Here is an 82116-nt window from a genome sequence, read left to right on the forward strand (position 1 = left end):
AAGAAAGCAGATTTTCAAAATCATTTGATACAATCTCAAATTATGAAGAGTCAGAATTTGATTATGTTATTGACCAAATTCTTGAAGTCTCAAAGAAATTTAATCAAAAAGGGAAAATAATATTGTTGAAATTCTTATATAAATTCAGTAAAACAGAAGAGGAAAAACTAAGGTTTGCAAAAGAATTAGGAGACACAAAAACTCTACTCATTCATTACAACAATAGGCTTAAAAGCATAAATAAAAATATAGAATATGGATTTAGAAAAATTGGATAGTGTTGTAAATGAATTAGAACATAATTCGAAGCAACTTAAAGATTTTACGGCTGTTTACTCAGAAATAAGTACGCTTCAATCGAATATAAGCCGAAACTTGGAATTAATAGAAGAGAATAATAAAAGTTTAAACTCAGTAAGTGATGTAATCAAACAAAAAACTGAAGAAAACACAGAGCAGCTAAAAGTTGCCCATGACTTTCTTGAGCAAAAAATTGGAGAGATTTATAAAGACAATAAAGTTTTTCAAAAAGAACTTGACGCAACGCTTATTACAAGACTTGACAAGCACAAATCTGATATTCAAGTTGAAATTAGAAATGAAGGAACTCAAATACAACGCGCATTTGAAACTACTTTAAACTCTAACTTTAATTCAATGGAATCGAAAATTAAAGAGCTTTTTGATTCTCAATCAAAAGAAATAAAAACAATGAAAATTTTAATATTTGTATTAGTTGCTATTGGAGTTGGTTTAGGAATTGGACTTTACTTGAAATAGCCAACGCTACACCAAAAATTGCAAAAGAGTATGTCTTTGCGAACGCTAGCAAGTTTTCGGAAAAAGCCAGCAGGTAAGATGTGTATAAAACATGGCTAATAAGGCTTTAACAGAGGTTTTCGCTTCTTTATTAAGTCCGCCAAATTTTTAATTTGGTTATATTTAGAAAAAAATAAACATAAAAATTAAAAATTTGGCTCTGTGTTAATCCGTAAAGTTAGTGTCTTTTTACACGCTACGTTTCATACACTAGACCGTTACCTGCAAGCTGAAAAGCCAACCGCACAGTCAATCACATTTCATTTTTTTCGTGCCTCAAAAAATAAAAAGAGCTTGTCTTTTCCCAACACTCAATCAGAATTAAATAGGAATTTCAAAAAATGTCCGTAAATTTGTCCGTGTACGCAAAAACGTCCGTGGAATATTATGGCGACAATTAATTTCTATTTAGACAAACCTGACAAAAAAGGGTTTGCACCAATACATCTAAGGATAAACTGTAACGGAAGTCAAGTTAAGGTTTCTACAGGACAGAAAATAGAACCAAAAAACTTCAACAAATCCAAACAGAAAGCGATTGGGTTGAGTGTGGAATTCCACGAAATTAATCATTATTTAGATTTTCTAAGAGAACGAGCGGACGAACTTCTGCACCATTCTAACAAAAAAACCTTTGTACAAAAAGAAGTTAAAAGCGTATTGAACGAACACATCGAAAACTATAAAGAAAATAGCAATGTCAATATTTTAAAAGAGCAGGTTGCACTTTATGGAAAACCATTCACTTTTGTAGATTTATTTGCAGGAGCAGGTGGTTTTAGCGAGGGATTTTTGCAAGCTGAATATAACAATAAATTCTTTGATTTCGTTGTTGCCAACGATATCAATGAAAATTGCGAATTAACTCACGTCGTTCGATACAACCATCAATTAGGTTTGGATGCTGAGTTTCTAAAACAAGATATTACTGAACCAGACTTTTTAGACAATTTATTAAAAAAAATAAATGGTAGAAAAATAGACGTTGTTTGTGGTGGTCCACCTTGCCAAAGTTTCAGTCTTGCAGGAAAGCGAAAAAAATTCGATAAGAAAGATGACCTTTTTTCTCACTATTTGGAAGTCATTAAGGTTTTACAACCTAAATACTTTGTTATGGAGAATGTAAAAGGAATTTTGACTAAGGAAGGTGGTAAAATAAAAGAATTAATTATCAAGGAAATTAACTCTATCGTTGATACTAAAGAAATTCCTTTACTAAAAACTTTTATCCAAAAAATACAGAAAGAATCAAATTCTTTCCTTTTCGATAGTATTGTAAAACGAGTTGAACTTGAAAAACTACTTGAAAAAGATAAGGAAACTGGAAAAGCTGATTTCATCAGCTTTGTAGAAAATAGATTTAAAAGACTGACACCAAAAATAGCAGACTACAAAACCAGTAAGACGGACGAAAATATCAATACAATTCGTCACGGTTTCAGCCTTTTGGCAAGAACAAAAGAATGGGAGAAATTAAAGCGTGACATTATCAAAGAGAAAGATTTTTGCAATATTGATAGTGATGACTTTGCAAATGCCTTTACAGAGTTTCTAACAGAAATAAGTTCTGAAAATGTCATTTTAAAAATTGAAAACTCATTTAAAGCTTTAAAGATTCCAAGTAATTACAAAAAAGATTGTGAGGATATAATAACTGCTCTAAAAATCTACACAACGTCTTTTGATGAATCCATTGAGATTTTAAAATCTCATTGTAATACATCACAAAAAAAAGAATTAGAGACTATCCTTGAAAGTATTAGACTTTATAAAATAGAGCAACCATTTGTTGCTAACGCATCAAATTATGGCGTTCCACAAAATAGAGAAAGAGTACTTTTTATTGGTTGTCGCAAAGACCAAAAATATATTTCTGAAATACCTGCAACAGTTACCGAAGAAGAAAAAGTTACAATTTTTGAAGCCTTGTACGATTTAGACTTTATTGGTAATAACCAAGAAGCTCATCGATATGAAGAAGTTGATATTTTTGCTCAATACAACGGAACTGCAAAGAAAATGGCTAAACTTCTCAAAAAAAGAAAAATTGATGGAAAGCCAATTTCAAAAGGCGGAAAATCATTTGCAGAATGGTCAAAAAAAGGAAGATTAATCGAACGATTTAAACCTCAAACAAAACCATTTTACGTAAGGAATACGGAAGGTTTGGAGAACGGAGAGAAATATTTTGACATACTCAACAATCACAAAACAAGTAATCAAAATGAAACCGTTATTGAAAGACTTGGTGTGATTTTAAAAAATGGTAATTATAGAAAAGCGCAACCAGAACTTGAAAAATTAAATCTATCTACAAACAAGAGAAATTACAATGTTTTAAAACCAGACGAACAAAGTTCTACAATAATGACTATCGCAGATGATTACATTCATTACAACTCGCCAAGGTCTTTAACAGTTAGAGAAATGGCACGCTTACAATCATTTGATGACTCTTTTGTATTTCAAGGAAAACGTTCAACAGGTGGAAATAATAGAAAAACAGAAGTACCACAATACACTTTAGTTGGAAATGCTGTTCCGCCTTTATTGGCTAGAGCGGTTGCAAGTGAGATTTTAAAACATATCAAGTGAGAAAACTTACAGACGCAGAACAAGAAAAGATAAAATTACTGACCAAAAATCAAGTTTCCCTTACTTTAATTGAACCTACTGAAACAGGACTTAAAAAATCCATAATGGATGCGACTGGTTCTGTCCGAAGTTATTTAAAAAGTGAAAATATTCACGATTACGAATTACAGAATCAAGGAACAGAAAGTAAGATAATAATCCCAACTATTATTCATACCGGTTTTAAAACTATAAAATCTAAAGCATCATTATATCGTCCTTCAACTAAAAATGGAGACCCAAGAATTTGGTTTTATAGCTTAACAAATGTTACAGACCCAAATGATATTATCGCAATCACTTATTACAACGATAGTTTTCAAGTTTTTAACTTAACAAAACTAGATGTCAGAGAATTGATTAATTCTGCAATCCAAAATCCATTTCAGGATTTAATTAATGCCATTAATACGACTGAAAACGAAGTTGCATTTGAGCTTTTGGCTATGCTAAGAAAAATTGCAAGTGCTGGTCCAATTCCTTCAATGGTAAACGCTGACACTTCTGTCGGTAGAACACTCGAAACAGCGCTTGGAATTGATATTAACTCTTCTAAACAGCCAGATTACAAAGGAATTGAGCTTAAATCGTTCAGAAACAGTAGAACGAACCGTAAAAACCTATTTGCACAAGTTCCAGATTGGGATTTAAGTATGCTCAAAAGTTCGGCACAAATTCTAGACAATTTCGGTTACGAGCGCGAAGAGGATTTTAAATTGTATTGCACAGTTTCGGCAATCACGAGAAACTCGCAAGGTTTGAATCTAAGAATTGACAACGACATCAAACAATTAATTGAAAACTCGGACAAACCAGAGATTGGAGATTTTGTAGTTTGGACATTAGACAAACTACACAACAGACTAAAATCAAAACATAAAGAAACGTTTTGGGTAGAAGCCGAAAGCACCAGAATAAATGACCGTGAACATTTTCAATATAAGTTGGTAGAACACACAAAAAAGCCAATTACTTCTCAATTCGACTTGTTAGTTGAACAAGGAATAATAACACTTGACCATTTAATAAAGCGAAATTCAAAAGGTAAAGTTGTCGAAAAAGGTCCATTGTTTAAAATAAAACCGAAAGGAATTGAATTACTGTTTCCGCCAAGTGAAAGTTACAGTTTAATGACATAGCGGAATTGCCAACGCTTAAAGCCATACACATTTCCAGTCGCACCATCCACGCTTCACCAAAACCGATAGAGAAATTGACCAAATGGTTTATGAATTGTACGGATTGACAGAAGAAGAAATAAAGATTGTGGAAGAAGCCTCTGCATAATACTTACACGTTTTTAATTCGTACGAGCCACCACTACACCATCCATTACAAATGCAATATAATCTGCTAACGGTAAAAACAAGACTGAACAAAAATCTTGCTTTTGCTCTATCTCCTTTATTTAAAGCTCTCTAATAAGGTTGATTGTCAAACCCCATCAAACCTTTTCAGATTTTTTATAATGTTTTATAACATTTTTTAAACGAACTCTATACTTATATACAGAAGATAGGGGGAAATCCACACCCATCCATTACTACGAGAGTGGTTGAAATAAGGTAAAAACAATTATTTCTTTAATGAATCCCAACGCCTTTGGACGTAATGGGGACTAAGTATAAAGTAATAAAGTAAACAGCTATGAAAACAATAGGAATAAGAATAAGAAAAATAAATGTTACGAAAAGTGGCAATGTCCATTCAACATCTAAAAAGAACATCAAAAAACAGATTTTAACTCTACACAGAAAAATTAAAAAAAAGGATAAAATCGAGACCGAATACGTGATAGAAAAAGATGACCACAAAGGAAGGTATCACTCCCACCTAGTCATCCACTACAATGATGAAAAGAACCTCTACAACCAACTTAATCGGTTCATAGGTGGTAGTACATGGATTTCAGAAAATAGTGGGTTTGATGAAGTTAAAACGAACAATGGGAAATGGAGTGAGATAAGTTTACATAACCTGTATGATGTAGAGGGATTTATAGGTTACATGAACAAGTACAATCCTAGTGAAACCTTTTACTAAACTTACAAAAAGAAACAACAATGGAAGAATCACTAATGGAAAAAACATTGAAAGGAATGGGTATCGAAACATCCTTATTAAATTCAAAACAGATTTTCACCCGAGAAGAAACAGAAAGGATATTCAACTGTTCACATTCAACATTGAAGAATTTCGAGAAAAGGGACTGGATTAAACCGAGAAGGTTCAAGAATAAAAACTTTTATACTAAAGCCGGTATTCTGAACTGCATTAAGATACAAGCACCTTTTGAAGCAAAAACCCATTAAGATTGAAGGATGGGAAACAATTTGGGATATTAGTTAAACAATGGAAGTGTATGAAATTATGAACACATTTCTTTTTGATATATATACATACCAACAATCATTTGAATTACTGTGATATCACCAAGAATGGTATCCTCGTAATAAATAACAAACGATTAAAAGAGCCACAGATATATTCTGTGGTTTTTTTATGTCCTTTTACCATTTATTGTGTAAGGCATCAAACTGTCATCTAAACTGTGGATTGAACTTAAAATTAAAATTATTACTTTCCATTTATGAAAATTAGTGAGTTCGTTAAGAATATAACTGAGTTTCAATCCAAGGATTTCATAAAGAATATGGGTCAAGAGGATCGAGACCAAATGGAAAGTAATCTCTGGTTGGTATGGCAAAAACTCCAGCTTATAGATGATTTCGAAATTTTCCTTCCCTTATCCGATATTTCCGAAGCTCTCTCCAAGATAAAGGATGTTCCAAATATCGTTAAGAAGAACAACAAGTTCTTCGATATCAACTTTTTTTATGATTTATGTATCGAAAATATTCCAAAAAGGAAATATAAGTTTATGCATCCCATTAAAAATAAGAAAAAGGTTTACGATCAAGAGTTCCTTGAATACCTATCGATGGAATTACAGGAGAGTACCAAGAACTGTAAAGGATTTTATGATATTTTCCAAAATCATGGGAAACTGGAAGAGGAAAAGAAAAGGCTTTTGGTTAAATATGGAGTAGACATCAATGATGATGGAGAACCTTCGGGAGAACCTCTGGAATCAACTTCTAAACATAAGATATGGTTGTACGAAATCGAAGCGGAGAAGATTAAAAAATTAGGTTATAAGGACAGGAAGAAAATATTGGGTGATTCTAGTTTAAGGAAATATATATTTAAGGAAACAGGTATTTCCCAATCAAAGTATTATCAACTTAAATATATTCTGGACAATTCACCTGACGAGCTGGAAAATATAGATTCAGGTCATAAAACGGTTAGGAATGTATACCGCAGGCTCAAAAACCTTGATTCAGAAGCCAAGATAAAAGAGAGGGTTATTAAACAATTTAAGAAACAAGTATTAGAACTTTCCAATCACCTTAGCAAGGAACAGATTATACATATTATTAAGAATATTTAATGAGTTTGTGAACTCATTAAATGTGAATAGGCTCATAAGAAAGGGATAGATACTTTCTGATTTTTACTACCGTTTTAGGAGAAACACCTAATCTAATAGATATATCCCTAACAGTGCAAAAAACGGTCAAAGTGAACCACTGAAAACGGATTTTTTTGAACCATTTAAAAAATCGTTTCAGACTATGCTATAAAAGGGTTTGCTATAAATATTACTATGCTCACTTTAATCCGGCGGGGGTGGTATACTATGTCCGTCCTTTCCACTTTAATTCATATAATTAATAAAGTATAATATTTTTTAATGAGTTCGCGAACTCATCCAATTAATTACAACTTTTACGTAACTACGAAGCTTCTTTTCACTTTTCTCCTCGAAATAGGGGTTTTTTATTGGTCTTGACTTTGATGAATTGAATAATTTATAGGATAAGAACTATATTAAGAACTTTGTACCATATTTGGTCTAACTACACTGGCGGATAAACCCGCAAGGAAAGCGAAGCCCCAAAGAAACAGAACAGACAGTATTAAAATGATTGTTCTACCCTTTGGAATATGTTTCAGCGGACTAAGTAAGAATTGAATTAAGAGTAATAGAATACCGATATGGAGGCCTGAAACGGCTAATATGTGTACAGCGCCTGCTTTTTGGTAATTGGTATAAGTTTCTTCTGAAATATCAGAGCGCTGACCTAATAGTAAAGCCTGTATAACGCCAAGTTCATCAGTGCCGAAATTCTCTTTTCTAAGTTTATCAATGATGTGATTTCTAGCTTTTGAAGCAATTCCGATAAATGTTGCTTTTGGGTTTTCGACTTTTATAAATTGATTTGAACTAATTTTTAGCTGATGATAAACACCTAAATTCTCTAAATATTTTTTATAGTTAAATTGATGCGGATTTAAAGGTTCGTTGATAGCTTGAATATTAGGGAAGGTCAAGAATTCATCATCAACTTGTAATGAGGTAGTAGTAGAATCTTTAGGTATCGTAATTAAAAGAATTCCAGAAACTTTTTTATCACCAATACTCTTTACCGTTGCAAAATACCGATATAAATATTGATTGGGTTTTAATGCTTCGTTGATTTTCAAAGTCCAAGCACCATCTTCTTGTGAGGTTATCTTGGTGTAATGGTTAATACTATTTATGGGTTGTGCCGACGTGTAAGAGTAAATGCCTAACGAAATGAAGCCTATCGCAGCAACCAACCCAAATAGCACCGTTTTGGTTTTTTTTTCAAATATAAATACAGCAGAAAGTAAAATAAAAAGGGTAATAGTGCTTATAAGAAGATGAACCGGATTGAAAGAGAAAAAGTAACCTATTAAAATTCCGAGGATAAGTAGTAGCGTTAATTTTATAGGAATAAACGCTAAAAGCTTCATTTTATAAAATTCTTGTGGCCTTTACAAAAGCTTGGTTCCAGAATCCATCTCTCAAAGATGAAACAGTAACGCCTCGCGACGTAGATGCATGAATAAAGGTGATTTCATCATTATCTGTTCCGACGACCATACCAACATGGTTAATTCGTTTAGAGCCTCTACTTGTTTTGAAAAATAGAAGATCTCCTTTTTCTACATTTTTCACAGTTATGCGATGACCTTCTTCGGCCATATGAAAAGAAGTTCTTGGCAGTTGAACATCATGTTCGCCAAAAGAAACGTATAGTAAGCCAGAGCAGTCCATGCCTTTTGTAGTAGTTCCTCCAAATTTATAACGAACACCAGAGAATGAAAGTGCGGTATTAATAATTTGGTCGGCTTTATTTAAGTTGTGATTTGTAACTACCCTAGGTTCTGTAGGTGTTTTTGGTTCTGCAAAATTGCCTGTTCTAGCATTATTTGCTGCAGCTACAGAAATTTTTCGTTCATTGCTAGAGCTACTAGTTTTTTTACTCGAGCCACAACTCGCTAAAAAACAAACTATTATAAAATATGGTAGTATGCGCATAAATACAAGGTGTACCCTTTAATACATGAACTTCAAAATTATAGAATTATTTTATATTATAAAAAAGCTAATTAGTTTTGGTGTTTTCTATGATTAATGATGCAGCAATAGCACTGGCGCCAGAACCACCCAATTTTGTGATAAGTTCGTCATAGGCATTTAGTTGATTAGCCCTTGCTTCTCCATCAAGAATTGAAGTTAATTCCTTTTTTAAATTCTGCTTCGTAAAATCATCTTGAATCAATTCTTTTACTACTTCTTTCTTCATTATTAAGTTTACCAATGAAATATATTCTAAAGTAATAATCCGTTTCGCGATTTGATAAGAAATCCAATTGGCTTTATAGCAAACAACTTGTGGCACTTTATATAATGCTGTTTCTAAAGTGGCAGTACCACTAGTAACTAATGCAGCTGTCGAAATAGAAAGCAAATCATAAGTTTTATTTTGAATGAACTTAACATTGGCATCCTTTAGAAAAGTGGAATAAAATTCTTTGTCTAGACTGGGTGCACCGGCGATTACAAATTCATACTCTGAAAAATCATTGGTTAACGAAAGCATCAACGATAGCATTTTTTGAACTTCTTGCTTGCGGCTACCTGGTAAAAGTGCAATAATTGGTTTGTTTGAATCTATATTATTGGTCGACCGAAATGTAACTTCATTTAATTCTGGTCTGTTCGATAGTGCATCAAGTAATGGGTGACCAACGAAATTGACTGGGAAATTATGTTTCGTTTCATAAAATTCTTTCTCGAAAGGAAGAATAACATACATGTTGTCTATCGTTGCTTTTATTTTTTCGATTCTACCCTCACGAGAAGCCCAAATTTGAGGAGAGATATAATAATTTGTACGAAAATTATGCTCTTTGGCCCATTTTGCAATTCTTAAATTAAACCCGGAATAATCTATGAAAATGATAGCGTCAGGTTGAAAGGTTGCAATATCCTGCTTACAGAATTTTATATTCTTAAATATAGCGTTCAGGTTTAAAATCACTTCTAAAAAGCCCATAAAGGCTAATTCTTTGTAGTGCTTAACCAGACTTCCACCAGTTTGTTGCATTAGGTCGCCACCCCAACATCTTATATCAGCATTCTTATCTTGGTCTTTTAATGCTTTTATTAAATTGGACCCATGTAAGTCACCTGACGCTTCCCCAGCAATGATATAATACTTCATTTAAAAAACTTTGTAGTAAAGAATTATAAAAGCGGTTATTATGGTTGCCAATAATACTCCTTTTGCCCTATCGTCTCTTTTTATCCGTAAAAATCCGAAGAAAGCGATTAGGTTTAAAACGGCTCCTAAAGCTAAAAGACTACCAACATGTTCCTGTGCAACTGCCGCTTTATACGTTTCAGAGATACTTAAATCTGAAAATAGGAGAATATAGAGCAACGTGCCTATGGTGTTGGCTATAATGCCTACTACGAGTCCTATTAGAATTTCTTTTTTCGTGTTCATGTATAAATTTTGAACTTAAAAATTATAGTTATGCATTATAGATTCCAGGTATTCAGTTCTGAAATAACATGATGTGCAGTTAAATCGAAATGAGTGGGGACAACAGATATGTAGCCATTTGCTAATGCCCATTCATCGGTGTCTTCACCTTTATCCAACAATTCAAATTCACCTGTTAACCAGTAATAAACTTTACCCATTGGGTTGGTTCGCTTATCGAATTTCTCTTTCCAATTTGCCTTTGCCTGCCTGCAGATTTTAATACCTTTTAGCTTATTTTTCTTAAGTTTAGGAATGTTGACATTTAAAACAGTGCCTTTAGGAATGCCATTTTTTAAAGCTTCTGTGACAATAGTAAAAATGAAGTCTTTTGCTTGTGAAAAATCTGCTTCCCAAGTATAATCACAAAGTGAAAAACCTATGGCAGGTATACCCTCAATACCAGCCTCTATCGCCGCACTCATGGTACCTGAATAAATGACATTTATGGAAGAATTAGAACCGTGATTTATGCCGCTTACGCAGATATCTGGTTTTTTGGGCAGTAGTTCTTGCAATGCTAATTTAACGCAGTCTGCTGGTGTACCGCTACAGCTATATTCGTCAATACCTTCACTGTCTAAATCGATAGTTAGTTTTTTTGAGTATAGCGTACTGTCTAAAGTTATGGCATGGCCCATACCAGATTGCGGACTGTCGGGAGCAACAACTACAACTTCTCCAATTGTTTTCATTATTGAAACCAACATACGTAGCCCTGGGGCTGTAATTCCGTCGTCATTTGTAACTAAGATCAATGGTTTTCCCATAGCATATACTTTCTACAGTAAAAATACGTTTTTATAAGTGATATGGCCGAAGCGTCGTTTAACAAAAAATTAATTCCTAGCTCCATTATTGGCATGGTTTTTTCTTTATCTTAGTTGTTTATGTAGCTTTATCGCTACAAGAATCCCTAAATTGAGAGATATTGAAGAAGAAGGTAAAAGATAGTTTTATGAAGAGAAATTTAGCTTATGTACTGCTTTTAATGCTCGTTGCTGTTGCTTCGTGCAGTTTTACAAATAAGACTTTTGAAAACGATGACAAAGACAAATTGTTATTGGATTTGATAACTTACGTTTTAGAAAAAGGACATTACGAGCCAAAAGTACTCAATGATGAATTTTCGGTTAATGTATTCGAAGATTTTATTGATGTGATTGACCCGACAAAAAGATATTTCGTGGCATCTGATATTGCTGAATTTGAAAAGTATAAATATCAAATTGATGATGAAATTAAAAATACGGATATCACATTCTTTAATGTTGTGTACGAAAGATTGATGCAACGTATGGGTGATGCGAAGGAAATATATAAGGAAGTATTAGCAACGCCTTTTGATTATTCTGAAAACGAAAGTATCAGTATCAAATATGATGAAGAACCTTTTGCTGACAATAGAGATGAGTTGAAAGAACGATGGAGAAAGCAATTGAAGTATGCAACTTTAGGCACTTATGATTCTAAAATTGTTCATATGGACAATAAGGATGTAGAAGTTACCGATGAGCATGATCATGCTGCACATACCCCAAAAGAAGCAGAATCAGAATCTAGAAAATCTACTGAAACTACTTTAGATGAGTTTTTTGATTTTGTTAATGATTTGGAGCGTAAAGATTGGTTCGTGCAATATATTAATACTATTGTAGACGAATTTGACCCTCATACATTCTACTTTGCACCAGAAGAAAAGGAAAAATTTGATACTAGTATGTCAGGTAAATTTGAAGGAATTGGAGCTAGGCTTCAGAAGAAATCTGAAGGAGCAAAAATTGTAGAGATTATTTCTGGTGGTCCTGTTTGGAGAGATCAACGATTAGAAGTTGGTGATGAAATTATTAAAGTTGGTCAAAATGGTCAAGAGCCTATTAATATTGTAGGTATGCGTTTAGACGATGCTATCAAATTAATAAAAGGTGCTCAAGGTACTATTGTAGATTTAACTGTTAGAAAGGTAGATGGTTCTTTAGATGTAGTTTCACTAACCAGAGATGTTGTTGAGCTTGAGGAATCGTATGCTAAATCTGCCACTATTATAAGAGGTCAAGAGAAATTCGGAATTATTAATCTTCCTAAATTCTATGTTGATTTTAATGATTATAGTGAGAGAAATGCAGCGACAGATGTTGCTAAAGAAGTAGAGCGATTAAAAGAGGAAGGTGTTGAAGGCCTTATTTTAGATTTACGTGATAATGGTGGTGGATCATTGAAAACCGTAGTTGAGATGGCAGGACTTTTCATAAAAGATGGGCCAATTGTTCAGGTTCAATCTAAGGATAAAGGAAAAGATGTATATGATGATAAGGATGAAAGAATTCAATGGGATGGTCCATTGGTAATTTTGGTAAACGAACTATCTGCATCGGCTTCTGAAATTTTAGCGGCTGCAATGCAAGATTACAAGAGGGCCATCGTAATAGGGAGCAAGCAAACTTTTGGTAAAGGAACTGTTCAAAATGTTATACCATTAAATAATATGTTACGTAGTAACGAGCATGGAGATTTAGGTGCGATTAAAATTACTACCCAAAAGTTTTATAGAATTAATGGAGGTTCAACGCAATTAGAAGGTGTTAAAAGTGATATTGTAGTTCCAGACAGGTATAGTTATATTGATTTGGGAGAAAGAGATCAATCTAATCCTTTAGGTTGGGATAAGATTTCACCAGCTGATTACAAGCCATGGGATGGTTACATTAACTACGAGAAGACAATTGCGAATAGTGAGAAAAGAATGCAAACCAGTCAGCAAATTAAGCTGATTGAAGAAAATGCTAAGTGGTTAAAGGCTGAGCAAGATGAAACTGAAATTTCCCTTAATTTTGAAACCTATAAGGAGGAAAAAGAAAAGGATAAAGAACAATCTGAATACTTTAAAAGGTTAACAGATTACGATTCTAAACTTACCTTTAAATCTTTAGGTTATGAAGAGCAATTGTTTACGAAAGATTCTGTATTACGCGAAAAGAGAAACAGATGGCATAAAAATTTAGCAAAAGATGTTTACGTTGAAGAAGCTGTAAATGTATTAGAAGATTTGAAAATCAATAATATTAAGCAAGGTAAACTAGCTAGTGTAAAGAATTAATTACATTGATATTATAACATAAAAAAACCGCTGTACATAGTATAGCGGTTTTTTTATGCTTTATCTTTTCTTATATGTATTTTGGTTTCCCAAATTCGGCTAATCGATTATTTGAGTCTCTTATTTTTTTACTTTGAACATAGGTAATGAATAAAAGTATAATACAAATAACGGCAGATGCACCATTACCATCTTTTATAACTAAATGCGAAATTGCACCTAAAGTATAGTTCATAAAAAAACCAGCAAATGCCCATTCAAGGGACCAATGGGATTTATTGAACCATATTAATAATAAACCAATTGTTTGAAATAAGCCTAATAAGTGAATTAAGTAAATAGGATATCCCAGTTTTACAAAGGTCAATGAAACTTCTTCGTAGTTTAGGAATGAATTCAATATTGATCCTAATACGGCTGTTGTGAAAAGGCCTAACACGATATAGTATATTGTTTTTTGTGAAATCATAAGTAAGGTTTTTAAATTATTACCTCACAAAAATACATTCACCTATGAAATTTATTGAATGCCATAGGTGAATGGAAAGTAGCTGTAGTCGAATCGATTTTTTAGTGCTTTAAACAAAAAAGTAAAACTTAATTTAAAAGCTTATTGGCGTGTAGCTTTCTAAGTTTTGCCAATTTCGGGTTGATTACTACCTGGCAGTAACCCTGTTGAGAATTATTCTTGTAGTAATCTTGATGATCCTCTTCGGCATCGTAAAAAATACCTATTGGGCTTAGTTCGGTTACAATAGGCTTTTGATAGAGCGCTGACATTTCCACTAATACCGCCTTAGCTTTTCTTTCTTGATTGTCATCATGATAATATATCACAGAACGATACTGTGTACCTGCATCGGCACCTTGGCGGTTTAATGAAGTAGGGTCGTGTGTTGTCATGAAGATTATAAGGATATCTTCATAAGATATAACACTCGGGTCAAAAGTAACCTGTACCACTTCGGCGTGACCAGTGAGTCCAGAACAAATTTCTCTATATGTTGGTCTACCAGGTGCATTTCCACCTGTATAACCAGATATAACTTTTTGAATACCTCTCACTTCTTGAAAGACGGCTTCGGTACACCAAAAACATCCACCACCTATTGTTGCAACTTCAAATTTAGTATTAGCCATTTGCATCCTCCTTTTCTAATTGCATCGATTCAGAATTTATACAATATCGTAAACCACTAGGTTCAGGTCCGTCGGGAAAAACATGTCCTAAATGAGCATCGCATGCATTGCACATAACCTCAACACGAACCATCCCAAAAGTACCATCTTTGTGGTATTTAATAGCGTTTTCTTTAATAGGTTGAGTGAAACTAGGCCAACCCGTTCCAGATTCAAACTTAATAGTAGAATCGAATAAAGACGTTCCACAGCAAATACATTCGTATTTTCCCGCTTCATGAGAAGTACAAAGCGCCCCAGAATGTGGTGCTTCCGTTCCTTTTTTACGAGTAATTCTAAATTGTTCAGGAGTTAAAATTTCTTTCCATTCCTGTTCTGTTTTTTCTATTCTTTTGTCTGGCTCAGGGTTACCATTCACCGAAAAATGAATTACATCTTTCCAAGTTAGCATCATAATTTTCCTTTCTTTTAAACTTTATATACTAGGCTTATTAGTCGATAATTTTCCGTGTATCATACAAAATTACGGTAATTTTGGTTTATGGCATATCGTAAAAGAAATAGGGCTATTTATAGTATTTTAATTCTTGTTTGTGTAATAGGCTTTTGGCTATTTGAAAATTTTTATACGCCTGCAACCTATTCGAATAATAACGTAGGTGCAGACTCGAATAATTTTCCAAAAGAACTTTTACCATCATCAACTACAGGAGAAGTTGTTGACCATTCTTATTTTTCATTATCCTACAATGAACCTTTCGAACAGGCAGAATGGGTCGCTTATGTACTAGATAAGAAAAACCTAACGTATGATGATAGAAAAAGGCCTTATTTTATAGAAGACCCTTATGTTAAATCTAAATCTGCTGATTGGCGAAATTATAAAGGTTCGGGGTATGACCGTGGGCATTTGGTGCCGGCTGGTGATCGTAGGTTCTCTTCACAGGCTTATAATGAAACTTTTTACACAAGTAATATAAGTCCGCAGGATAGAGAGTTTAATGCTGGTATATGGAACGATTTAGAGCAGCAAACACGGCGTTGGGCAAAGAAGCATGGTATATTGTATGTATATACCGGTGGAGTGTTAGAAGAGGGCTTAGAGGAAATAGGGCAGGAAGATGTTGATGTGCCTGACGCTTTTTATAAAATTATAGCCCGTAAAAAAGGAAATCAAATAATAACCATCTCTTTTTTAATACCTAATAAACCACAATTTTCACCGCTTCGTAATTTCATCGTTTCGATTGATGATATAGAAAAAGAAACAGGAATTGACTTTTTTGAGACTTTACCGGTAAAAGAACAAGATGAATTTGAAAAGCAAAAGAATGCTTCGGGGTTTAAGTTTTAAAAACTTTCCTTTAAACGATTGGTGTCTAACCTTAAGAAAATAAAGAGTAGAATCGTAAAGAATAACAAACCTGACCCACCATAACTAAAAAAGGGTAATGGTATGCCAATTGTAGGTAATATGCCTATCACCATTCCAATATTTATAAAGTAGTGGATTAAAAGAATGGAAATAACGCCATAGCCGTACATTCGGGCAAAAGCATTTTTCTGTCTTTCTGCAAGAGAAATTAATCGTAAAAAGAGTACTGAAAATAGAATGATAACGGTGGCAGTTCCTAAAAACCCCCATTCTTCTCCTACCGTACTAAAAATATAATCGGTATGCTGTTCAGGTACGAAATCACCTTTAGTTCTTGTTCCTTCTAAAAAACCTTTACCAAAAAATCCGCCAGATTCAATTGCTTTTTCAGATTGATAGGTGTTGTAGCCTATACTTTTTCTAATCTGCTCTAATTTGTTCGGATCTTTTTCAAGTCGTAACCATAAACCAAAACGATCCCTGTGGCGTTGTTCAAAAACATTATTAAAAACAAAATTCACAGATAAAGAAAAGAGAATGACTGCTACACTTATTAAAGTTAAGGGTATAACAGGAATTTTAAGTGATTTTCGTTTAAACCCAAACAAAAGAATAATTAGTAATACTAAGCCAATACTAAGCCAAATGGTGCCGAACATTAAAGTGATGACAAATATGAGAATAAGACTTACAACGATTGCCAAATAGAATAGTGGAAGACCTTCTCTGAATATGACAAAAATTAGCGCAAAAAATACGAGTGCACTACCAGGATCTGGTTGTGGAATTATTAATAAAGCAGGTATTAGTAAAATCAGTAAAGCATAAAACTGGTCTTTTCTTCGTTTAATATCTGTCTGTATATCACTTAGATATTTGGCAAGTGCCAATGCCGTGGCAACTTTAGCTAATTCTGAAGGTTGTAAGTTGAAAAACCCCAGGTCGTACCAAGAAGTTGCACCAGCTATTGTTTTACCAAATACAAATAGTCCCAAAAGGGAGGCCATAGAAAGTAAGTACAATACACTAGAAAATCGTTCGTAAAAATTAACTTCAAGTGCAAGTATAATAACTATTGCAACCAGACTAACTCCAATGAAAAACAGTTGTTTGCCATATAGGGTTCCAAAATCAAAAATAGTGCTGTGCTCGTCTGTAAATGTACTGGAGTATATATTAATCCATCCAATAAAAACAAGTGCGAAATAAATAAAAACACTTAGCCAATCAATTCGTTTAAGAATATTTCTACCAGACACGCTCGTTTATTTTAAACTCCTCCCCACTGTAGGGTTTAGCATATTCTGCTTCCAATGTTTTTTCGAGCATTCTTTTTTCTAAATCCTTTCTGGTAATTTCACCTTTCAAATATTTTTCAATCATTAGAGTTGCAATATGACCAGCATATCTAGAGCCGAAATAACCATTTTCAATATATACGGCAATAGCTATCTTTGGGTTATCTACCGGTGCAAAGGCAACGAAAACAGAGTGGTCTGTTAGTTGCGTTCGAACACCATCTATTTTGGTGAAATTTTCAGCAGTACCTGTTTTTCCTGCAATTTCGATATCCGGTATTTGAAGCCAATACGCTGTACCTCCTTTTTTTCTATAAACATCTGCCATACCTTGAACAACAGGTTCAAAGTACTTTGGGTCGATAGTGGTATGTTTAGCTTCTGTAAATTTTGGTTCTGTAATATCCTTACCTTCTATTTTCTTCAAGATATGAGGGGTGAAATAATGGCCTCTATTTGCTATTGCGGCAGTCATGTTCGCTAATTGAACAGGTGTCGCCAATATTTCACCCTGGCCAATAGAATTAGAAATTATATAGGAAGAACTCCACCTGTTATCTCCGTACCATTTGTCATAATATTCCTTATTAGGAATTCTACCTTTTTGACCAAAAGGTAAATCATAACCCAAATAATCACCAAGACCAAAGCTGCGCATGTGCTTTTCCCAAACATCCATGGCTTCATCCGTAGTATCAAAATGTTCAAATATTTTACGAAAAGTACCTGCAAAATATGCATTACATGACATGTAAATACCTTTATTCATATCTCGCATGCCACCACCACAGTGACAACCTCTTTTTGTCTTACCAACATAAAATCCATGAAAACATTGAATAGTGCTTGATTCATCCATTACTCCTTCTTGTAATGCTATAAGTGCATTTAGGGTTTTGAAAGGTGATCCTGGGGGTTGTTGGGCATGTATTGAGCGATCCCAAGTAGGGTTCGCAATTGTATCATTATATAATTTTGTGTAATTTTTTGAACGTTCTCTACCAACTAAAAGAGCAGGATCGTATGTGGGCCCTGAAATCATAGAGAGAATTTCACCTGTAGAAGGCTCTAAGGCAACTATGCCACCTCTTTTTCCATTCATTAAAAGCTCGCCATATTCTTGTAAGGTTTTGTCAATGGTGATGCTTATTTGCTTGCCTTGCTCAGGTAAAGTATCGATTGCACCTTCTTTGTATGGGCCAATATCTCTATTGAATCTATCCTTTTGAATGTATTGTACGCCTTTTCTTCCTCTTAATAAATCTTCGTAATAGCGCTCTACTCCGGTTCTACCTTTTAGTTCGCCTTGAACATAGTACTTGTTCACAGCTAAATCACCTTCATTTACCTCACTAATATACCCAAGAACATTGGCTGCACTAGGGGTGTCATAATAACGTAAAGATCGTTTTTGAATGTAAAAGCCTTTGTATTTACGCATCTTCTCCTGTAGCTTGGCATAATCTTGCTTGGAGAGTTGAGGTACTAAAACAGAAGGTAGTCTTGGTGAGTAAACCCTTGCTTTTCTGAGTTTATCTATAAATTTTTCTTTATCAATCCCTAATAGATCACAAAATTCAAGAGTATCCAATGGCTTCACTTCCCTAGGGATAACCATTACATCGTATGCAGGATCATTACCTACTAGTAGCTTGCCGTTTCTGTCATAAATATAACCACGTTCAGGATAATCATAGACTGCTTTTATAGCAGGATCCTCTAAAACGTGATCTGTAGAAAAGCTGAAAATTTGTAAATAGGATAGCCTTCCCAAAAAAGTAATTGCGATAACAATGATAATAGATGATAAAAGAATTTTTCTCATTCTTTTTTACTGCTGAATAACGTGCTGAATAATATGCATAATATCAATGTTGAGATACCGACTGTAAACGTTTTTTGTAAAATCAACAAGCTATTTGAAAAGCTGAAAATTTCTAACGTGAAGTATGCCAAGTGATGTATTATAATCAATAACGCTAAAAATGTAAATTGTTGTGCCTTAGTACTATTGTTTAACTTAAAACTTTGGAATTCATAGTTGACACCAAATACAAAACGCATAATGGTTGGTCGTAAATAGGCTATGGTAACTGTAGCTGCCGCGTTTATGGCAAGTGTATCAGAAAATATATCTACAAATAGTCCTAAGAGAAAGCAAAGTACGATAAAGGTAGTTCTATTTTGCTTGATTGGGTACCAATACAAAAATAGAATATAAACCAGCGGATTTATATAGCCGAAGAAATTCAAATTGTTGAATACGAGTACCTGTACTAGAACCAATAGTATAAACCGGAGTACGTTGAAAAAGAAAGTACTATTGATCATTGGCTTCTGTTTCTGCTTCTAATTGTAAAACTTCTTTACGGTTCAAATTCTTAATGATGTATACATTACCAATATTGGTCATGTCATTAAATAATTCTACATCAATAAAATAGAAACTTTTAGAATTGTCTAAGTCAAATCTTTTAATGGTTCCGATAGGAATATTCTCCGGAAAAATACTACTCATTGCTCCGGTTACAATGGTGTCGCCAATGGTTAAAGGTACAAGTCGAGGTATATCTATAAGTTGAACTATATTGTAGTCTTGCGTATTACCCCAAACCAATGAGCCAAAATGATTTGAATTCTTGATTTTCGCATTGATATTAGATTTTTTGCTTAAGATACTTTGTACGGTAGAAAAATTAGCGGATGTGTTTTCAACAATTCCCAAGATTCCTTTATCGGTAATCACGCCCATATCTTGAGCAATGCTATCATTCTGACCTTTGTTTATGGTTACATAATTGCGTTGGTCTGCATAGCTGTTGTTGATTACTCTGCCTCTAATTACTTCGTAGTCAACAGAAGCAGTGTCAATAGTTATACCTGAAAGCTGAACGTTGTTAAACAGTTTGTCTCTAAGCCTTTTATTTTCTTCTACTAGGCTATTATTTTCTTCCCTTAGATTAAAGTATGAGGTAATATTATCAGAAAATGAATAAATGCTTCCAGTTATAAAATTGGATGAATTTAAAAATTTAGATTGATGATAAGAATGTGACTGAAACGTAAAAACAAGGGAGATTAATAACAGAAATAGATATAGCAGAAAGGTTTTATACCTTATTAGAAAATTTATAATCTGTTGCATTCACCTCTTGATTTTTAACCTCAAATAAATAAGACAATTACCAATCGGCTTATTATTTGATTAATATGCTCTTATAACGTTCTAGATTTTTTAGTGCTATACCTGTACCACGTACTACTGCGCGCAATGGGTCTTCTGCAATATATACAGGCAAGTCTGTTTTTTGTGATAATCTTCTATCCAGTCCGCGTAACATAGAGCCTCCACCGGCTAAATAAATACCAGTGTTATAAATATCTGCAGCTAATTCTGGAGGTGTCTGTGATAATGTTTCCATTACAGCGTCTTCAACACGTAAAATAGATTTGTCTAAGGCTTTTGCAATTTCCCTGTAAGAGATTTGAACTTGCTTAGGCTTACCAGTTAACAAGTCACGCCCTTGTACCGATTTATCGTCTGGTGGTGACTGTAAATCTTCTGTAGCAGAACCTATTTCAATTTTTATAGCTTCAGCGGTAGTTTCGCCAACATATAGATTGTGTTGTGTACGCATGTAATAAATAATATCATTTGTAAAAACATCACCCGCAATTTTTACTGACTTATCACATACGATACCACCTAAAGCTATAACTGCAATTTCGGTAGTACCACCACCTATATCAACAATCATGTTTCCTTTAGGTTGCATAATATCTAAACCAATACCGATTGCAGCGGCCATAGGCTCGTGAATAAGATACACCTCTTTGCCGTTCACACGCTCCGCTGATTCTTTTACAGCGCGCATTTCAACTTCGGTAATGCCAGAAGGAATACAGATGACCAATCTTAACGCAGGTGGAAACCATTTCTTTTTTAATGCCGGAATGTTTTTAATAAACATCATCAACATTTTTTCAGAAGCATCAAAATCTGCGATTACACCATCTTTTAATGGTCTAATCGTTTTTATATTTTCATGGGTCTTACCTTGCATCATGTTGGCCTCTTTGCCGACTGCAATAATTTTTCCGCTAATTCTATCTCTAGCAACGATGGATGGGCTATCAACAACTACCTTATCATTATGAATTATAAGGGTGTTCGCTGTACCTAAATCTATAGCTATTTCCTCGGTCAAGAAATCAAAAAATCCCATATGCGCTGTTTATATTTTAGATAAAAGGGTGTATTTTATCGACAAAAGTAATGAATTTAATGCTTGAAATGACGAGTACCAGTCATCACCATTGAAATTTTATGCTCATTACAGTAATCAATACTTAATTGGTCTTTAATTGAGCCACCTGGCTGAATAACACTAGTGATACCAGCTTTGTCTGCAATTTCTACACAATCTGGAAAAGGGAAGAAAGCATCGCTAGCCATGACTGCACCTTTCAAGTCGAAATTAAATGATTGCGCCTTGTGAATTGCTTGGTTTAATGCATCAACTCTACTTGTCTGACCAGTTCCGCTCGCACAAAGTTGTTTGTTCTTGGCAAGAACAATTGTATTCGATTTTGTGTGCTTGCATAGTTTTGATGCAAATATTAAATCTTCTATTTCTTTTTCGGTAGGCTTAGTAATTGTTGCATTAATAAGGTCGGCAATAGTGTCAGTTTTATGGTCCTTTTCTTGAAGAAGCATGCCATTTAAACAAGTTCTTACCAACATTTCTGGCATTTCAACATCATTCTGTATTAGAATAATCCTATTTTTCTTGCCTTTTAGAATCTCTAAAGCCTCAGTATTGTAGCTTGGCGCGATGACTACTTCACAGAAAAGTTTATGAATTTCTTCTGCAGTAGCTTTGTCTATTTCTTTATTGCTAATTAGAACACCTCCAAATGCTGAAACCGGGTCGCCAGCTAAAGCATCTACATATGCTTGGTGCAAGGTGTCTCTTTGTGAAAGACCGCAAGCATTGTTATGTTTAAGTATAGCGAAAGTTGGTGCGTCGTTTTTAAATTCTAACATTAGGTTTACTGCTGCATCAACATCTAATAGATTGTTGTACGACAATTCCTTTCCATGTAATTTGGAGAACATTGCATCAAAATCTCCAAAAAAGAATCCTTTTTGATGTGGATTTTCACCATAACGTAAAACCTTTCCGTTAGTCTCGCTTACTTTAAGGGCAGCTATGTCGTGGTTTTGGTTAAAGTAATTGAATATTGCTGTGTCATAATGAGAGGATACATTGAAAGATTTAGCTGCAAAACGTTTTCTGTCTTCTAAACTGATATTTCCATTATTTTCTGATACAACAGAAAGAAAGTCAGCATAATCTTCCATTGAAGATACACAGGTTACATCTTTAAAATTTTTAGCTGCTGCGCGAATCAATGAAATTCCACCTATATCAATTTTTTCAATGATATCTTGTTCTGAAGCACCACTTGCAACAGTTTTTTCGAATGGGTACAAATCTACTATTACGATATCTATTTGGGGGATTTCAAATTCAGCTAGTTGAGCAACATCACTTTCATTGTCTTGTCTATTTAAAATGCCGCCGAATACTTTTGGGTGTAAGGTCTTAACTCTGCCACCTAGTATGGAGGGGTAGCTGGTTACATCTTCAACAGGAACAACATCGATTCCTAAATCTTTAATAAATTTTTCTGTTCCTCCGGTAGAATAAATTGTAATACCTAGTTCTTGAAATTTCTTAACTATCGGTTCTAGGCCATCTTTATGGAAAACTGAGATTAAGGCTGAAGACGCTTTTTTTACACTGCTCATTATAGGATGCTTATAAGTTTTTAATAAGCAAACAAAAGTAGATTTTTTGCAGTTAAGAATCGCCTCAGGTTATCAACAAATAGCTTAAAGTTTTAAAGAATTTTGGCTACTTCAAAATTTACGAATTCCAAAAAAGTCTCATCTGCTTTAGTAAATGGGTCTGGAGTGTTGGAGTCTATGTCTATTTGACCAATATTTTCACCATTAAAAAAAAGGGGAACTACAATTTCTGCTTTTACCGTAATGCTGCAGGCAATGTAATTATCCTGTGCTTGTACATCGGGTACTACAAAGTTTTGATTGCTTTCTGCTACTTGACCGCATATTCCTTTTCCAAATGGAATTATAGTATGGTCAGTAGGCGTCCCGGCATAAGGACCCAGTTTCAATTCACGTTTGTCGCCATTTTTAAAATAAAACCCAACCCAATCATAATGCGGAATTTCAGCTTTAAGTAATTCACAGATTTCCTGCATTTTAGTATCTGCGGTTTTATTAGAATCAATAATAGAACTTACTCTTGGGCGTAATGAGTTGAACATAATTTTTTTTACAAAAATAAGTATTGTTAGTGTTGGTTCGTGCAATCGAAATATTAAAAAAAAACAAAGAGGGATGTCTTTAAGACATCCCTCTTATAAAACAATTTGATTTTTATATTATGGCTAAATCTTCACAGAGAATTTTATATAGTTATCACTAACTAAGGCGAAAGCGCTTAAAGGCATTTCTCATTGTACAGATACGTTGAGTTGTTTTTTATAAAAAGTTGTTTCTTTAAATCAACCTAATATAGGTTAATAGAGGAGGGGGAAATAGCAACTTTCTGGTTATTTTATTGAAAGAACAGCTATCATGCCTTCAAATAAACTATTTGAGCGCTTAACTGCTAAGAAAAAAAGTTTTCAGGTATTTATAGTATTTTAAGTGAGGTTTTTTATAATTCTGAACATAACACCATAACAGAAGTAAAGAGTTTTAAATACGGTCATAGTCTTGATAAGTATTCTTCAAAATTTTAATGATAATTACTAAAACAAAAACTCCCCAAATAAATGAGGAGTTTTATAAATTGATTTATTGTTAATTAACTAAAAAGCTTTAACAGCAAGCACGTTGACTTCGCTGCCCTTACTTTGCAAGTAAATCTTACCATCGTAAAAACCCTGCATCCAGGCCATATCGTTTTCGAAAGTTCCAATATCCTTGCTCTCCGTAGAACTCCAATAGTAATTTTGAAATGCAAATCCCTGGGCTTCCAAAATCGCTTTGTTTTCATATATTTCATTCAGCTCTTTTGCACTGGGTAAAAACCAATCAGATCCTAAAGAACGAGCCGATAAGGCTGCTGGTGCGTCAGTACAATCTAATAATATGGCGTTGGTATTACTCACACCATCTCCTATTTCAGCACCTAAACCAGAAGGCGGGCTAGATGTTACATTTGGTACATCTGGTAAATCTGTAAATCTACATCCCCATGTAACTCTTGGCAAGTCTTCCAAGGCACATACCAAGCCTGTGTCAAGAACACCATCTCCATCTAAATCTGTAGGAGCAGGAGCAATATAAATCACGATGCCACCTTCTAGTAAGTCACCAATTTGAGGTCCACAGTCTTCATCAACATTACCGTCACAGTTATCATCAAAACTGTTACCACATATTTCTGTTGCTCCTGGGTTTACGTTTGGATTGGCATCATCGCAATCAGTTTCAGAGCATGGGTTATCAATGTTATAAAAACCATCGCCATCTGCATCTACCAGTGTGCTTTGGTCAAAAGCTATAGCATCATCGCAATCAGTTTCAGAGAATGGATTATCAATGTTATAAAAACCATCGCCATCTGCATCTACCAGTGTGTTTTGGTCAAAAGCTATAGTATCGTCAAAGTCTGTTGCAGAGCATGGGTTATCAATATGATAAAAACCATCACCATCCAAATCTACGGCATCACCATGATTAATGTGTACCTTTAAAGAGGCTTGGGCGACATTTATAATATTTCCTTTGTGGCAAACAGTTACCTTAATACCACCCTTTGCTGATAAGTCTTGGTTTTTAACAGCTTCGTCAGCAAGAACTTCTTGTTCAGCAACAACGCCTTCATTTGAACAGGATGTAAGTATTAATATTCCTGCAAACAATAAAATAATTTTTTTCATTGGATTGAATTTTATATAAAGTTATTTTTTATCAATCCAATTTATGGGTAAGGAGAGAAATAGCAATTTTTAGTTTAGGCAGCAAAAAAAACTCTTTTTTTTGGTGGTGGGTGTAGGTTATGGACAAAAAGCATTTTAAAGCGTTAAAATGTATTTTACAATAAAGTTTTAAATAGTTTCAATACGGTATAAAATATTTGAATTCATATGGGGTAATATTCTTATAATTGGCATAATTACAGGTGCTGTTTTAGGACTATTAGCAATTGTAAAATTTATAGAATATAGAGACGCGAAAAAGGATTAAAAAAAACTTTTTTTTTAATATTGTTGACTAAAAAACAACTGAAAAATCGTTTGTGTAATATACATTCTACGTTGTGTAGTTGCGTCTGATGTGAATATAATTCTACCAGAAACTGTAGTGCCAACTTCGCCATTAGCAGAAGCTGTTGATTCGTTGCCTGATGGGTTAGCTTCATTAAATATTAATGGGGTCACTTCTACTGGTTCTTCAGGATTTTCGTTGTCACCGTTTGTATTATCTGGTAAGAGTGTGTCAAAAACTGACCCTTTTGTTGAACTACAGCTACCAACAAAGAAGGCCATAGTACATATTAGAAATGCATATTTTAAACTTGATTTAAATTTTTTAGTTATAATTTTTTAATTGAGTATAATGGTTAAAAGTCGTTTGTAAATCATCTATTTTTTTAAACGAGATAGTTTTAAAAATACGATATGGATTAATATTTCGTTAAAGAAATAATCAATCTAATTATACATATCAATTAGTTCGTAGATTTGTCATGATGAAAGATTTGCTACATAAATTATTTTCAGTTTCAATGGCGTTGCTATTGTTGTTGTCTACTATTTCGTGGACGGTTGAAAAGCATTTGTGTATGGGCCGGGTTATGGATATGGCTCTGTTTAACCAGGCAGATGATTGTGGTATGGAAGCTGGTTTGGCTTTATTGGGTGATACATCCATAGATAATAAGCACTGCTGCGATAATGAAGCGTTTACCATGCAAGGTCAAGACACTCTAAATCTTGATATTTCTCATTTTGATTTCTCTCAACAAGTATTCTTAATTTCCTTTACCTACTCTTATTTGGGCTTGTTTTTGGAGACTACAGATAAGAATATTGTTTTGGATTCTTATCCACCGCCTATATTGGCAAAAGATTTGAATATACTTCATCAAGTTTTCTTGATTTAAACCAAGAAGATGGGCTCCTTAAAGTCAAAATTCTTTTAAACCTTGTGTTGATTTAATTCGTCAACTAATGTTTGTACAAAGAAACTATTTCCACAAACTTATAATGCTTCTAGAATTGCCATATTTCAAGATGGCGAAGTATTAATATTTTGAATAGTAATTTAAAATTAACCTTCATTTTAAAAAGAAGAATTGTTAAAGGTATGCTCAGAATTTACTTGTCATTGATATAGTACATTGTCGGTATTACTGTTGCAAGTTAAGTTTTGCTTCTTGTAATTTTGGCATTGGCTAAGAGTTTCAGCTCAGTATCTGTCATAGGTAACACATTCGGCTACGTGCGGCATAAATTGATTATCCAATAGGAATATAAAATACAATGAATAAATATATAAAAGTCTTAATACTAACCATATTGCCTTGGTTTGGATTTTCACAAGAAAAAGTAGAAGGCATAGTTTTAGATTCAGAAGGGTCTAAAGCATTGAGTCTGTCAGGAGCAAATGTCTATTGGCAAGATTCCCAAATAGGAGTAGTGACCGATTTCAATGGTAAATTTTCAATCCCCTTTAAAAAGGAATTTAATAGATTAATTGTTAGTTATGTGGGTTTTGTGTCAGATACATTAACCATAAATGAACCTAGAACTATTCGTCTTAGTTTAAAACCTTCGAACGAGTTAGATGAGGTCGTAGTACAACAGAAAAGAGATGCCATACAGAAAACGTATTTCAGTCCGCAAAATGTAATAACGGTCAATAGCGCAGAACTACTGAAAGCGGCATGTTGCAATTTGGCAGAAAGCTTTGAAACAAATCCTGCGATAGATGTAAATCTATCCGATGGTTTAACCGGTACCAAGCAAATTCAAATGCTGGGGTTGACAAGTCCGTATTTATTGATTACTCAAGAAAATATTCCAATGGTTCGCGGTGCATCGCAAGCCTATGGATTGACTTTTACTCCGGGTACATGGATAGAGAGTATTCAAATTACTAAAGGAGCTGGTAGTGTGGTCAACGGATATGAAAGTATATCGGGTCAGATAAATACTGAATTGGTGAAGCCATTAACGGACAATGCTGTTTTTGTAAATGGGTATGCTAATGAAAATGGGCGTTATGAAATGAATACTCATTTTAATAGAAAGCTTTCGGATAAGTTGAGTTCCGGACTTTATATTCACGGAAATATGCGTGCTCAGAAAGAGGATAATAATGAAGACGGATTTTTAGATGCACCATTAGGTAATCAAATAAATGTGATGAACCGTTGGCAGTATCAAGATGCTGAAAAAGGATGGGTCAGTTTTTTAAATGTTCGATTTTTGAATGATGAAAAACAAGTAGGGCAAGTAGATTTTGAGCCTGCAACAGATAAGTTGACAAATAACTCATGGGGTAGCGAAATTAATACACGCCGTTTTGATACATCATTAAAACTAGGCTATGTTTTTCCAGAACTTCCATTTCAGAGTTTTGGATTTCAAACCGCTTATAGTTTACATAAGCAAGATTCCTATTTTGGGTTTAGAACATATGATATCAATCACGAAAGTATTTTTACTAGCCTGCTTTTTAATTCTATAATTGGAGATACAAGAAACAAGTTTAAAACCGGAATTTCTTTTGCATATGACGGTTATGATGAGGTAGTGACGGCTACAGATTATTCTCGAGAAGATTCTTCGGTCGGTGCTTTTGTAGAGTATAGTTATGAGAATTTAGAAAAAGTTAGCTTAACTGCAGGTCTTCGAGTGGATAACCATAATCGATTAGGAACTTTTGTGACGCCAAGGTTTCATATCCGTTATACGCCCTGGGAGAAAGGTAGTTTGCGTGGTTCGTTTGGTAGAGGAAAGAGAGCAGCGAATATATTTGCTGAAAATCAACAGCTTTTTGCCTCCGCTAGAGAAATTAATGTTTTAAATTCAGGTGGTAGTGTTTATGGTTTAGAACCCGAGGATGCTTGGAACTACGGAGTAAGTTTTTTACAGGGGTTTAATTTCCTTAACAAAAAGGGAGATGTATCGGTAGATTATTATGTTACAGATTTTAAAAATCAGATTGTAGTTGATTGGGAAAATCCGCAAGAAGTTTCGTTTTATAATTTGGATGGAGATAGTAGTGCTAAAAGTTTTCAGATAGAAATAAATTACGAGCTACTGACTCGCTTAAGTTTTAGAACCGCATATAAATTCTATGATGTTTCGACCGATTATAATAGTGGAAACCTACAAAAGCCATTACAATCGCAGCATCGATTTTTTGTTAATTTAGGGTATGAAACTGAAACTGAAGCTAAAGAAAATGGTTCTCAATGGAAATTTGATTATACATTGCATAGTTTAGGTAAAATGAGATTGCCAGATACCAGCTCTATTTCAACACAATATCAATTAGGCGAGTATTCATCGCCATATAATCTCATGAATGCTCAAATAACAAAAGTGTTTTCTAATACGTTTGAAATGTATGTAGGAGGGGAAAACCTAACTGGAGAACAACAAAATAACCCGGTTTTGGGTGCAGACAATCCTTTTGGTCCTAATTTTGATACTACTATTGTATATGCGCCTATAATGGGAAGAATGTTTTATGGCGGCTTTAGATTTAAAATTTTATAACACGTTTATTTATTATTATGAAAACAACTATTTTGTCAATTGCGATGATGTTAATCACGGTATTAACATATGCTCAAGATAAGAACAAGAAAATGACCTTTGATGTTAATGGTAAATGCGCGATGTGTAAAGAGCGTATAGAGAACGCTGCATTGAATGTGAAAGGAGTGAAATATGCCGTATGGGATATACCATCACACCAATTATCTATTATAATGGATGAACGCAAAACAGATGCCATGAAAATTAAAACTGCTATTGTAGAGGTAGGTCATGACACCAAAGAATTGAAGGCGACAGATGAAGCTTACAATAGCGTACACCCTTGTTGTTTGTATAGAGAGGACAATTCTGATGATGGGGTACATCATAAAATGTAGTCAAGATACCTGTGTTTATTGAGGTTATTTTAGCTGTTGTAAATTGGTCAAAAAGTTTTAGTTAATATTTTGCCAACGTAATTATCACGAATCAAAATCTGAAATACCTTAGCGTAGATTTATCTTAAATTCGATACTCATGGCACAAGCAAAATCAGCAGGGAAACCAGCTGCAAAGCCTTCTCCAGCAAAAGCAGGTAAAAAGGCTGCTCCAAAGGCTGCTCCTAAAAAGAAGTAGTTCGGTACTAGCCTACGGGTAGGCTTACCAATTGGACAAAAAAACCACCTTTTGTAAAAAGAAGGTGGTTTTTTTGTTGGAATAAGTGCATAAAAAAACCGCTCTTGAATTTTCAAGAGCGGTTTTAAATTTGATTGATGTAGCAATCAAATTAATAATTGCCTAACCGTGCTACGGTTTACATCATGCCTGGCATACCGCCACCCATTGGTGGGCCAGTAGGAGAATCTTCTTTAATGTCGGTCAAAGCACATTCGGTAGTTAAGATCATACCTGCAACAGAAGCCGCATTTTCCAATGCTACTCTAGTTACTTTAGCAGGATCAATAATACCGGCTTTGATCATATCAACATATTTTTCTGATTTTGCATCGTAACCAAAATCACCTTTACCTTCAAGGACTTTTGCAATTACTACAGAACCTTCACCACCAGCGTTAGCAACAATAGTTCTTAAAGGTGCTTCGATGGCACGGGCTACGATTTGTAAACCTGTTGCTTCATCTTCGTTCTCAGTTGCTACTTTAGAAAGAACCGATTTAGCTCTTAAAAATGCAACGCCACCACCAGCAACGATACCTTCTTCAACTGCAGCTCTTGTGGCGTGCAAAGCATCATCTACACGATCTTTTTTCTCTTTCATTTCAACCTCAGAAGCTGCACCTACATAAAGTACGGCAACACCACCAGCCAATTTGGCTAAACGCTCTTGAAGTTTTTCTTTATCATAATCAGAAGTAGTTGTCTCGATTTGAGATTTAATCTGATTAACTCTTGTTTTGATATCTTTTGCAACACCACCACCGTTTACTATTGTAGTATTGTCTTTATCGATTTGTACTTTTTCACAAGTACCTAACATATCAAGCGTAGTGTTATCTAAGGAGAACCCTCTTTCTTCAGAAATAACTGTACCACCAGTTAAGATGGCAATATCTTCTAACATTGCTTTTCTGCGGTCACCAAAACCTGGAGCCTTAACAGCAGCAATTTTTAAAGAACCTCTTAATTTGTTTACGACCAAAGTAGCTAATGCTTCACCATCAACATCTTCAGCTATAATTAAAAGAGGTTTCCCTGATTGAGCAACTGGCTCCAATACCGGTAACAAATCTTTCATTGAAGAAATCTTCTTGTCAAACAATAAGATGTATGGATTTTCCAATTGCGCTACCATCTTTTCTGAATCGGTAACAAAATATGGAGAAAGGTAACCTCTGTCAAACTGCATACCTTCTACAACGTCAACGTAGGTATCGGTACCTTTTGCTTCTTCTACAGTGATAACACCTTCTTTTCCAACTTTACCGAAAGCTTGTGCAATCAATTCACCAATTGTTTCGTCGTTGTTAGAAGATATTGAAGCAACTTGCTTAATTTTTTCAGAAGAATCTCCTACTTTTTTAGCTTGTCTTGCGATATCGGCAACAATGGCTTCTACAGCCTTATCGATACCTCTTTTTAAGTCCATTGGGTTTGCACCTGCAGCAACGTTTTTCAAACCTTCTTTAACGATTGCTTGAGCCAAAACGGTTGCAGTAGTTGTACCATCACCTGCCAAATCATTAGTTTTAGAAGCAACTTCTTTAACCATTTGCGCGCCCATGTTTTCTAATGGATCAGCTAATTCTATTTCTTTCGCAACAGTAACACCATCTTTAGTTACCTGTGGAGCACCAAATGATTTGCTAATGATTACGTTTCTACCCTTAGGGCCTAATGTTACTTTTACAGCATTTGCCAATGCATCAACACCTCTTTTAAGGCCGTCTCTTGCATCGATATCAAATCTTATATCTTTTGCCATTTTTAATTTTTGTTTTGATTATTGACCTTGAACTTTTCGCCTTGGTCAAGAAAATTATTAATTTTTTTTCAGTGAATGTGAATTTAGCAAACGGCTAAAGGCCATATGCTAAAGGCTATTTAGATAATAGCAAGAATATCACTTTCTCTCATCATTAAGTAATCTGAACCTTCTAATTTCAATTCAGTTCCTGCATATTTACCGTAAAGAACAGTATCACCAACCTTAACGGTAACTTTGTCATCTTTTGTACCAGGACCTACGGCTACAACTTTGCCTTTTTGTGGTTTCTCTTTCGCAGTATCAGGAATGTAAAGTCCAGACGCAGTTTTAGTTTCAGCTGCCATTGGCTCTATAAGAACTCGATCTGCCAATGGTTTGATATTAACTTTAGCCATAATTATTAATTTTTAAATTGATTTTTAGTTTTGTGGGTATACAAAGGCAGAAATTATGCCATTGCCTATTTCATGACAGATTGGAAACAAAAAATGCCAGCTTGTCATAAGCTGGCATTTGTGTAAATTATGTTGAAATGTTTTATAAACTATCTGAAGGAGTTGCTTCGTTAGTTACAGGAGGTGTAATTTCTTCTGGTAAGGTCTCTGGAACCGTAGTTTCAATGTCATCACCTTGTAATAATTTAGAATCTGCATCTCCAAAATTACCTTTAAGGGCAATGTTAGAAGCTAAGATTAAAACTATTAATAATCCAGCTAAGGTCCATGTGCTCTTATCTAAAAAGTCACCTGTTTTTTTAACTCCGCCTGCAACTTGCGTTCCTCCGCCACCAAAAGAAGAAGAAAGTCCGCCGCCTTTTGGATTTTGTACCATGATCACCAATACTAATAATAAGCAAACGACGATGATAAGTATTAAGAATATTGAAAATGTACTCATTCTTTATTATTTATTATCTTTTTGAATTTTTTCTACTGCCCTAATTCGGTCTGCAAAGAAACTACTTTTTTCCGGATATTTCAAACTTAAAATTTTGAACGCTTGAATGGCCTTTTTATACTGCTTTTGCTCTAAATAAACTCTGGCCAAAGTTTCGGTCATCAATTCGTTTTTATCAATTTTCGAAGTACTCGAAATATCGATACTTGTATTCTTTTCTTCTATAGGTACTATTTTAGGGTTATTGGCTATAAACCTATCGATGCGGTCAAATTTATTCTTTTTAATTGCCTCATCTATGGGAGAGATTATTTTTTTAATTTTTACAACTGCTTTTTTATCTTCAGCTTTTTTAATGATTTTTTCTACTGGTTTATTAGAAGCTAAATTCAACCACTCTGAAAAAGAATATTTTTCTTTGGCATCAAAAATCAATGGTTTGCCAATATCTAATGTTTCTTCCTCTTCAGAAACTTCTGGTTTTTTCGATTGAAAAAGCTTGGGGTCTAAAATATGCTCAGCGTCATTCTTATCTTGTGGTAGCGGCTTGTCTTCAGATTCTACTATTAAAGCAGCTGGCTCCTCCTTTTTTACTTGGGGTAGCGGCTTGTTTTCTGGCTCTTCAATTAATGAAACCGATTCAACTTCTACAACTTCCTCTTTAACTAAAATCGTTGTATCAGTTTTGTCCTTAGAAGAATTATACTGTAAAAAATCTTTTGAGGTGATAAAATCAAAAAGTACATCTCTATCTGTGGTAAAGGCTGCGGTGGTTTTAAGTGCCTTATTGTATTTATAGCTATTTAGATTTTTAAGACCTTTAAGATGCAGGGCTCTAGCCGCTTGAAAATAGGGGTATTCAGCGATAATATCTTCTAGATGTTTAGTATGTATGGGTTCTACCACTTTGGTAGGGTGTTCTAGAAAATATGTAAACTCCTTAACGTTCATTTATTTACCAATCTGCCAATGAGGCGTTGAAAATATCTTGCGTAATTCTTTCGAAAATTATCTCATGAGCTTCACTTTTAATAGAAGCCAACTGAGTGTCTGCAGGATAATCATAAAAGAAAGAAAAACTTTGGTCAAATGCCGCATCTTCCTTTAATCGATTATAAAAACGAACTTTTACGCGCATTGATAACCTGTTTTGGGCAGCAGTTTGATTTGCGGTTGCAGACATTGGTGAGATTTTATATTCCGTTATCTCACCTTCATATAGTAAATCTGGATTGCCAGAGGTTATCAAATCTAAGCTGGTCTGATTCAATATTCTATCTTGTAGTGCTAATGTAAAATCTCTATCAACACCAGGTTCGAATGTTGAACCCGGACTTTGGGTGGCATAATTTTGGAAATAATTTACCTGAAAGGTTTTTGCTTCACCAACATTACCACCGGTAAAATTGTATATGCCACAACTCATAAGCATTATTATAGGTAGTATGAAAAATATTATTTTTTTAACGTATCTCATTGAAATGGAATTCATCTTTAATTAAAGATCGTATTGTTTTATTTTACGGTAAAGCGTTCTTTCAGAAATTCCTAATTCTGAAGCAGCGGCCTTTCTTTTACCACGATTACGCTCAAGTGATTTTTTTATCAATTCCACTTCTTTCTCCTGTAAAGATAGGGTTTCTTCTTCTTGAATTTCTTCGGCAAAATGGTATTTGTCCTCGTAAGAATCTTGAATGGATGATGCTTCTTCCTGTTTGGGTTCTGGTAAATGCAACAGTTTCATTTTAGATTCTTCTTGAGTTTCTTGTTCCATATCAATGTCTTCTTCATCTTCGTTTCCGTAGATTTTACGAATCAGATTTTCATTGTCCTTTTGAACCTTTTGTGAGTCATTGTTCTTCAAAAGCTCCATCGTTAATTTCTTAAGGTCGTTTAGGTCGCCCTTCATATCGAATAACACCTTATAAAGAATCTCTCTCTCATTGCTGAAATCACTTTCAGATTTTGAATTTGATACTACTGCCGGTAAATTACTTGTCGTATTATTTGGTATGTATCCATTAAGCGTTGCTGCGGTTATGGCTCTATTTTCTTCTAGGACAGAAATTTGCTCAGCTATATTTCTTAACTGTCGAATGTTACCAGGCCATCTATATTTTATTAATATAGAGACAGCATTGTCATCTAGTCTTATGGTAGGCATTTTGTATTTCTGACTAAAATCGGAAGCAAATTTTCTAAAAAGCAAATGTATATCCTCTGAACGCTCTCTCAGTGGTGGAATATTAATTTCGACAGTACTTAAACGATAATATAGGTCTTCGCGAAAACGTTCTTTTTTAATCGCCTCGAACATATTTACGTTGGTAGCGGCGACAATACGCACATCTGTTTTTTGAACTTGAGAAGAACCAACTTTTAAAAATTCACCATTTTCTAGAACCCTCAATAGTCGAACTTGTGTGGTTAAGGGTAATTCACCTACCTCATCTAAAAATATAGTACCACCATCAGCAACTTCAAAATAACCGTTTCTGGTTTGGGTAGCTCCAGTAAATGCTCCTTTTTCATGACCAAAAAGCTCACTATCTATGGTGCCTTCAGGTATGGCGCCACAGTTTACGGCAATATATTTAGCATGCTTTCTATGAGATAATGCGTGTATGATTTTGGGAATGGCCTCTTTACCGACTCCACTTTCACCAGTTACCAAAACCGAAATATCGGTAGGGGCAACCTGCATGGCTTTTTCCAAAGCTCGATTAAGTTTTGGATCTTGTCCTATAATTTCAAAACGTTGTTTTATGCTTTGTATGCTTTCCATATCAAATGGGTACTATAAAATTAATTATTGTCTGAATATCCTTGGGCGATACCTTTTAAGGTAGCCGAAGTACAATCGTTTATTTGAACATTTACAAAGTCACCAACTTTATAATTTTCTTTTGGAAATACTACAACCGTGCTTTGAGAGTTTCTTCCCATCCATTCGTTTTCAGATTTTTTAGATGTTCCTTCAATTAAAACCTCTTGAACTTTGCCAACGTGCTTTTCTGTTCTATACTGGCAGTGTTGGCGTTGTAAAGCTATGATTTCTGATAATCGTCTCTTTTTGGTTTTTTCAGGAATATCGTCATCCATCTTTCTTCCGGCCAAGGTGCCTGGTCTTTCAGAATAGGCATACATATAACCAAAATCATACTTCACATATTCCAATGCTTTCAATGTAGAAGTATGGTCTTCTTCAGTCTCTGTTGGAAAACCAGTTATGATATCTTGAGAGATTGAACAATCAGGTAGAATCTGTCTAATATTATCAATAAGTTCAAAATATTCTTCAATGGTATGTAGCCTGTTCATTTCCTTTAAGATGCGATTACTGCCACTTTGTACCGGTAAATGAATATGGTCACAGATATTTTTATGCTTGGCCATAGTTTCAATCACATCTAAGGTCATGTCTTGAGGATTAGATGTTGAAAATCGAATACGCATTTTTGGATACGCCAGTGCAACCGTTTCTAAAAGTTTTGAAAAATTGGTAGCTGTCGCTTTTTGCATTTCAGAAGCATTCTCAAAATTTTTCTTGAGTCCGCCACCATACCATAAATAGCTATCTACATTTTGACCTAATAGTGTAATTTCTTTAAACCCTTTTCTTTCAAGTTCATTTACTTCTTCTAAAATTGACTGTGGGTCTCTACTTCGTTCGCGACCTCTAGTAAATGGTACAACGCAGAAGGTGCACATATTATCGCAACCTCTTGTAATTGAAACAAAAGCGGTAACACCATTAGTGTTTAATCTTACAGGAGCAATATCGCCATACGTTTCATCTTTCGACAAAATAACATTAACGGCATCACGACCAGAATCGACTTCTTTAATTAGGTTGGGCAAATCTTTATAGGCATCTGGCCCTACGACCATATCTACAATTTTTTCCTCGTCCAAAAGTTTGTCTTTCAAGCGTTCTGCCATACAGCCCAATACTCCTACTTTTAAATGAGGCCTAGATTTCTTTACCTTATTATATTCCGTTAGTCGTTTTCGTATCGTCTGCTCAGCTTTGTCTCTAATGGAACATGTGTTTACAAGTATTAAATCGGCATCCTCTAAAGTTTGAGTTGTATTAAAACCTTCGGTTGCTAATATAGATGCAACAATTTCACTATCTGCGAAGTTCATGGCGCAGCCATAACTCTCTATATATAAATTACGTTTGTTAGTTTCTTTTCTTTCAACTGCCAAAGTGGTGCCCTGCACATTTTCGTCTATGGTTTTCTCCATTTTTTGTAATACGTTGCAATAAAATAATTGGTTGGCAAAGATACTACTATAATCAAAAATATGACAAGATGACATGAATTTTTAGGGAATGTTTAGGCTTTACCCGTAAATATTATTTAGTTTTATCTTAAAATATAACCATCCTTAGTTATGAATTTAGAAATCATTACAGAACGTATAAAATCGAATATAGATTTATCTTTTGGAGATATATTCAGTAAATCTTTTGATTTGTTTAAAAAAGTCTGGCTGCAAGGTTTTATAGTATTGTTGCTGACCTTCGTTATTATTCTGCCATTTTATATTATTCTTTATATACCAATGATAGCGGCTGGTATAACAGATTCAGAGGCTATTCGAAATAATGAGTTGCCGCCAATGGTTGCTATTGCAATGGGTATTCTTGCACCAGTAATTGCAATCGGTGTTTCAACTTTTGCTTTGGCCTTAAATGCGGCTTTCTTAAAGATTTGTAGACAAAAAGATATAGGCGAAGAAGCGAGCGATGATTATTTCTATTTTTTTAAAGAAGGGCGTTTAGGAAAGGTTTTTATATTAGCACTGTATACCCTCGGTTTAGCTATACTAGGGCTTCTTGCTTGTGGTGTCGGTCTTATTTATGTAATCGTTCCTCTTTCATTAATACCAGCTTTCTTAGCTTTTTCTAATGAACTTTCGCCATTAGAAATGGTTAAGGCAAGTTTTGCACTTGGAAATAAAAATTGGCTTGTTATTTTCGGATTAGTCTTGGTAACTGGTATTGTTGCTGAATTAGGCTTCCTTTTATGCTGTGTAGGTGTATTATTTACGGCTATGTTAAGTAAAGTTCCTACCTATTATATGTATAAAGATGGTGTGGGTTTTAATGAGATAGAGTAGATTTTATGAACTAGCCTACGCAACTAAAAGTTGTATTTCTCATCTACTAATCACAACCAGTAAATTGAAAAACCATGAGAAAAAATGTTTTTTTGTTGTTGACTATAATAGTATCAACCTTTATTTCTTGTGATGATGATGGGCCGTATGAAGACTATTTGGTAGCGCGACCAATTTTGCAAGACGCTATTTCGTTTAAGGCTGAAGCAGTTGATATTGTTGATCCTACGCCGATTGTTTCATCGGGTAAAATTTATACCTATCAGAATTATATTTTTATAAATGATGTAAATCTGGGTTTTCATGTAATCAACAATCAAAATCCATCTTCGCCTGAAAGTATTGCATTTATTAAGCTTGAGGGGAATTATGATATTTCTATAAAAGACGATAAGTTATTTGCTGATAGTTATGGTGACTTGGTCATTTTTGATATTTCCGATATACATAATATTACACTATCAAATCGAATAGTTAATGCTATATATAATAATGATGTTTGGCTTTCAAATATCGAGTACCCTCAAGCTGATTTTTACGAATATGGTGATATCTATTATGATAAGGATATTGTTGTTGGATGGGAAGTGAAAACAGAGCGAAGGTCGGTTGCTGATTATGAAAAACGATTTGACTGCATGGCGTGTGATTTTGCGTTTAATTCATTAGAAAGCGATAGCGGCTCGCCTCAACCTTCTACCGGTCAGGGTGGTTCTTTGGCTCGTTTTAAAATAATAGGTGATTATTTATATGTGGTAGACTACAGTGATATCAACATTTTTGATATTTCTAATGTTGAGGAGCCAAAAATTTTAGATGATGTTCAAGTAGCTTGGGATATTGAAACCATATACAATCAAGGTGATATTTTATTTATAGGTGGCTCGCAAGGCATGTATATATATGATATTAAGAATCCTGAAAAACCTGAATTCATTTCAGAATTTAGACACGGTACAGCTTGTGATCCTGTGATAGTTGATGGTAGTTATGCTTATGTCACTTTAAAAGGAGGCGGTTTTTGTGGAAATACTGAAAGCGGATTGTATGTGATAGATATTTCTAATTTAAAGAATCCTGAGTTAAAAGTAATTTACCCAATGAATGGGCCAAATGGGTTAGGTATTAAAGATGATACACTTTTCATTTGCGACGGTGAGGCTGGTTTAAAAGTATATGATAAGAGCGATGCCCCTAATATTACTCTAATTAATAATTTCGTGGATATTATTGCATATGATGTAATACCATTGGCATCATCACTTTTAATGATAGGGGACCGAGTCTTATACCAATACGAATATATAGATAATGATATTCGACTCTTGAGTACTTTTGAGTTGTAGAACTATAGGATAATCAATAAAAAAAGGGAAGCTAAAACTAGCTTCCCTTTTTTTATTGATTATTGTTCAGACGATATCATTTTTATATCCTCCAGTTTTACTTTAGAGTTGACAATTTCCGTTTGTTTGTCAATAAGATGGCTAAGATTTTTGAGTTCTACGTTAAGTTCATCGGTGATTTCCTTGAAAAACTGTTTTGCTTGTTGAGTAGGGGCATAATCTCCTCTTTGCGAATCTGCTAAAAGAAAAGCAAGCCTATTATTTATTCGAATACCATAATTAAGGGGATCTTGACTACTTTGATTTTTAGTCATATGAATATTATTTTCAATCACCGAAAGTTCAGTTTCATAATCAGATATTAGCTGCTGTAAAGCACTATTATCTTTAGTTTTATTTTTAAGATACGTTAAGTCTTTTTGAACACTCCTTATTTTGATAATAGCATCATTTGCTTTACTTACTTCGTCACGTACGGCAATTAAAAAATCGAATTGTTCTTGATATTCATTCTGAGTATTGGGCAATCTTGGGTCTTTTACAATGCTAAATTCTTTTTCTTGAAATTCCCCATTAACAGTTAGCTTTAATTTATAGGTGCCTGGCGTTACTTTTGGGCCTTTATTTGGTGAGGAATAAAAAATCATACCTTCAAATGTCTTAAATCCTGGATAACGCATATCCCAAACCAAATTGTTTCCACCAGCTTTTACTTTTAATTGTTTAGGGGCTGTAGGGTCTAATTTGTTTTCTTTAGCACTAGTTGAAAAACGCTGTATTAATGTACCGTCTTTTTGTAAAATATCTAGTTGAACAGAATCGCTTTCTTGATACTTATTTAAAACATAGTTGATGATAACACCGTCAGGATGGTTCTTACCTACCAATTTTGGATCTGGTTCAGACCATCCGCCAGATTGGTGCATTCTATAAGAAATATCTGGTTTATAAAGATAAAAATCACTGTTAGCTACTTCGGACGACAGTTGATGAAGTGGTGTTAGGTCATCAATAATCCAAAAACTTCTTCCATGGGTGGCAACAATTAAATCATTGTCTCTGACATGTAAGTCTCGTATTGCGGTTATTGGTAGGTTTAATTGAAAAGGAGCCCAAGATTTACCATCGTCAAAGGAAATATACATGCCCCATTCTGTGCCTGCATATAAAAGGCCTTCTCTAACTAAATCAGTTCTAATCACCCTTGTGTAATAATTGTCTTTAATACCATTTGTGATTAATGACCAGCTTTCTCCATAATTATCAGTTTTGTATAAATAGGGAGTGTAATCGCCAAATTTATAAGCTGTAGCTGCTACATATACAGTGCCTTTGTGAAATGGGCTCGGGTCTATAGAATTGATCATATTCAATTTAGGAGACATAGAAGTTGGCGGAGTTACATTTGTCCAAGTTGTGCCATTGTCTTTTGTGACATGAATTAAACCATCATCGCTACCTGTCCAGATTACACTTTTTTCCAATACAGATTCTGAAATCACAAAAATATTCGAATAAAATTCTGCTCCTGTATTGTCTTGAGTTATTGGTCCTCCTGATGATTCTATAGTTTCTGGAAGACTTCTGGTTAAATCTGGTGAAATTGTTTTCCAAGACTGGCCTTCATCAGTTGTCATATGAAGAAAATTAGATCCTGCGAATAATTTATTAGAATCGTGTTTGCTGAATGTTACAGGGTAGTTCCAATTGAATCGATATTTCATAATTTCTGCTCCAGAACCTGCAGGGTTATCTGGCCAAACATTTGTTGACCGCGCTTGGCCTGTAGTGTGATCTAATCGGTTCATATAACCTTTATAAGTTCCGCCATATACAATCTGATTATTTTTTGGATCTGGCGCTAAATGTGCACTTTCGCCACCAGCGGTAGGTTCCCAATCTCTTTCTGTAATGGATTCTCCAGAAGATCTGTGAGAAATACGTAAGGCGGTATTGTCTTGTTGCGCTCCATAAATACGATAAGGAAAAATACTGTCTGTTGCTATTCGATAAAATTGGGCAGTAGGTTGATTGTAATAGGTCGTCCAGTTGTTTCCACCGTCATTTGAAATTTGAGCGCCACCGTCATCTGCAATAACCATACGGTTATTGTTGTTGGGGTCTATCCATAGGTCGTGATGGTCGCCATGAGGAGCATTTTTAAGCGTGAATGTTTTACCACCATCTGTAGAGACGCCATAACTAACATTCATAACATAGAGCTTGTCAATGTTTTCGGTATCGGCATAAATACGAGTGTAATACCATGCCCGTTGTCGTAATGCCCTGTTTTCATTTATTTTTTTCCAAGTAACTCCTGCATCATCAGATCTGAAAAGTCCACCATTGTCTGCTTCAATAAGTGCCCATACGCGATTCGAATCTATCGGTGAAATTGTAATACCGACTATACCCCATGGAGAACTAGGTAGTCCGGTTTTTGTAGAAATATCGTTCCATGTATCGCCGCCATCGGTACTTTTAAAAAGTTTACTGTCAGGTCCACCACTATCCATTCGGTATCCGTTTCTTTTCATTTCCCAAGTGGTGGCATAGATAATTCTACTATTGTTGGGGTCTAAAATTAAATCCCCTGCACCAGCCTTATCGCTAACATAAAGTACTTTTTCCCAATTATCGCCACCATCTTTAGAGCGAAATACACCTCTGGTTTCATTCGGCTTCCATAAATTTCCAATAGCAGCTACATATACTAAATCGGGATTATTAGGGTGGATTCGGATTCTTGAAATATGTTCTGAATCTTTGAGACCAATAAATTTCCAGGTTTTTCCTGCATCCATACTTTTCCATAGCCCTTTACCTGAAGAAACGTTACCACGTAATGTTTGCTCACCCTCACCAACATAAATAATATTTGGGTCAGATTCAGAAACTGCAATAGCGCCAATAGAACCACCAAAATAGCCGTCGGAAATACATTGCCAGCTATTGCCTGCGTCTGTAGTTTTCCAAACACCACCACCTGCGGTTCCCATATAATAAAGGTTATTGTTGTTGGTGACACCGGTAACGGTACCTGCACGACCACCTCTAAAAGGTCCGATAGACCTATATTCCATGCCGCTATATAGAGATTCGTCAAAGCTGACGGTGTTTTTTTTGCGTTGTGCGTTTAAATTTTGAAATGGTTGTAAACAAAATAAAGCGGTCAGTATAACTATGTAAAGCTTCTTCATTTTAAAGTAGTTTGAGTTAGTTTCCATAAAAATAGAAATATTTAACATGCTTCGGTTATCGACATGGCTAAACTTTTTTATTTCTATGAAGTTCATGATTTTACAAGGATAGTTAGGCCTATTTACAGGAAAAAATGAATGCCTGAAATTTTAAAGTTTAATTTTTAGTATACATTTGTAAGCATAAACAAGGTTGATGGCGAAAAATTTAGTAATTGTTGAGTCCCCTGCAAAGGCCAAAACTATAGAGAAGTTTTTGGGAAAAGATTTTAAGGTTGAATCGAGCTTTGGTCACATTGCAGATTTGCCTTCAAATGAGCTAGGAGTAGATGTCGAGAACGATTTCACCCCAAAGTATATAGTTGACAAGGATAAGCAGGCTCTGGTCAAAAAACTAAAGTCGCTAGCTGATAAAGCTGAAACTATCTGGCTCGCGAGTGATGAGGATCGCGAGGGAGAGGCTATTTCTTGGCATTTAGCAGAAGAACTAGGGTTAGATAAGAAGAAGACAAAGCGTATTGTCTTTAACTCCGTAACAAAAGCCGCCATTCAAAAAGCAATTGAGAACCCTAGGGAGATTAATTACAATTTGGTAAATGCCCAACAGGCAAGACGTGTGCTTGACCGTTTGGTTGGGTATCAACTATCTCCTGTTTTATGGAAAAAAATTAAGCCAGGTCTTTCTGCTGGGCGTGTTCAATCTGTAGCAGTTCGTCTTATAGTTGAACGTGAACGTGATATTGAAGGTTTTGAGCCACAAGCAACTTTTAAGATTGCGGCAGAATTTCAAACAGAGGAAGGAAATGTATTTTCGGCCAAGTTGAACAAAACTTTCGATACGGAAAAAGAAGCTAAGGTCTTTTTAGAGAAAAATATATCTGCTGAGTTTTCAGTAAGTAAATTAGATAAAAAACCAGCTAAAAAGTCACCATCTGCACCATTTACAACCTCTACGTTACAACAAGAGGCTTCAAGAAAACTATATTTTTCTGTAGGTAGAACCATGCAAGTGGCACAACGATTATATGAAGCTGGGTTAATTACCTATATGAGAACGGATAGTGTAAACTTATCCAATGAAGCATTGACCGCTGCTAAAGATGCCATTGTTGAAAATTATGGTGAAAAGTATAGTCATACTAGAAATTTCACAGGTAAATCTAAAGGAGCTCAAGAGGCGCATGAAGCTATTAGGCCTACTGAGATGACCAATCAATCCCCATCTTTAGAGCGTGATCAATCTAAATTGTATGATTTAATTTGGAAACGTACAGTTGCATCTCAAATGAGTGATGCTCAACTAGAACGTACCAATGTTAAAATTAAAGCGAATAAACATAAAGAAGAATTTACTGCAAACGGTGAGGTAATAAAATTTGATGGTTTCTTAAAAGTTTACATGGAAGGTGTAGATGATGAAGATGTAGCAGAAGAGCAAGAAGGAATGTTGCCTGCAATGAAAGAAGGAGAGTCTTTACAGAATAACTTTATTTCAGCTACCGAACGATTTACCAGACCTCCTTACCGATTTACAGAAGCATCTTTGGTTAAGAAATTAGAAGAGTTAGGTATTGGTAGACCATCTACATATGCTCCTACTATTTCTACTATACTTAATAGAGGTTATGTTGAAAAAGGTACTATTGAAGGTACTGAACGTAAGTATCAACAATTAATCTTAGAGTCGAATAAAATTCAGGAAAAAAATCTTATAGAAAATGTAGGTTCAGATAAAGGTAAAATGGTACCAACTGATATTGGTATGATTGTTACCGATTTCTTGGTTACCAATTTCGCTAATATTTTAGATTATAATTTTACAGCTCAGGTCGAAGAAGATTTTGACGAAATAGCTTCCGGTGATGAAGATTGGAAGAAAATGATGAAAAACTTTTATAAAGATTTTCATCCAAATGTAGTTGATGTAGAAGAAAATGCGGATCGCGCCAGCGGAGAAAGAATTTTAGGAATAGACCCTAAAAGTGGAAAGCAGGTTTCGGTACGTTTGGGAAGATTCGGACCAATGGTACAAGTCGGAACTGTTGATGATGAAGAGAAACCAACTTTTGCAAGTTTGTTGCCAGAGCAGTCATTGAATACCATTACCTATGAAGAGGCAATGGATTTATTTAAGCTTCCTAGAAAATTAGGGGTTTATGAAGGAGAAGAGGTATTGGCGAATGTCGGTAGATTTGGACCTTATGTGAAATTTGGAGAAAAATTTATTTCTATGGATAAAGGTGAAAGTGCCTTTGAGATTGAAATGGATAGGGCAATTGAGTTAATTGTTGCGAAGCAGAAAGCCGATGCGCCAATTGCAATGTATGAAGAAAAAGAAGTGACTAAGGGAGTTGGTAGATTCGGACCATTCATTAAATGGAACGGAATTTTCATTAATGTCAACAAAAAGTATGACTATGATAATCTATCAAATGACGATATCATTGAACTTATCGAAACCAAGAAACAAAAGGAAATAGATAAGGTCGTTCAAAACTGGGAAGAAGAAGGTATTCGCATCGAGAAAGCACGATGGGGCCGTCATAATGTTCTAAAAGGAAAAATTAAGGTAGAATTGGCAAAGACTGTCGATGTAACTAAAATGTCTTTAGAAGAAGCTCAGAAGTTAATAGAGAAAAAAACACCAAAGAAAAAGGCAAAAGCTAAACCTAAGTCAAAAAAGTAATATATTTTTAGATCGAAAGATCAGTGTAATATGTTCATAATTTCTAAACCACTTATAAATGGCCTTTGATTTTTTAGTTCCGGTATCGGACAAAGTTTTGGCCCATAATGAGTTACTGCCTAGTCAAGCTATTGGTAAAAATACCTATATACATACTGAAAAGGATGGCTTGCCTGTTTTGGCCAATGCCACTGTGGCTCTTTTAGGAGTTAGGGAGTCTAGAAATGCATTTGAAAAAAAACATGAGAAGTTAGACGTTTCTGGTATTCGATTGCAATTCTACAAGCTGCTAATCGGTAATTGGAACGGTACTATAGTAGATTTGGGTGATATTGAAGAAGGCGCTACTGTAGATGACACCTATTTTGTGGTTAAAGAAATAGTAGCAGGTTTATTAGAGGAGAATATTATTCCAATTATTCTTGGTGCTACCCAGGATCTTACATACCCCGCTTATAGAGCTTTTGATGGCATTAGAGATATGATTAATCTTGTTGCCGTCGATAGTCGGTTCGATTTTGGTATCGAAGATGAAATTATATCGTCTCATTCTTATATGAGCAAAATCATTACCGATAAGCCAAACAATCTTTTTAATTTTTCAAATATTGGTTATCAAAGCTATTTCAACGCACAAGAAGAAATAGATTTAATGGAACGTTTATTTTTTGATGCTTATCGACTTGGCGAAGTAGCCAATAATATTTCTTTGGCCGAACCGGTACTGAGAAATGCACATATGGTAAGTTTAGATTTACGGTCTGTAAAGGCAAGTGAAATTTCATTGTCGGGCAATTTTTCGCCCAATGGTTTTGACGGTCGCGAAATATGTGCCATTGCGCGATATGCGGGTATAAGCGATAAAGTCTCTGTTTTTGGCTTGTACGAGATGGAGAACACCGTACAGTCTCAACAATTAATAGCTCAAATTATATGGTACTTTATAGAAGGTATCAATTACAGAATTCAAGAATCTCCATACTCTAAAACTGAAGACTTTGTAAAGTACAATGTACCTAGCGAAGATGAAGAATTAGTGTTTTACAAAAGTTTATTAACAGAAAGATGGTGGGTAGAAGTCCCATCAATTTTTACTTCACATACTAAAGGCCATACACCTGCGTTATTACCTTGCACCGAGAAGGATTATTTAGATGCATGTAATCAAGACATTCCTGAAAGGTGGTTTAAAGCTTATAAGAAAGGCTTTAATTAACAAAAATAATTTTTAAGCATTAAAGCCTTTAATACAATATTTTATACAAAACATAGTTTTAGATGTTAGAATAAATCATTGTATTCTGAGTTTAACCATAATCGAAATTTAACCTAAAGTATGAAGAAGCTATTGTTATCCTCTATAGCGTTTGTTTTTTTACTCACGAGTTGTGGGTCTAAGACTAAAGGAGAGCTAACCGGTGTCCAGGGAAAAAAGTGGTACCCAGAAAAACCATATGGAATGGAACTTATCCCAAGAGGTTCTTTCATTATGGGTAAGAGTGAAGAAGACCAAGCAAAATTATTGAACGCACCGACCAAAACGGTTACCGTACGTTCTTTTTACATGGACGACACAGAAATCACAAATAGTGAGTATCGTCAATTTGTAGAATGGGTAAAGGATTCTATCGTAAGAACCAAATTGGCAATATTAGCAGATGAGTTGGGTATCGGCCCTGAAGAAGGCGGTATTGGTGATTATGCATTTAAAGATGCAGATACCACTAGAGCATCTGTTTACGACAAGTATATGCTAGATAATTATTCTGGAATGGGCGAAACCGGTTACGAAGGTAGAGCTTTGAGTAAGGATGAGGAATTGGTCTGGAATACATCAGACTATCCAGATGAGTATTATACTGAAATAATGGATTCTATCTATTTGTCTGAAGAGGAATCTTATAACGGTCAACGTACTATAGATGTTAAGAAATTAAAGTTCAAGTACAATTGGATGGATATCGAAGCAGCAGCACGCGCTTCTACAAAGGGTAATAAAAGCCGTAAGGAGTTTATTCGCACAGAAGAAGTGGAAATTTATCCAGATACAACTGTATGGATCAGAGATTTCTCTTATTCGTATAACGAGCCAATGCACAACGACTATTTCTGGCACGATGCATACAGTGAATATCCTGTAGTAGGTATTACATGGCAACAAGCAAAGGCTTTTTGTAATTGGAGAACTAAATATAAGAACGACGATAACAAGAGTAGAGGTAAGCAGTTCGTTAATCAATTTAGACTTCCTACCGAAGCCGAATGGGAATATGCCGCAAGAGGTGGTATCGAAGGTGGAACATACCCTTGGGGCGGACCTTATGTAATAAGTGATACAGGTTGTTTTATGGCTAATTTTAAACCACAACGTGGTGATTATGCCGCAGATGCCGCACTATATACAGTAGAAGCAAAATCTTATGAGCCTAACGACTTTAATATGTACAATATGGCTGGTAACGTTTCTGAATGGACGAATTCAAGTTATGACCCAAGTGCATATGATTATGTATCAACGATGAACCCTAATGGCGGTGATCAATCGAACACTAGAAAAGTTATTAGAGGTGGTTCTTGGAAAGATGTAGCTTACTTCTTACAAGTAAGTACAAGAGATTACGAATATGCAGATTCTGCTCGTAGTTACATAGGATTCAGAACAGTTCAAGATTACATGGGCGAAGAGGATTCTACACAATAAATAGAAGTAAATACAGTTTTATAATAAATTCAAATCAAATTTTAACCAAATCTTTTTTATTAAACCTTAATTAAATTAAAATCATGGCACAGTCAAAATCCACAAAAAAATTATTTAACATGGCCTACGGCCTAGGAGCATCAGTTGTAATTATTGGTGCATTATTCAAAATTCTTCACTGGGAGTTAGGTCCTTTAAACGGAGGTATTCTTCTAGCGATAGGTCTTATTACAGAAGCTCTTATATTCGCAATCAGTGCATTCGAACCAGTAGACGAAGATTTAGATTGGGCATTAGTTTACCCAGAATTAGCTGGTGCTGAAGGCAAATCTGCTCCTAAAAAAGGACAAGCTGCTGAAATAAAAGAAGCAGAAGCATCTTTATCTAAAAAATTAGACGATTTGTTAAAAGAAGCTGGTGTAGACGCAAGTCTTATGGAGAGCTTAGGTTCTAGCATCAAAAACTTTGAAGGTGCCGCTAAAGGTATCGCTCCTACAGTAGATGCAATGGAATCTACTAAGAAGTATTCAAGTGAAATGGTTCAAGCTGCCAATCAAATGGAGTCTTTGAACAGTCTTTATAAAGTACAATTAGAAAGTGCTAGCAGACAAGCTTCAGTAAACGAAGAAGTAGTGCAAAATGCAAGTGCTCTTAAGGATCAAATGGCATCATTGTCAACTAACCTTTCTTCATTGAATGGTGTTTATGGCGGTATGTTATCTGCAATGAGTAAAAACTAAATTGGATTTTAATAAAACCCAAGTCAATTATTAATTAAAATCTAAAAAAAATAAATCCATGGCAGGAGGAAAAAATTCACCACGTCAGAAGATGGTCAACTTAATGTATTTGATCTTCATCGCAATGCTGGCACTAAACATGAGTAAAGAAGTATTAGCCGCATTCGGTATAATGAATGAAAAGCTAGAGACTTCAAACGCAATGACAACCGCAAGTAACGAAGCGTTCTTAGGTAGTCTGGAAACTAAAGCATCTGAAGATGCAGCTAAATATGAAAAGCTGTATAAGAATGCTCAACAGATTAAAGCAATGTCTCAAGAATATTATGATTATTTAGAGTCGCTTAAATCTGGTATGACAGAAGGTATAGAAGATCCTACTGATTATGCTCGTATGGATATGTCTGATTTTTTAGATCAGAAATTATTCCAAGGAGAAAATTTATCAGAAGGCGGTAAAAAGTTCATGAGTAACTTAACCGGTTATAGAGATCAAGTTGCGGCAATTGTGCCAGCAGCCTTAAAGCAATCTGTTATCGATCGTTTCCAAACTGGAGATGAGAATGGTAAAGTTGAAAAAAGAGACGGTACCAAACAAGAATGGATCAACTATCATTATGAAGGATATCCTTTAGTAGCATCATTGGCAAAGTTAACTGCACTACAAGCAGATGTAAAAGTTACTGAAGAAGCAGCTTTAAAATCTATGTTAGAAGGTGAGTTAACAAGTCAAGTTTCTTTAAAGAATTTTGCAACATCACTTGCATCTTCTAAATCTGCATACTACACAGGTGAGAAGTACGATGGTAAGATTATCATTAGTAAAACTGATAATTCTTCTACTCCAGTAAGAGCTGAATTAACTTTAGATGGTAGAAAACTTTCAGAAGGTTCTGATTATAAATTAGAAGCAGGTGGGGTTAAAATGCTAATTGGTTCTGGTTCTGCCGGTGATCATGAAGTAAAAGGTATAATCTACTTTAAGCAAGATGGTGAAGAAATTCCTGTAGAGGTTAATAATTCATTCGCAACAATATCTAAGCCAGGTGGCGCTTTAATCGCAGCTGATAAGATGAATGTTGTTTACCGTGGGGTAGCAAATCCAATGTCGATTTCTATACCAGGTATTGCAAATAACAAAGTAAATGCTTCTGCACCAGGCTTAAAGTCAATAGGTGGTAGTAAGTATATTATGAACCCAGGTACTGGTAGAACAGTTACTATTAAGGCTTCAGGTACATTGCCAGATGGTGAGCCAGTTGGATCATCATTAGAATTCAGAATTAAAGATATTCCAAGACCAGAAGGTAGTGTAAGTAAGCAGACAGGTAGTATTAAACTTCCTAAAAGAAATGTTGAAATAGCTACAATAGGTGCTGGTTTAGAAGATTTCGATTTTGATTTAAATCTTGCAGTAAGCGGGTTTAAATTTAAAGTACCAGGTCAACCAACTGTTACCGTAAGAGGAAATAAGATGGATGGTAAAGCCAAATCAGCTTTGGAACGTGCTAAAAGAGGAGATATCGTTCAAATATTTGATATCGAAGCTTATATCACAAATAATAAAAGTTACAAGTTGAAGAAAGTATCTCCAGTAGTTGTGGAGATTACAAACTAAATTAAATGGAATTCTACCGGGTAAGCCTAACGGTCTTACCCGGTTAATTTTAAAGTGAATCAAACATGAATTGGAAAAATGTTTTAGTAATGGGAGCGGTAACTATGTTGCCTCTATCAATGATGGCCCAAGCAAATGTATTGAATGCTAAAAAACCCGATGAGGTTGGTGTTCGTACAGAAGCTCAGAAAGCTGTCGATAATGACGCTCCGTTAGAATACGGTTATGTAGATGATAGGGATATACTTTGGTCTAAAACTTTATGGGAGACCGTAGATTTAGATGAAAGAATTAATTTCCCATTATATTATCCAACAGATACTATGGATATTGGACCAGATAGAAGGTCTTTATATCACGTTCTGATTAAAAATTTAAAGAGTGGAAAATTAGAAACTTATACAGATTCTTATTTCACTAAAAAAAGGTCTTTTAGCGATTTAAAAGATGCCTTACAGATGGTTGATACTCTTGATTATGGGTATGAGCAAATGAATGCAGGTGAAACTGTTTCAGAAGAATATATTACTCGTAGAAATATATCAGCATCTGATATAGAAGAATATCATATTAAAGGAATTTGGTATTTTGATAAAAGACAAGGTGAGTTAAAATACCGACTTTTAGGTATTGCCCCAGTTGCCCCAGATGTAAATTTTATGGATGATGATAATCCTGATATGGTTGAACTATTCTGGGTTTGGTTTCCAGATGCACGTGAAATACTTCATGAAGCAAAAGTTTTTAACCAACAGAATTCCGCTCAGCCTATCTCTTACGATATGTTGTTGAACGCAAGAAGGTTTAACGCAATTATCTATAAAGAGGATAATATTCAAGGTGATAGAAATATAGATGATTATATTGCAGATAATGCTTTGTTTCAGTTATTAGAGGCTAAACGTATCAAAGAAGCTATTCGAGATAAAGAACAGGATATGTGGGCCTATTAAGCTTAATAAAACATCCAATTCAAATAATAAAAACCCAATCGGAAGATTGGGTTTTTTGTTTTTGTAAATAAATGAATTCATTTGTCATTACCTTTGCGGCATGGTAGATTACATGGTAGTAGGACTAGGATTGGCAGGTACGGCTTTTTGTGAAACACTGCGTAGAAATAACAAAACCTTTGTTGTTTTTAATGATCAGTCGCAAACATCTTCAAGAGTTGCAGGCGGACTCTATAATCCTATTATTTTAAAACGTTTTACATTATCATGGAGGGCAGATGAACAACTGGCTGTATCGGTTGATTTTTATAAGCAACTTGAACAATTCTTGAATATTCAATTTGATGAAAAGTTGAATGTATTACGAAAATTCGCCTCTATTGAAGAGCAGAATTTATGGTTTGAAGCTGCGGATAAAAAAAGCTTGAAACAATTTTTAGATACGCAATTAGTTTCAAACAAAAATGCAGGGATTAAGGTTCCTTTCGAATTCGGAAAGGTTTTAGAAACCGGTAAGCTAGACACCAAAGTTCTCTTTGATGGGTATACGAAATGGTTGAAACAAGAAAAAAGTATATTTTTAGAGACGTTTGATTATAACGAGTTGAAAGTTCTACCAAATTTTGTTAGTTATAAAGGAATAAGTGCTAAAAATGTAGTTTTTGCTGAAGGTTTTGGAATGATACATAATCCGTATTTCAAGTATTTACCCATGCAAGGCTCAAAAGGAGAATACTTGGTTATTGAAGCAAAAGAACTTCAGGAAAGGAATATTATAAAATCGTCAATTTTTTTAATTCCGTTAGGTAATGATTTGTATAAAGTAGGGGCAACTTACAATAGAGATCAAAAAGATAACGGCATTACCGAAGATGCCAAAGAAGAATTGCAAAAAAAATTAGACAGCCTCTTAAATTGTGCTTACAAGGTAATAGATCAAGAGGCTGGCGTTAGACCAACGGTAAAAGACAGAAGGCCTTTAGTTGGTAAACATCCCAAGTATAATAATCTATGGGTTTTAAACGGTTTCGGCTCACATGGTATTATGATTGCCCCTTGGGCATCAAAAGCATTGTATGAACGAATAGAAATAGACGCCCCACTTCTAGATGAAATGGATATTGCAAGGTTTAATTGAAATTAAGAGTTCTTAAGTTTAACCTTCGAATCATATTTCACAAAAATGTTAATCCAAATATTTCTTGACAATCTCATAATTACGGGCATAAAGACAATCATGGTAATAACAATGGCAATAAATGTTTGAATGAGGTTGGCGCCGATGATTAATTTTGCGATTACAAAAGCGGCAACAGCAAAGGCAATTCCTACTCCATAACTCACATACATAGCCCCATAAAAAAAAGAAGGCTCTATTTTATATTTAAAGTCACATTGACCACATCTTTCATGCATTTTAAAGATTTTACCCAAATGATATGGGTTTTCGTCCAAATACATACTTTCTTGGTGACATCTTGGACAACTTCCTGTTAAAATGCTGTAGAGTTTGTTTCCTTTTTTTAACATTTGCAAAACTTTATACAAAGGTACAATTTTAAGGCTCTTTTCATCTTATTGAGAACCCATTAAACACAAATTTTGCTTAAGAATAATCATTCTATAAAGGTGATTTTTTTAAGAATAAACTATAAGAAATATTATTTATGTTAAACGTTCACAACCTATCAGTATCCTTTGGCGGAGAATCTCTTTTTGAAGAAATCTCTTTTCGATTAAATGGAGGAAATAGAGTAGGTCTTGTAGGGAAGAATGGTGCAGGAAAATCAACTTTATTAAAAATGCTTAATAAGGATATGGCTTTAGATACCGGGGTTATTGCGGTTGAGAAGGATATTAAAATAGGTTTTCTAAGACAAGATATAGATTTCGTACAGGGTAGATCGGTTTTGGATGAGGCTTACCAAGCTTTTGAGGAGATTAAGGCCTTAGAGCTAAGGTTAGATGAAATTAATCATCAACTGGCAGAACGAACAGATTACGAAACCGATTCATATAGTCAGCTTATAGTAGATTTAAATGATGTATCTCATCATTATGAAATATTAGGAGGATACAATTATCAAGGTGAAACAGAAAAAATTCTTCAAGGTTTAGGTTTTAGACGCGAAGATTTTGAAAAAAAGACCGAAACATTCTCTGGTGGTTGGCGTATGCGAATTGAGTTAGCAAAATTGTTATTGCAAAGTAACGATGTGCTGTTACTCGATGAGCCGACAAACCACTTGGATATTGAATCAATTATTTGGTTCGAACAATTCTTAAACAATTACACAGGAGCCGTGGTAATTGTTTCGCACGATAAAATGTTCTTAGATAACGTTACCAACAGGACTATAGAAATATCATTAGGTCGTATCTATGATTACAATAAGCCGTATACACAATACCTTGTTTTAAGAAACGAAATCAAGCAACAACAGGTAAACGCTCAAAAGAACCAAGAAAAAGAAATTCAACAAGCAGAACGACTTATTGAAAAATTTAGGGCAAAATCTACCAAAGCTTCAATGGCGCAATCCTTAATTAAAAAATTAGATAAAATTGAGCGTATTGAGGTTGATGAAGATGATAATAGTGTAATGAGTCTACGTTTTCCAATATCTGTTACTCCAGGTAGGGTCGTAGTAGAGATCGAAGGGCTTTCGAAGGCATATGGTAGCAACCATGTACTTGATGATATTAACCTTTTAATAGAACGTGATAGCAAAACTGCATTTGTTGGTCAGAATGGTCAAGGTAAATCTACTTTGGCGAAAATTATTGTTGGCGATTTAGAACATAAAGGACATTTGAAACTAGGTCATAATGTTCAGATAGGATATTTTGCTCAGAACCAAGCGGAGTATTTAGATGGTGATAAAACCATTTTAGATACGATGATAGATGCTGCCAATGAAAAGAATAGAAGTAAGGTGCGAGATATCTTAGGCTCTTTTCTATTTAGGGGAGATGAAGTTGAAAAATATGTAAAAGTTTTATCGGGTGGTGAAAGAAACCGACTTGCCTTGGCGAAAATGCTATTACAGCCATTTAATGTATTGGTAATGGATGAACCTACCAACCACCTCGATATTAAATCGAAAAACGTATTAAAACAAGCATGTTTAAACTTTGAGGGGACATTGATTTTGGTTTCTCACGATAGAGATTTTCTACAAGGCTTAACTAATAAGGTTTATGAGTTTAAGGACCAAAAAATTAAGGAATATCTTGGTGATGTAGAGTACTATTTAGAACAACGTAAAGTAGAAAACTTTAGAGCTATTGAAAAAAAGCAGGTAGTTGCCGTTGAAAAGGAGAAGCCAAAAGAATCGAATTCTTTTCAAGACCAGAAGAAATTAAAGAGTTTAAAAAATCAATTAAGCTCTATAGAAAGTAAGATTGGTAGTCTTGAAAAAGAAATTAAAGAGATAGATCATAACCTCTTGGTAGATTACGATAAAACAATTGCTAAATTTAACTTTTTCGATACTTACCAAGCAAAGAAGAATAAATTAGAAAAGCTAATGCAAGATTGGGAGGTTCTTACATTAGATATAGAGTCTTTAGTGTAGTCAAATTTCATAGACCATGCTTTTAGTAAGTTTCACAACATAAATAGGCACTTTCACAACAAACATGGGTTAGTCAACGATAAAATTTTAGTTTTAGCCGTTATTAGTTCAAATTTGTAGGAGAATTCCTAACTAAAGGAGTTATATAAACGCCAACATATGAAAAAACTATACTATTTAAGTTTTGGCTTATTATTTCTGACAACAGTATGTTTTGCAGAGATATCTAAAAAGGAGAAGAAAGCCTTGGTGGATTTGTACACAACTACCAATGGTAAACATTGGGTTAAGAAATGGGATTTGAATACTCCAGTTTCTCAATGGTACGGAGTAACAATCGAAGACAATAAAGTTGTTGAAATTAATTTGTTCCATAATAATCTTATGGGGCCAATATCATCTGAGATTGGTAAATTAGAACATCTTAAAGTATTGAATCTGGCTTTTAATTCTTTAACAGGTGCGCTTCCTATAGAAATCGTTAACCTTTCTAATTTAAAAGTATTGAAATTAGAGATGAATAGATTAACAGGTGCGCTTCCGAATGAAATAGGAAATTTAAACCAGTTAGTAGAGCTTTCAGCGTTCAATAATTTTCTAACAGGTAAGATACCTGCTACAGTAGGAAATTTAAAAGAGTTAAAGGTGTTGAATCTTTCAAGTAATGATTTTTATGGTGATATACCAGCTTCTTTAGGGCAATTATCACAATTGGAAACATTAGGCTTATTTGAAAATAATTTAGAAGGTGCCATTCCAAAAGATATGGGTAGGTTAAGCAATTTGAAAGAGTTGGTTTTAGCGAATAACCGACTTGATGGTGACATACCTAATGAATTTGCTCAATTGGCAAGCTTAGAGGTTTTTCAAATTCAAAATAATAATTTCAGTTCTTTTAAAGCTTTAGAGTTTTTAGAAACAAAAGAATACCTAGTTTTCGATTATGATAAGGATGATAGAAAACTTGAATTTAAAGATATCAACTTCAAAAAGACCAGAATGGCCGAGACGAAGTTTGAAGATATAGAAGAGTAAGAGTAGTTTACACTTTTAGTTAGTTTGGTGAAAGAAAGAGATGTTGAAGAGCATCTCTTTTTTGATTAATATACTTTAACATTTTCGAGGTATCATAAATTTATTTTTTGAACGTTATATAGTAGGTGCTTTTTAGTCTGTCCCTGTTTTTTAAAAGAGTTAACAGGAGTTTAGAGTTGAAAAATATACCCCACGATCAATTAATTTTCTTATAATGAAAAACATTCTAAAATATAGCTTCATAATTCTCTTTACGGTGAGTGGTTGCATGGTTAGTGCCCAAATTCCTAAAAGTGAAAAACAATATTTAATAGAGTTCCATAAAAGCTCAGTTGGTGAGCAATGGCAGAATACTTGGAATTTAAAAGCGGATCCTTCTACATGGTACGGGGTAGAAATAAATGAGGGGCATGTTGTTGGTTTAAAGTTATACCGTAATAATCTTAGTGGAAAAATTCCTAATGGTATTGCCGCTCTTACCAATTTAAAGACTTTGAATCTTTCATTTAATACATTAGAGGGTAGCTTGCCTCAAGATTTATTTGAATTATCAGAGTTAAGGTCACTTAGGCTTGAAATGAATAAGTTAAGCGGAACATTGCCTCAAGACTATTCTAAAATGAAGAATCTTGAAGAGCTATCGATGTTTAATAATTTGTTCGATGGAGTTATACCAAGCGGAATTGGGCAATTAGAAAATTTAAAAGCCTTAAATCTTTCGAGTAACTATTTAGAGGGTAGTTTGCCAAAGTCAATTGAAAAGCTGACAAATTTAGAAAGGTTAGAGCTTTTTGGTAATAAGTTGGCGGGGTCAATTGATGTTGATTTAGGGATGCTGGTAAATTTAAAAGAACTGATACTTTCTTACAATCAATTTGAGGGTGATTTGCCAAGAAGTATGGCTACGTTAAGTAATCTTGAATTTGTACAATTACAAGGTAATGATTTTAGGTCGTTGAACTCTTTGTTAAGAATGCAAAGTCAAAACTTAGCTGTTTTTGATAGTGACGACGAATTTTTAAACATGAAGTTCAGTAACCGGACATTGAATAAAACTCGTGTGGTAGATACAAACTATGAGGACGTTAAAAGAAATTAGACTTACTTAATTAGTAAAAAAAGGGATGCTTTAGCATCCCTTTTTTTTGTTAACTAGTATAGTAAAAAATTCAATATACTTTATGATTTCTTTAACCATCTGAGCAAACCATCTACTATCTCCTTTTTTGTAGTTTCGCTTTTTAATTAGTTTGAGGGTTGGTTGATATGATTTTCAGCCAAAAGATGTATTAAGTATTCATTTAATTTTATTAGGATGTTCAATTTGCATATTTAGCGAGAGTACACAGCTTTCTGTGGTTTTCTTTCCAAATTGAATATGCTGCGTGAATGATGCTTATTAACAAATTATTATGTCTCTAAGATTAAACCTTTTCTATTTTATACGGTCTTTATCTTTTGTATTCAGATCAAGGGGTTTGACAATGAAACAATTTGTGTCCGTATAAGACAATGAATAACTGAAAACTGAAGTATATAAATCAATCAATTACTAGAACTGACAAAGTCTAAAAATTATATTGCCAAATGAGAAAAATTATTTTTACCATACTGGGTATTTTACTAATTGTAGTATCCTTCTTTTTATCTAAGGTTATTATAGATAGTAAAAAAACGTTTAAACCAAAATCTGAAAAAGTGGTTAAAACTGTTTTTACAGAGGTAGTTGAAAATGGGACAGTGCCTATCGTAGTATCAGCAAACGGTAATTTAACTGCGAAGCAACGTGTAGAGTTATATGCTGAAGTTCAAGGTGTATTTAAGAGAGGTAGTAAACTTTTTAAAGAAGGGCAAGCTTTTCGACAAGGTGAAATAGTTATAAATATAGATGCTAATGAATATGCGGCAAGTGTACAATCTGCAAAAAGCAATCTGTTCAACCAGCTTACGGCGGTTATGCCAGATTTACGTTTAGATTATCCAAATATTTATTCGAAATGGCAAGATTATTTGACCAATTTTGATATGTCTAAAAGTACTCCTGCGCTTCCCGAATTGAATACGGAAAAAGAGAAATTCTTTATTTCGGGTAGAGGTATTTTAACCAGTTACTATAATGTAAAGAATTTAGAACAACGACTTTCTAAATACCGTATTGCCGCTCCTTTTTCTGGGGTACTTACTGAAGCCTTGGTTACAGAAGGTACTTTGGTTAGGTCAGGTCAAAAATTGGGAGAATTTATTAATCCAGAGATATATGAGCTTGAAGTTTCTATAAGTAAGCGTTACACAGACCTTTTAAAATTAGGTGAATCGGTAGAGCTTACAAATTTAGATGACAATACTAAGTATAAGGGTAAGGTTGCTAGAATCAACGGTAGTATTGATCAAGCAACACAAACTGTTAAGGCATATATAGAAGTGGAGAATAAAAACCTACGTGAAGGCATGTACTTAGAGGCCAGTTTAGATGCCAAAAAAGAGGAGAATGCTATTGAGGTCGATAGAAGTTTACTTTTAGAAGGAAACAGAATATTTATAGTACGTGATTCGGTTTTGGATATCATCGATGTTAACCCTGTTTATTTTTCAGATAAACGTGTAGTGCTAAAAGATGTGCCGAATGGCGTAACCATCATGTCTAAGCCGCTAAGTGGGGCTTATACAGGTATGGCAGTGAAAATTTACTCTGAACAACCAGAAAATACAAAAGAATAATGCGTAAACTGATAGAATACTTTATTCGGTATCATGTTGCCGTTAATGTTGTAGTAATTTCTTTTGCCCTTTTTGGTATAGTAGGTGCAAAGGCTTTAAAATCTTCTTTCTTTCCTTTAACGGATTCTAAGAATATTGCGATTACCATTACTTACCCAGGTGCTTCACCGCAAGAGGTTGAAGAGGGTATTGTATTAAAGATAGAAGATAACCTTAAGGGACTTCAAGGTGTTGATCGTGTTACTTCTACTTCTAGGGAGAATAGCGGTACCATTAATGTCGAAATAGAAAAAGGAGAGAATATCGACTTTATGCTATTAGAAGTTAAGAATGCGGTAGATAGGGTGCCAACTTTCCCAACCGGTATGGAACCTTTAATTGTATCGAAATTAGAGGCCGTTCGTCAAACTATTGCTTTTGCTATTAGCGGTGAAAATATTCCTTTAGCCACTTTAAAGAGTGTAGGTCGACAAATTGAGAATGACCTTAGAGCAATGGAGGGTATTTCTCAAATAGAAATTTCAGGATTTCCAGCAGAGGAAATTGAAATAGCCGTTAATGAAAATAACCTCTTGGCTTATGGCATTTCATTTACTGAAGTTGCTAACGCAGTAAGTAATGCCAATATTCTTGTAACGGGTGGTAATATTAAGACCGATGCAGAGGAATATTTAATACGTGCAAATAATCGTGCGTATTATGGTGATGAGCTAAATAATTTAGTGGTTAAGGCAGACCCATCAGGTACAGTTATTCGATTAAAAGATGTGGCTATCGTTAAAGACCGTTTTGCAGAATCGCCCAATGCGACTTACTTTGATGGTAATTTATCGGTAAGTACTACAATTACAAGTACCAATAATGAAGATTTAATATCCTCTGCTGAACAAGTAAAAGAATATATAGAAGATTTTAATGACAAGTACAACAATGTCAAATTAGACATTGTGTCTGATCAGTCGACGACCCTTGTTCAACGTACCCAATTATTGACGGAGAATGCTATCATGGGTATGTTGTTGGTGTTAATTTTCCTGTCCTTGTTTTTAAACACAAGATTGGCATTTTGGGTAGCCTTCGGTTTGCCTGTAGCATTTTTAGGAATGTTTGTATTTGCTGGTTTCTTTGATGTAACGATTAACGTTTTGTCTTTATTCGGTATGATCATCGTTATCGGTATTCTAGTAGATGACGGTATTGTAATTGCTGAAAACATCTATCAACATTACGAAAAGGGAAAAACCCCTGTACAGGCTGCTGTAGACGGCACTATGGAGGTATTGCCTCCAATTATTTCGGCGATTATCACTACAATATTAGCCTTCTCAATATTCTTGTTTTTAGATAGTAGAATAGGGGAGTTCTTTGGCGAGGTTTCTGTAATCGTTATTCTAACATTAGTGGTTTCATTAGTAGAAGCATTAATTATTCTACCTGCTCACTTGGCACATTCCAAAGCATTACAGCCTTTAGATGACAAACCAAAAAGTGGAATTGCAAAGGCATTTGCGAAACTTAGGGTTATAAATGAGTTTGGTGATCGCTTAATGATTTTGATGCGTGATAAAATGTACACACCCGCATTACGTTTTGCAATGAACTATAAAATTTTTGTTTTTAGTCTTTTCTTAGGGGCATTTATATTAACCTTAGGTTCTGTTGGTGGGGGTGTTATTAGAACTGCATTTTTTCCAAGAGTAGCGAGTGACAGGGTAGGTATAGAATTAGAAATGCCTAATGGAACAAATGAGAAAATTACAGATTCTATTATTTCCATGATTGAGGAAAAAGCAGAAATTGTAAATCAAGAATTGACTGAAAAATATCTAAAGGGCACTAATAAAATGCTTTTTGAGAATGTTATTAGACGTTTAGGTCCAGGTTCCTCAACTGCACAATTAAATATTAACCTTTTACCTGGTGAGGAAAGACCCGATGAGATTTCTTCAGATATGGTAACTAGTAGACTAGAAGAACTAGTGGGGCCGGTTATAGGGGTAGAAAGTTTAATATATGGTTCAGGTGGAAACTTTGGTGGTTCTCCTGTATCAGTTTCACTCTTAGGTAACAATATTGAAGAGCTTAAAGCGGCAAAGGTTGAATTGAAGAGCATTTTGTTGAATAACTCTCGATTAAAAGATATTGCTGATAATGACCCAGCTGGTATTAAGGAAATTCGATTGACCTTAAAAGAGAATGCCTATTTGTTAGGTCTAGACCTTCGTGCGGTAATGGTACAGGTGCGATCAGGATTTTTCGGTGTACAGGCACAACGTTTTCAAAGATCGCAAGATGAAATTAGGGTGTGGGTAAGGTATGAAAGAGATGAGCGTTCTTCGATTACCAATTTAGATGATATGCGAATTGTCACTCCAACAGGTGAACGTGTGCCGTTGAGTGAAATAGCAGACTATACTATTGAGCGTGGCGATGTTGCAATTAATAGATTAGAAGGCAGGCGAGAAATTCAGGTATCTGCAGACATGAAAGATGTAAAGGATAGCCCTACGGATATCATGACAGAAATACAAAATGTCATCATGCCCGAAATACACTCAAAGTATCCAACGGTTAATGCTTCCTATGAGGGTCAGAATAGAGAGTTGGGTAAATTAACAGGGTCTTTGAAATTGGTAGGATTCACCGTTTTACTTTTAATATATATCACTATAGCGTTTACGTTTAGAAGCTTTAGTCAGCCATTAATGTTATTGCTTTTAGTGCCTTTCAGTTTTACGGCAGTAGCATGGGGACACTGGATTCACGATTTTCCTATCAACGTACTATCGATTTTAGGAATCATTGCCTTAATTGGTATTATGGTGAACGACGGCTTGGTGCTAATTGGGAAGTTTAATTCTAACTTACGCGAAGGTATGACCTTTGACAATGCTATTTTCGAAGCAGGTAAATCTAGGTTCAGGGCAATTTTCCTTACCTCGATTACAACTATAGCAGGTTTGGCGCCACTAATGTTAGAGACTAGTAGACAAGCGCAATTCTTAAAACCGATGGCGATTTCTATTGCTTATGGTATTGGTATTGCCACCATACTTACATTGTTGATGTTGCCACTATTTCTATCGTTTAGTAATAATCTGAAAGCTGGTAATAAAATGTTGGCTTCGGGTCATAAGATTACAAAAGAAGAAGTAGAAAGAGCTATTACCGAGCGTAAGGAAGCTGCACATCTAGAAGGTCAAAAGAATCATTCAATCGAGGATGAAAGTCATCACGATCACGCAGAAGTTGGTTCAAATATTCATTAGAAATTAGAAGTATTGCATAATGATTAGATTACGATTCATCCATTTATTGTTGTTAATTCCATTTTGTAGTGTATTCGCACAAGAGAATACGCTCTCTAAGGAAGACGCGATAGCACTTGCCTTAAAAAATAATTTTGGGGTAATCATTGCTAAAAACAATTTAAAAATAGCCGATAATAATAAGAACATTTTAAATTCTGGCTACTTGCCAAGTTTAACAGGTAATGCTGGTGGGACATTTGATCAAAGCAATCAAGAAGCTACTTTTCAAGATGGTAGCGTCAGGGCAATTGATGGTGCCGAAACTACACGTTACAACGCTTCTTTAAATTTAAATTATACATTATTTGATGGTCTAGGTCGTTGGTATGATTATAAAAGACTAAAAGAAGAATATGGTTTAAGTGAACTTGAAACTAGAGAAACCATAGAAACAACGATGATACAGTTATATACTGTATATTTTGAAGTGGCAAGACTTACTGAGAATATTAAGGTTTTAGAAGACACATTTTCGAATACACAAAAGCGCTTACAACGTTCTGAATATAGTTTTGAGTATGGTCAGACAAATAAGTTAGATGTTTTAAATGCACAAGTAGATTTGGTAAACGATAGTATCAATCTAATGAATACAAGACAAACATTTAGGAATACAAAACGAGATTTAAATCTATTGTTGAATCGAGATCTTGCAAGCTCTTTTGAGGTCGATACTGTTATCGCCTTTGTAAACCCTATAAGTTTAGAAGAATTTTTAGATAAAGGTATTGCGAATAATGTAAGCGTATTACAGACCGAAAAAAATATCAAAATAAACGATTATGCTTATAAATCTAGTAAGTCTGTTTTTTTACCAACCGTTGGCCTTACTGGATCATATGGTTGGAACGAAGGTAATTTTCCTGCAACTAACTTTTTAGCTTCAAGTGTTTCAACAGGAATATCTGCCGGTTTGAATCTTACTTGGAACCTCTTTGATGGTGGTAATAGTATTACACAGATAAAGAATGCGAAAATAGTTCTGGACAACCAAGAAACTATTAAAGAACAAATAGAGCAACAGGTTTTAAGAGATGTGCAAAACGCCAAGGAAAACTACCTAAATAGATTGCAGGTTTTTAGCTTGCAAGAACAAAATGTCGTGACCAATCAGAATAACTTTGAACGCTCTAACGAACAATTTCAATTAGGTAGTATTACATCTATTGAATTTAGACAGGCTCAAATAAATTTATTGAATGCACAGACGAACAAAAATTTAGCAAAGTACGATGCTAAGTTGGCAGAGCTTCAATTACTACAACTTACGGGACAATTATTAAATATTGAACTGTAACAGTTACTTAATAAGGTAAGGTATGGACATGTATATCAAAAGAACAAATAGCGAGCTTATAGAGATACTGTATCAGCAGTCACTTCTTACGTTTGAATCTCAGATAAGTTTAAAAGAGGAAATAAAGAAACGTGATATTCAAGTAGATCTTAGTCCGTTAGAAGCTTCTATTTCCAGTAAACTGACTCAAATAAAGAATCTAGAATATTTGAAGGATTTCGGATTTAAAGCGGAGAAAAATTCTGATGGCATTACAGTAACCAGAACGAACAAGGCTTTATTTACAGATGTTATCGCTATTATTTTAGGGGTAATCGTTTTTTTAATAGGAATTTACGGCTGTATAAACCTAGCGTTTACTTTTATTAACGGTGATGATTTAGATGTTTTTACCTTGGCGTATAAATTTGCTGTAGCCTCATTAGTTTTTATAGGATTTAGCTTTTTTAGCGGATTAAAACGGGTATTCGATTATACCGGTTTTGAACTAACTACCATAAATGGGTTAATTACTTTAAAAAAACGTTTTGATATAAAGCTTGAGGAGATTAAAGCTACTGCTGCTGATGTTTTTGTTGAAACAGATGATGAAACACTATTTTTAAAGTTGGGTAATCAAACCATTTTCACTTCGAATGCTGAAAATTTAGTACAGACCCTTACCTTAAAAGAATTGGCTAAGAAATTGAAAGACGCATAAAGAATATGTACGAGCATTTTTTTCAATGTCCATATTGTTGGGAAGAGGTTTCTATGCTTTTAGATCCTTCTGTAACACAACAGACCTATGTAGAAGATTGCGAAGTATGTTGTAACCCGATTGAGTTAACTCCTCGTTTTGAAGATAATGAATTAATAGCCTTCGATGCTCAAAGTATAGAGCAGTAGTTAGTTATTGAATTCTATTTTACCACCAAAAGTATCATCCTTATCAATAATTTTTGGATTACCATATACTTTTATAGACCCACCAGCTTTTACTTTGGCAATGATTTTTTCACTTGCGTAAACCTCTGCAATACCACCACCTAAAACGATTACTGAAGTAGACCTAGACTTTAATCCTTTATTATACAGTTTGCCTCCAGTATTTATATTGGCATCTTGGTAATCAGTAGTGCCAGAAAGCTTCAATTCACTTCCGCTAGTGCTTTTTGCGTTAACGGTGTCTGCCTCAAGATTTAGGGTGATTACGGCAGCTTCTTGAGACCTAATTTCTATTATAGAACTCTTAATCATTCCGCTAGAAATAATTCTTGCATTTTCGTTGGCATCGATTACTTTTAATTCTCCAGTGTAGTATAGTTTAGCATTAACAGTATTGCCAGATAAAAACTCATTTATACCCATTTTAACCTTCAAGAGTCCGTTATTTTCGGTAATACTCACATCTTCTTTATCTTCACCACTCAACACAAGTTTATTCTCTTCACCTTTAATAAGATTTACGGTAATACGGTCATAAACCTTGAGTTCGGTAAATTTCTGTAAAGGTATAGTTACAGTACTTTGTGCAAAACAAGAAAGAGTTGAACAGATAAATAGAGTGAATAGTACAATTGGTTTCATGTGGCATTGGGTAATTGGTGCTTCAAAGTTACACTACATTTCTGATAAATTTACAAAACTTGGTTTTCCATGTTTTTTAAGAGGTTTATAAGTAAAAGTTAAATAATGATAAGGTGTTCGCTCACGTTTTGCAGTTTCACTACCTTAAACAAGTAATTGTCTTCATTGTAGTATATGAAAAAGAAATATGTATTACTGGCCCTAGTTGTAGCCTTAGGCATCGTTGGCTATGCTGGTGTTCAATATTTCCCAAATACTGAAAATGCGGTGGTATCTGAAACTTTAGATTCCATACCTACACGTCGAGAACTACGGGGCAGCTTTTTTGAAAAACGAGAAATACTGGTAGTGTATGCCGCTAAGGATAGTGTGTTAAGCAACAAATATGAACAGATACTCAAAGAGCTTTCGTTGCTAGAACCTACTGAATCTTGGCGCAGTGCAAAAATTCTTTATAAACGAGCAGATGAGGTTACTCACGAAATTCTTAAGAAGAATGTTGTTTTTCTGTTAGGGGCTATTGACGAGAATGAAATTCTAGAAAAATTTATAGACCAAACTCCATTTCAGATAAATAGGAGAGCGATAATGATAGGTTCGAATAAGATAACGAATAAGAATTCTATTTTATCGGTAAGTTTATATCCGAATCCTTTAATGCCCAAAATGCCATTTAGTTTTATGACAGGAACAGATGCGCAGCAGGTATTTGATTTTTTTGCCGAAAAGGTTAAAGAAAACGGACAATCTTTTTATCGGCAGAATCTTAATTATGAACTCTACAATGATAACGAACGTGTGGTCATGGGAGATTTTAATGAGCAATGGAAAACAGATAATAGTACGTTTTTTGATTTCTCTAAGGGAAACAAGGTGCTTCTTAATGCAGAAAAGTATCAGTTCGTAAATCATAAAAATGCATTAAAACCAAATGAAGTAAGAAGTCTTGAAGAGCAAATAAAACGAAACACCTCTAAAGTGTTCGCTTTTCTAAACAATGATGATTTTCCGAAAATCACCTATAATTTTTATAGCAACACAGAAGAGAAGGGCTTAATGACAGGTAATACGAACCAAGCACATTACGATACGTTGAATAATTCTGTTCACATCATTGCCAATAAAATATATAAGAACAACAACATTGGCAAGGATAATGAACTACTGCTGCGTAATATGCTAGGGGTTTCTAAAAAGGATATTCTCACCCAAGGTTTACCCATTTATTTTACCGATAAATGGCAAATGAAAGGTTATAAATATTGGTCTGCACGGTTGGCAGAATCAGAAAATACATTGTCGGTTGCCGAACTGCTCGATAATTCGTTTCTAGAGATGGAGTCTTCTTTAATACGAGATTGTTTGGCAGGGGCTTTTGTAGATTTTTTAATGCAAACCTGGGGTAAAGAAATCTTTTTGTACCACTATAAAGATGGTGAACTTACGACCCAAGAAATACAAAAATTAGAAGGGAAGTGGCAAAGCTATTTAAAAAGCCTGTCGAAGACCTATCCGAAAGAAGAAGTGGTTAAGAAAGAGCTCCCTTATTTAAAAGGGTTCAATTTTGCTCATGAAGGCTACAGTATTTACAATGGTTATGGTTCTAAAAAGGCAACAGAATCGCTATTGAAGCAAAAGTCTATGGGCAGCAATGCAATGGCACTTGTACCCTATACAGGTATTAACAATATAAATGCAGCGACACCACTCCGTTTTAGTAATAGTGCCGGTAGTGAGAATGATGAGGCTGTGGTTCATGCATTATCGACTGCACACGATATGGGTATGTATACCATGTTAAAACCTCAAATTTATGTGGGGGGTAGTTGGCCTGGAGGAATTGAAATGCCTAGTGACGAAGAATGGGATTTGTTTCATGACCATTATTATCGCTGGATTCGTCATTATGCTTTTTTAGCTGAAATACATGGTATGGATGCGCTTTGTATAGGCGTCGAGTTTACAAAAGCAACGTTATCGAAACCTGAAACTTGGCGCAGTATGATTAAGAAAACAAGAGGCTTATTTTCGGGTCATCTTACGTATGCTGCCAATTGGGGAGAAGAATTTGAGAATATAGAGTTTTGGGATGACTTGGATTATATCGGACTAGATTGTTATTACCCCTTGAGTAAGAATGATAATCCTACCGATGAGGAAATGAGCGAGAGCTTCAATATGATAAAAAAGAAAATTGAAAAGGTATACGAGCGTTTCGAAAAGCCCATCGTTTTCACTGAAATCGGATTCAGAAGTGTTAACGAACCATGGAAGAACCCTCATGCAGAGGCCGATGAAAGCATTAATGAAGAAATGCAGGCACGTTGCTATGAAATCATCTTTAAAGGTATTGAGAACGAACCATGGTGCAAAGGTATACTGTGGTGGAAGTTTCCAAGCTTTTTAGAGTACCGAGGCGAAGACAACAATGCTTTTACGCCCAATAACAAATTAGCAGAGGAAACCGTGCGTAAATGGTTTACTAAATAATTAGAATCCTTCCGTTTACATAACTGTTTTAAAAAGTAAAAAAACTACTCTCTTTTTGGAAAGGCCAAACTATCTGCTGGATACGTATTTTTTAGATAATTCATCTGCGAATCTGCCCAATCAATAATTTTTTGCCGTTGCGCGTCGGTTAGGTTCGCTTCTGAGTGAAGCCCAAAATAGGTATAAGAAGGTAATGGCATTTCTTTTTCTTCTACCATTTCTTTTATTTCTTCCAATTTATGATTCTGAACAAAAAGGGGCGATTTGGTAAATTCAGAAAAGTTTAGGTGCTTTTTGCCATCTTGTACATGATGGTCCAAAAACCAGGCAGAAGGCTGAAAATTGGCATACCATGGGTATTCCGTTGCATTGCTATGGCAGTCATTACAAGAAACCTGCAAAATGCGTTGTACATCTTGCGGAATATCATATTTCGTTTGTATGGCATAGGTGTCGTCTCCTGAAATATTGCGTTCGGGCATTATAAATTGAATGATAATGAAAATGGCGATGAGTGCGAAAATGATTTTTTTTAACATGGTAAGCAGTTTTAGTTCTAGTAATTGTCTTTTCTAAAGTTATAAATTATATGGATATGAAAGTATTCTTTGCTTCGCTAAAAAAGTTCAGTTTTCTTTTTAGACGTTTCATCTTGCAATATAGACGCTTCAGTTAAAAAGCCGCTATTCGTGCTAGGGTTGTACTGTACATTTGTATCATCAAATAAAAAGAAACACAATACATAAAATATAAAAACATGAAAAAAATAAAATTAATTTTTGGTTTAGTACTAGTAGCGGGAGTTCTTATTTCCTTTACGGCAGAACAAAAACATAGAAAAGAAATGAAGATTGCAAATGCTTCTTTATTCAACGATGTTACTAATCCGTTCGAGGAAGTTTTAAAAGATCAAGCCAATGAAATTATTCTAGTTTCTTCAACAGATCTTAATGTAATCGAAATCGAAGAAGATATAGATTTAGGAATTGATACATCAGAGTATTTACCATATGGTTTTGATGCTTACAAAGGGTATCAAATAGATATAGCAGATATATGTGTTTTAGAAATAGAGGAAGAAGTAGAATTAGGTTTTGATGTTAATGATTACCTGCCTGCAAATTTCGACCCTTATAAAGTATAGTTTAAATTAGTTAGTTGATTAAGGTTGGTTGATAAAGGCCTTCAAATTTAATTTGAAGGCCTTTTTTGGCTTCAAAAACTAGGCGGCGCATCGACAGTAAAATTGATGTAAATTTGAAAAGCGCTCCTCTAAAGAATATGTCATGATTTTACCGACAGTTAAAAAACAACAGATTATTAAAATTGCCCTTTTGTTGGCAGCTTTGGTTTCCTTGCCCAGAAACATTCATGTATACAATATGATCAGCTCTGGCAACGAACAGTTTGAAAGTGTTTGGGTAGTTGATTTTCTGTTCCGGTTGGTGTTTATGGTCTTTTTCTCTTGGGCAATCTTAGAAATCAATGCCAATGTGGTGTATATTAAATTTAAACTTAGGGGCACCTTTGCTACGGTAAGTATTATTGTGTTGGATTTGGTAATGCTTTTTGCCACCCTAACCCTTTGGAAAGAATTACACCCTATAATAGTCGATAGTCCTTTATCTAATGAGGACAGGGGCTTTTTGACCTTTGGGTACGTTACCTTGTTGATTGTACTTTATTTCATTGCCAGAATTTTACGCTTACAAGCGAACCAGCGGGTAAGCGATATAGAGAACGAGCATTTAAAACATCAGAATCTACAGAAAGAGCTTACGGCCCTTAAAAACCAGATAGATCCCCATTTTTTATTCAATTCCCTAAATTCGTTGACATCGCTCATACGCGATAATGAACCTGCAACCCTATTTGTAAAAAAGCTCTCGTACATGTACCGGTATATTTTACAGAGTGGAGATAGTGATTTGGTGAGCATACGCGAAGAGCTTAAGTATTTAGAAAGTTATACCTATCTCATGAAAACCCGTTATAGAGAACGGTTTGAAATTGAGGTCAATATTGCCGAAGGATTAAAGGGGCGAAAAATTCCGCCATTGGCGCTGCAACTTTTGGTAGAGAATGCCGTAAAGCATAATGAAATTTCAGAATCTAACCCGTTATTGGTTCGGGTCTATTCACGAGAGAATTCTATTTTTATAGAAAACCCATTACGCCCAAGAACAACAATGGCAGAGGGTACCGGTACCGGATTATTGAATTTAAGAAAAAGATACTTGCTCTTACAGCAACAAGATATACTTGTACGTACTGAAAATGGTATCTTTCAAGTAGAACTACCTTTAAGAAAAATAGAATGAAAATCGTCATTGTAGAAGATGAGCTTGCCGCAAGCGATCATCTTGTCTATTTATTGAACCACATAAATACTGAAATAGAAGTTTTAGCTATTATCGATACGGTAAAAGCTGCCGTTGCCTATTTTTCAACACCACATGATGCAGAACTGGTTCTAATGGATATTCACTTGGCAGACGGAATCTCTTTTGAGATTTTTGAACAGGTGAAAATCGATATTCCAGTGATATTTACGACGGCCTATGACCAATATGCGCTAAAGGCCTTTAAGGTGAATAGTATTGATTATTTACTAAAACCTATAGACGAAGAAGAACTTACCGATGCCCTAACCCAGTTTAACGTGCAGGTTAAGGAAAAAGAACAGGGTATCGATGATGACCAATTAAAGGGTCTGTTGGGGTTGATAAAAGGCGATGCCGATAAAAAGAGCTATAAAAATACGTTTCTGGTGAGCCAACGGGATCAGTTGATTCCTTTAAAAACGAATGATATCTCTTATTTCATGATAGATCTTGGGTCGGTAAAAGCCGTGAGTAAAGATAACCAGACCTATAGTTTAGAAGATAAATTAGAAGATATAGAAGAAAGTCTAGACCCAACCCTTTTCTATAGGGCCAATAGGCAATGTATCGTAAACCGCGAAGCGATCGTAAATTTAAAATACTACTTCAACGGGAAGCTTATTATAAGTGTAAACCCGGTCTCGAAAGAGCGTATAGTAGTAAGTAAGGCCAAAGCGTCGGACTTTAAAAACTGGATGGGTTCTTAAGTAGTATAAGTTCCAATATGAGTGGTGTTAGGTTTGATTTTAAGGATGCTATATGGTCCTAATTTTTAGGGTGTTTTCGCTTTAAGATTTTAGCGATGGTTTGCCCTAGTTCATCAATTTTATCAAACGGTTCTTTTAATGTTGGGTTGGTAAGGTCAATTTGTGAACTTTCATTTGCACCTACTTGCATGGGGTAGACCAATAGATAACTCATCGCGTTGAAGTACTTATTTAAATACGATGGTATTTTGCTCATATTGCTATCATAAGAGGGCTTATCTTTTCTACTCAAAACAATAACAAGATTATCATCTTTTTGAAATTCACTTTTAAGTTCTAAAAAAGTATTCCAATCTTTAAATTCCTTGAATTCATAGGCTATCGGGTTTTTTACTTGCAAGGCATCAACAGCTATTTTAGTTTCTTTAGTGGCAAAAAATATAAGTTTAGCACTTGAGTTTTTGGCGATATTCCAAACCTTGGTTAGCCAAAACGGAAAGCCAATTTCTTTCTCGGCATGTGCAGGAACAATAATTACATGCCTTTTTATGGTGCCAAATGGCTGATGTGACTTGTATATTAAAGTGGTTGGGTTGCATTTCGATAAAATACCTTCGGTTAAATTGCCTAAGAAAGAATCTGAAAGCCCTTTTTTAATATGTAGCCCTAAGATGAGGTCAGTGATTTTATGCTCTTTGGCTACACTCGAAATTCCGTTTACAATATTGATGTCGTATCGTAATAGGGTATGTATGGTATTATCGGTTGCCGAAGCGGTTACCGTGGCATGTTCAAGAATTTTTCGGGCATGCTTATCCGCAGAACTTCCCATTTCATAATCATCAACAATACTTAAGGCATACAGTCCATTTGTATTGTTTTTAGATTTGGCGATGATGCCTAAATTAATGAGGTCATCAGTGGTGTCGCTATTGTTTATTGGTATTAGTATGTTCTCTACATATTCTTCATCATACGCTGCCGCATCAGAGGTTTCTAAAAGGGCAATATTCTTGGCCCCTTTTTGAGCTACGAACGATGCAATGGTACATGTAAATAGTATCATTAGAATAGTACCGTTCAGAATACTTTCGTTTAGTAAACGAATTGGTTCTCCTGTAGGGGTTTCACCAATAATTAAGTTATAACCAATTAATACGGCAGCTAGGGTAGCTGCCGCTTGGGCATTACTTAATCCGAATATTAATCGACGCTCATCTACAGAAAAGTTGAATGTTTTTTGTGTTAACCAAGCCGCTATAAATTTTGCCGATGTGGCAACAATGATCATTATTACCGCAACTTTAATGGTTTCCCAATCTTTAAAGAAAACGCGGTAATCGACTAGCATACCTACGCCAATTAAGAAAAAAGGAATAAAAATCGCATTGCCTACAAATTCGATTCTGTTCATTAATGGCGAAGTACGAAGAATAAGCCTGTTGAGTGCCAAGCCTGTTAAAAATGCACCGATAATAGCTTCTATACCTGCAATTTCTGCCAGAAATGCACCTAGAAAAACCATCATTAATACAAAAATATATTGCGAAATATTATCGTGAAACCGCTTAAAAAACCATCGACCAATAATGGGGAAAATCAATATAACCGTTGCCCCGAATAGGAGGATAGAAACTGATAGCTTCACCCAGAATGCTACATTGACCTCACCGGTATGCATACCTACAATTACGGCAAGCACCAAAAGTGCTAAGGTATCGGTGATTAAAGTGCCACCCACCGTAATATTCACGGCTCTGTTCTTGGCAACACCCAATTTACTCACTAGCGGATACGCAATTAGGGTATGCGATGCGAACATACTCGCTAAAAGAATCGATGTCGGTATCGAAAATTTCAATATGTAAAGGCTTACTACCATACCTAGTACCATGGGAATGATAAAGGTGTAGAGACCGAAAACCAAGCTTTTTTTACTGTTCTTTTTAAAGTCGACCAAATCCATTTCCAATCCGGCAAGGAACATAATGTATAATAAGCCAGCCGTACCCGAAAGAATAATACCACTATCGCGCTCCATTAAATTAAATCCATTCGGACCAACTACGGCACCAGCGATAATAAGACCTAGCAGGGCAGGTATTTTTATCTTATTTAAAAGGATGGGGGTAAATAGAATAATGACCAGTATCAATAGAAATTTCAGTACCGGATTGGTAAAGGGTAGGGTCGTTTCAACGATGGTCAATGCAATCATAGCATGCTCATTTTACAACGCTCTAGTAAAACGCATTACGATTGCTTCTTACAGGTAGTTGATAGTTGTATATACGTTTTTGAAGTCCATAAAGATTTCAGAACCAATAAGTAAACTTAGACAATAATCACGGATAATTCGATAGTCAAATTAGGGTAAGGTGATGAGTGTATTTTGGTAGCGAAAAGCTATAATCAAATCAACTACGGGCAATCGTATTACGCCTCTATTTTCTCTATCATCTCTTTAAAGAGGCCTAGTAAAAATTTCAGTTTGCCGGCATCACCTGCAGCAATAAATTTTTGGTTCATGATTTTTACACCGTACCAATCATCTTTGCTTTTTTCGTTTAGGATCCATTCTAGGTTCATGGTAGCTATCGAAGTATTCGAAATATCAATTTCAACTTCCCACCCTGGGTTATCTAACGTGGTTATTTGAATTACTTCACCATGTTCCCAATTGCCGTCGCAATTATTCTTAAACCAATCTTGTATCCAATCTAAAATTTCCATGTGTTATTCGTTCGTTAACTTGAGTGTTATTAATGGTTGGTGTAAGAAACGTGGTGTGTTTAATGGCACTTAATTCAGATGATAAAATACATCCAAAATAGTTGTTTCAAGGGTTATCGTTAATTTGAAAATGTAGCCAAATTTAAACCTTTCTTGCTGTTATTTTTAAATTGCTCTAGTTCTGGTGAGCTATTTTTTAGGGGTATTCACCAAAAGTGAAATCGGGTACATCTGAATTACCGCTTCAATGACAAGCTTACTTGGGGTTTACTTTGTTTTCAGGTAGTTTGTAGTTCAAATTAAAATTTTCAACTAAGACTGTAACAAACTTGTAAAAACAACTACCTATAATTAGAATCAACCATTAATTTAAGTAATTCGTATGAAAAAAGTAAAGACTTCTTATTATTGGTACATGGTCATACTCTTGGTCATGACGTTACTAACTTTCGGGTATTTTTTCGAGTTAGGAGAATCATTTGGTAAAGCCTTAGCAAATTCACATTAAAAATTAATAGTATGAAAATTTACAAATTTATTTTTTTGACCATGGGTATAATGGGGTTGGTAGCTTCCCTATTAAATATCTTCTATTTTGAAAATGGTTCTGGAACGAATTTAACCGGATTCATTAGTTCTGTGTTTTTAATTTGGGTTTCACAATCACTAGATAGACTGGTGACCCGTTTTAATACAAAATCGAAACTATTTCACTCAGAAGATGAATAAAACCTAAAGTGTTTTAGTGCTACTCATCAATTTCGGCATCGGGTAATTCTAAAATGGTGGAAGTCGATAAGGCATTACCTGCAATACCTTTTATAGAACCGAACAGTACGTTTATATTTTCTTGTACGCCCCAAATCTGCTTTTCACGAACGGCAAAATTCTTGAACGCCGCTTTCTTTTCATAGTTCAATTGCTTGATCATAGAATCGTAATTCTCGATAATTCTGTTAATGTTCTGTACGAACTCGTTACTGGTTAAGTACGAGTAGAGCAGTTCCATTTTATCGCCTTTGTTCTCGTCAGATGATTTTATCGATTGTGTTTTCAATAACAACTCTCGCAATACCAATGAAACACTTTTTACCTCATTGAATCCGCAGATCCACACGCCGTTCTTTTCTCCGAAGCGGTCCATGTCTGGTGGAAAGGTTTCGGTAACGATTACCGCAATATCGGCCTTGCAATTAATTTGGTCTTGCTTTAGTTTATTGATCCAATCGTTACTGAAATTCTTGGTACGCTTGCTCTCGTATACAATAGAGCCACAGGTTTGTTGCAACGAATTTATAACGGTCTGTACGCAATCTGCGCCACGAACACCTTTACCGATCTCATCTATATCATCGAAAGGGTAGGTGGCTCTTAAAAGCTCTTCAAGTGCCAGTTCTTGTACCTCGCCTTGCATTTGCATAGAACCTTGTTCGGCCTTACGCTTCATTTCATCAATAAGCTTTCTTTGGTCGTCTAATTGTTTTTGATATTCCTTTTCTTTCATCGCCATCGATTCGCGTTCTTTGGCTTTGGCTTTTTCCTCTATTTCGGTTTGCTTCTCAAGCAATTCTTTTTGAACGTTCAGTTTAAGGTCCTCTGCCTTTTCTTTCAGTTCGTTCTCCCGTTTTAGTAAATCGATTTCTTGCGAACGTAAGGCCCTATTTTCCTCTTTCTTTTTCTCGTTCTCTTGCTGTAGGGCTTTTAACTGTTGCTCAAAAGTCTCGTTGGTCTGCCGTTGTATTTTCTCCGATTCTTTTACGATGCGTTGTTCAAGCTTTTCTTTAAACAGCTCGTTCTCTTTTTCTTTCTTCTTCTCGAACTCCTCTTTTTCAAGGGCGAGTTTACCACGTTCTTTATTGAATTTCTCTGCCTGCTCAGCCACTTTACGTTCGTATTCAGCTTTAAAATGCGCCTGCATTTTACCAGATAGCGCTTCTTCTACATCAAATTCATGACCACAATTAGGACATTTTATTTTATCTACCATGTTTGTTTAAATACGTTTGCGTTGTGGGTTCTCCGTCGTTCTAGTATGAAATAAGACCAGTGTATAAAGATATAAACCTATACACGGTTAAGCAATAGTAAGCGGTATAGTTTTCAACAGTTCTCTTAGATTATGCCCATTGAAGGGTGCTGTTTATTTTTTGAAATCCTGACAAATGTCATATGTTGGGTTGTCATTGAAGTATACATTTGTTCGAATATAAATTACCGACCTATGTTTTTACAGAATCTACCCCTTGTTAACTGGAGCTACGGCGTTATTCTAATTGCTGTTTTCGGAGCCGTATGTTTAGCACTTGTACTTATCGTACTTAGTTTAATGAAGAACGATAAGAAAAAGCAAGAGTAGCTACTTGGGTTTTTTATATGCTACAAACAACAATAGTTTACTCAGATTCCCCCGTATGCGTATTTCAATGTTGCCCTACTTATTGATACAACACATATCTAGGCGGTACCAACCCATTTAATCGCATAGACACCAACATTTGTGCCCTGTGGTGGGTAATATGGTCTGCCAATAACATAACTATTTGGCGTTTACTTCTGTTCAACCCAAAATAATCTAGCTCATCATTTAATTGCGCAGGTTCGAAATCTTTTAGTAGTGTAATGGCTTCGGTAAAGGTTTGGTCGATACGTGCCATCATTTCTGCCTTTGTTTTGTTGGCAGGTTTAAAAACGGTGTCGGTTTGGTATACGCGTGCTTCTCTGTCACCTATGAGTGACTGGCTGTGCCAATCTAGCGCAAAACCGATATGCATTAGGTTCTCTGAAAAACTTAAGGACTCTTCTGTTGCTTTGTACGCATACTTTTCTGCTGGCATCATTTCTGCCACGAGCAACAAGTAGTTACGTGAGTTTTCTAAACGCTCTATAGCGTCTTCAAGAAAGTTGTCTTGTTGGGCGAGGAGTGTGGTTGTGGTTGCGCTAAAAAATAATAGCGTTGCTAGAATGAGTGTCTGTTTCATGGTATTCAATACATTTAATAATCAACCGGATATATAATAAAACTATCATGAACTTCTTTTGTTGGGGTGTCTCCCAATGCTGTAAGAGCGCTTGAAAGTTCTTTTAAAGTTAGCACGCTTAAAGGAAGTTGGTGTTCTTTCGGCTGGTACATCGTTTCCATTGGGTAGTCAACACCGGGTGTTTGCGTCATTTCAATGTGGTTACCAAGTATTGTTGAAATCTCATTAGTTTCAGTGAATTTCACAAGTCGTTCAATACTCATTTTAAAAGCATTCCAATCGTTCACGTACAACCTACCCGGGTAAAATGTATCTCCAGTCAATAGAATTTTCGTTGCCGTATCATAGACCGCAATGGAAGAAGCTTGATGACCAGGTATCGGTATTATTTTTAGTAATCGATTGCCTAAATCAAAATCTACAATTTCTTCTGGCCAATTAGAGATGGTATAAAAGTTCTTTACCTCTTCAACTTCTAGACCGACAACGGTTGTATTTGGTTTCCCTTTAAACTGACCATCTGCTGCATAGTGATCACCATGCTTGTGCGTATGCGCTACAATTAATTCAACGTCTCCGTTTTTTTCAGACCAGTCGCTAATTAGTTGATGTACTGTTTTGTAAAGCGGGAAGAGGTCATTATCTTTCGTAGCACCCGTATCCATTAATAACGCTTTATCCTCGCCAATAAAAAGATACATGAAAGGCGCTTCATAATTTGCGCATTTGTTTTGACGTAAAATCCACGTAGTGCTAGTGTATTGAACCACCTGAATTGGTGGGTCAGTAGTATCTTCACAGTTTTCAGTACCATGAATCCAATTTTGAATCGTTAAATCAACGGGTTCTTCAATGTAGTTGTCTTGTTGGGCGAGGAGAGGGGTTTGTAATGTGGTTATTAGGAGAAAAGTGGTTAGGATTTGGATTTGTTTCATGATGATTGATTTTCATTGAGACTTTAACGTTTGGTATATGAAGTTTAGGAAAGGTTTGGTTGTTTAGGCCTATGCTTTATAGCCATTGTTGTAAGCAATTTTATTAAATTACTTTAACACCAAATTTTTTCAACTTTCTAGGTAGAACGTCATCTATTGTTTCAATGTCCTTGTCCTTAAGTTCTATAAGATTAAAGTTGTTATCAGCATAGATTTCTAACTTCTTATTTTTTCTTTCCTGATATTTTTCGTTTTCTTCCATCCCCCAAAATTCTATGAATACTTTACCAGCTGGAATGTAGAAATCTGATATTACCTCTTCATCAATCCCAGGAAGTCTTCTCTCATATGCATGAGCGACACCGTTGTTATATAAATAATCATCAATCATAGCTTCCGCTCGACTGCGTACTCTGTGACCATCTTGGGTTCGGTATTTCGCTTCATGTTTTTTTCGAAATTCATCCGTATCAAAAGTCGGTTCCTTACTAATTTCTTCATCTTCATAACTCTTGCCAGTGGCCGCATCAACTGAGTTCAATAGACTTTTATTTGTCAAAATTGATTCATCCCAAATCACATAAGGTGATCCATTTTGAGCTTCCATTTCAAAACCACCAAGACGTTTACCATATTTTGTCAATTCCCATCCTCCAACATTTGATTTTTCAATCCAACCAAGTTCGGCTAGAATAGCATTTATTCGTTGAGCAGAAACCTCAAAATTTTCTCCAATCTTTGTTGAACTTAGAGTTTGGCTCGATTTAACTTGTTTATTTAGGTCAAGGTTTGAAGGCCAAACCACATACTCTCCAAATTTTGGGTTGTACTTCATTTCACCTCCCGCCATTTTTCCTTCTTTGGTCAAATGCCATTGGTCGTCCTTTTTATAAATCCAACCTCTTGAATTTAAGTCATTAAATAATTCTTTAGAGTCTATGTCTCTTTGCTTTGCGAAAGCTGAAGTCGATAGTTGCTTCATTTATGTTCTTTTTAATTGCTTACGGTTAGTATATGGAAAGTAGGCGAATACGAAGCACCAAACTTTCGGTTAAGGACAAGGTTTGATGCGAGGGAAAAATCTTGATTTTACTACTATTTCGCCTATTTTTTATATACATCTTAAGTTTGATTCTCAGTAAATTGTTGTACACTGGCTTTTTATACGTTTTTTAAACTCGCATTTTGTTCAGTATAGAATTCACCAACTGTATATTTGTCAATATTTAATTCCTCTGGAATAAAAGATGTTGTGTAAATCATTTGATAGTCCTCTGAATCAAATTTTTCAGCTTCTTCTACGAGTATTTTTTGAAAATTTTCAGCTCTTATTTTTTCAATACCTTTATCCTCCATATTATCACAAAAAATAAACCTTGGGTATCGCATTCTTTCGATACTAAGTGAAGCAAGGAAAATAGAAAATCTTGCTGAAATTTTTAGATAAAAACTTGAACTGGCTGAATATTTAGCGTCTTTGTCAGATATATAAGCCATATTATTTCTAAAATCAATGTGAAATTCTTTAGCTTGATAGAAATCCTCTTGTCTCTTAAGGTCATTATTTAAAAGGTATACTCCTTCTTTTTCAATTATATCTTTGATGTCTAATTTTAGTTTCTCTTGTTCGGCTGATATTTTTTTAATTGAAAAATCCAAAGCTTCAATCTCTTGTTCTAAATCAGACTGAAGTTTTATTAGACTTTGATACATTTCAGCATTTTCGAAAAGTGTTCTTAATTGAATTATTTCTCCTTCTATAAACCCTTTATCTACATATAATTGATCTAACTTTTCTTGCCTTATTGTTTTTACATCATTAATACTGCTATTAACTTTCTGTTGAATATGAAACAACTCTAATTTATTTGATTCTAATTCAGCTTGTAATTCTAACAGTTGTCTTTTCTTAATAGATATAAGATTTTTTGATTCTCTAATTTGGAAATCAATTTCTTGTTCTATTTTTCTTGCTTGAGTTATACCGAAACTATCATCAATGTCAGTTTTACATAGTTTACAGATATTTTCATTTTCAATTGGTTCAATAGGGGATAAGCATTCTGGACAATTTTGTATAGGAAAATTACCTAATAAATCTCGAGTCAAAATTGATTTATTCAAAGCCTTAAGTTTGTTTTTTAGTGCTTCAATAAAATAATCGGTATCCTCTATTTCATATGAAAAGTTCTTAATCTGTTGTTCAAGTTTTTTTACCTTTTGGCGCTGTGCAATTGCTTCTGTATTTAGCTTTTCAAAGTCTAGTTGAGTCTTTTGAGTGAAACGAACTTTTTTCTCTTGGTTTTTTAATTCAATAATATCACTTTCAATTTGATAAATTTCTTTTTCTTTCTCTGTAATTCGTTGATTTAAACTACTTGGGATTAGGTCATACGGATTCTGAATAAAACGCTTTATTACTTTTATCTCTCTCTTGGTTTCATCAAGTTCTTTGTCAGCTTCAACTTTTCTTTGTTTTTTATCATATAATTCTTGTTTATAAACGCCAAGTAATAAGTCAGCAACAGTTTCTCTAGTTAATGTAGTATCGAATTCTTCATAATAGTATAAAGAATTTGTGGGTGAATCTTGGTCTAAATAGAGTAGCCTAAGTATCTGATGAAATGTGATGTTATTTTCTCCTTTTACGATTGGAAGGTCGAGATTTTCAAATAATACGTTGGAAAAACTTTTTTTATTATCGGTTGTATTAAAATTAAATTTTTGCCAACCTTCGGTTTCTTTTTCGGCTTCTTCTAAAGTTCCCCAAAAAATAAATAACCCTTCAGTTTTGTTTCCTTTTCCGTATTTATTAAGATTTATTTCTCTTTTTAAGGTTAGTGGTGCCTTATTTATCTCTATCTCAGCTATTACATAGGAACATTTTTTAGCTTCTTTTACCCAATCATTAAAAGCTCCACCTAGTACATAGAACATAAAATGAGTGATAGTAGATTTTCCACTACTATTATTACCTCTTATAATATTAATCCCTTTATGAAAAGTTTCATCATAAGCAATTTCACCATTTCTGGTGTAAATTTTCATTCTATTAAAAAAGAGGTTATTATGCATCATATTTACTTTCTAATAATCCGGTTCTACTTTTTAAACCATCAACACCAAATAATGAAATTTGATAAAAATGACTTGTTAAAAGTTTGATTGCATTTTCCTCTTGAACACTTACGTCCTTAAAGTCCTCAGCGTAATCATCAAATATTTTTTTATTGATATTTGATATTCTGTTTTCTTGAAGATAATCTTTGTTCACTATTCCATATGAGGCTAAACATTTTATAGCTGTCATTTGATAAGGTTTAATTTTTTCAAACATTTTTCGGTCGTTTATAACCATTTCGTATGGATTGTCTTCTTTTATGATAAAATTATTAATGATTTGTTTGACATCTTTTTCTTCACGTTTCAATCTTATGTTCTTCATCTTATTTGGATAAAGTAAATAGTAATCCCAAATTCGTAACCTATCTATTTCTATTAATCCATCTTGTTTAAAATGAGCAAGCAGTTTCATCATTCGGTAAACTGTGTGATATAAATCATATGCTTTTTGATATACAATCATACTTTCCAGTTTATGTGGCAATTGCCTGTTAGATAATGAAACATTCCTTGAATTTCAGTTGATGATAAACCAATTATATCGTCACATCCTTCTGATTCGATTAAATCTAAAATCGGTTTTACAACATCATTTGATATAGTTGCTAATATTTCTCTTTCTGCTATCCCTTCGCGTAACATTGGTTTAATTAGATTGATGTATTTTTCAAGTACTATTGCTAAAATAAAGGCAAATATTTCTTGAGCTGGTTCATAATTTTGATAATAAACAAGCTTTTTGTGAAACTCTTGTTTTAGCCAAGCAAAATCTTCATACAAGTAACTTTTGTCTGCATTTATTAATTTTTGTTCAAGACCAATTGTGTCTCTACGTGTAGTATATCTTTTCAGATTATTTGATATTTTTTCTATTTCTTCGCTGTTATCAACACTCCCTTTAAGCTTTTCAAACAGAGAGGATAATTTTCCATTTGAACCAAGGTAATTATTGGTTTGTGAATTATCATCACCTCCTATTATTTTATTCTTTGAGCCTGAAATATTGGCGTTATTTTGATTTGTCTTTTTTAGCATTAACCTTTAGAGTTATCGTCACCACCAATTACTTTATTCTTATTTCCTTTTATTTTAATATTGTCTTGGTTAGTCTTTGTATTTCGCTTTCGAGATTTATTGATTGAAATCAAAGCCCCACCAATGATTGCTGTAACGAGAGCAATAACTGCTATAATAATTTTTGTAGTATTATCTTCCATAGTTTGGTTTATTTAGCTTGTGTACAACGTACGAGTATATGTACAATTATATATACTTATTAATATCAAGATATTATATGTAATAGTACCTATATCTATTTTATAAAATAATTTGCGCTAAAGCAGTAGGGGAGTGTACTTCGCTTGGTCTACTGCAAGGTAAAGAAGAATATGGTATATTTTCTTACGGGTTTCCGTAAAGTTGTAAGAAAACTTCATTTTTATGTTACGAAATTGGTGAGCGGGTGTATGCCGGTTTTGGCACAGAAGACAAAACCGAAAAGCATACCGATTTTTAGCCCTATTTGCTATAGGCATTGTTGGCACACGTTTTATTCCGTTTTGGTATAACTTTTTGCTATTCCATTCCTGAATGACAGCGTCGTTCCGATATCTCGATAAGTCCATAAATCAATCTGAATATCTTCATCAAAATATTTAGACTTATTATCAGGTTGACCTAATGTTTCTAGAATGAAAATATCAGAAAGAGTACCTTTTTTAATAAATTTTTCTATTTCCATTTCGCATTTGTACGAATAAAGGAAATCATCAACATTGAAACTTTCTATAGATTTTTGAATAGTAGATTTATCATCAGTTAAAACCCATAATGGCTCGTTTGTAAACAGTTTAAAACCGACCATAGACATTGAATCTCCGTTGTCAGCATCATAGGTGTAAACTCTACCATGTTCTTCAAATTCCTTATTCAGTTGGTTTATTGTTGTCCCAGACCCCGCGTAATCTGTTCCATCTGGGAGATATGTCTTTATCTTATTTTGACCGAAAGTGTAACTCACAAAGAGAATCGCAATTAGTAATAAAACTCCTTTTTTCATGTACTTGGTTTCTGTTTTGTTATTTTTTTAGAAATGTCACGTCCTAAAATACGGCTACAGATTAATATTATTTTTAAGCGGCATATTGATGCACGTAATTAGGTGTTTTATAATCTAAAGATAAATGCAATCTTTTAGAGTTGTATAACTTGATTGCGTTTTTGGCTGCTTTTTTAGCATGGACCACACTGGTAAAGGTTTGGTCAAGATAGAATTCATCTTTTAGAATACCGTTTACTCTTTCGGCTAGGGCGTTTTCGTAGCAATGGTTCTCTTCTGTCATACTGATTTCTATTTTCTTTCTTTTCAATATTTGAGTATACACATTACTGCAATATTGAATACCCCTGTCGGAGTGATGAATAAGCCGGTCAAT

At 34.7% G+C, this 82116-nt stretch carries 75 protein-coding genes (1 of these 75 cut by a window edge); 35 read left to right on the forward strand and 40 right to left on the reverse strand.

Annotated features, from left to right (window positions below):
* The 7 genes from B5X55_RS16960 to B5X55_RS16990 form a co-directional block, all read left to right on the forward strand.
* On the forward strand, positions 1 to 278 hold the 3' end of the coding sequence (locus tag B5X55_RS16960; RefSeq protein WP_079514103.1) for a RecQ family ATP-dependent DNA helicase. The gene continues 3115 nt to the left of window position 1, outside the view; the window shows 278 of its 3393 coding nt (coding positions 3116–3393); its start codon lies beyond the left edge, outside the window; it ends in the stop codon at positions 276 to 278.
* Positions 256 to 780 carry a hypothetical protein gene (locus B5X55_RS16965; protein ID WP_079514105.1) on the forward strand — a complete coding sequence of 175 codons (525 nt, stop codon included), beginning with the start codon at positions 256 to 258 and terminating at the stop codon, positions 778 to 780. Before B5X55_RS16960 ends, B5X55_RS16965 begins: the two co-directional genes overlap by 23 nt.
* Positions 781 to 1206: 426 nt before the next feature.
* Complete coding sequence (locus B5X55_RS16970; protein WP_079514107.1) at positions 1207 to 3414, forward strand: DNA cytosine methyltransferase; 2208 nt, start codon at positions 1207 to 1209, stop codon at positions 3412 to 3414.
* The gene (locus B5X55_RS16975) at positions 3411 to 4592 is read left to right on the forward strand and encodes an MvaI/BcnI restriction endonuclease family protein (protein ID WP_079514109.1); all 1182 of its coding nucleotides are present in this window, start codon (positions 3411 to 3413) and stop codon (positions 4590 to 4592) included. The genes B5X55_RS16970 and B5X55_RS16975 overlap by 4 nt, the downstream gene beginning before the upstream one ends.
* Positions 4593 to 5100: 508 nt before the next feature.
* Positions 5101 to 5496, forward strand: a complete 396-nt coding sequence (locus tag B5X55_RS16980; RefSeq protein ID WP_079514111.1) for a hypothetical protein — start codon at positions 5101 to 5103, stop codon at positions 5494 to 5496.
* A 20-nt stretch (positions 5497 to 5516) separates the two neighbouring features.
* Positions 5517 to 5765, forward strand: a complete 249-nt coding sequence (locus B5X55_RS16985; protein ID WP_079514113.1) for a hypothetical protein — start codon at positions 5517 to 5519, stop codon at positions 5763 to 5765.
* 278 nt (positions 5766 to 6043) lie between these two features.
* On the forward strand, positions 6044 to 6907 hold the full coding sequence (locus tag B5X55_RS16990) for a hypothetical protein (RefSeq protein ID WP_079514115.1): 864 nt from the start codon (positions 6044 to 6046) through the stop codon (positions 6905 to 6907).
* A 440-nt stretch (positions 6908 to 7347) separates the two neighbouring features.
* On the opposite strand, the gene B5X55_RS16995 is transcribed toward B5X55_RS16990, so the two are convergent.
* The 5 genes from B5X55_RS16995 to surE form a co-directional block, all read right to left on the reverse strand.
* Positions 7348 to 8298, reverse strand: coding sequence for a ComEC/Rec2 family competence protein (locus B5X55_RS16995; RefSeq protein WP_079514117.1), 951 nt, complete (start codon positions 8296 to 8298; stop codon positions 7348 to 7350).
* A gap of 1 nt (position 8299) precedes the next feature.
* Positions 8300 to 8866: a C40 family peptidase gene (locus B5X55_RS17000; protein WP_079514119.1), complete on the reverse strand. Its 567-nt coding sequence runs from the start codon at positions 8864 to 8866 to the stop codon at positions 8300 to 8302.
* Between the two features lie 67 nt (positions 8867 to 8933).
* Entirely contained in the window at positions 8934 to 10055 is a 1122-nt protein-coding gene (lpxB, locus tag B5X55_RS17005) for a lipid-A-disaccharide synthase (protein WP_079514121.1), read from the reverse strand.
* On the reverse strand, positions 10056 to 10340 hold the full coding sequence (locus B5X55_RS17010; RefSeq protein WP_079514123.1) for a hypothetical protein: 285 nt from the start codon (positions 10338 to 10340) through the stop codon (positions 10056 to 10058).
* A 35-nt stretch (positions 10341 to 10375) separates the two neighbouring features.
* The gene (surE, locus tag B5X55_RS17015; RefSeq protein WP_079514125.1) at positions 10376 to 11149 is read right to left on the reverse strand and encodes a 5'/3'-nucleotidase SurE; all 774 of its coding nucleotides are present in this window, start codon (positions 11147 to 11149) and stop codon (positions 10376 to 10378) included.
* Between the two features lie 188 nt (positions 11150 to 11337).
* On the opposite strand from surE, the gene B5X55_RS17020 reads away from it, so the two are divergent.
* Positions 11338 to 13476 (forward strand): carboxy terminal-processing peptidase, encoded by a 2139-nt coding sequence (locus B5X55_RS17020; protein ID WP_079514245.1) that lies wholly within the window; start codon positions 11338 to 11340, stop codon positions 13474 to 13476.
* Positions 13477 to 13546: 70 nt separating this feature from the next.
* Here the strand turns inward: B5X55_RS17020 and B5X55_RS17025 are convergent, their stop codons facing one another.
* The 3 genes from B5X55_RS17025 to msrB all read right to left on the reverse strand — a co-directional run bounded on the left by B5X55_RS17025 (position 13547) and on the right by msrB (position 15067).
* Positions 13547 to 13945: a DoxX family protein gene (locus B5X55_RS17025; RefSeq protein WP_079514127.1), complete on the reverse strand. Its 399-nt coding sequence runs from the start codon at positions 13943 to 13945 to the stop codon at positions 13547 to 13549.
* 128 nt (positions 13946 to 14073) lie between these two features.
* Positions 14074 to 14616 carry a peptide-methionine (S)-S-oxide reductase MsrA gene (msrA, locus tag B5X55_RS17030; RefSeq protein ID WP_079514247.1) on the reverse strand — a complete coding sequence of 181 codons (543 nt, stop codon included), beginning with the start codon at positions 14614 to 14616 and terminating at the stop codon, positions 14074 to 14076.
* The gene (gene msrB, locus B5X55_RS17035; protein ID WP_079514129.1) at positions 14609 to 15067 is read right to left on the reverse strand and encodes a peptide-methionine (R)-S-oxide reductase MsrB; all 459 of its coding nucleotides are present in this window, start codon (positions 15065 to 15067) and stop codon (positions 14609 to 14611) included. Before msrB ends, msrA begins: the two co-directional genes overlap by 8 nt.
* Positions 15068 to 15157: 90 nt before the next feature.
* Here msrB and B5X55_RS17040 point away from each other — a divergent pair, with 90 nt between their 5' ends.
* The gene (locus B5X55_RS17040) at positions 15158 to 15970 is read left to right on the forward strand and encodes a DNA/RNA non-specific endonuclease (protein ID WP_079514131.1); all 813 of its coding nucleotides are present in this window, start codon (positions 15158 to 15160) and stop codon (positions 15968 to 15970) included.
* Here B5X55_RS17040 and rodA read toward each other — a convergent pair.
* From rodA to B5X55_RS17085, 9 genes are all read right to left on the reverse strand, one after another.
* Positions 15967 to 17250, reverse strand: coding sequence for a rod shape-determining protein RodA (gene rodA / locus B5X55_RS17045; RefSeq protein ID WP_079514133.1), 1284 nt, complete (start codon positions 17248 to 17250; stop codon positions 15967 to 15969). The two genes, B5X55_RS17040 and rodA, sit on opposite strands and share 4 nt — an antisense overlap.
* Positions 17240 to 19114, reverse strand: coding sequence for a penicillin-binding protein 2 (mrdA, locus tag B5X55_RS17050; protein ID WP_079514135.1), 1875 nt, complete (start codon positions 19112 to 19114; stop codon positions 17240 to 17242). Before mrdA ends, rodA begins: the two co-directional genes overlap by 11 nt.
* Positions 19111 to 19620 carry a rod shape-determining protein MreD gene (mreD, locus tag B5X55_RS17055; protein ID WP_079514137.1) on the reverse strand — a complete coding sequence of 170 codons (510 nt, stop codon included), beginning with the start codon at positions 19618 to 19620 and terminating at the stop codon, positions 19111 to 19113. Before mreD ends, mrdA begins: the two co-directional genes overlap by 4 nt.
* Positions 19610 to 20434 carry a rod shape-determining protein MreC gene (gene mreC, locus B5X55_RS17060; protein WP_079514139.1) on the reverse strand — a complete coding sequence of 275 codons (825 nt, stop codon included), beginning with the start codon at positions 20432 to 20434 and terminating at the stop codon, positions 19610 to 19612. The genes mreD and mreC overlap by 11 nt, the downstream gene beginning before the upstream one ends.
* A gap of 52 nt (positions 20435 to 20486) precedes the next feature.
* Positions 20487 to 21515 carry a rod shape-determining protein gene (locus B5X55_RS17065; protein WP_079514141.1) on the reverse strand — a complete coding sequence of 343 codons (1029 nt, stop codon included), beginning with the start codon at positions 21513 to 21515 and terminating at the stop codon, positions 20487 to 20489.
* A 56-nt stretch (positions 21516 to 21571) separates the two neighbouring features.
* Complete coding sequence (gene purH / locus B5X55_RS17070; RefSeq protein WP_079514143.1) at positions 21572 to 23104, reverse strand: bifunctional phosphoribosylaminoimidazolecarboxamide formyltransferase/IMP cyclohydrolase; 1533 nt, start codon at positions 23102 to 23104, stop codon at positions 21572 to 21574.
* A 92-nt stretch (positions 23105 to 23196) separates the two neighbouring features.
* Entirely contained in the window at positions 23197 to 23646 is a 450-nt protein-coding gene (locus B5X55_RS17075) for an XrtF-associated fRMsr-like GAF protein (protein WP_079514145.1), read from the reverse strand.
* A gap of 549 nt (positions 23647 to 24195) precedes the next feature.
* Positions 24196 to 25272 carry a MopE-related protein gene (locus tag B5X55_RS17080; RefSeq protein ID WP_079514147.1) on the reverse strand — a complete coding sequence of 359 codons (1077 nt, stop codon included), beginning with the start codon at positions 25270 to 25272 and terminating at the stop codon, positions 24196 to 24198.
* Positions 25273 to 25593: 321 nt separating this feature from the next.
* Positions 25594 to 25881: a hypothetical protein gene (locus B5X55_RS17085; RefSeq protein WP_079514149.1), complete on the reverse strand. Its 288-nt coding sequence runs from the start codon at positions 25879 to 25881 to the stop codon at positions 25594 to 25596.
* A gap of 200 nt (positions 25882 to 26081) precedes the next feature.
* Here B5X55_RS17085 and B5X55_RS17090 point away from each other — a divergent pair, with 200 nt between their 5' ends.
* The 3 genes from B5X55_RS17090 (at position 26082) to B5X55_RS17100 (ending at position 29504) form a co-directional block, all read left to right on the forward strand.
* Entirely contained in the window at positions 26082 to 26498 is a 417-nt protein-coding gene (locus B5X55_RS17090) for an HYC_CC_PP family protein (RefSeq protein WP_234999779.1), read from the forward strand.
* A gap of 379 nt (positions 26499 to 26877) precedes the next feature.
* Positions 26878 to 29124: a TonB-dependent receptor gene (locus B5X55_RS17095; protein WP_079514151.1), complete on the forward strand. Its 2247-nt coding sequence runs from the start codon at positions 26878 to 26880 to the stop codon at positions 29122 to 29124.
* Between the two features lie 17 nt (positions 29125 to 29141).
* Complete coding sequence (locus B5X55_RS17100; protein WP_079514153.1) at positions 29142 to 29504, forward strand: heavy-metal-associated domain-containing protein; 363 nt, start codon at positions 29142 to 29144, stop codon at positions 29502 to 29504.
* Between the two features lie 416 nt (positions 29505 to 29920).
* Here B5X55_RS17100 and groL read toward each other — a convergent pair whose 3' ends face one another.
* The 7 genes from groL to miaB all read right to left on the reverse strand — a co-directional run bounded on the left by groL (position 29921) and on the right by miaB (position 36700).
* The gene (groL, locus tag B5X55_RS17110; RefSeq protein WP_079514157.1) at positions 29921 to 31549 is read right to left on the reverse strand and encodes a chaperonin GroEL; all 1629 of its coding nucleotides are present in this window, start codon (positions 31547 to 31549) and stop codon (positions 29921 to 29923) included.
* Between the two features lie 119 nt (positions 31550 to 31668).
* Entirely contained in the window at positions 31669 to 31947 is a 279-nt protein-coding gene (locus B5X55_RS17115; protein ID WP_079514159.1) for a co-chaperone GroES, read from the reverse strand.
* A gap of 142 nt (positions 31948 to 32089) precedes the next feature.
* The gene (secG, locus tag B5X55_RS17120) at positions 32090 to 32449 is read right to left on the reverse strand and encodes a preprotein translocase subunit SecG (RefSeq protein WP_079514161.1); all 360 of its coding nucleotides are present in this window, start codon (positions 32447 to 32449) and stop codon (positions 32090 to 32092) included.
* Positions 32450 to 32455: 6 nt separating this feature from the next.
* Entirely contained in the window at positions 32456 to 33400 is a 945-nt protein-coding gene (locus B5X55_RS17125) for a DUF8458 domain-containing protein (protein WP_079514163.1), read from the reverse strand.
* 4 nt (positions 33401 to 33404) lie between these two features.
* Positions 33405 to 33881, reverse strand: coding sequence for an LptE family protein (locus tag B5X55_RS17130; protein WP_394332856.1), 477 nt, complete (start codon positions 33879 to 33881; stop codon positions 33405 to 33407).
* A gap of 66 nt (positions 33882 to 33947) precedes the next feature.
* Positions 33948 to 35234: a sigma-54 interaction domain-containing protein gene (locus B5X55_RS17135; protein ID WP_079514167.1), complete on the reverse strand. Its 1287-nt coding sequence runs from the start codon at positions 35232 to 35234 to the stop codon at positions 33948 to 33950.
* 20 nt (positions 35235 to 35254) lie between these two features.
* The gene (gene miaB, locus B5X55_RS17140; RefSeq protein WP_079514169.1) at positions 35255 to 36700 is read right to left on the reverse strand and encodes a tRNA (N6-isopentenyl adenosine(37)-C2)-methylthiotransferase MiaB; all 1446 of its coding nucleotides are present in this window, start codon (positions 36698 to 36700) and stop codon (positions 35255 to 35257) included.
* A 150-nt stretch (positions 36701 to 36850) separates the two neighbouring features.
* On the opposite strand from miaB, the gene B5X55_RS17145 reads away from it, so the two are divergent.
* Both B5X55_RS17145 and B5X55_RS17150 read left to right on the forward strand, forming a co-directional pair.
* A complete protein-coding gene (locus B5X55_RS17145; RefSeq protein WP_079514171.1) occupies positions 36851 to 37579 on the forward strand; it encodes a hypothetical protein in 729 nt (242 codons plus the stop codon).
* Positions 37580 to 37653: 74 nt separating this feature from the next.
* Positions 37654 to 38925 carry an LVIVD repeat-containing protein gene (locus B5X55_RS17150; RefSeq protein ID WP_079514173.1) on the forward strand — a complete coding sequence of 424 codons (1272 nt, stop codon included), beginning with the start codon at positions 37654 to 37656 and terminating at the stop codon, positions 38923 to 38925.
* A gap of 59 nt (positions 38926 to 38984) precedes the next feature.
* On the opposite strand, the gene B5X55_RS17155 is transcribed toward B5X55_RS17150, so the two are convergent.
* Positions 38985 to 42125, reverse strand: a complete 3141-nt coding sequence (locus B5X55_RS17155) for a WD40/YVTN/BNR-like repeat-containing protein (RefSeq protein ID WP_079514251.1) — start codon at positions 42123 to 42125, stop codon at positions 38985 to 38987.
* 196 nt (positions 42126 to 42321) lie between these two features.
* Between B5X55_RS17155 and topA the strand changes: the two genes are divergently transcribed.
* From topA to B5X55_RS17190, 7 genes are all read left to right on the forward strand, one after another.
* Complete coding sequence (gene topA / locus B5X55_RS17160) at positions 42322 to 44811, forward strand: type I DNA topoisomerase (RefSeq protein WP_079514175.1); 2490 nt, start codon at positions 42322 to 42324, stop codon at positions 44809 to 44811.
* Between the two features lie 58 nt (positions 44812 to 44869).
* The gene (locus B5X55_RS17165) at positions 44870 to 46027 is read left to right on the forward strand and encodes a formimidoylglutamase (RefSeq protein ID WP_079514177.1); all 1158 of its coding nucleotides are present in this window, start codon (positions 44870 to 44872) and stop codon (positions 46025 to 46027) included.
* A gap of 120 nt (positions 46028 to 46147) precedes the next feature.
* Positions 46148 to 47512, forward strand: a complete 1365-nt coding sequence (gene porK, locus B5X55_RS17170; protein ID WP_079514179.1) for a T9SS ring complex lipoprotein PorK/GldK — start codon at positions 46148 to 46150, stop codon at positions 47510 to 47512.
* An 83-nt stretch (positions 47513 to 47595) separates the two neighbouring features.
* Positions 47596 to 48252, forward strand: a complete 657-nt coding sequence (gene porL, locus B5X55_RS17175) for a type IX secretion system motor protein PorL/GldL (protein ID WP_079514181.1) — start codon at positions 47596 to 47598, stop codon at positions 48250 to 48252.
* A gap of 58 nt (positions 48253 to 48310) precedes the next feature.
* Positions 48311 to 49870, forward strand: coding sequence for a type IX secretion system motor protein PorM/GldM (porM, locus tag B5X55_RS17180; RefSeq protein WP_079514183.1), 1560 nt, complete (start codon positions 48311 to 48313; stop codon positions 49868 to 49870).
* A 65-nt stretch (positions 49871 to 49935) separates the two neighbouring features.
* Positions 49936 to 50823 (forward strand): type IX secretion system ring subunit PorN/GldN, encoded by an 888-nt coding sequence (porN, locus tag B5X55_RS17185; protein WP_079514185.1) that lies wholly within the window; start codon positions 49936 to 49938, stop codon positions 50821 to 50823.
* A 100-nt stretch (positions 50824 to 50923) separates the two neighbouring features.
* Positions 50924 to 51961 (forward strand): NAD(P)/FAD-dependent oxidoreductase, encoded by a 1038-nt coding sequence (locus B5X55_RS17190; RefSeq protein ID WP_079514187.1) that lies wholly within the window; start codon positions 50924 to 50926, stop codon positions 51959 to 51961.
* 2 nt (positions 51962 to 51963) lie between these two features.
* Here the strand turns inward: B5X55_RS17190 and B5X55_RS17195 are convergent, their stop codons facing one another.
* Positions 51964 to 52353: a DUF983 domain-containing protein gene (locus tag B5X55_RS17195; protein WP_079514189.1), complete on the reverse strand. Its 390-nt coding sequence runs from the start codon at positions 52351 to 52353 to the stop codon at positions 51964 to 51966.
* Positions 52354 to 52490: 137 nt separating this feature from the next.
* Between B5X55_RS17195 and B5X55_RS17200 the strand changes: the two genes are divergently transcribed.
* The 8 genes from B5X55_RS17200 (at position 52491) to B5X55_RS17235 (ending at position 63650) form a co-directional block, all read left to right on the forward strand.
* Positions 52491 to 54401 (forward strand): ABC-F family ATP-binding cassette domain-containing protein, encoded by a 1911-nt coding sequence (locus B5X55_RS17200; protein WP_079514191.1) that lies wholly within the window; start codon positions 52491 to 52493, stop codon positions 54399 to 54401.
* 159 nt (positions 54402 to 54560) lie between these two features.
* Positions 54561 to 55436 carry a leucine-rich repeat domain-containing protein gene (locus tag B5X55_RS17205; protein ID WP_079514193.1) on the forward strand — a complete coding sequence of 292 codons (876 nt, stop codon included), beginning with the start codon at positions 54561 to 54563 and terminating at the stop codon, positions 55434 to 55436.
* Positions 55437 to 55650: 214 nt separating this feature from the next.
* Positions 55651 to 56535 (forward strand): leucine-rich repeat domain-containing protein, encoded by an 885-nt coding sequence (locus B5X55_RS17210; protein ID WP_079514195.1) that lies wholly within the window; start codon positions 55651 to 55653, stop codon positions 56533 to 56535.
* 488 nt (positions 56536 to 57023) lie between these two features.
* Positions 57024 to 58154 (forward strand): efflux RND transporter periplasmic adaptor subunit, encoded by a 1131-nt coding sequence (locus tag B5X55_RS17215; protein WP_079514197.1) that lies wholly within the window; start codon positions 57024 to 57026, stop codon positions 58152 to 58154.
* Positions 58154 to 61423, forward strand: a complete 3270-nt coding sequence (locus tag B5X55_RS17220; protein ID WP_079514199.1) for an efflux RND transporter permease subunit — start codon at positions 58154 to 58156, stop codon at positions 61421 to 61423. Before B5X55_RS17215 ends, B5X55_RS17220 begins: the two co-directional genes overlap by 1 nt.
* 19 nt (positions 61424 to 61442) lie before the next feature.
* On the forward strand, positions 61443 to 62762 hold the full coding sequence (locus B5X55_RS17225) for a TolC family protein (RefSeq protein WP_079514201.1): 1320 nt from the start codon (positions 61443 to 61445) through the stop codon (positions 62760 to 62762).
* A gap of 22 nt (positions 62763 to 62784) precedes the next feature.
* Positions 62785 to 63462 (forward strand): hypothetical protein, encoded by a 678-nt coding sequence (locus tag B5X55_RS17230; RefSeq protein ID WP_079514203.1) that lies wholly within the window; start codon positions 62785 to 62787, stop codon positions 63460 to 63462.
* Positions 63463 to 63467: 5 nt separating this feature from the next.
* Entirely contained in the window at positions 63468 to 63650 is a 183-nt protein-coding gene (locus B5X55_RS17235; protein WP_079514205.1) for a CPXCG motif-containing cysteine-rich protein, read from the forward strand.
* Here the strand turns inward: B5X55_RS17235 and B5X55_RS17240 are convergent, their stop codons facing one another.
* Positions 63651 to 64331, reverse strand: a complete 681-nt coding sequence (locus tag B5X55_RS17240; RefSeq protein ID WP_079514207.1) for a head GIN domain-containing protein — start codon at positions 64329 to 64331, stop codon at positions 63651 to 63653. It abuts the gene before it with no gap.
* 174 nt (positions 64332 to 64505) lie between these two features.
* Between B5X55_RS17240 and B5X55_RS17245 the strand changes: the two genes are divergently transcribed.
* Positions 64506 to 66821, forward strand: coding sequence for a glycoside hydrolase family 113 (locus B5X55_RS17245; protein ID WP_079514209.1), 2316 nt, complete (start codon positions 64506 to 64508; stop codon positions 66819 to 66821).
* Between the two features lie 44 nt (positions 66822 to 66865).
* Here the strand turns inward: B5X55_RS17245 and B5X55_RS17250 are convergent, their stop codons facing one another.
* Positions 66866 to 67360: a heme-binding domain-containing protein gene (locus B5X55_RS17250; RefSeq protein ID WP_079514211.1), complete on the reverse strand. Its 495-nt coding sequence runs from the start codon at positions 67358 to 67360 to the stop codon at positions 66866 to 66868.
* Positions 67361 to 67578: 218 nt separating this feature from the next.
* On the opposite strand from B5X55_RS17250, the gene B5X55_RS17255 reads away from it, so the two are divergent.
* The 3 genes from B5X55_RS17255 (at position 67579) to B5X55_RS17265 (ending at position 69912) form a co-directional block, all read left to right on the forward strand.
* Complete coding sequence (locus B5X55_RS17255) at positions 67579 to 67965, forward strand: hypothetical protein (protein WP_079514213.1); 387 nt, start codon at positions 67579 to 67581, stop codon at positions 67963 to 67965.
* 142 nt (positions 67966 to 68107) lie between these two features.
* Positions 68108 to 69142, forward strand: a complete 1035-nt coding sequence (locus tag B5X55_RS17260) for a sensor histidine kinase (RefSeq protein ID WP_079514215.1) — start codon at positions 68108 to 68110, stop codon at positions 69140 to 69142.
* Positions 69139 to 69912, forward strand: coding sequence for a LytR/AlgR family response regulator transcription factor (locus tag B5X55_RS17265; RefSeq protein ID WP_079514217.1), 774 nt, complete (start codon positions 69139 to 69141; stop codon positions 69910 to 69912). Before B5X55_RS17260 ends, B5X55_RS17265 begins: the two co-directional genes overlap by 4 nt.
* A 58-nt stretch (positions 69913 to 69970) precedes the next feature.
* Here the strand turns inward: B5X55_RS17265 and B5X55_RS17270 are convergent, their stop codons facing one another.
* On the reverse strand, positions 69971 to 72130 hold the full coding sequence (locus tag B5X55_RS17270) for a cation:proton antiporter (RefSeq protein ID WP_079514219.1): 2160 nt from the start codon (positions 72128 to 72130) through the stop codon (positions 69971 to 69973).
* Between the two features lie 218 nt (positions 72131 to 72348).
* Complete coding sequence (locus tag B5X55_RS17275; protein WP_079514221.1) at positions 72349 to 72645, reverse strand: immunity 53 family protein; 297 nt, start codon at positions 72643 to 72645, stop codon at positions 72349 to 72351.
* Between the two features lie 519 nt (positions 72646 to 73164).
* On the opposite strand from B5X55_RS17275, the gene B5X55_RS17280 reads away from it, so the two are divergent.
* Entirely contained in the window at positions 73165 to 73374 is a 210-nt protein-coding gene (locus B5X55_RS17280) for a hypothetical protein (RefSeq protein WP_079514223.1), read from the forward strand.
* A gap of 19 nt (positions 73375 to 73393) precedes the next feature.
* Here B5X55_RS17280 and B5X55_RS17285 read toward each other — a convergent pair whose 3' ends face one another.
* Entirely contained in the window at positions 73394 to 74632 is a 1239-nt protein-coding gene (locus B5X55_RS17285) for a DUF2130 domain-containing protein (RefSeq protein ID WP_079514225.1), read from the reverse strand.
* Between the two features lie 234 nt (positions 74633 to 74866).
* Between B5X55_RS17285 and B5X55_RS19170 the strand changes: the two genes are divergently transcribed.
* Positions 74867 to 75001 (forward strand): hypothetical protein, encoded by a 135-nt coding sequence (locus B5X55_RS19170; RefSeq protein ID WP_262494169.1) that lies wholly within the window; start codon positions 74867 to 74869, stop codon positions 74999 to 75001.
* A gap of 79 nt (positions 75002 to 75080) precedes the next feature.
* Here B5X55_RS19170 and B5X55_RS17290 read toward each other — a convergent pair whose 3' ends face one another.
* The 9 genes from B5X55_RS17290 to B5X55_RS17330 form a co-directional block, all read right to left on the reverse strand.
* Positions 75081 to 75623, reverse strand: a complete 543-nt coding sequence (locus B5X55_RS17290; RefSeq protein ID WP_079514253.1) for a DinB family protein — start codon at positions 75621 to 75623, stop codon at positions 75081 to 75083.
* Between the two features lie 14 nt (positions 75624 to 75637).
* The gene (locus B5X55_RS17295; protein WP_143814529.1) at positions 75638 to 76558 is read right to left on the reverse strand and encodes an MBL fold metallo-hydrolase; all 921 of its coding nucleotides are present in this window, start codon (positions 76556 to 76558) and stop codon (positions 75638 to 75640) included.
* 103 nt (positions 76559 to 76661) lie between these two features.
* Complete coding sequence (locus tag B5X55_RS17300) at positions 76662 to 77540, reverse strand: hypothetical protein (protein WP_079514229.1); 879 nt, start codon at positions 77538 to 77540, stop codon at positions 76662 to 76664.
* A gap of 179 nt (positions 77541 to 77719) precedes the next feature.
* The gene (locus B5X55_RS17305) at positions 77720 to 79606 is read right to left on the reverse strand and encodes a coiled-coil domain-containing protein (protein WP_234999781.1); all 1887 of its coding nucleotides are present in this window, start codon (positions 79604 to 79606) and stop codon (positions 77720 to 77722) included.
* 19 nt (positions 79607 to 79625) lie between these two features.
* A complete protein-coding gene (locus B5X55_RS17310) occupies positions 79626 to 80144 on the reverse strand; it encodes an ABC-three component system middle component 5 (protein ID WP_234999782.1) in 519 nt (172 codons plus the stop codon).
* Positions 80141 to 80716, reverse strand: coding sequence for an ABC-three component system protein (locus tag B5X55_RS17315; protein WP_079514233.1), 576 nt, complete (start codon positions 80714 to 80716; stop codon positions 80141 to 80143). The genes B5X55_RS17310 and B5X55_RS17315 overlap by 4 nt, the downstream gene beginning before the upstream one ends.
* Positions 80716 to 80898 (reverse strand): hypothetical protein, encoded by a 183-nt coding sequence (locus tag B5X55_RS17320; RefSeq protein ID WP_079514235.1) that lies wholly within the window; start codon positions 80896 to 80898, stop codon positions 80716 to 80718. Before B5X55_RS17320 ends, B5X55_RS17315 begins: the two co-directional genes overlap by 1 nt.
* Before the next feature lie 332 nt (positions 80899 to 81230).
* Positions 81231 to 81740, reverse strand: coding sequence for a hypothetical protein (locus B5X55_RS17325; RefSeq protein ID WP_079514237.1), 510 nt, complete (start codon positions 81738 to 81740; stop codon positions 81231 to 81233).
* Positions 81741 to 81813: 73 nt separating this feature from the next.
* Positions 81814 to 82116 (reverse strand): integrase core domain-containing protein (locus tag B5X55_RS17330; RefSeq protein ID WP_234999783.1); only part of this gene is annotated, 303 nt, incomplete at its 5' end.

Source organism: Maribacter arcticus (genome assembly GCF_900167935.1).
In the GTDB taxonomy this organism is placed as follows: domain Bacteria; phylum Bacteroidota; class Bacteroidia; order Flavobacteriales; family Flavobacteriaceae; genus Maribacter; species Maribacter arcticus.

Excerpts from the sequence above, each read along its gene's own strand:
- B5X55_RS16965 (WP_079514105.1), top strand. The coding sequence starts at position 256 with ATGGATTTAGAAAAATTGGATAGTGTTGTAAATGAATTAGAACATAAT.
- B5X55_RS16970 (WP_079514107.1), top strand. The coding sequence starts at position 1,207 with ATGGCGACAATTAATTTCTATTTAGACAAACCTGACAAAAAAGGGTTT.
- B5X55_RS16980 (WP_079514111.1), top strand. The coding sequence starts at position 5,101 with ATGAAAACAATAGGAATAAGAATAAGAAAAATAAATGTTACGAAAAGT.
- B5X55_RS16985 (WP_079514113.1), top strand. The coding sequence starts at position 5,517 with ATGGAAGAATCACTAATGGAAAAAACATTGAAAGGAATGGGTATCGAA.
- B5X55_RS16990 (WP_079514115.1), top strand. The coding sequence starts at position 6,044 with ATGAAAATTAGTGAGTTCGTTAAGAATATAACTGAGTTTCAATCCAAG.
- B5X55_RS16995 (WP_079514117.1), bottom strand. The coding sequence starts at position 8,298 with ATGAAGCTTTTAGCGTTTATTCCTATAAAATTAACGCTACTACTTATC.
- B5X55_RS17000 (WP_079514119.1), bottom strand. The coding sequence starts at position 8,866 with ATGCGCATACTACCATATTTTATAATAGTTTGTTTTTTAGCGAGTTGT.
- lpxB (WP_079514121.1), bottom strand. The coding sequence starts at position 10,055 with ATGAAGTATTATATCATTGCTGGGGAAGCGTCAGGTGACTTACATGGG.
- B5X55_RS17010 (WP_079514123.1), bottom strand. The coding sequence starts at position 10,340 with ATGAACACGAAAAAAGAAATTCTAATAGGACTCGTAGTAGGCATTATA.
- surE (WP_079514125.1), bottom strand. The coding sequence starts at position 11,149 with ATGGGAAAACCATTGATCTTAGTTACAAATGACGACGGAATTACAGCC.
- B5X55_RS17020 (WP_079514245.1), top strand. The coding sequence starts at position 11,338 with ATGAAGAGAAATTTAGCTTATGTACTGCTTTTAATGCTCGTTGCTGTT.
- B5X55_RS17025 (WP_079514127.1), bottom strand. The coding sequence starts at position 13,945 with ATGATTTCACAAAAAACAATATACTATATCGTGTTAGGCCTTTTCACA.
- msrA (WP_079514247.1), bottom strand. The coding sequence starts at position 14,616 with ATGGCTAATACTAAATTTGAAGTTGCAACAATAGGTGGTGGATGTTTT.
- msrB (WP_079514129.1), bottom strand. The coding sequence starts at position 15,067 with ATGCTAACTTGGAAAGATGTAATTCATTTTTCGGTGAATGGTAACCCT.
- B5X55_RS17040 (WP_079514131.1), top strand. The coding sequence starts at position 15,158 with ATGGCATATCGTAAAAGAAATAGGGCTATTTATAGTATTTTAATTCTT.
- mrdA (WP_079514135.1), bottom strand. The coding sequence starts at position 19,114 with ATGAGAAAAATTCTTTTATCATCTATTATCATTGTTATCGCAATTACT.
- mreD (WP_079514137.1), bottom strand. The coding sequence starts at position 19,620 with ATGATCAATAGTACTTTCTTTTTCAACGTACTCCGGTTTATACTATTG.
- mreC (WP_079514139.1), bottom strand. The coding sequence starts at position 20,434 with ATGCAACAGATTATAAATTTTCTAATAAGGTATAAAACCTTTCTGCTA.
- B5X55_RS17065 (WP_079514141.1), bottom strand. The coding sequence starts at position 21,515 with ATGGGATTTTTTGATTTCTTGACCGAGGAAATAGCTATAGATTTAGGT.
- purH (WP_079514143.1), bottom strand. The coding sequence starts at position 23,104 with ATGAGCAGTGTAAAAAAAGCGTCTTCAGCCTTAATCTCAGTTTTCCAT.
- B5X55_RS17075 (WP_079514145.1), bottom strand. The coding sequence starts at position 23,646 with ATGTTCAACTCATTACGCCCAAGAGTAAGTTCTATTATTGATTCTAAT.
- B5X55_RS17080 (WP_079514147.1), bottom strand. The coding sequence starts at position 25,272 with ATGAAAAAAATTATTTTATTGTTTGCAGGAATATTAATACTTACATCC.
- B5X55_RS17085 (WP_079514149.1), bottom strand. The coding sequence starts at position 25,881 with ATGGCCTTCTTTGTTGGTAGCTGTAGTTCAACAAAAGGGTCAGTTTTT.
- B5X55_RS17090 (WP_234999779.1), top strand. The coding sequence starts at position 26,082 with ATGATGAAAGATTTGCTACATAAATTATTTTCAGTTTCAATGGCGTTG.
- B5X55_RS17095 (WP_079514151.1), top strand. The coding sequence starts at position 26,878 with ATGAATAAATATATAAAAGTCTTAATACTAACCATATTGCCTTGGTTT.
- B5X55_RS17100 (WP_079514153.1), top strand. The coding sequence starts at position 29,142 with ATGAAAACAACTATTTTGTCAATTGCGATGATGTTAATCACGGTATTA.
- groL (WP_079514157.1), bottom strand. The coding sequence starts at position 31,549 with ATGGCAAAAGATATAAGATTTGATATCGATGCAAGAGACGGCCTTAAA.
- B5X55_RS17115 (WP_079514159.1), bottom strand. The coding sequence starts at position 31,947 with ATGGCTAAAGTTAATATCAAACCATTGGCAGATCGAGTTCTTATAGAG.
- secG (WP_079514161.1), bottom strand. The coding sequence starts at position 32,449 with ATGAGTACATTTTCAATATTCTTAATACTTATCATCGTCGTTTGCTTA.
- B5X55_RS17125 (WP_079514163.1), bottom strand. The coding sequence starts at position 33,400 with ATGAACGTTAAGGAGTTTACATATTTTCTAGAACACCCTACCAAAGTG.
- B5X55_RS17130 (WP_394332856.1), bottom strand. The coding sequence starts at position 33,881 with ATGCTTATGAGTTGTGGCATATACAATTTTACCGGTGGTAATGTTGGT.
- B5X55_RS17135 (WP_079514167.1), bottom strand. The coding sequence starts at position 35,234 with ATGGAAAGCATACAAAGCATAAAACAACGTTTTGAAATTATAGGACAA.
- miaB (WP_079514169.1), bottom strand. The coding sequence starts at position 36,700 with ATGGAGAAAACCATAGACGAAAATGTGCAGGGCACCACTTTGGCAGTT.
- B5X55_RS17145 (WP_079514171.1), top strand. The coding sequence starts at position 36,851 with ATGAATTTAGAAATCATTACAGAACGTATAAAATCGAATATAGATTTA.
- B5X55_RS17150 (WP_079514173.1), top strand. The coding sequence starts at position 37,654 with ATGAGAAAAAATGTTTTTTTGTTGTTGACTATAATAGTATCAACCTTT.
- B5X55_RS17155 (WP_079514251.1), bottom strand. The coding sequence starts at position 42,125 with ATGAAGAAGCTTTACATAGTTATACTGACCGCTTTATTTTGTTTACAA.
- topA (WP_079514175.1), top strand. The coding sequence starts at position 42,322 with ATGGCGAAAAATTTAGTAATTGTTGAGTCCCCTGCAAAGGCCAAAACT.
- B5X55_RS17165 (WP_079514177.1), top strand. The coding sequence starts at position 44,870 with ATGGCCTTTGATTTTTTAGTTCCGGTATCGGACAAAGTTTTGGCCCAT.
- porK (WP_079514179.1), top strand. The coding sequence starts at position 46,148 with ATGAAGAAGCTATTGTTATCCTCTATAGCGTTTGTTTTTTTACTCACG.
- porL (WP_079514181.1), top strand. The coding sequence starts at position 47,596 with ATGGCACAGTCAAAATCCACAAAAAAATTATTTAACATGGCCTACGGC.
- porM (WP_079514183.1), top strand. The coding sequence starts at position 48,311 with ATGGCAGGAGGAAAAAATTCACCACGTCAGAAGATGGTCAACTTAATG.
- porN (WP_079514185.1), top strand. The coding sequence starts at position 49,936 with ATGAATTGGAAAAATGTTTTAGTAATGGGAGCGGTAACTATGTTGCCT.
- B5X55_RS17190 (WP_079514187.1), top strand. The coding sequence starts at position 50,924 with ATGGTAGATTACATGGTAGTAGGACTAGGATTGGCAGGTACGGCTTTT.
- B5X55_RS17195 (WP_079514189.1), bottom strand. The coding sequence starts at position 52,353 with ATGTTAAAAAAAGGAAACAAACTCTACAGCATTTTAACAGGAAGTTGT.
- B5X55_RS17200 (WP_079514191.1), top strand. The coding sequence starts at position 52,491 with ATGTTAAACGTTCACAACCTATCAGTATCCTTTGGCGGAGAATCTCTT.
- B5X55_RS17205 (WP_079514193.1), top strand. The coding sequence starts at position 54,561 with ATGAAAAAACTATACTATTTAAGTTTTGGCTTATTATTTCTGACAACA.
- B5X55_RS17210 (WP_079514195.1), top strand. The coding sequence starts at position 55,651 with ATGAAAAACATTCTAAAATATAGCTTCATAATTCTCTTTACGGTGAGT.
- B5X55_RS17215 (WP_079514197.1), top strand. The coding sequence starts at position 57,024 with ATGAGAAAAATTATTTTTACCATACTGGGTATTTTACTAATTGTAGTA.
- B5X55_RS17220 (WP_079514199.1), top strand. The coding sequence starts at position 58,154 with ATGCGTAAACTGATAGAATACTTTATTCGGTATCATGTTGCCGTTAAT.
- B5X55_RS17225 (WP_079514201.1), top strand. The coding sequence starts at position 61,443 with ATGATTAGATTACGATTCATCCATTTATTGTTGTTAATTCCATTTTGT.
- B5X55_RS17230 (WP_079514203.1), top strand. The coding sequence starts at position 62,785 with ATGGACATGTATATCAAAAGAACAAATAGCGAGCTTATAGAGATACTG.
- B5X55_RS17235 (WP_079514205.1), top strand. The coding sequence starts at position 63,468 with ATGTACGAGCATTTTTTTCAATGTCCATATTGTTGGGAAGAGGTTTCT.
- B5X55_RS17240 (WP_079514207.1), bottom strand. The coding sequence starts at position 64,331 with ATGAAACCAATTGTACTATTCACTCTATTTATCTGTTCAACTCTTTCT.
- B5X55_RS17245 (WP_079514209.1), top strand. The coding sequence starts at position 64,506 with ATGAAAAAGAAATATGTATTACTGGCCCTAGTTGTAGCCTTAGGCATC.
- B5X55_RS17250 (WP_079514211.1), bottom strand. The coding sequence starts at position 67,360 with ATGTTAAAAAAAATCATTTTCGCACTCATCGCCATTTTCATTATCATT.
- B5X55_RS17255 (WP_079514213.1), top strand. The coding sequence starts at position 67,579 with ATGAAAAAAATAAAATTAATTTTTGGTTTAGTACTAGTAGCGGGAGTT.
- B5X55_RS17260 (WP_079514215.1), top strand. The coding sequence starts at position 68,108 with ATGATTTTACCGACAGTTAAAAAACAACAGATTATTAAAATTGCCCTT.
- B5X55_RS17265 (WP_079514217.1), top strand. The coding sequence starts at position 69,139 with ATGAAAATCGTCATTGTAGAAGATGAGCTTGCCGCAAGCGATCATCTT.
- B5X55_RS17270 (WP_079514219.1), bottom strand. The coding sequence starts at position 72,130 with ATGATTGCATTGACCATCGTTGAAACGACCCTACCCTTTACCAATCCG.
- B5X55_RS17275 (WP_079514221.1), bottom strand. The coding sequence starts at position 72,645 with ATGGAAATTTTAGATTGGATACAAGATTGGTTTAAGAATAATTGCGAC.
- B5X55_RS17280 (WP_079514223.1), top strand. The coding sequence starts at position 73,165 with ATGAAAATTTACAAATTTATTTTTTTGACCATGGGTATAATGGGGTTG.
- B5X55_RS17285 (WP_079514225.1), bottom strand. The coding sequence starts at position 74,632 with ATGGTAGATAAAATAAAATGTCCTAATTGTGGTCATGAATTTGATGTA.
- B5X55_RS19170 (WP_262494169.1), top strand. The coding sequence starts at position 74,867 with ATGTTTTTACAGAATCTACCCCTTGTTAACTGGAGCTACGGCGTTATT.
- B5X55_RS17290 (WP_079514253.1), bottom strand. The coding sequence starts at position 75,623 with ATGAAACAGACACTCATTCTAGCAACGCTATTATTTTTTAGCGCAACC.
- B5X55_RS17295 (WP_143814529.1), bottom strand. The coding sequence starts at position 76,558 with ATGAAACAAATCCAAATCCTAACCACTTTTCTCCTAATAACCACATTA.
- B5X55_RS17300 (WP_079514229.1), bottom strand. The coding sequence starts at position 77,540 with ATGAAGCAACTATCGACTTCAGCTTTCGCAAAGCAAAGAGACATAGAC.
- B5X55_RS17305 (WP_234999781.1), bottom strand. The coding sequence starts at position 79,606 with ATGAAAATTTACACCAGAAATGGTGAAATTGCTTATGATGAAACTTTT.
- B5X55_RS17310 (WP_234999782.1), bottom strand. The coding sequence starts at position 80,144 with ATGATTGTATATCAAAAAGCATATGATTTATATCACACAGTTTACCGA.
- B5X55_RS17315 (WP_079514233.1), bottom strand. The coding sequence starts at position 80,716 with ATGCTAAAAAAGACAAATCAAAATAACGCCAATATTTCAGGCTCAAAG.
- B5X55_RS17320 (WP_079514235.1), bottom strand. The coding sequence starts at position 80,898 with ATGGAAGATAATACTACAAAAATTATTATAGCAGTTATTGCTCTCGTT.
- B5X55_RS17325 (WP_079514237.1), bottom strand. The coding sequence starts at position 81,740 with ATGAAAAAAGGAGTTTTATTACTAATTGCGATTCTCTTTGTGAGTTAC.